General features: G+C 58.2%; 106 protein-coding genes, 1 tRNA gene, 2 pseudogenes and 1 CRISPR repeat array (2 of these 110 only partly in view). Of the genes and pseudogenes, 49 read left to right on the plus strand and 60 right to left on the minus strand.

Translation table 11 applies throughout. The features are described from left to right. Both V6582_RS03635 and V6582_RS03640 read left to right on the plus strand, forming a co-directional pair. Positions 1-84: the 3' portion of a gene transfer agent family protein gene (locus V6582_RS03635; protein WP_156632268.1), read on the plus strand. It extends 234 nt beyond the left edge of the window; only the last 84 of its 318 coding nucleotides appear in the window; its start codon lies off the left edge, out of view; its stop codon occupies positions 82-84. After that, on the plus strand, positions 81-1,532 hold the full coding sequence (locus tag V6582_RS03640; RefSeq protein WP_197434399.1) for a phage major capsid protein: 1,452 nt from the start codon (positions 81-83) through the stop codon (positions 1,530-1,532). The genes V6582_RS03635 and V6582_RS03640 overlap by 4 nt, the downstream gene beginning before the upstream one ends. Here V6582_RS03640 and cas5e read toward each other — a convergent pair. The 9 genes and pseudogenes from cas5e to V6582_RS03685 all read right to left on the minus strand — a co-directional run. Continuing rightward, positions 1,497-2,057 (minus strand): annotated as a pseudogene (gene cas5e / locus V6582_RS27515) (type I-E CRISPR-associated protein Cas5/CasD); the annotation flags it as partial. The gene V6582_RS03640 and the pseudogene cas5e sit on opposite strands and share 36 nt — an antisense overlap. Further along, the gene (gene cas7e, locus V6582_RS03650) at positions 2,008-3,072 is read right to left on the minus strand and encodes a type I-E CRISPR-associated protein Cas7/Cse4/CasC (RefSeq protein WP_156632270.1); all 1,065 of its coding nucleotides are present in this window, start codon (positions 3,070-3,072) and stop codon (positions 2,008-2,010) included. The gene cas7e and the pseudogene cas5e, both read right to left, overlap by 50 nt. Continuing rightward, positions 3,069-3,653: a type I-E CRISPR-associated protein Cse2/CasB gene (gene casB, locus V6582_RS03655; RefSeq protein ID WP_156632271.1), complete on the minus strand. Its 585-nt coding sequence runs from the start codon at positions 3,651-3,653 to the stop codon at positions 3,069-3,071. The genes cas7e and casB overlap by 4 nt, the downstream gene beginning before the upstream one ends. Next, positions 3,650-4,198 carry a type I-E CRISPR-associated protein Cse1/CasA gene (locus V6582_RS03660; RefSeq protein ID WP_349508914.1) on the minus strand — a complete coding sequence of 183 codons (549 nt, stop codon included), beginning with the start codon at positions 4,196-4,198 and terminating at the stop codon, positions 3,650-3,652. Before V6582_RS03660 ends, casB begins: the two co-directional genes overlap by 4 nt. Continuing rightward, positions 4,089-5,342, minus strand: coding sequence for a type I-E CRISPR-associated protein Cse1/CasA (casA, locus tag V6582_RS03665; protein WP_349508915.1), 1,254 nt, complete (start codon positions 5,340-5,342; stop codon positions 4,089-4,091). The genes V6582_RS03660 and casA overlap by 110 nt, the downstream gene beginning before the upstream one ends. Positions 5,343-5,486: 144 nt before the next feature. Then, a CRISPR array of direct repeats spans positions 5,487-5,942; the repeat unit is 29 nt; unit sequence CGGTTCATCCCCGCGTATGCGGGGAACAC. 119 nt (positions 5,943-6,061) lie between these two features. Next, positions 6,062-8,128: a CRISPR-associated helicase Cas3' gene (gene cas3, locus V6582_RS03670; RefSeq protein WP_156632273.1), complete on the minus strand. Its 2,067-nt coding sequence runs from the start codon at positions 8,126-8,128 to the stop codon at positions 6,062-6,064. Between the two features lie 42 nt (positions 8,129-8,170). Then, positions 8,171-8,815: a CRISPR-associated endonuclease Cas3'' gene (locus V6582_RS03675; protein WP_197434401.1), complete on the minus strand. Its 645-nt coding sequence runs from the start codon at positions 8,813-8,815 to the stop codon at positions 8,171-8,173. A 463-nt stretch (positions 8,816-9,278) separates the two neighbouring features. Further along, positions 9,279-10,112, minus strand: coding sequence for a p-hydroxycinnamoyl CoA hydratase/lyase (locus tag V6582_RS03680; RefSeq protein WP_156632275.1), 834 nt, complete (start codon positions 10,110-10,112; stop codon positions 9,279-9,281). Positions 10,113-10,123: 11 nt separating this feature from the next. Beyond that, a complete protein-coding gene (locus V6582_RS03685; protein WP_156632276.1) occupies positions 10,124-11,725 on the minus strand; it encodes an AMP-binding protein in 1,602 nt (533 codons plus the stop codon). A 218-nt stretch (positions 11,726-11,943) separates the two neighbouring features. Here V6582_RS03685 and V6582_RS03690 point away from each other — a divergent pair, with 218 nt between their 5' ends. Next, positions 11,944-12,555 carry a MarR family winged helix-turn-helix transcriptional regulator gene (locus V6582_RS03690; protein ID WP_349508916.1) on the plus strand — a complete coding sequence of 204 codons (612 nt, stop codon included), beginning with the start codon at positions 11,944-11,946 and terminating at the stop codon, positions 12,553-12,555. On the opposite strand, the gene V6582_RS03695 is transcribed toward V6582_RS03690, so the two are convergent. The 6 genes from V6582_RS03695 to clpP all read right to left on the minus strand — a co-directional run bounded on the left by V6582_RS03695 (position 12,467) and on the right by clpP (position 20,122). Further along, entirely contained in the window at positions 12,467-13,801 is a 1,335-nt protein-coding gene (locus tag V6582_RS03695) for an MFS transporter (RefSeq protein ID WP_156632278.1), read from the minus strand. The two genes, V6582_RS03690 and V6582_RS03695, sit on opposite strands and share 89 nt — an antisense overlap. Continuing rightward, a complete protein-coding gene (locus tag V6582_RS03700) occupies positions 13,798-13,983 on the minus strand; it encodes a DUF2256 domain-containing protein (RefSeq protein WP_420360193.1) in 186 nt (61 codons plus the stop codon). The genes V6582_RS03695 and V6582_RS03700 overlap by 4 nt, the downstream gene beginning before the upstream one ends. A 294-nt stretch (positions 13,984-14,277) precedes the next feature. Further along, positions 14,278-14,553 (minus strand): DNA-binding protein HupB, encoded by a 276-nt coding sequence (gene hupB / locus V6582_RS03705; protein WP_015915641.1) that lies wholly within the window; start codon positions 14,551-14,553, stop codon positions 14,278-14,280. Between the two features lie 327 nt (positions 14,554-14,880). Next, a complete protein-coding gene (gene lon, locus V6582_RS03710) occupies positions 14,881-17,301 on the minus strand; it encodes an endopeptidase La (RefSeq protein WP_156632279.1) in 2,421 nt (806 codons plus the stop codon). Between the two features lie 622 nt (positions 17,302-17,923). Then, the gene (gene clpX, locus V6582_RS03715) at positions 17,924-19,201 is read right to left on the minus strand and encodes an ATP-dependent Clp protease ATP-binding subunit ClpX (protein ID WP_015915639.1); all 1,278 of its coding nucleotides are present in this window, start codon (positions 19,199-19,201) and stop codon (positions 17,924-17,926) included. A 288-nt stretch (positions 19,202-19,489) separates the two neighbouring features. Beyond that, on the minus strand, positions 19,490-20,122 hold the full coding sequence (gene clpP, locus V6582_RS03720) for an ATP-dependent Clp endopeptidase proteolytic subunit ClpP (RefSeq protein WP_015915638.1): 633 nt from the start codon (positions 20,120-20,122) through the stop codon (positions 19,490-19,492). Between the two features lie 370 nt (positions 20,123-20,492). Here clpP and V6582_RS03725 point away from each other — a divergent pair, with 370 nt between their 5' ends. Together V6582_RS03725 and V6582_RS03730 are read left to right on the plus strand one after the other, a co-directional pair. Beyond that, positions 20,493-21,755: a GGDEF domain-containing protein gene (locus tag V6582_RS03725; protein ID WP_156632280.1), complete on the plus strand. Its 1,263-nt coding sequence runs from the start codon at positions 20,493-20,495 to the stop codon at positions 21,753-21,755. Between the two features lie 44 nt (positions 21,756-21,799). After that, positions 21,800-23,044: a cytochrome P450 gene (locus tag V6582_RS03730; RefSeq protein WP_156632281.1), complete on the plus strand. Its 1,245-nt coding sequence runs from the start codon at positions 21,800-21,802 to the stop codon at positions 23,042-23,044. 11 nt (positions 23,045-23,055) lie between these two features. Here V6582_RS03730 and V6582_RS03735 read toward each other — a convergent pair whose 3' ends face one another. Then, positions 23,056-23,400: a cupin domain-containing protein gene (locus V6582_RS03735; RefSeq protein WP_015915635.1), complete on the minus strand. Its 345-nt coding sequence runs from the start codon at positions 23,398-23,400 to the stop codon at positions 23,056-23,058. A gap of 391 nt (positions 23,401-23,791) precedes the next feature. Here V6582_RS03735 and V6582_RS03740 point away from each other — a divergent pair, with 391 nt between their 5' ends. After that, a complete protein-coding gene (locus tag V6582_RS03740) occupies positions 23,792-24,922 on the plus strand; it encodes a metallophosphoesterase (protein WP_156632282.1) in 1,131 nt (376 codons plus the stop codon). A gap of 65 nt (positions 24,923-24,987) precedes the next feature. Here V6582_RS03740 and V6582_RS03745 read toward each other — a convergent pair whose 3' ends face one another. Both V6582_RS03745 and V6582_RS03750 read right to left on the minus strand, forming a co-directional pair. Further along, a complete protein-coding gene (locus V6582_RS03745; RefSeq protein ID WP_156632283.1) occupies positions 24,988-26,271 on the minus strand; it encodes an O-acetylhomoserine aminocarboxypropyltransferase in 1,284 nt (427 codons plus the stop codon). Positions 26,272-26,410: 139 nt separating this feature from the next. Continuing rightward, positions 26,411-26,863: a CoA-binding protein gene (locus tag V6582_RS03750; RefSeq protein WP_156632284.1), complete on the minus strand. Its 453-nt coding sequence runs from the start codon at positions 26,861-26,863 to the stop codon at positions 26,411-26,413. Positions 26,864-27,037: 174 nt separating this feature from the next. Here V6582_RS03750 and V6582_RS03755 point away from each other — a divergent pair, with 174 nt between their 5' ends. Further along, positions 27,038-27,382, plus strand: a complete 345-nt coding sequence (locus V6582_RS03755; protein WP_322192752.1) for a hypothetical protein — start codon at positions 27,038-27,040, stop codon at positions 27,380-27,382. A 63-nt stretch (positions 27,383-27,445) separates the two neighbouring features. Here the strand turns inward: V6582_RS03755 and V6582_RS03760 are convergent, their stop codons facing one another. Beyond that, positions 27,446-27,910 (minus strand): CoA-binding protein, encoded by a 465-nt coding sequence (locus V6582_RS03760; protein ID WP_156632285.1) that lies wholly within the window; start codon positions 27,908-27,910, stop codon positions 27,446-27,448. 1,241 nt (positions 27,911-29,151) lie between these two features. Here V6582_RS03760 and rplM point away from each other — a divergent pair. The 9 genes from rplM to V6582_RS03805 all read left to right on the plus strand — a co-directional run bounded on the left by rplM (position 29,152) and on the right by V6582_RS03805 (position 36,335). Then, complete coding sequence (rplM, locus tag V6582_RS03765; RefSeq protein WP_060715785.1) at positions 29,152-29,616, plus strand: 50S ribosomal protein L13; 465 nt, start codon at positions 29,152-29,154, stop codon at positions 29,614-29,616. A 2-nt stretch (positions 29,617-29,618) separates the two neighbouring features. Further along, complete coding sequence (gene rpsI / locus V6582_RS03770; protein ID WP_015915627.1) at positions 29,619-30,086, plus strand: 30S ribosomal protein S9; 468 nt, start codon at positions 29,619-29,621, stop codon at positions 30,084-30,086. A 147-nt stretch (positions 30,087-30,233) separates the two neighbouring features. Then, positions 30,234-30,566, plus strand: a complete 333-nt coding sequence (locus tag V6582_RS03775; protein ID WP_156632286.1) for an antibiotic biosynthesis monooxygenase family protein — start codon at positions 30,234-30,236, stop codon at positions 30,564-30,566. A gap of 71 nt (positions 30,567-30,637) precedes the next feature. After that, complete coding sequence (locus tag V6582_RS03780) at positions 30,638-31,483, plus strand: hypothetical protein (RefSeq protein WP_156632287.1); 846 nt, start codon at positions 30,638-30,640, stop codon at positions 31,481-31,483. A 118-nt stretch (positions 31,484-31,601) separates the two neighbouring features. Continuing rightward, positions 31,602-32,447: a hypothetical protein gene (locus V6582_RS03785; RefSeq protein ID WP_156632288.1), complete on the plus strand. Its 846-nt coding sequence runs from the start codon at positions 31,602-31,604 to the stop codon at positions 32,445-32,447. Between the two features lie 159 nt (positions 32,448-32,606). Further along, a complete protein-coding gene (gene speB / locus V6582_RS03790; protein WP_156632289.1) occupies positions 32,607-33,560 on the plus strand; it encodes an agmatinase in 954 nt (317 codons plus the stop codon). Between the two features lie 69 nt (positions 33,561-33,629). Then, positions 33,630-34,562, plus strand: a complete 933-nt coding sequence (gene argC, locus V6582_RS03795; RefSeq protein WP_156632290.1) for an N-acetyl-gamma-glutamyl-phosphate reductase — start codon at positions 33,630-33,632, stop codon at positions 34,560-34,562. A 16-nt stretch (positions 34,563-34,578) separates the two neighbouring features. After that, on the plus strand, positions 34,579-35,445 hold the full coding sequence (locus tag V6582_RS03800) for an aminoglycoside phosphotransferase family protein (protein ID WP_156632291.1): 867 nt from the start codon (positions 34,579-34,581) through the stop codon (positions 35,443-35,445). Between the two features lie 62 nt (positions 35,446-35,507). Further along, the gene (locus V6582_RS03805; RefSeq protein ID WP_156632292.1) at positions 35,508-36,335 is read left to right on the plus strand and encodes a DODA-type extradiol aromatic ring-opening family dioxygenase; all 828 of its coding nucleotides are present in this window, start codon (positions 35,508-35,510) and stop codon (positions 36,333-36,335) included. On the opposite strand, the gene V6582_RS03810 is transcribed toward V6582_RS03805, so the two are convergent. Continuing rightward, a complete protein-coding gene (locus tag V6582_RS03810; protein ID WP_156632293.1) occupies positions 36,315-37,409 on the minus strand; it encodes a COX15/CtaA family protein in 1,095 nt (364 codons plus the stop codon). The genes V6582_RS03805 and V6582_RS03810 overlap by 21 nt on opposite strands. A 155-nt stretch (positions 37,410-37,564) precedes the next feature. On the opposite strand from V6582_RS03810, the gene V6582_RS03815 reads away from it, so the two are divergent. Beyond that, positions 37,565-37,774 carry a DUF2842 domain-containing protein gene (locus V6582_RS03815; RefSeq protein ID WP_156632294.1) on the plus strand — a complete coding sequence of 70 codons (210 nt, stop codon included), beginning with the start codon at positions 37,565-37,567 and terminating at the stop codon, positions 37,772-37,774. 80 nt (positions 37,775-37,854) lie between these two features. After that, a complete protein-coding gene (locus V6582_RS03820; RefSeq protein ID WP_156632368.1) occupies positions 37,855-39,069 on the plus strand; it encodes a GNAT family N-acetyltransferase in 1,215 nt (404 codons plus the stop codon). Between the two features lie 371 nt (positions 39,070-39,440). Here the strand turns inward: V6582_RS03820 and V6582_RS03825 are convergent, their stop codons facing one another. Further along, positions 39,441-41,684, minus strand: a complete 2,244-nt coding sequence (locus V6582_RS03825) for a GumC family protein (protein ID WP_156632295.1) — start codon at positions 41,682-41,684, stop codon at positions 39,441-39,443. Positions 41,685-41,861: 177 nt separating this feature from the next. Between V6582_RS03825 and V6582_RS03830 the strand changes: the two genes are divergently transcribed. The 6 genes from V6582_RS03830 (at position 41,862) to V6582_RS03855 (ending at position 48,121) form a co-directional block, all read left to right on the plus strand. Beyond that, positions 41,862-42,431 carry a polysaccharide biosynthesis/export family protein gene (locus V6582_RS03830; RefSeq protein WP_070150446.1) on the plus strand — a complete coding sequence of 190 codons (570 nt, stop codon included), beginning with the start codon at positions 41,862-41,864 and terminating at the stop codon, positions 42,429-42,431. Next, on the plus strand, positions 42,431-43,567 hold the full coding sequence (locus V6582_RS03835; RefSeq protein WP_156632296.1) for a glycosyltransferase family 4 protein: 1,137 nt from the start codon (positions 42,431-42,433) through the stop codon (positions 43,565-43,567). The genes V6582_RS03830 and V6582_RS03835 overlap by 1 nt, the downstream gene beginning before the upstream one ends. A 100-nt stretch (positions 43,568-43,667) precedes the next feature. Next, a complete protein-coding gene (locus tag V6582_RS03840; protein WP_156632297.1) occupies positions 43,668-45,218 on the plus strand; it encodes an undecaprenyl-phosphate glucose phosphotransferase in 1,551 nt (516 codons plus the stop codon). Then, positions 45,215-46,441, plus strand: coding sequence for an O-antigen ligase family protein (locus tag V6582_RS03845; RefSeq protein WP_156632298.1), 1,227 nt, complete (start codon positions 45,215-45,217; stop codon positions 46,439-46,441). Before V6582_RS03840 ends, V6582_RS03845 begins: the two co-directional genes overlap by 4 nt. A 16-nt stretch (positions 46,442-46,457) precedes the next feature. Then, positions 46,458-47,732, plus strand: coding sequence for a glycosyltransferase (locus tag V6582_RS03850; protein WP_234889706.1), 1,275 nt, complete (start codon positions 46,458-46,460; stop codon positions 47,730-47,732). A gap of 239 nt (positions 47,733-47,971) precedes the next feature. Next, positions 47,972-48,121, plus strand: coding sequence for a hypothetical protein (locus V6582_RS03855; protein ID WP_180640582.1), 150 nt, complete (start codon positions 47,972-47,974; stop codon positions 48,119-48,121). A 197-nt stretch (positions 48,122-48,318) separates the two neighbouring features. Here V6582_RS03855 and V6582_RS03860 read toward each other — a convergent pair whose 3' ends face one another. The 4 genes from V6582_RS03860 to V6582_RS03875 form a co-directional block, all read right to left on the minus strand. After that, the gene (locus tag V6582_RS03860; RefSeq protein WP_156632299.1) at positions 48,319-49,347 is read right to left on the minus strand and encodes an extracellular catalytic domain type 1 short-chain-length polyhydroxyalkanoate depolymerase; all 1,029 of its coding nucleotides are present in this window, start codon (positions 49,345-49,347) and stop codon (positions 48,319-48,321) included. Positions 49,348-49,851: 504 nt separating this feature from the next. Then, positions 49,852-49,928, minus strand: a tRNA-Pro gene (locus tag V6582_RS03865). Between the two features lie 101 nt (positions 49,929-50,029). Continuing rightward, positions 50,030-51,406 (minus strand): sensor histidine kinase, encoded by a 1,377-nt coding sequence (locus V6582_RS03870; protein WP_234889707.1) that lies wholly within the window; start codon positions 51,404-51,406, stop codon positions 50,030-50,032. Between the two features lie 233 nt (positions 51,407-51,639). Next, complete coding sequence (locus tag V6582_RS03875) at positions 51,640-52,431, minus strand: PRC-barrel domain-containing protein (RefSeq protein ID WP_156632300.1); 792 nt, start codon at positions 52,429-52,431, stop codon at positions 51,640-51,642. Positions 52,432-52,719: 288 nt separating this feature from the next. Between V6582_RS03875 and V6582_RS03880 the strand changes: the two genes are divergently transcribed. After that, complete coding sequence (locus tag V6582_RS03880; RefSeq protein WP_156632301.1) at positions 52,720-52,983, plus strand: DUF982 domain-containing protein; 264 nt, start codon at positions 52,720-52,722, stop codon at positions 52,981-52,983. Between the two features lie 76 nt (positions 52,984-53,059). Here the strand turns inward: V6582_RS03880 and V6582_RS03885 are convergent, their stop codons facing one another. The 6 genes from V6582_RS03885 to V6582_RS03910 form a co-directional block, all read right to left on the minus strand. Then, positions 53,060-53,605, minus strand: coding sequence for a MerR family transcriptional regulator (locus V6582_RS03885; protein WP_015915593.1), 546 nt, complete (start codon positions 53,603-53,605; stop codon positions 53,060-53,062). A 192-nt stretch (positions 53,606-53,797) separates the two neighbouring features. Further along, positions 53,798-54,136: an integration host factor subunit alpha gene (locus tag V6582_RS03890; RefSeq protein WP_015915592.1), complete on the minus strand. Its 339-nt coding sequence runs from the start codon at positions 54,134-54,136 to the stop codon at positions 53,798-53,800. A gap of 98 nt (positions 54,137-54,234) precedes the next feature. Further along, positions 54,235-55,206: a beta-ketoacyl-ACP synthase III gene (locus tag V6582_RS03895; protein WP_015915591.1), complete on the minus strand. Its 972-nt coding sequence runs from the start codon at positions 55,204-55,206 to the stop codon at positions 54,235-54,237. A gap of 19 nt (positions 55,207-55,225) precedes the next feature. Then, complete coding sequence (plsX, locus tag V6582_RS03900; RefSeq protein WP_337739283.1) at positions 55,226-56,293, minus strand: phosphate acyltransferase PlsX; 1,068 nt, start codon at positions 56,291-56,293, stop codon at positions 55,226-55,228. A gap of 110 nt (positions 56,294-56,403) precedes the next feature. Further along, positions 56,404-56,967: a YceD family protein gene (locus V6582_RS03905; RefSeq protein ID WP_060715802.1), complete on the minus strand. Its 564-nt coding sequence runs from the start codon at positions 56,965-56,967 to the stop codon at positions 56,404-56,406. Beyond that, positions 56,964-57,518 (minus strand): ubiquinol-cytochrome C chaperone family protein, encoded by a 555-nt coding sequence (locus V6582_RS03910; RefSeq protein WP_156632303.1) that lies wholly within the window; start codon positions 57,516-57,518, stop codon positions 56,964-56,966. Before V6582_RS03910 ends, V6582_RS03905 begins: the two co-directional genes overlap by 4 nt. 334 nt (positions 57,519-57,852) lie before the next feature. Here V6582_RS03910 and V6582_RS03915 point away from each other — a divergent pair, with 334 nt between their 5' ends. Next, positions 57,853-58,359, plus strand: a complete 507-nt coding sequence (locus tag V6582_RS03915) for an outer membrane protein assembly factor BamE (RefSeq protein WP_060716020.1) — start codon at positions 57,853-57,855, stop codon at positions 58,357-58,359. 78 nt (positions 58,360-58,437) lie between these two features. On the opposite strand, the gene V6582_RS03920 is transcribed toward V6582_RS03915, so the two are convergent. From V6582_RS03920 to V6582_RS03940, 5 genes are all read right to left on the minus strand, one after another. Next, positions 58,438-60,576, minus strand: a complete 2,139-nt coding sequence (locus tag V6582_RS03920; RefSeq protein WP_156632304.1) for a sodium-translocating pyrophosphatase — start codon at positions 60,574-60,576, stop codon at positions 58,438-58,440. A gap of 196 nt (positions 60,577-60,772) precedes the next feature. Next, entirely contained in the window at positions 60,773-61,999 is a 1,227-nt protein-coding gene (locus V6582_RS03925) for an MFS transporter (protein ID WP_156632305.1), read from the minus strand. A 26-nt stretch (positions 62,000-62,025) separates the two neighbouring features. Beyond that, the gene (gene nusB, locus V6582_RS03930; protein WP_015915584.1) at positions 62,026-62,508 is read right to left on the minus strand and encodes a transcription antitermination factor NusB; all 483 of its coding nucleotides are present in this window, start codon (positions 62,506-62,508) and stop codon (positions 62,026-62,028) included. 4 nt (positions 62,509-62,512) lie between these two features. Beyond that, positions 62,513-62,971 (minus strand): 6,7-dimethyl-8-ribityllumazine synthase, encoded by a 459-nt coding sequence (gene ribH, locus V6582_RS03935; RefSeq protein ID WP_015915583.1) that lies wholly within the window; start codon positions 62,969-62,971, stop codon positions 62,513-62,515. A gap of 297 nt (positions 62,972-63,268) precedes the next feature. Then, complete coding sequence (locus V6582_RS03940; RefSeq protein WP_156632306.1) at positions 63,269-63,442, minus strand: hypothetical protein; 174 nt, start codon at positions 63,440-63,442, stop codon at positions 63,269-63,271. Positions 63,443-63,501: 59 nt separating this feature from the next. On the opposite strand from V6582_RS03940, the gene V6582_RS03945 reads away from it, so the two are divergent. Continuing rightward, the gene (locus V6582_RS03945; protein WP_060715806.1) at positions 63,502-63,861 is read left to right on the plus strand and encodes a hypothetical protein; all 360 of its coding nucleotides are present in this window, start codon (positions 63,502-63,504) and stop codon (positions 63,859-63,861) included. Positions 63,862-63,922: 61 nt separating this feature from the next. Here V6582_RS03945 and V6582_RS03950 read toward each other — a convergent pair whose 3' ends face one another. The 7 genes from V6582_RS03950 to V6582_RS03980 all read right to left on the minus strand — a co-directional run bounded on the left by V6582_RS03950 (position 63,923) and on the right by V6582_RS03980 (position 70,433). Next, the gene (locus V6582_RS03950) at positions 63,923-64,534 is read right to left on the minus strand and encodes a riboflavin synthase (protein WP_156632307.1); all 612 of its coding nucleotides are present in this window, start codon (positions 64,532-64,534) and stop codon (positions 63,923-63,925) included. Continuing rightward, positions 64,534-65,634, minus strand: coding sequence for a bifunctional diaminohydroxyphosphoribosylaminopyrimidine deaminase/5-amino-6-(5-phosphoribosylamino)uracil reductase RibD (ribD, locus tag V6582_RS03955; RefSeq protein WP_156632308.1), 1,101 nt, complete (start codon positions 65,632-65,634; stop codon positions 64,534-64,536). The genes V6582_RS03950 and ribD overlap by 1 nt, the downstream gene beginning before the upstream one ends. A 2-nt stretch (positions 65,635-65,636) precedes the next feature. Further along, positions 65,637-66,113 carry a transcriptional regulator NrdR gene (gene nrdR / locus V6582_RS03960; RefSeq protein WP_015915579.1) on the minus strand — a complete coding sequence of 159 codons (477 nt, stop codon included), beginning with the start codon at positions 66,111-66,113 and terminating at the stop codon, positions 65,637-65,639. Between the two features lie 9 nt (positions 66,114-66,122). Beyond that, positions 66,123-67,412 carry a serine hydroxymethyltransferase gene (gene glyA, locus V6582_RS03965; RefSeq protein ID WP_156632309.1) on the minus strand — a complete coding sequence of 430 codons (1,290 nt, stop codon included), beginning with the start codon at positions 67,410-67,412 and terminating at the stop codon, positions 66,123-66,125. Between the two features lie 201 nt (positions 67,413-67,613). Further along, complete coding sequence (locus V6582_RS03970) at positions 67,614-68,939, minus strand: L,D-transpeptidase family protein (RefSeq protein WP_156632310.1); 1,326 nt, start codon at positions 68,937-68,939, stop codon at positions 67,614-67,616. A gap of 413 nt (positions 68,940-69,352) precedes the next feature. After that, positions 69,353-69,865 carry a transcriptional regulator LdtR gene (gene ldtR, locus V6582_RS03975; protein ID WP_015915576.1) on the minus strand — a complete coding sequence of 171 codons (513 nt, stop codon included), beginning with the start codon at positions 69,863-69,865 and terminating at the stop codon, positions 69,353-69,355. A 148-nt stretch (positions 69,866-70,013) separates the two neighbouring features. Beyond that, positions 70,014-70,433, minus strand: coding sequence for a DUF6163 family protein (locus tag V6582_RS03980; RefSeq protein ID WP_234632326.1), 420 nt, complete (start codon positions 70,431-70,433; stop codon positions 70,014-70,016). Positions 70,434-70,665: 232 nt separating this feature from the next. Here V6582_RS03980 and hemB point away from each other — a divergent pair, with 232 nt between their 5' ends. The 3 genes from hemB (at position 70,666) to V6582_RS03995 (ending at position 73,325) form a co-directional block, all read left to right on the plus strand. Then, positions 70,666-71,679 (plus strand): porphobilinogen synthase, encoded by a 1,014-nt coding sequence (hemB, locus tag V6582_RS03985; protein WP_156632312.1) that lies wholly within the window; start codon positions 70,666-70,668, stop codon positions 71,677-71,679. A gap of 89 nt (positions 71,680-71,768) precedes the next feature. After that, positions 71,769-72,227, plus strand: a complete 459-nt coding sequence (locus V6582_RS03990; protein WP_156632313.1) for an RDD family protein — start codon at positions 71,769-71,771, stop codon at positions 72,225-72,227. 336 nt (positions 72,228-72,563) lie between these two features. Beyond that, positions 72,564-73,325 (plus strand): arginyltransferase, encoded by a 762-nt coding sequence (locus V6582_RS03995; RefSeq protein WP_156632314.1) that lies wholly within the window; start codon positions 72,564-72,566, stop codon positions 73,323-73,325. A gap of 81 nt (positions 73,326-73,406) precedes the next feature. Here the strand turns inward: V6582_RS03995 and V6582_RS04000 are convergent, their stop codons facing one another. Both V6582_RS04000 and V6582_RS04005 read right to left on the minus strand, forming a co-directional pair. After that, positions 73,407-75,191 (minus strand): sensor domain-containing phosphodiesterase, encoded by a 1,785-nt coding sequence (locus V6582_RS04000; RefSeq protein ID WP_156632315.1) that lies wholly within the window; start codon positions 75,189-75,191, stop codon positions 73,407-73,409. 568 nt (positions 75,192-75,759) lie between these two features. After that, a complete protein-coding gene (locus V6582_RS04005; RefSeq protein ID WP_156632316.1) occupies positions 75,760-76,806 on the minus strand; it encodes a class I SAM-dependent methyltransferase in 1,047 nt (348 codons plus the stop codon). Between the two features lie 318 nt (positions 76,807-77,124). Here V6582_RS04005 and V6582_RS04010 point away from each other — a divergent pair, with 318 nt between their 5' ends. Beyond that, positions 77,125-79,149, plus strand: a complete 2,025-nt coding sequence (locus tag V6582_RS04010; RefSeq protein ID WP_156632317.1) for a putative bifunctional diguanylate cyclase/phosphodiesterase — start codon at positions 77,125-77,127, stop codon at positions 79,147-79,149. Between the two features lie 171 nt (positions 79,150-79,320). Here the strand turns inward: V6582_RS04010 and parC are convergent, their stop codons facing one another. Further along, positions 79,321-81,597: a DNA topoisomerase IV subunit A gene (gene parC, locus V6582_RS04015; protein WP_156632318.1), complete on the minus strand. Its 2,277-nt coding sequence runs from the start codon at positions 81,595-81,597 to the stop codon at positions 79,321-79,323. Positions 81,598-81,901: 304 nt separating this feature from the next. Between parC and V6582_RS04020 the strand changes: the two genes are divergently transcribed. Then, positions 81,902-83,125 carry a hypothetical protein gene (locus V6582_RS04020; protein ID WP_156632319.1) on the plus strand — a complete coding sequence of 408 codons (1,224 nt, stop codon included), beginning with the start codon at positions 81,902-81,904 and terminating at the stop codon, positions 83,123-83,125. A gap of 79 nt (positions 83,126-83,204) precedes the next feature. On the opposite strand, the gene V6582_RS04025 is transcribed toward V6582_RS04020, so the two are convergent. After that, complete coding sequence (locus V6582_RS04025) at positions 83,205-83,735, minus strand: FUSC family protein (RefSeq protein ID WP_156632320.1); 531 nt, start codon at positions 83,733-83,735, stop codon at positions 83,205-83,207. Between the two features lie 4 nt (positions 83,736-83,739). Then, positions 83,740-85,545, minus strand: coding sequence for an aspartate--tRNA ligase (gene aspS / locus V6582_RS04030; RefSeq protein WP_156632321.1), 1,806 nt, complete (start codon positions 85,543-85,545; stop codon positions 83,740-83,742). A gap of 219 nt (positions 85,546-85,764) precedes the next feature. On the opposite strand from aspS, the gene V6582_RS04035 reads away from it, so the two are divergent. The 6 genes and pseudogenes from V6582_RS04035 to V6582_RS04060 all read left to right on the plus strand — a co-directional run bounded on the left by V6582_RS04035 (position 85,765) and on the right by V6582_RS04060 (position 92,457). Then, on the plus strand, positions 85,765-87,000 hold the full coding sequence (locus tag V6582_RS04035) for an MFS transporter (RefSeq protein WP_156632322.1): 1,236 nt from the start codon (positions 85,765-85,767) through the stop codon (positions 86,998-87,000). 87 nt (positions 87,001-87,087) lie between these two features. Then, the gene (locus V6582_RS04040) at positions 87,088-88,500 is read left to right on the plus strand and encodes a multicopper oxidase family protein (RefSeq protein ID WP_156632323.1); all 1,413 of its coding nucleotides are present in this window, start codon (positions 87,088-87,090) and stop codon (positions 88,498-88,500) included. 235 nt (positions 88,501-88,735) lie between these two features. Next, complete coding sequence (rnd, locus tag V6582_RS04045; protein ID WP_156550782.1) at positions 88,736-89,890, plus strand: ribonuclease D; 1,155 nt, start codon at positions 88,736-88,738, stop codon at positions 89,888-89,890. Between the two features lie 41 nt (positions 89,891-89,931). Next, positions 89,932-90,384 (plus strand): GNAT family N-acetyltransferase, encoded by a 453-nt coding sequence (locus tag V6582_RS04050; protein ID WP_349508917.1) that lies wholly within the window; start codon positions 89,932-89,934, stop codon positions 90,382-90,384. A gap of 76 nt (positions 90,385-90,460) precedes the next feature. Then, positions 90,461-91,438: a small ribosomal subunit Rsm22 family protein gene (locus V6582_RS04055; protein ID WP_337739284.1), complete on the plus strand. Its 978-nt coding sequence runs from the start codon at positions 90,461-90,463 to the stop codon at positions 91,436-91,438. Further along, positions 91,438-92,457: pseudogene (locus tag V6582_RS04060) on the plus strand (DUF2891 domain-containing protein). The gene V6582_RS04055 and the pseudogene V6582_RS04060 overlap by 1 nt, the downstream one beginning before the upstream one ends. Here the strand turns inward: V6582_RS04060 and V6582_RS04065 are convergent. After that, a complete protein-coding gene (locus tag V6582_RS04065; protein ID WP_156632326.1) occupies positions 92,441-93,802 on the minus strand; it encodes an Nramp family divalent metal transporter in 1,362 nt (453 codons plus the stop codon). The pseudogene V6582_RS04060 and the gene V6582_RS04065 sit on opposite strands and share 17 nt — an antisense overlap. Positions 93,803-94,079: 277 nt before the next feature. Between V6582_RS04065 and mntR the strand changes: the two genes are divergently transcribed. Then, on the plus strand, positions 94,080-94,574 hold the full coding sequence (gene mntR / locus V6582_RS04070; RefSeq protein WP_156632327.1) for a manganese-binding transcriptional regulator MntR: 495 nt from the start codon (positions 94,080-94,082) through the stop codon (positions 94,572-94,574). 45 nt (positions 94,575-94,619) lie between these two features. Here mntR and ppx read toward each other — a convergent pair whose 3' ends face one another. The 4 genes from ppx to V6582_RS04090 form a co-directional block, all read right to left on the minus strand. Beyond that, positions 94,620-96,140: an exopolyphosphatase gene (ppx, locus tag V6582_RS04075; RefSeq protein WP_156632328.1), complete on the minus strand. Its 1,521-nt coding sequence runs from the start codon at positions 96,138-96,140 to the stop codon at positions 94,620-94,622. 73 nt (positions 96,141-96,213) lie between these two features. Beyond that, positions 96,214-98,418, minus strand: coding sequence for an RNA degradosome polyphosphate kinase (locus V6582_RS04080; protein WP_234889708.1), 2,205 nt, complete (start codon positions 98,416-98,418; stop codon positions 96,214-96,216). 164 nt (positions 98,419-98,582) lie between these two features. After that, a complete protein-coding gene (gene hdaA, locus V6582_RS04085; protein ID WP_156632329.1) occupies positions 98,583-99,305 on the minus strand; it encodes a DnaA regulatory inactivator HdaA in 723 nt (240 codons plus the stop codon). Next, positions 99,306-100,445, minus strand: coding sequence for an AI-2E family transporter (locus V6582_RS04090; RefSeq protein ID WP_156632330.1), 1,140 nt, complete (start codon positions 100,443-100,445; stop codon positions 99,306-99,308). A gap of 272 nt (positions 100,446-100,717) precedes the next feature. On the opposite strand from V6582_RS04090, the gene purM reads away from it, so the two are divergent. Together purM and purN are read left to right on the plus strand one after the other, a co-directional pair. Then, complete coding sequence (purM, locus tag V6582_RS04095) at positions 100,718-101,791, plus strand: phosphoribosylformylglycinamidine cyclo-ligase (protein WP_156632372.1); 1,074 nt, start codon at positions 100,718-100,720, stop codon at positions 101,789-101,791. After that, positions 101,788-102,477 carry a phosphoribosylglycinamide formyltransferase gene (purN, locus tag V6582_RS04100; protein WP_156632331.1) on the plus strand — a complete coding sequence of 230 codons (690 nt, stop codon included), beginning with the start codon at positions 101,788-101,790 and terminating at the stop codon, positions 102,475-102,477. The genes purM and purN overlap by 4 nt, the downstream gene beginning before the upstream one ends. A gap of 90 nt (positions 102,478-102,567) precedes the next feature. On the opposite strand, the gene V6582_RS04105 is transcribed toward purN, so the two are convergent. The 4 genes from V6582_RS04105 to V6582_RS04120 are packed head-to-tail and all read right to left on the minus strand — an operon-like array spanning position 102,568 to position 106,142. Continuing rightward, a complete protein-coding gene (locus tag V6582_RS04105; protein WP_337739285.1) occupies positions 102,568-103,008 on the minus strand; it encodes a YeeE/YedE family protein in 441 nt (146 codons plus the stop codon). Further along, a complete protein-coding gene (locus V6582_RS04110; RefSeq protein WP_156632374.1) occupies positions 103,005-103,412 on the minus strand; it encodes a YeeE/YedE family protein in 408 nt (135 codons plus the stop codon). The genes V6582_RS04105 and V6582_RS04110 overlap by 4 nt, the downstream gene beginning before the upstream one ends. Before the next feature lie 34 nt (positions 103,413-103,446). Next, positions 103,447-104,031, minus strand: a complete 585-nt coding sequence (locus V6582_RS04115) for an NUDIX domain-containing protein (RefSeq protein ID WP_156632332.1) — start codon at positions 104,029-104,031, stop codon at positions 103,447-103,449. Beyond that, positions 104,028-106,142, minus strand: coding sequence for a molybdopterin-containing oxidoreductase family protein (locus V6582_RS04120; protein ID WP_156632375.1), 2,115 nt, complete (start codon positions 106,140-106,142; stop codon positions 104,028-104,030). The genes V6582_RS04115 and V6582_RS04120 overlap by 4 nt, the downstream gene beginning before the upstream one ends. A gap of 75 nt (positions 106,143-106,217) precedes the next feature. On the opposite strand from V6582_RS04120, the gene V6582_RS04125 reads away from it, so the two are divergent. Beyond that, positions 106,218-107,069, plus strand: a complete 852-nt coding sequence (locus V6582_RS04125) for a 23S rRNA (adenine(2030)-N(6))-methyltransferase RlmJ (protein ID WP_156632333.1) — start codon at positions 106,218-106,220, stop codon at positions 107,067-107,069. A gap of 31 nt (positions 107,070-107,100) precedes the next feature. Beyond that, positions 107,101-107,697, plus strand: coding sequence for a glutathione S-transferase (locus V6582_RS04130; protein WP_156632334.1), 597 nt, complete (start codon positions 107,101-107,103; stop codon positions 107,695-107,697). Positions 107,698-107,783: 86 nt separating this feature from the next. Here V6582_RS04130 and V6582_RS04135 read toward each other — a convergent pair whose 3' ends face one another. After that, on the minus strand, positions 107,784-108,422 hold the full coding sequence (locus V6582_RS04135; protein ID WP_156632335.1) for an outer membrane protein: 639 nt from the start codon (positions 108,420-108,422) through the stop codon (positions 107,784-107,786). Positions 108,423-108,834: 412 nt separating this feature from the next. On the opposite strand from V6582_RS04135, the gene V6582_RS04140 reads away from it, so the two are divergent. From V6582_RS04140 to V6582_RS04165, 6 genes are all read left to right on the plus strand, one after another. Beyond that, positions 108,835-109,638 (plus strand): SDR family oxidoreductase, encoded by an 804-nt coding sequence (locus tag V6582_RS04140; protein WP_156632336.1) that lies wholly within the window; start codon positions 108,835-108,837, stop codon positions 109,636-109,638. Then, entirely contained in the window at positions 109,635-111,695 is a 2,061-nt protein-coding gene (gene uvrC, locus V6582_RS04145; protein ID WP_156632337.1) for an excinuclease ABC subunit UvrC, read from the plus strand. The genes V6582_RS04140 and uvrC overlap by 4 nt, the downstream gene beginning before the upstream one ends. 194 nt (positions 111,696-111,889) lie before the next feature. After that, the gene (gene pgsA, locus V6582_RS04150) at positions 111,890-112,480 is read left to right on the plus strand and encodes a CDP-diacylglycerol--glycerol-3-phosphate 3-phosphatidyltransferase (protein ID WP_156632338.1); all 591 of its coding nucleotides are present in this window, start codon (positions 111,890-111,892) and stop codon (positions 112,478-112,480) included. Beyond that, complete coding sequence (moaD, locus tag V6582_RS04155) at positions 112,477-112,734, plus strand: molybdopterin converting factor subunit 1 (protein WP_156632339.1); 258 nt, start codon at positions 112,477-112,479, stop codon at positions 112,732-112,734. The genes pgsA and moaD overlap by 4 nt, the downstream gene beginning before the upstream one ends. Before the next feature lie 4 nt (positions 112,735-112,738). Further along, the gene (locus V6582_RS04160) at positions 112,739-113,206 is read left to right on the plus strand and encodes a molybdenum cofactor biosynthesis protein MoaE (protein ID WP_156632340.1); all 468 of its coding nucleotides are present in this window, start codon (positions 112,739-112,741) and stop codon (positions 113,204-113,206) included. Positions 113,207-113,248: 42 nt separating this feature from the next. Beyond that, positions 113,249-113,659, plus strand: coding sequence for a GFA family protein (locus tag V6582_RS04165; protein ID WP_156632341.1), 411 nt, complete (start codon positions 113,249-113,251; stop codon positions 113,657-113,659). Between the two features lie 311 nt (positions 113,660-113,970). Here the strand turns inward: V6582_RS04165 and ndk are convergent, their stop codons facing one another. Together ndk and V6582_RS04175 are read right to left on the minus strand one after the other, a co-directional pair. After that, positions 113,971-114,393 (minus strand): nucleoside-diphosphate kinase, encoded by a 423-nt coding sequence (gene ndk / locus V6582_RS04170; RefSeq protein ID WP_041696404.1) that lies wholly within the window; start codon positions 114,391-114,393, stop codon positions 113,971-113,973. A gap of 106 nt (positions 114,394-114,499) precedes the next feature. Then, on the minus strand, positions 114,500-114,702 hold the 3' portion of the coding sequence (locus V6582_RS04175; RefSeq protein ID WP_156632342.1) for a glutathione S-transferase family protein. The gene runs 478 nt beyond the window's last position; the window shows 203 of its 681 coding nt (coding positions 479-681); the start codon falls outside the window, past its right edge; its stop codon occupies positions 114,500-114,502.

Here is a 114,702-nt window from a genome sequence, read left to right on the forward strand (position 1 = left end):
CGCCCTATCATGGAGGTGCTGCCTCTTGCATTCGACATTCTTGATGCTCGATGGAGCGGAAAGCCGGAAGAGGCTGGCGAATGATCGAACCTCAAAGTCTCGAAATCAAGGCCGATGTCTCGATTGACGACACCGGCACCGTCACCGGCATCGCATGGCCTTTCGGATCGCCGGATAGCGTCGGTGACGTTATCGAGAAAGGCACCATCTCATTCGCCAATTCAGTGCCAATGGTCATGGAACACGACCAGAAGAAGGTTGTCGGCGTTTGGGAAACCTACACCGAAACCGACAAGGGCCTGGAGGTGAAGGGCCATTTGTTTGTGGAAGGCATCGAACCCGCCCGCGATGCACACCGGCAATTGAAGGCCGGGAAGATCGGCGGCTTATCCATTGGCTTCCGTCACACCGGCTTTGAACCGCATGGCGTCGGTGGCCGCGTCTTCAAGTCCATCACCATCAACGAAATCAGCCTTTGCCGTCGCCCGGTCCATCCAGGCGCCCGCGTCACCGTCATCAAATCCCAGATTGAGGAAAATATGGAAAACGAAATCGAAAATGCAATGGAGGCTAAGGCCGATCCAGTTGTTACCCCGCAGGAACTGAAGGCCATCAAGGCCCGCATGGACAAGCTAGAGGCAAAGGCAAACCGCCCGCTTGCTTCAAATAATAACCAGCCCAACGGCGAAAACGACAACGCGCGCAAGGTGTTTGGCGATTTCCTCCGCACCGGCTACCAAGACGCACCGGATATGGTGAAGAAGGCGCTCACCGTGTCGAGCGATGCGCCCGGCTACATTCTGGCCCCGGAAGAAACCAGCAGCGAATTCATTCGCAACCTCGTCGAGTTCTCACCGGTGCGCGGCATCGCTGATGTTCGTTCGACCGGTTCGCACACCGTCATTCTACCAAAGCGCTTGACGGTCACGAACGCAAAGTGGAAGGGCGAAGCAGTTGCGTCTGAGGCATCCGAACCGACGTTCGACCAGATGGAATTTTCCGTCAAGGAAATGACGACGCACGTCGATGTTGGCAATTGGCTCATTGAAGATGCCAGCCATGACGTCGAACAGGAAATCCGCCTCGCGCTGGCCGAAGACTTTGGCGCGAAGGAAGGCCTCGCATTCGTCAACGGCAGCGCCGCCCTTGAGCCGAAGGGCTTCATGGCCGAAGCCGGCATCACCAACAGCCTGAACGGCCATGCCACCAACCTGAACGCCGACGCGCTTATCAAGCTTATGTATTCGCTGCCGGGCGTTTACCGCAATCGCGGAACGTGGGCCATGAACGGCACCACGCTCGCCGTCATCCGCACTCTGAAGGACGGCAACGGCAATTATCTGTGGCAACCGTCCTATCAGGCAGGCCAGCCCGAAACCATCCTTGGCCGTCCGGTGGTCGAACTTCTCGATATGCCCGATGTTGCCGCGAACGCCTTCCCGATCATCTTCGGCGACTTTAAGGCCGGTTATCGCATCTATGACCGCATCGAGCTTCAGGTTCGCCCGAATGCGCGGCGCCAGTGGATGTGACAGCGGGCAGGACTTGCGCCCAAGGTAAAGGGTGAAATGCGGTGCCTCGAAAGCCTCCTTAAGGATTTCCAGTGTCATCTGGCCTTCGCTGAGGCCTGACAGACAATAGGCCCCTTGCCACAGGCCGTCGGCCCGGTAATGGCGCCGCGAAATCGAGGTTTCCAGATGCGCCGTCTTGCCGAGCGCCTCGGCACGGGTCGCCGCGCCGCGTGCCGCCTGATGCAGCGACTGAAAAGTGTGGAAATCTGTCAGCGGATGGCCGCGGTCGTACAGTGCAGCCGCTGTTACCAGTCCGCGCGCCAGTTGCGCCTGGCCTTCTCCATCCTCGCGTTCGATGCCAAGCGCGGCCGCCGCCAGGCCAATCAGCGCCGAGCGGGTCGGCAGATCTGAGGTGTCGCGTTCCGCATTACCGGCATTGCCGCCGAAGCTTGCAAGCGGCGCCCGAAGGCAGATGACCAGCCAGTCCTGCATGACGTCACAACCCAGCCGAGGCAAAGGCTGCGACTTCGTCGAGCGTCGCCGCATCGTTGCGCCCGACCTCAAGGGTGATGTCCTCTGCCCAGGTCTGTCCGTAGGTCGCAGCAAAATCCCTGCGCTCTTTTTCCAGCGCACGAACGGCCTGAACAACGAATTCCGGGCCTGCCATTGGCCTCGTGAAGGCACCAAAGAGGTTGAGTGGCTGGCCGTCCCCTTTTTCCGCCAGGATGAACTTGGCGCGTGTGTGGTTGGCATAGGAATTGATCTTGCCGCCTGGCACCGCCGTCGCCACCGCCTGCACCAGGGCAGCGAGCCCACGCGCCGCCAGCGCCTTGTCGCCAGCCAGATTGCGTACCAGAAGCGCGCGATCGACGCAGACATAGAGATAGTATACGCCGGAACCGAACCCTGCCTCGCCGACAAAACCGGCGCCAGCATCCTCCGATGGTTTCTTCAGATCATCGACGGCGGTGTAGAAATCGTCTTCGATGGTGACGCGGTTGACGGTGATCGCATGAGCGACCTGCACGGCGGCGTCGCGGTTCAAATCGGCATTGTCAGCCAGCATACGGCCAAACATGGCAATATCGACAGCACCATCGGCAGAACGCAGAACCTGTTTGACCAGATCCTTTTTGTCCTTGGCGAGATCATCGCCAGAAAGCGCTTTCTCCGCAAGCGCAAAGGCCGCCGCCCGCTCATCGGGAGAAACGAAGGCTAGTTGCTTGGTGCGTGCTTTGTCGACATCCTTCTTGTCCTCGATTGCGCCGAACACCGGCACGATCTCCTTGGCAATGGCCACGGCGCGCGCATGGTCGGCGCCCAGGCTTTCGAGATGTGCAATAATCTCCTCGCCCATCCGCTGGGTGCGTTTGCCGGTATGACCGGTAAGGGCCGCCTCGAAAGCCGGGTGGATGCGGATCGCCCGCTTCAAGGCCTGGCTGGAGATGCGTTGACGCGGCACGCCGCCGATCATTGCCGATTTCGGTCGTCCCAGGTCGTCGCGGTTGGGGTTGGACACCGGATATTCGGTGAGGATGTGCAATTGCAGGAAACGGCTCATGCCGGGGTCTCCTCGTTTTCTGAAATGGCGGCGGACGGTGCGTCGCGGCGTGTGCCGTAATAATCGAAGGTCCAGTCGATGCGGGTCTGATTGGAAAACCAAAGCATATCCCTGACCAGTCCGCGCACGTTAAAGGGAGCGTCCTTCACATGTGCCAGCGCCCGGCGCAGCGCCGTCATCTGCTCGGCGCCATCCGCACGGTCCATCGTGGCCATCAATCCTTGGAACCGGAGCGGCGACAAACGTGCCCGTTCGCCTTCCGACGCATTGCCCATCGCGCTTGCAAAGGATTTCGGCCCTGTCACGGTGCCAGGGCATTCACAGATGAGGGCCGCAGCCATGGCAATACGCTTCAGATGTGCATCGCTCAGCCGGCCCGGAGACACGCCCCTGTCACGCAGCAGCCTGAAAAGATCGTGGCAGGCTGGCAAAAGCAGCGCCTGGAACGGACTATCGGCCCGGCGCAGGGCAGCGCGCGCACCGGCATTGCCCCGCCGTTTCGTTTGGTCATCGGGATAAAGCGACCGCCACCAGGTCATGATAGCCTGCACCTCAAGACCCGGATCATGCGTATTGCTCATGCGCCTGCCTCCTCGGTAACCCTGCGGGATTTTTTGAGTTTTTCCGCCGCAATCGGCTGCTCAATCCCAAGGGCTGCTGCAACCTTGCCCACCTCGCCAAGCGCCGTGCTCAGGCGTCGATAAGCCTCGGTCACGCGCATCGCCACCTTGGTGTCGGCGGCCTCTGACAAAAGGACCGTGGCATGCAGGTCGAACAGATCGAGTGCCGTATGCCGGATCAGACTGAGCCAGCGCCTGGCGCTGGCCTGGTCATCGGCCTGGCCAGATGGCGCATCGTCCGAAACCATGGCTTCGAGTGCCGCATGGAAGGCATCCTCGGTGCGTTCGAAAAAGGCGTCGGTCGCCTCTTCGAACGCGCCGCTGTCGGTTGAGGTCTTGGCACCGTCGCCAAACAGCGCAATTTTCAGATTGCCGCGCAGAATGCTCGCCGCCGCATCACCAGCATCGGCAAACGTGATGGCGCGCCGGGCAAGCTCCTCGGCCTCTTCGGCATTCTGGGCCAGATGAAGCGGTTGCGCGGAGTGCAGGAAAGTGCCGGCCTCCATGTTGTTCATCGCCCAGACCGGCGGCCAGAAGCCGACAGGACGCAAATCCGTCGCGCCGCAACACGTCAGCACGGTTGGTCAGTAACGTGACGGGCTGTGCCGGAGACGAGGCATGCACCTTTTTCCGGGCGATCACGGCGCCCACCCAGTCCCGGTAACCGAAACGGCTGGATTTCGGCTTCACGGTATAGGGAAGCTCGGTTTCCTTCGCCTGACGGTATGGAGTCAACGGGTGACGCCACGCGCCATAGTTAACGCCCCAGGGTTTTTGCAGGAAACCGGTCACCAGCGGCCCAACCTCCCCCGTCAGCGGGCAGATGCCCTCGCCTCCAACCACCAGCCGGATACGGCGAGGCATGCCGAAGAACGCTTGTAACGGATGGGTGCGGGGGTCTGTCTGGCTAATCTCGAGAGGCGGTTTGCCCTCAGATGTCAGGGTTGGGGCAAGCCAGGGCAGCGCCCTCGACAATTCTAAATCCTCGAGATAGTCGGAACCCGAGACCGAATGCGGCAGGTTGGCCAGCAAGACCCGCCAGAGCGGCACAGCCGCGAAAGAACCCGACCGTTGCGGCCACACGAGCGTTGTCATCGGCCCACCGCCGCGCAACGAGGTCCGGTTGCCGGCGCCGCCGGAGGGTGCGAACTGCTGAAGTGCATAAAGCGCGATTGCCGCCGCTTTCAGCCCCAGCGCCGGAAAGCGGCCGCGATGGGTCAAAAGATCGGCATTTTTCTTCTGGCCATTCACGCCGGGCGTATCGATGAACAACGCTTCCACGTCATTGACGTCACCGCTAATGAGGTCGAAATCCTGCAGGAAGGACGGTCCACTGCCCTTAGCACTCCCCACCAGATTGAAGGCAAAGGCGAGTGCGGCCAGCCGCTCGGAAAGAGCGACATCGCTTTTTCCGCGCCAGATCGCCACCCAGTCGCCGTGATCTTCCGGCTGATAGGCAAGCGTTAACACACCGACGGCAAACTCGAAGGCGGCAATGTTGAGATCGCTGCGCGGCCAGTCGAAGGCAACCGGATAATCTCCCTCCTCCTGCCGCAACCCCTCAAACGACACCCAACGGCGCACGCCAGACACAGTCACAACCGGAAAAAACGGCTCCGTGAGAAGATTAAACGCACCGTCAACAGACATGAATGTACTCCCCCCGAAGTACGCAGTTCCGATATAGTATTTAATAATTCTGATTGAATTTTTTTGAAATTATCCGCTTGAGTTGTGGCGCGTCAAGAAGGGTATTGCCCTGGACCGCAAAATTTTACAATTAAGCGTCGTAAACGATTTGGCCCCGCGTATGCGGGGAACACGGTTTCACAAGCTCCAGCGGCACCCATGCGCCCGGTTCATCCCCGCGTATGCGGGGAACACGTGTTCATCGTGATGTTCGTGTTCCTGCAGAACGGTTCATCCCCGCGTATGCGGGGAACACTAAGTCGCCGACCACAGCGGCGACCCCAGATCCGGTTCATCCCCGCGTATGCGGGGAACACGTAGCAACCCGCCCGCCGCCAGCGCCTCGTCACGGTTCATCCCCGCGTATGCGGGGAACACGTGACCCCAGTTGCCGGTGATGACGCGCCAACCGGTTCATCCCCGCGTATGCGGGGGACACTCGGGGCTGAAAGCCGCACTCACCTCCGTCGCCGGTTCATCCCCGCGTATGCGGGGAACACCGGCAAGCGATGCAAAATTCACCGACCACGAACGGTTCATCCCCGCGTATGCGGGGAACACTCTTCCTGGAAGCCAATGAATTCTATTGACAATTTCTCCGTCGGTTTGTCCACCAATTTTTAAAGCCCGGAATCTCTCTCGTGCCCGCACTCTTGCAAAGACTATTCAACAGGCACAGTTTATCCATCTCCAGGCAGCGCCGCCGCCTGCGCAGCTACGCCATCCAGGCGCTGTAAACCTGCCTTGCTGCTATAGTTCAATCCGTGCTCTCCCGTGGTCAGCAGACTGCCATCCTTGTCAATCGCGTAGAGCGGCATGGTCCGCTCCCATTCGGGCCAGGCTGTGCGCATAGCGTCAATCACGCTGGCACAGGCTGCGGTTGGCAGCGGCGAATGGTCGGATGCGCCCTTGCCGGCAAGCCAGCGATATCGGACGGAAATTTCGCTTAGCGCCCAATTCACAGTATCGGAAGCGCCCTGCCGGCAAATGAGCGGTGCAAGCGTCGAACCGGTCTGTTTTGCCAGCCGCAACGTTACGCTTTTTTCGCCCAGCCGCGTGCCGATCTCCTCGTCAGCAGACACATCGCGCAATCCGGCATAGCCGTTTCGCGGGTCAATCGTATTGTGCTGGCCGAGATGCCTTGCCGCATAGCCAACGCCAGCGGACTCCTGATGTGCCTTGGCCAGGCCTTCCGGCAGGTCGTCACCGTCCGGTCGATAGGCCGCCTCGACCAGGCTGCGAAGATCCTCAGGGGTTTCCAGGCGGCCACGACCAAAGAGATCACGCGCCGTACGCCACAGGACACCGGGCAACCGGTACGTATAGGCTGCTGGCCCAAGCGCTTCCTTCAACCAATCGGCATCGCTTGCCGTGGAGAATTCCGGCGACACGATGTGCAGGACGGGTGATTTGACCGGTCGCCTCTCACGGCTGTGGCGCCACAAGCGCCCAGCACGTTGGATCAGCAGATCCACCGGCGCCAGATCGGACACCATGACGTCGAAATCAAGATCCAGACTCTGTTCCACGACCTGGGTGGCCACCAGGATCTGGCCGGCGCGCCCCTCTGGATCGCTCTCAGGGCCAAAGAGCCGCAAGACCCTTTCCTCGATGTCCATACGATCACCAACGACAAAACGGGCGTGAAACAATGTCAGCCGATCGGTGCGATGGCCTGCCATAGCAAGGGCGGCATGGACAGCAATCGCCGAATCGACCGCATTGCAGATGATGGCGACCGAAGCTCCCTGCCCTGCCGCATCAAGTGCCAGTGCAATGCTCGCCGCGCGATCTTCCAATCGTGCGATATCGACGCGGCGCGACAGGGTGCTCAAGGTCTTAACCGGCATTTCCTCTATTCCGTTATCATCGGCATAACGGGTTAACAGCGGATAGGACTGCGAAAGAGCCTTACGCTTCAGCGATCCGGCAGGCTGACCCTTCACCCCCCGCCCCCGTGCGAAGGCGAGGATTAGGTCGCGCCGCATCATTTCTCCCAGCGTCGCCGACAAGATGACAACAGAGCCACCCAACAGGGCATGCATCTCGATCAACGTCTTCAACTCTTCGCCCATATACGCATCGCAGGCATGGGCCTCATCGATGATCAGAATGCGCCCGCAGAGCGCGTATTGGCGAAGCGTCAAGTGTTTTTTTGGCAAGATCGCCAGAAAAGCCTGGTCGATCGTGCCGGCCCCGGCATCGGCAAAGAAGGCCTTCTTGCGACTATCGCCGATCCAGGCGTTGAAACGCTGCGATACCGTTTCCTCCTGCCTGCCGCCGCCCACACCGCCGTTCGCTCCACCGTGAACAAGGTTATCGAGTGCCATGGCAAGGCTGGCCTTGCCATGGGCCAGAACCAGCGACAGCGGCCGTTGAACTGCGTCCTCGAACAATCCTCCCATCGCCGCATCCAGCCGCGCATGCATGGCGTTGGCAGTCGCCATGGTGGGCAGCGCTACGTAAATCCCTTCACCGTGTCCGGCCGCCATCATCCGTGCCGCAAGAATAAGAGCGGCCTCGGTCTTGCCGGATCCGGTTCCATCTTCGATCAGGATCAGTTGCGGCCGATCGCTGATCGGCAGTTCGCTCGCCGTCACCTGCATCGGCCTTGGCGCCCTGCCCGCCCGTGGCGACAAGCCGGAAAGAACAGCCGACATCTTAGGCTTGGCCGGCACCAACCCCTTCCCGTACAGCGCTCCATCAGCACGCTCCACGGCCAGGGACCAATAGTCAGCCAGCGGCATCTGCGGATCTTCAAACGCAAATACGTCGCCGTCCGATCCGACTCAGTCGGCCAACGTGATCAGGCCATTGAGATTAAAGGAGAATGCATCGCTTGGCGCAGAAGGTTGCGCAGCAATCGACACAGGCAATAAAAGGGTAAGAACCTCATCGCAAAGCTCGCGGGCGATAGCGATACAAGGCTCACCGATCGCCGCACGGTGAAAGCCGGCATTGCCACCAAGGTAATCACCTCCCGGTGGTCTGCCATGATGCCCGGCGACAGCGGCAACGGTCTGATCGCCAACCACGAAGTCTGGCAGTTTAGCCTCCAGTACCCTGCATATGTGGGCATCACCGAGCAGCACAGCTGTCGCCTGCCAATGGCTGATTTGCCTGGCTGATTGCGGCATCTCACCCAGAGCGTCTGCTGGCCAGAAATCCGGAGCCTGCGCCTGAAACCAGGGTGAAATCTTGCCGAGATCGTGCAACGCCGCAAGCGCCGTACAGAGCAGTGCATGCGCATCGGGAAGTAGCCCGGTCATTGCACTTTCGCGCCGCAACCGCCCCGGATTGAGAGCCAAATACCGATTTGTTACGGCTGCCACATCCAACAGGTGATGGCCAACCGGCTTGTAGAGCGCATGAGAGGCATTTGAAAAGGGCATACCAAGTCGAGTCTTGGCCCAAAACATGGAATGCGATGCCATACCGGCCATCCTTCGCGCAGCCTCACCTTACATGTTGATTTTAACGCTGAAATGAGCCGTATTCATCCCTCGACCCCGATCTGCACTATCTTCATGAATAGACTGAATTAGCTTATCATCTTAAGGTAGAGTCTGACATCCACACAACCAGAAACGTGATGACTGCACAATTCCTTACATCGGAATCGATTTAAGGCAGAACCCGATCGCCCTGCCTGAGCCTGCGTCTATTCGTGACCATTCAAGCCTGAGATGAGGACGCAATCATATCCATGCAATAACAGTTGAAACGAGAGCGATTGCGGCAAGCCAGTTTATAGCAACTTGACTACCCCGGTTGGCCTTCTGAATTGAGCTTCCATTTCTGAATACCTCTACGAGTTTCGCCGAACTTGGCAAAAAAAGACCCGCAAGTGATTCCGCGGGTCTTTCATTCCTAAGAATTATCAATGCTTTCGGATGTTTATTTCCGTTTGTAAGCGCCAAGCCCAGGGCGATAGGTCTTGTCATCCAGGAACTGCTTCAGGCCCTCGTCACGGCCCCGGGTCTTGTCCAGCAGCAGCATTTGCTCCAGCTTAGCATAGATATAGTCGTCGGCCAGTTCCCAGGGCATGTTGCGGACGCGCTTGAACGTGTCCTTGGCGGCCTTCATCGTTACCGGATTTTTCTCGAGCAGGCTGGCGCAGAGTTTGCGGACGCGGGTTTCCAGCTCTTCCAGTGGCACCGATTCGTTGACCAGGCCCATATCCCGGGCCTTTTCGCCGCCAAAGGGCTCACCGGTCATGATGTAATACAGCGAGTCACGGTGATTCATCACCTCGGCCACAGCTCGGGTCACATTGCCACCCGGCAGGATGCCCCAATTGATTTCAGAGAGGCCAAAGGTCGCTTCATTGGCGGCAATCGCCAGATCGCAGGCCACCAGCGGATTGAAGGCACCACCGAAGCACCAGCCATTGACCATGGCGACGGTCGGCTTGTCGAAATAGGTCAGGCGCTGCCACCATCCGCCCGACTGGCGGCGGCTTTTCAGGGTTGCGTGGCGGGGCTTGTCGTCATTGTCACGGAAATATTGCTGAAGATCCATGCCGGCAGACCATGAGGTGCCAGCACCACGCAGGACCAGCACACCGCAGCGGTCGTCAGCTTCCAGTTCATCAAGGACTTCCGCCATGCGGATATTCAGCGCCGGGTTCATCGCATTGCGTTTTTCCGGCCGGTTGAAGGTCACGAAAGCGATTCGGTCTTCAATATCGACCAGCACGGTGTCTGCGTCGGATTTTTCTGCAACTGTCATAGTATGTCTCCTTATGCGCCGGGCTGTCCGGACGCCGGTGTCGAACTGGATGAAAGGTGAGTGTAGGCTTGGCGCAAAATGTGCTTCTGCACCTTGCCGGAAGCGGAACGGGGAATGGCATCAACAAACACCACGTGCTTGGGCCGTTTGAAGCTGGCGAGCCTATCCGCGCAATGACGCACGATATCGTGATCACGCAGGCCGTCGTCGCCAGCGACGACCAGTGCCAGGCCGACCTCGCCCCATTCGGCATGGGCAAGGCCCATAACTGCGACATCGGCAACGCCGGGATGGGCGGCAATAGCCGCCTCGACCTCAGCCGGATAAACGTTTTCACCTCCGCTGATATACATGTCCTTCAGGCGGTCTGCGAGATAGACGACGCCGTCCTGGACCCGCGCCATATCGCCGCTGCGAAACCAGCCATCGGCGAAGGCAGCCTCGGTCAGGTCCGGACGGTTCCAATAGCCCTCGGTGACGCTCGGTCCCCGTAGCCAGATTTCACCGATCCCACCATCGGTGACATCAGCACCATCGAAATCGACAACCCGGGTTTCAAGCAGTGGGGCGGCAAAACCGATACTGCCGGGATGGCGGGCTATGAGTTGGCGATCAAGCGGCATATGATAGGCCGTACCGGTTTCGCTCATCCCGTAGCCATTGACCAACGCGATGCCGTCATCGAGAAAACGCTCGATCAGCACCGGCGGCAAGGGCGCGCCCCCCAGGAAGATCGCCTTCAGACCCTGCAATGCAGCCGGGCTCCAATTCGGCGAGTTCCGCAACGTACTGGCCATTTGCGGCACACCACAATAATGGCTGACACCGATGTGTGGGTCCGCCATGGTGGCAATCGTTCTTTCGGCAATGAAGCGGTCAGAGATGACCAGCCGGGCGCCCATTACCATCGCGGTGCGCGCCAGGGCCACCAGCCCGATCGTGTGGAAAAACGGCAGGTCGCAGAGCACAACCGATTCCGGCGTCACCTCACCGACGAAAGCGAAATTCAAGGCGGAGAAAAATAGATTGCGGGCATTGAGCAGCACGCCCTTTGGCACGCCTGTCGTCCCGGATGTGTAGAGAATCACGCAAGTACGGTCGGCAGATGAATAGCGGGGTGTGAGCGGCTGCAAAGCCGAGGCCTTGTCCAGAAAGCCGCCCTCGCCGGTCACAACAAGGCTTTCGACCTCGAAACTTGTGCCGGTTTCGGCAAATTCTGCATCGTACAGCAAAAGCGTCGGTTCGCAGTCGGCAAGGATCAGCGAGATTTCTCGGCCGCTCAGACGCCAGTTCAATGGCACGAAGATCGCACCGATCCGCTGGCAGGCGAAACAAACCGCGAATTGGGCTGTGGAATTGCGTCCGAGATAGGCAATACGGGCTGGGCTGCCCTGTTGCCCCGCCCCTGCGCTCGCAATCACATCGTCAAGAGCGGCGGCACATCGCCCGATCAACGCATCGAACTCAGAAAATGTTAGCGATTGCCCGGATGCCAGCTCCAATACGGCTGGCCGATCTGGACCGCTACTGGCGCGGAACCGGACCGGATCCTCGGCGACCATACCGGCAAGCGACGACGAATCGCGCAAACCTGCGCTACCATAGTGCGACATATATCCTCCCTGGCCAGTTCTCCCGACGGCCATTTAGTATGTATTACATATTATATTATCTTTCTGGAGGCACAAGTGAAATCTGCGCGATGCACGGATCAATATGGCGCTTTGCCTTTTGGGCTTATGGGTTTATCACCTGAGCGAGCCGTATCACATCAGGGTGAAGATGCTACGCATCCTCATCTTGAAGGCATTATCGAACATGGATTGAGCGCATGGACGGACCGGAACAGGCGACTGACGATTTCGAAACCCCGGAATTTTCCGGAACGGTGGCCTTCGGCGACCTGGAAAAAGTCCTTGGCTTTCATTTGCGATTGGCCAATGTCGCGGTGTTTCAGGATTTTCAGGCGACCATGTCGGGGCTGGCCTTAACCCCGAAGCAATTTGCCGTACTGGAATTGATCGACAACAATGCCGGGGCCAGCCAGATCGATTTTGCCCAAAGCCTGCGAATGGACAAGGCGACCATGATGGCGCTGATCAACAAGCTCGAAGGCCGGGGCGCCGTCGAGCGCCGGCCTTCCCAGGTGGATCGCCGGCGACAGGAACTCTTCGTGACCGAGGAAGGCCAGCGTGTTCTGGCTGCGGCAAAAGAGCTTCGCCATGGCCATGAAGCCCGTTTTACCGAGCGGTTTTCGAAAGATGAGCTTGCCCAGTCTCCTGTCTTTCCTGCGGCGCATCTATCAGGACGGTCGCGCCCTGCCCAAGCCATCCACGACACCACAGACCTGATCATCATGGGTTTGCTATATCCCTCTGGCGCTGCTCGATTTTCTGTCGAGTGGCTTGCTGGTGCGTGCTGTCGATGGAAAACCGCCACATAAGAGCGATGGCGAGCAGCTTGAACAGGATCGGCAAGAAAGCATAAAGCGCAGACAGAGCCGAAAGCGCCTGCCCGCTTTGAGCGCCGCCTTCCGGCTGGAAGCCTGCCAAAGCCAGTAGCGGAAAGACAATGCCGGAAGAGAGCGCCAATGCCAGCTTGGTGACGAAACTCCAGGCGGCGAAATAAAGCCCGGATCGCTGTTCTCCCGACGCCAATGTGTCCTGATCGATCACATCGGCCTGAATGGCCGGCGGCAACGCCAGATCGAAGCCGAGCAAGACGCCGGTCGCCACGCAGATGCCGAGAAAAAGCCAGGCATCCCCCGGCCCCAGCAGACCGGCCAAGGCAAATATTGCACAACTGAGCAACATGGCCCAGCACCAGGCCCGGTGCTTGCCCAGCCGCCGCGCTACGAAAACCGCAAGCGGCACGCCCGCGACCGCCGATAAGAAATAAGCAAACAGCAAAGGCCCCTGAAGCTCCGGCGCCTCCAACCGTGCCGCCACGAAATAGAGAAACAGCGAAGCGGGGATGGCATTGGCCAGCGAATTCATCAAGAAGGCCATGGCCAGCCGTAGAAAAGCGCTATTGGCGAGCAGGAAGCCCAGACCCTTCTGTAGGGAAAGCCGGGTCTTCGAAAAATCCACCGGCTCCGCCACGCGCCACACGGCGACCGCACCGAAGACGGGCAGCAGCAATGCCACCATAACAGCAATCGCATTCAGGTCCGGCTGTGCGCCTGCGGTGGATGTCTGGCCCAGGAAAGGCAGCGAGATGGCGAGAAGCGTGCCGAGCAGTGTCGTACCCTCACGCCAGGCCGAAAGCCTGACCCTGCCATCGTAGGAGGTCTCGAGTTCGGCACCCCAGGCGGTATAAGGCAGACTTGTCCAGGTACTGCCAATCGACAGAAGACAGCCCCAAACTACCAGATGCGCAAGCCCAACCCCTTCCGGCGGGCTGAACAGCATGAAAGCGGAGAGCGCCGTCAGCGGCAACGACAACAGAAAGAACAGGCGACGGCGGCCATACCGACCGGGGATGCGGTCCGCGAGCCAGCCGATCAGCGGATCGGTGATCGCATCCAGGCAGCGAATAGCCAGCAAAGCGGCCCCAATGGCCGACAGAGCAATTCCGAACCGCCCGGCATAGACGGACGGAACGATGATATAGAGCGGCAGCGCAATGGCTGCCAAAGGCAAGGCCGGAAGCGCATAAAACAGCAAAGTCAGGTTCGACAGCGGCTTCATGAGGTGTGCGACACTCTCGAACGGGCCATCTCCAATTTTCGGAACGATGCCCTGCGGTTACGGCAGCGCTCGGAACAGAAGCGAACCTCCTCCCAACAGCGCGCCCACTTTTTACGCCACGCGAAAGGCCTCTGACAGGTCATGCAGAGCTTGGTCGGGAGGTCGGCTTTCTTCGTGACCACGGGCGCCTCTCTAATGGACCATTGGCAGCTCGTTTGCGGCAGCCATTTTGTATTGAACTCAATGCTATTTCGAAGCAGCGACCATGTTGGATCAGTGAAACGGCAACGAGATGCCCCCTTCCTGCAAAAACACAAAAAACCCGGCTTGAGAGCCGGGTTTTCGGTAGAACTGGCAGGTTTGCCGCTAGAGTCTGTCAGGTTCAGATTGAACCAGACAGACTCTAGCTACTCTTGTTTTCGTTTGTCTTTTCGGGAAAACCGGTTTCCACTTTTCCCTGACAAACTCTAGCAGGATCAGCTGTTAACAGCGTCCTTCAGGCCCTTGCCGGCCGTGAACTTCGGAACGTTACGAGCCGGAATATCGACTTCCGCGCCGGTCGAAGGATTGCGGCCCTTCGAGGCTTCGCGATGGGAAACCGTGAAGGCGCCAAAACCGGCGAGGCGAATGTCGCCACCATTCTTCAATTCCGCCTGGACGGTGTCGAAGACGGCGTCCACGGCGGAAGCTGCGTCGGCCTTGCTGAGACCGGCCTTATCGGCAACTGCGTTTACGAGTTCGGACTTGTTCATGTTTCCACCCTTTCTGTATGACATGAATATCAAAGCGGCGAAGATGCTAACGCATCCCCGCATCGAGGAACCGCGACCACCGCAAAGCGCCAGGCGCCCGAGAGGATCACAAAGGAATACCGACCGCCATTTTCGATGGCCTCCGGCATGACTCAAAAATTCCAAGTCGGGCGGACAATACTCATGCCCATGCCCGTCGCAAGCCAAAAGCACCGCAATCGCCTGAAAAACAAGGCTTCTGGTGATGTTTGCACAAAAAAGGCTGGCCCGAAGGCCAGCCTTTTCGAAGTTTTTCCGCCAATTGGGCAGGATCGTGGCAAAGACGGCTCAGTGCGCCACGGTTGCGCCTGAATCGTCGACGCCTTCCACAGTGCCAACCGCAGGCGTTTCCACCGTGCCATCCCACTCGATCGGCTCTGGTATGCGCACCAGCGCATGGGCAATCACTTCACCCATCCGGGCGACCGGGACGATCTCAAGATTGTTCTTCACATTGTCTGGAATATCCGCCAGGTCCTTGGCGTTTTCTTCCGGGATCAGAACCTTCTTGATGCCGCCGCGAAGCGCTGCCAGCAGCTTTTCCTTCAACCCGCCAATCGGCAAGACGCGACCCCGCAGGGTGATTTCACCCGTCATCGCCACGTCCTTGTTGACCGGAATGCCCGTCATGATCGAGACGATGGCGGTTGCCATTGCCACGCCAGCCGACGGACCGTCCTTAGGCGTCGCACCTTCCGGCACGTGGACGTGAATGTCCGACTTGTCGAAGCGCGGTGGTTCGATGCCGAAATCGACGGCGCGCGAGCGGACATAGGATGCCGCCGCCGAAATCGATTCCTTCATCACTTCCTTCAGATTGCCGGTCACCGTCATGCGGCCCTTGCCCGGCATCATCACGCCTTCGATGGTCAGCAATTCGCCGCCCACTTCCGTCCAGGCAAGACCGGTGACGATACCGACCTGATCCTCGCCCTCGGCCTCACCATGACGATAACGCGGCACGCCGAGATAATCGTTGATGCTGGCCGCCGTGACGGCCACAGAGGTCGACTTGCCCTTGATGATTTCGGTCACAGCCTTGCGGGCGACCTTCATCAATTCACGCTCGAGACTGCGCACACCGGCCTCGCGGGTATATTGCTGGATGATCGAAACGATCGCATCATCCGCCAGCGAGAACTCTTCCGGGCGAAGCGCATGTTCCTTGATCGCCTTGGGCAGAAGATGCCGCTTGGCGATCTGGAGCTTTTCATCCTCGGTGTAACCGGCAATCCGAATGATTTCCATGCGGTCCATCAGCGGGCCGGGAATATTCAGCGTATTCGCGGTCGTAATGAACATCACGTTGGACAGATCGTATTCGACCTCCAGGTAATGGTCCATGAACGTCGAGTTCTGTTCGGGGTCCAGCACCTCAAGCAGAGCCGATGACGGATCGCCACGGAAATCCTGGCCCATCTTGTCGATTTCGTCGAGCAGGAACAGCGGGTTGGACCGCTTGGCCTTCTTCATCGACTGCACGACCTTGCCGGGCATGGAGCCAATATAGGTCCGGCGGTGACCGCGAATTTCGGCCTCATCACGCACGCCGCCCAGCGCCATGCGGACATATTCACGTCCGGTGGCCTTGGCAATCGAACGGGCGAGCGAGGTCTTGCCGACACCCGGAGGACCAACGAGGCACAGGATCGGGCCTTTCAGCTTGGTGGCACGGGCCTGCACAGCCAGATATTCGACGATCCGTTCCTTGACCTTGTCGAGGCCGAAATGATCCTCATCGAGGATTTTTTCAGCCGCATTGAGGTCGATCCGGACCTTGGACTTCTTGTTCCAGGGCAGACCAAGCAACCAGTCGAGATAGTTGCGCACCACGGTGGCTTCCGCCGACATCGGGCTCATATGCTTGAGCTTTTTAAGCTCCGCATCGGCCTTGTCCTTGGCTTCCTTCGACAGCTTGGTCTTGGCGATGCGCTCTTCCAGTTCGGCCATCTCGTCGCGGCCTTCCTCGCCGTCGCCGAGTTCCTTCTGGATCGCCTTCATCTGCTCGTTCAGGTAATATTCGCGCTGGGTCTTTTCCATCTGGCGCTTGACGCGCGAGCGAATACGCTTCTCCACCTGGAGAACGGAAATTTCGCCCTCCATGAAGCCGAGCGCCTTTTCAAGCCGGGTCTTGATGCTCACCGTTTCAAGCATTTCCTGCTTTTCGGTGATCTTGATCGACAGATGCGAGGCAACCGTGTCAGCCAGCTTCGAATAGTCTTCGATCTGGCTGGCAGCACCCACCACTTCCGGCGAGATCTTCTTGTTCAGCTTGACGTAGTTTTCAAACTCCGACACCACCGAGCGGCTCAGAGCCTCGACTTCAACCGGATCTTCGGCGGGTTCGGGCAACAGATCGGCATGGGCCTCATAGAAGTCCTCACGTCCGGTATAACCAGAGATCCGGGCGCGCGCCTTGCCTTCGATCAGCACCTTGACGGTGCCGTCAGGCAATTTCAACAGCTGCAACACATTCGCGACGGTGCCAACCTCATAGATGGCATCCGACGATGGGTCGTCATCGCTTGCATTGATCTGGGTGGCCAGCATGATCTGCTTGTCGGAGCCCATGACTTCTTCGAGGGCACGAATAGACTTCTCGCGCCCTACAAAGAGCGGCACGATCATGTGCGGGAACACCACGATGTCACGCAGCGGCAATACCGGATAGGTATTGGTTTCGCCGGTGACAGAGGTCACTTTAGTCATTCCAGTTCCTTTCATCGTCCCGTTGCCGGGACCCAAATCCGCGCTCAAAAGCCGCGGGGGACATGGTCCTGTCTCACCGGTTAAAGTGGAGACCCAAGAGCTAAAATTCAAGCCTTTGTGCCCTGTGCCACCACCGTGGCGCAACAGCTTGGGGCCTGTTACATGATTCCGGCTCAGACCCATCCGGGTCGAGCCCATCATGCTGAAACACACTACAAATGGTTGATTGACGCGACAGCAAGCAACAACAAACGCACCGGCGCGGCCCAACCACGGCGACCGAAGCCACCCTACTCTGATGCGCGCGCCAGGCATTCCAGCATTCGAAGAGATCAAATACTCGCCTGGGGCAAACCTGCCTTCGACCGAATCTGTCACATCGCGCGAAGCACCTGGAGATAGTCATAAACTATTCAAAAACGCCCTGCAAACGACTTAGAGTCTGGCAGGGAAAAGTGGGACCCGGTTTCCCCGAAAAGACAAACGACAACAAGAAGGTTGCGGACCTGCATCGCTCAAACGACGAGAAACAGAGATCCAAGCACTGATACGGCCCTACCCCGTAGAAACGCCGAAGCCCGCACGCGGCGGGCTTCAAAGCTGTTCAGAGATTTGCGGAGGTTCACGCCGAAGCGTTGGCTTTTTCTTCCTGGCGATCCGCATAGATGTAAAGCGGACGAGCGGCACCGCGCACCACTTCATCGGAAATCACCACTTCGCGCACGCCTTCAAGCTCAGGCAGTTCGAACATCGTGTCGAGCAGGATCTTTTCCATGATCGAGCGCAGGCCACGAGCGCCGGTCTTGCGGGTAATCGCCTTGCGGGCGATTTCGCGCAGCGCGTCCTCGTGGAAGGACAATTCGACGTCCTCCATTTCGAACAGGCGCTGATACTGCTTGACCAGCGCGTTCTTCGGCTCGGACAGGATCTGGATCAGCGCATCCTCATCCAGGTCTTCCAGCGTTGCCAGAACCGGCAGACGACCGATGAATTCCGGGATCAGGCCGAACTTGACCAGATCTTCCGGCTCCAGTTCGCGCAGCACTTCGCCGACGCGGCGATCTTCCGGCGACACAACGGTCGCGCCGAAGCCGATCGAGGTTTTTTCGCCACGAGCCGAGATGATCTTGTCGAGACCGGCAAAAGCACCGCCGCAGATGAACAGGATATTGGTCGTATCCACCTGCAGGAATTCCTGCTGCGGATGCTTGCGACCGCCCTGGGGAGGAACCGAAGCCACAGTGCCTTCCATGATCTTCAACAGCGCCTGCTGCACGCCTTCGCCAGACACGTCGCGGGTAATCGACGGATTGTCGGACTTGCGGCTGATCTTGTCGACTTCGTCGATATAGACGATACCGCGCTGGGCGCGCTCGACATTGTAATCGGCCGATTGCAGCAGCTTCAGGATGATGTTTTCAACGTCTTCACCGACATAGCCGGCTTCTGTCAGCGTTGTCGCATCCGCCATGGTGAAAGGCACATCAATGATGCGCGCCAGGGTCTGGGCAAGATAGGTCTTGCCGCAACCGGTTGGCCCGACCAGCAGGATGTTTGACTTCGCCAGCTCCACATCGCCACCCTTGGAGGCATGCGACAGGCGCTTGTAATGATTGTGTACGGCGACGGACAGGATCTTCTTGGCCTGTCTCTGGCCGATCACATATTCGTCGAGGATCTTGATGATGTCCTGCGGTGTCGGCACGCCATCGCGCGACTTGACCATCGAACTCTTGTTTTCCTCGCGGATGATATCCATGCAGAGTTCGACGCATTCATCGCAGATGAAAACCGTCGGGCCGGCAATCAGTTTCCGGACCTCGTGCTGGCTCTTGCCGCAGAACGAACAATACAGGGTATTCTTCGAGTCACCGCCGTTGCTTCCGCTGACCTTGCTCATAACTTTTTCCTTCCAGCACGCCGCACCGCCATTTACCGGCTCGCGGTCTAGTCATGTCGCCCGATACCGCACGCCCGGCCATCCGGGCGACATTCGGTTCAGAGGTACTATTCAGCTCTCAAAAGTCACATTCATGAGCTGACGGCAACGAGAACCTCTGAGAATATTCAGGCTATGTCATAAAAGCTCAACATAGCCTTAATAACTATTAGCGCTTTCGGCGGCAGTTTAAACCCCCTGGATGGATCCGGCCTTGCGTTTCCATCGAAAGCCCACCGCCAAAAGACATCAAGAAGGCGTTACCCCTTCGATTTCGGAGCGCGTCGTAAGGATCTTGTCGATAAGACCCCAGTCCTTGGCTTCCGTGGATTCCATGAAGTGGTCGCGGTCAAGCGTGTGCTCGACTTCTTCCAGCGTACGGCCAGTGTGCTTGACATAAACCTCGTTCAAACGACGCTTCATCTTGATGATGTCGCGGGCATGACGTTCGATGTCGGAAGCCTGGCCCTGGAAGCCGCCGGAAGGCTGATGCACCATGATGCGGGCATTGGGGGTCGCAAAGCGCATGCCCTTTTCGCCAGCGGCCAGAAGCAGCGATCCCATCGAGGCGGCCTGGCCGACGCACAGCGTCGAGACGGCCGGACGGATGAACTGCATCGTATCGTAGATCGCCATGCCGGCAGTCACGACGCCGCCGGGAGAATTGATGTAGATCGCGATTTCCTTCTTCGGATTTTCCGCTTCCAGAAACAGCAGCTGGGCGCAGACAAGCGACGCCATATGATCCTCGACCGGTCCGGTCAGGAAAATGATGCGCTCCTTCAACAGACGCGAGTAGATGTCGTAGGACCGTTCGCCGCGATTGGTCTGCTCCACAACCATAGGCACCAGAGCCATGGCGGTATCAACTGGATTTCTCATGTCCGTCCTTTTCAACCCATTCCCGAAGCCTGTCAGGCCCGATGCCGATCCGGGCTGAGGGAATCAATTCAAATGCTGTCAATCCCTACATAGAGTGTTCGCCCCCAACACTTCAAGACGCGAGCACGCGATATCCTTAATCGCTTGCATGGATTGGTTCTCGCATTCTCGCTGTTTTTCCGAAAGTGCCCCCTTGGGCGGTGGCATACCCTGTCTGGCCGTGCACAGAAAATCGATAACATGGTGAATAGGGCGTGATAGGTCCAATCGGAATTTGCAACCAAAAGGAAAAATCGATTATGATCGCCGCCAGACCATCCCGGCTTTCGTTCGGAAGCATAAAACCAGAGACTGACGAGGGCCGACCGCCTTGCTCGACATCAAGACAGCCTTTTTGATGTGGGGGACCCAGGCGATCACGCTGGCGGTCCTGCTGATCACCATATGGCTGCGCGCGCCACAGCATCGCTATTATGGTTACATGGCCATCGGGTTTGCCTGTCACGGCATCGGCGCTATGCTGATCGCGCTTCGCAACGATCTGCCGCCGCCTGTGGCAATTTACGGCGGCAACGCCATTGTGCTGTGCGGCTTCTGTTTCTGGATCTGTGCGCTGCGGCTGTTTGACGGGCGCAAACCTGGCTGGTGGATCGCGGCGCCGCTGCTGCTCTGGGGCCTCGTCCTGATTCATCCGGTCATACGTGATACCTACGCCTATCGTCTGGCGACCCATCAATTTGCCAGCATGCTTTGCTTCGTGATGCTCGCGGTCACGGCCATGACATCGCGCATGACGGCACGGAAATATCGTCGGATGCTTGCGGCCTTGTGGACCCTGCAAGCGCTGTCATGTGCGGTGATCGGTTCAGCCAGCCTGATCGGCATGCCGGAAGGCCAGCATGAGGTTGCCCTCAGCGACTATATCGGCCTGTTCGTCATCGTCTGCCTGGTATCGGCCATGGTGCTTATGGCCCGGATCGTCATGGACCGAAACGAACGGGAACTGAAGCAATTGTCGCGCACCGATCCCCTCACCGGCGTACTGAACCGGCGTGGCCTGATCGAAACCGTAGGTGAGCTGAAACACACCGTCGCCAGAGACCGGCTTCTGGCGCTGCTTGTGTTCGATCTCGATTATTTCAAACATATCAATGATACATTCGGTCATCAGGCTGGCGATACGGTGTTGTCCTGCTTTGCACAGATGACGGGCGGCGCGCTTGGTAATGGCGCGATTTTCGCCCGCTCCGGCGGCGAGGAGTTCTGCGCCGTCATGCCTGTTGCGGATCTGCGCCAAGCTGCCGGCGTTGCCGAGCGGATCCGCTACATGATCGCCTCAACCCCGATCACGACAGAACAGGGCGTTGTCAGGCTGACCACCAGCATTGGCCTGTCGGCGGTCTCCGTCGAGGCCTTCGACTTCGATACCGCCATGCGCCAGGCCGATCATGGCCTCTATACAGCCAAGGCCGATGGCCGTAACAGAACTGCCGTGGCGCGTGGCGAAAGCGTTTTTTGCCTGACGCCCAACGAGGAGCGAGGCACACCGGCGGCAATCGACAATGAGGCAGACCGTCAGGTCGCAGCCCTGCGCCGTCTCAGCCAGCGTTCGACACAGCAACATCTCGAGTAAGGAGGCTCTTTCAGCCTCGTCAAGAAAGAATCCGCGAACCGATCATGCCGCATTCCTCGTTTTTTTCCCTCGATCCCCACCAGAGATCGGTCAGTCTCGACACTGGCCATCCCGGCTTTTTCGAAGCCCCGAATGCGGTCTATGCCATGCTACATGCGCAGGCGCCGACATTTTTTTGGCGTGAGCAGCAGCAATGGTTTTTCACCGGTTACGATCTGGTCAATGGTTTGCTGCGCGACAAGCGGTTCGGCCGGCAGATCCTGCAGATCGCCAGCCGCGAAGAACTTGGCTGGCCGGAGCCTGCCGCCCATACGAGAGCCTTCGATGCCGCAGAGGCCTGGTCGCTGCTGGAACTGGAGCCGCCGGAGCATACACGGCTGCGGACGCTGGTTAACCGTGCGTTCGTGTCCCGCCATGTCGAGAAAATGACGCCGGATATTCTCGCGCTCGCCAATACGTTGATCGATGATTTCGAAGCGCAAGGCAAAACAGAATTGCTGTCCTCCTTCGCCGAAATCATTCCGGTGACGATGATTGCCCGGATGATCGGTATTCCCGACGAGATGGGGCCGCAATTGCTGGCCTGGAGCCATGATTATGTCGGCATGTATGTGTTCAACCGCACCCGCGCCCATGAGGATGCCGCAGACCGCGCGGCCCGGGAATTTTCCGATTATCTGCGTGGTGTCATTGCCGAGCGCCGCATCGAGCCGCGTGACGACCTGCTCAGCCACATGATCCATACCGAGCATAAGGGCCAGTATCTCACCGATGACGAGTTGATCTCGACGACCGTGGTGCTGCTCAACGCCGGACATGAAGCAACCGTGCACCAGATCGGCAATGCAGTGCGGATCATTCTCGAAAGCGGGCTCGACCCAACAGGGTTGTTTGGCGATACAGCCGCTACCGAGCGAACGGTCGAGGAATGTCTGCGGATTTGCGCGCCGGTGCATATTTTCCAGCGCTATTGCCTGGAGCCCTGCGAGATCGACGGCGTCTCCTTCAGCCAAGGCGATAAGGTCGGCCTGATCCTGGCCGCGGCCAATCTCGACCCACGCAAATTTCCAGATCCTCTGACCTTCAAGCCACAGCGCAATGAGGGCGCCAACCTTTCTTTCGGCGCCGGCATCCATTTCTGCATCGGTGCGCCGCTTGCAAGGCTGGAACTGTCACTGGTGATGCCGCTGCTGTTCCAGCGCCTGCCAGGTCTGGCGCTGGCAGGCACCCCAAAAGTCAAGGATCTCTATCATTTCCATGGGTTGGAAAAGCTCGATCTCGTCTGGTAGCGGCAGCCGCCTCAAAACCGAACGACGTAGTCCTTCGTCGTGGTTTCCACCACTTCCCAAAGGCCCGTGAAGCCGGGACGAAGAATCATCCTGTCGCCCTTGCGCAGATGCATTGGCTCGCCACCGTCTTCCGTGACGATGGAATAGCCTTCCAAAACGGAAAAATATTCCCATTCGTCATAGACGATTCGCCACGTGCCGGGTGTGGATTGCCAGACCCCGGCATAGAGCCCTTGACCGGGCTCATCGATACTCCAGGTGAGAAAGCGCGGATCTCCGGCGACCAGCCGGTCCGGCGCGGGAGCGCCCTCTTCCGGCTGAACGGCGGACAAATCGAAGCGAAGCGATGTGATCATGATCTCTGTCTCGCGCATTCATCAAATGATGTGTTCGCCAACGCCATAGATTGTCGGCAGGGTTGATTTAATTGGAGAATAGACTCTGCTGCGCCAAATGTCTCCACCAAGACAGCGACTTCCGCATCTGTACGGCAGCAAGCTGCATGATTTTCTTTTTCAGCCGTAGACCGTTTAAAGAATCATGCAGCAGCACCACAGATCCAGATTGGCGTTTCCACCGTTGTAGTGGATGCGCTCTTGTCTAACGGACTGGTGCGAACAACATTCTAGACCCTGACCAAATCAAGTCGCTTTATACTGCGACACCCGATCGTGACAGTGAAGAAGCCGGAAACAACAGCACGGAACTGGTCGTGTTGCCCGTCTACACCCCGAAAGAATAGAATTGATGTTTCATCTGATATTTGGACTTCCCTGGCTGATCGTCGCCATCCGCTTCATCCAGCCCTTGCCCTGGATCTGGTCGGCGAAGGTGGCGCTGGCGGTTCTCCTGTTGATCGCCTCGCAATATCATTTCTTCAGCCGCCTCTCGTCCGGTTCGGTGTTTTCGCCCGAGTTTCCCCGTCCGCTGATCATCGCGTTCAATCTCCTGTTTGGTGCGATCATCCTGCTCGCCGTGTTCCAGATCGTGCTGGACGTTATTTCCCTTGCGATCATGCTGTTCAAAGGCAATTTTCCATCGATTCCGGCCAGTCTGCGCTATGCCCTTGGAGGCGTGGCGCTGTGCCTTTCCGCATACGCGGTCAGCCAAGCGATCAGGGTGCCGCCGTTAAAAGACATCGAAATTCCAATTGCAGGCCTACCACCGGCGTTTGACGGCTACCGCCTCGTGCAATTGACCGATCTCCACATCAGCCGCCTGTTCCCTGCCCGCTGGACCGAGGAAGTCGTATCGAAAACCAACGAACTCGATGCCGACCTGATCGTCATCACCGGAGACTTTATCGACGGTGACGTTGCGAGCCGGCGGGATGATGTCGCATCGCTTGCAAACTTGCAGGCACGCGACGGCGTCTATGCCATTCCTGGCAACCACGAATACTTCTTCAATTTCCAGGGCTGGATGGCCCATCTCGCGACTTTGAAGATGAACATGCTCTCCAATGCCCATGCTGTGATCACAAAAGGCGATACAAAAATCGTGCTGGCAGGCGTGACGGATCGCTCCGCCGCCGCGCACGGAGCACCCGCCCCGGACCTTGCAGCGGCACTCCAGGGAGCACCTGCAGATGCGCCAATCATTCTCCTCGACCATCAGCCGATGTCGGCAGCCAAGGCGGCGGCGTCAGGGGTTGCGCTTCAACTGTCGGGTCATACGCATGGTGGCATGGTTCTGGGCCTTGACCGGCTAGTCGCCCGTGCCAATAACGGCTTTGTTTCGGGCCGCTATATCATTGGCGGCATGACGCTCTATGTGAACAATGGGACGGCACTCTGGCCCGGCTTTGCGCTGAGGCTCGGCGTACCATCAGAACTGACAAGGTTTACCCTGAGAGCGAAGACGCCCAGCGGGATCTAGTGGATTTCAGCGTTTCCATGGAAACGCTGAATGCTCTCACCCCAAACGCAGTCAGCAAGCCCCAATCAAAGCTTCGATAAAGCCTGTTGAAGATCAGCAATGATATCGTCGGGGTCCTCGATCCCGATGGACAGACGCACAACCTCCGGCCCGGCACCGGCCGCCACCTGCTGCTCCGGGGTCAATTGGGCATGGGTGGTCGAGGCGGGATGAATGACCAGCGAGCGGGTATCGCCGATATTGGCAAGATGGGAAAACAGCTGCAATCCTTCCACCAGCGTCTTGCCCGCCTCATAGCCGCCTTTCAGCCCGAAGGTGAAAACGGCGCCAGCCCCTTTCGGCGCATAGCGCTGTTGCAGCGCGTGGTTCGGATCATCCGGCAGGCCCGCATAATGCACCCAAGAGACTTTGGCATGGGCCTTCAACCAGTGGGCGACCTTCAGGGCGTTGTCGCAGTGACGCTGCATGCGCAGCGGCAAGGTTTCGATGCCTGTCAGGATGAGGAAGGCATTCATCGGCGCAATCGCCGGTCCGAGGTCGCGTAGCCCGAGCACCCGGCAGGCAATGGCAAACGCCATATTGCCGAAGGCGTCATGCAGAACCACATTGCCATATTCGCTGCGCGGCTGTGACAGGCTCGGAAACTTGTCCGATTGCGACCAGTCGAACGTTCCACCATCGACGATCACGCCGCCCATGGAATTGCCATGGCCGCCGAGAAATTTGGTGGCGGAATGCACGACGATATCGGCACCGTATTCCAGAGGCCGGACCAGATAAGGGCTGGCCATGGTATTATCGACGATCAGCGGCAGTCCGTGGCGGCGCGCAACATCGGCAATAGTGGCAATATCGACGAATGTACCACCGGGATTGGCAAGGCTTTCGATGAAGATCGCCTTGGTTCGCTCGTCGATTTGCGCCTCAAAGCTTGCCGGATTGTCGGTATCGGCCCAGCGCACCTGCCAGCCGAAATTCTGGAAGGCGTGACCGAACTGGTTGATCGACCCGCCATAGAGCTTTTTGGCGGCAACGAAATTATCACCCGGCTGCATCAGGGTATGAAAGACCAACATCTGCGCGGCATGTCCCGACGCCACCGCCAATGCCGCCGTGCCGCCTTCCAAAGCAGCGACTCGCTCTTCCAGCACGCCCTGGGTCGGGTTCATGATCCTTGTATAGATATTGCCGAATTGCTTGAGGCCAAACAAGGCGGCGGCGTGATCGGCATTTTCGAACACAAAGGCCGTCGTCTGGTAAATTGGCGTCGTGCGTGCGCCGGTCGTCGGGTCCGGCTGAGCACCAGCATGCACCGCCAGTGTCGCAAAGCCCGGATTGTTGTTTGCCATGGTTATCCTCCCTGAAATAGTGCGGCAGAGCATTACACCGATGCCGATGAAACGCTATCTCATGCCCTGTTTGAAAGTCCGGGCTTTTTTGGAGAATTGCACAGACTTTTGATGGCTATAGATCTCTTACCCGATCGGCCTAGTGACTGTCCGGCTCCAGTTTCGCTTGAAAAAATCTGGGATATTCGATGGCCGGGCAGCGGTTCATCACCACCTTGATCCCGGCTGCCTCGGCGCGGGCGGCGGCCTGGTCGTCGCGCACACCAAGTTGAGCCCAGATCACTTTCGGCACATGCGTGAGCCCCAAGGCTTCATCCACCACTGCGGGCAGGTATTCAGAGGCGCGGAATACATCGATCATGTCCACAGGCTCGGGAATGTCCCCAAGCGAAGCAAAAACAGTCTGCCCCAGAATGTCCTTCCCCGCCTGCCCCGGATTGACCGGAATAACGCGGTAGCCTTGGTTCAGCAGAAAATGCATGACCCCATGGCTTGGCCGCGCCGGATTGGGCGAGGCCCCGGTCAGGGCAATGGTCTTGACCGTTTCCAGAATGGTCTTGAGATAAGCGCTCTCATAAACATCATGCTGCATGTCATTCTCCCAAGCACGCTGCTGTGATCCTTTGGAATTGCACCCTGTCTTGATCGTAAGCGCAACCGCCCCAGTTAAGAAGAGATATACAGCATGTCACCCGAAAGTGTGCGCAGGGCTTGGGAAAAGGACATGCTATAGGTATTGGCGAATGCTTTTGATGGAGATGTTCCAATGAACCCGATGATACGGTTGAGCTTTTGCGTTGCCATTTCCTTATGGGGCAGCAGTGCGCTAGCGATCGAGCGCTACAATTCGACCACGCTTGCCTGCGAAAATGTTCGGCAAATCCTACGAGACCAGGGGGCTGCCGTTCTGCGCTATCCATCCAAGCGGGTACCGGGCATGGCGCTTTACGATCGCTACGTTCGCAACACCAATTCCTGTTCGCCAGGCGAGTATGCCGAACGCGCCACAGTACCGACACGCGACAACCCTGCCTGCCCGGTGCTGAACTGCAAACCGGTGGAAAACCTGCAGGACGGCTTTATCCGCTTCGTCCCGCATTATTCGCTCTGAGCGAAAAGCAGAACCGCGAATAACCGCGCAAGGCAGCGCGATTATCGCTGGTATCGCTTGGTATCAGGCGGCGGTGGGGGAGCGATGAGCAATATGACTGGCCTGATAGACCAGTGGATATTCAGCGACCAGCGCTCGGTTCATCACGACATCGATGCCTGCCGCCTCGGCTTTTGCCGCCGCTTCATCGTCGCGGACACCCAATTGACCCCAAATCGCTTTTGGTCGTCTCTCCAGCGCCAGGGCTTCATCCACCACCTCACTAAGGGCTTCCGAGCGGCGGAACACATCGATGAGATCGATCGGCACCCCTATATCGGCAAGGCGTGCATGCACAGGGCGACCAAGAATCGTGGCGCCAGCAAGCGCCGGATTAACGGGAAAGACCTGATAGCCCTTGCCGAGCAGAAAACCGAGCACCCAATGGCTGGGCCGGTCGTCGCGTGCAGATGCGCCAACTAGAGCGACTGTGTGGGAGCGCGCCAGTATCTTGCAGAGATAGTCATCGGAATAATGGTCGTGGTTCATGGCTTATCCTTCCCGGCTTCACAGCCGTTTCCTCAGACAATCCGCCTCTATAGCATCGTGCAGAAAACCGGTTCCCACGTTTCGGTCCGATGCTGACAAGCATCTCCCAATCATGGGGAGCAGATTTTGCCAATCTGAAATGCTCTAGCTCCCAGGATAGGATAGCAAATTTGGCTTAACGGTTTGCCAAGACACAAATCCCGCAATGACACATTGTGCGCTGCCATCCGCGCCGTCATTTCCTCGATTAAGTAACCTTTTTTTGCACAACCATACCTCTGCCGACCCAGAAACGACATAGCCAACACAACCTAAGAGATAATGCCGCAGCAATACCCTCTCCACCTTCTCAGGAGATATGGAAGCGGTCGTCATGTTATCGCTATCATTAGCGTGCTCTTTTTAAGGGAATTTTCAAGCTTGCTGTGACCAACATCACATTCTTAGGGATCAATGCCTTTATGTTCACTTAATATTCTTCTTTTGTTCACGTACATTTTAGCACCCTCAAACATTGAATTCCCTAATGATTACAAGTAGTTTTAGGCAAAAATTATTTCACTTGAAATGCCGCTAGGCGCACCAGAATTTAAATCGATTTGATTGCCGATACCCCCCGTTACGTAAGCCTGCATTGACGGATGAGCTTCGGGTTACGTATGTCAGAAACAAATTTGCACTACCTCTGATTGTATTTTCGCCATCCCGAAACAAACCGGAATAGCGTGGCGATTTGTCCCAAAACGAAGCATCCACCTCATGCGGCCTTCAGGAATTATTAGGTATCGCACATACACATCTCCGTACTCGTCCGGGAGGAAAAGATAAGAGCGTCTCAGCGTTAGAAAGCATCTGGCGATGCGCTCCCAAATGCAGGCTTCTCTGCCACCATGATCTCAAACCGGGTGCCGTGGATGAGTGTTCTCGTCGCAAACCTGGCAGGTTCAGCGTGACCGCCCGCCGATTGCGCCAATGAAAAGGCCGAAATTCAGACAAGACGGCAAAGTATTTTGCGGTAAAATAATACCACACAGCTAATCAACTGTTTTCTATTGGTTTTTCGAACCCGCCTACCAATCTGCCATCCTTGACCGAACCCGGCACCGCGACTATAAAGCCGCCAGCTTGCGGCCCTTATGGACCGCATTCTTTTTGTGCGTGTCAAAGCGCGCAAGACAAGCAACAAGAAACGCCCGACCGGCCCTTAAAGGCTGAAAGGGTCCAAAAGAAAGTTGAACCTCATGTCTACCTTCGTTCAGAAGCCTGCAGAGGTGGAGAAGAAGTGGATCATCATCGACGCCGAAGGGCTCGTTGTTGGTCGCCTCGCCACCGTGATCGCCACCTATCTGCGTGGCAAGCACAAGGTCACTTATACTCCCCACGTCGATGATGGCGACAATGTCATCGTCATCAATGCCGAAAAGGTCGTCCTGACCGGCAAGAAATACACCGACAAGACCTATTACTGGCACACCGGCTATCCGGGTGGCATCAAGGAACGCACGGCGCGCCAGATCATCGAAGGTCGCTTTCCGGAGCGCGTTCTTGAAAAGGCTGTCGAGCGCATGATTCCCCGCGGTCCGCTTGGCCGTCGCCAGATGAAGAACCTGCGCGTTTACGCCGGTTCCGCCCACCCCCACGAAGCCCAGCAGCCTGTCGCTCTCGACGTGGCCAAGCTGAACAGCAAGAACGTAAGGAGCGCCTAAGTATGGCTGACCTCTCTTCCCTGAAGGATCTCGGCACTGCGCAGGAAGCTTCGGCTCCCGTTCACGTCCGTAAGGTCGACGCTCAAGGCCGCGCCTACGCGACCGGCAAGCGCAAGAACGCAATCGCCCGCGTTTGGGTCAAGCCCGGCACTGGCAAGATCACGGTCAATGGCCGCGACTTCCCGGTTTACTTCGCCCGTCCGGTTCTGCAGATGATCCTGCAGCAGCCTGTCGTCGCTGCTGCCCGTACCGGTCAGTTCGACGTTATCGCCACCGTTACCGGTGGTGGTCTGTCCGGCCAGGCTGGCGCTGTGCGTCACGGCATTTCCAAGGCCCTCACCTACTTCGAACCGGGCCTGCGCTCTGTTCTGAAGAAGGGTGGCTTCCTGACCCGCGATAGCCGCGTTGTTGAACGTAAGAAGTACGGCAAGGCAAAAGCTCGCCGGTCCTTCCAGTTCTCCAAGCGTTAATCTCGCTTCTGGAATTTTACATTGGAAAAGCGGGGCTTCGGCTCCGCTTTTTCTATTTGGCCGATCAAAAATTTGAATTGGTCTATTTAGACTGAAAGAGCACACTGGCGGCACGCCGTTCCTCAGTCCAGCCGAAAGCCGCAAGCGATGTCCCGTTTTGCCAAGCTGCCTTCTCCCCCTTATTACGTCGTCTGTTTTTCCTCGGTCAGAACCGAAACCGATAATGGCTACGATGACATGGCCGAGGCCATGGTCACGCTTGCCAGCCAGCAGCCAGGCTTTCTCGGCGTGGAATCCGCCCGCGACGCCACCGGATTCGGCATAACCAATTCCTACTGGAGCGACGAAGCCTCGATCCGCGCCTGGAAAAAGGTCGTGGATCATCTGGCGGCGCAAAATAAGGGCCGTGCGGAATGGTACAGCCGCTATGAGGTGCGCGTGGCAAAAGTGGAGCGATCCTACAGCTTTGCGAAAGCCTGACAAAGCAAGGATTGCGTGGTGCCATCGGCTTCATTTTGACCGATGCAGCGGACGGAACCTCGGAATTGAAAATGATCAAACGGCCTTACAATATTTGCATCGTCGAGCCGAAAGGCTTCGGTCACTCAAAAGCCTTCGAGGAAGTCGCTGAAGCTCTCGACTATTCCTTGAAAGAATTGGGGTATCCAACCGCCCTTTCGGTCAACAGAGTGACCGGCGACGCCGTTAACATCATCTTCGGCGCACATCTGCTCCCCTTGCAGGATCTTCACGATCTTGATCCAGGCACGATTATCGTCAATGCCGAACCGCTGTCGGCAACCTCAGAACGGACACGTGACCGGGTTCTCATCTGCCTCAACGCCGGTTTGGAAATTTGGGACTACAGCCTCGCCAATATCGAGATCCTCAACCGAATCGGTGGGCGGCCAGCCAAATATCTGCAATTGGGTTTCCAGAAAGAACTGGACCGCATAGCGCCCGCCCCGGTCCGGGATATCGACGTGCTTTTCTATGGCTCTATGAATGAACGTCGCGCAGAGATTCTCTACGGCTTGCAAGCCCGGGGGCTGATCATTGAGCATCTGTTCGATGTGTATGGACGCGAGCGCGACGCCTGGATCGCCAGGTCCAAAGTGGTTTTGAACATGCATCTGCTGGAATCGCAGATTTTCGAAGTCGTGCGCGTGTTCTATCTGCTCATCAATGGCGTGGCCGTCGTCGGCGAGGTCAACGGGCCGGAAACGCTGATTGATGATCGGTTTGCGCAGGGCATCGTCGCCGCACCCTATGGTGATTTGATCGACGTCACGGAACAGTTGGTGCGCGATGCTGCCCGGCTCGAAAAACAGCGAGCGCTTGCCCGCGACGCCATCAAGCGCCATCCGCAAGTGACCTTCACCCAACAGCTTATTTGATGTCTGATGGTAGAGATGGACGGCCTACAGCTTTGCGAAAGCCTGATACGTGATGGTTACAGCCCTTACCGTCATGCACCGCGCGTGGATGACGGCCTCGTAACGACTGGTCGGCGACATGAGTTCTGAAAAATATAATATCTGCATCGTGAGGCCTGATGGCTTCATACACTCCATGGCTTTCGTGGAGGTCGCTGAGGCGCTGGGCTATTCGCTAAGAGCGCTGGGGCATCAGTCGATGGTGAATTTCAATGCCTTCGCGCATGACGCCATCAACATCATTTTCGGCGCCCATCTGCTGACGCCGCAAGATATCGCCGATCTCAAACCGAACACGATCATCGTCAATGCCGAACCGCTCTCGGCGATTGACGCACCAGTGCGGGAGCGCATTCTCACATGGCTTCAGACCGGCCTGGAAATCTGGGATTACAGCCGGGCCAATATCGAGATCCTGAGCCAGATCGGCGGACGGCCGGCGAAATATCTGCAATTGGGCTTCCAGAATGAACTGGATCGCATTACTCCTGCGCCGCACCAGGATATCGACGTGCTGTTCTATGGCTCGATGAATGAGCGGCGTTCCGCCATCATCGATGGCCTGCGTGACCGGGGCCTTGCCGTCAAGCGCCTGTTCAACGCCTATGGACGCGACCGTGACATTTGGATCGGCCGTTCCAAAACCGTATTGAACATGCATTTTTTCGACGCGCAGATTTTCGAGGTCGTGCGGGTCTTCTATCTGCTCAGCAATGGCGTGCCTGTTGTTGGCGAGGTCAACGGACAGGCGACGCAGATCGAGGAGCGATTTACCCAGGGCATCGTGGCCGCACCCTATGGCGAGTTGATTGATGTCACCGAAAAGCTGGTGCGCGATCCCGAAAGGCTTGCAAAGCAGCGCGCCATCGCCCGCGCCGCTATCACGCCCTATCCGCAGACGGTCTTCACGCAAATGCTGCTTTGACACAGGCGGAGGCCTCTATAGGATTGCTGCATAGAGTTTGTCTGGGAAAAGTGGAACCCGGTTTTCCCGAAAAGACAAACGAACACAAGAGAATCTAGAGTTTGTCTGGTTCAATATGAACCTGACAGACTCTAGAACAGCTGATGCGGATCAAATACCTTGGCAGATAAATCCATAGACCACGCCTTCACGGCAAACGATCTCACATCGGCAGCTACTGACCCGACCTATGCCGGTGTGCTCTCCTTCATGCGCAGACGCTATACCAAACTGCTGGATGGGGTGGACACGGCCATTTGGGGCATTCCCTTCGATGCCGCCACCTCCAACCGGCCCGGCGCCCGGTTCGGGCCGCAGGCCATTCGCCGCGCCTCGGCCATTTTCGACAATGATCCGCAATATCCGTTCGAGCGCGACCTGTTCGCGGCCATGCCCACCGTGGATTACGGCGATTGCCGCCTGGACTATGGCAATCATTGGGAAACACCGGCCACGATTGAAAAGGAAGCCGCCCATATTCTCTCAAAGGCAAACTTCCTGCTGACGCTGGGCGGCGACCATTTCATCACCTGGCCGCTGCTGAAGGCTCATGTCGCCAAACATGGCCCGCTGGCGCTGGTGCAGTTCGATGCCCATCAGGATATCTGGTTCGACGATGGAAACCGGATAGACCACGGTTCCTTTGTCGGGCGGGCGGTGCGCGAAGGCCTGATCGTCCCGTCCCGTTCGATCCAGATTGGCATCCGCACCCATGCGCCTGACGATTGCGGCATCCGCATGCTCTACGGTCATCAGGTGGAGGAGATGCGCGCTGCCGAGATCGCTGCGCTGATCCTCGACCATACGGCGGGCCAACCCGCCTATCTCACCTTCGACATCGATTGCCTCGACCCTGCCTTTGCGCCCGGCACCGGCACGCCGGTGGCAGGTGGACCATCCAGCGCAAAAATCCTCTCGGTTCTGCAAAACCTTCATCCGCTCGACATAAGAGGAGCCGATATAGTCGAGGTGGCGCCCGCCTATGACCATGCCGATATAACCGCCATTGCAGGGGCAACGGTGGCAATGTATATGCTGGGGCTGCGCGCTGAACGACTGGCGCGATCTGGTTGATAAAATGATTCAAGCAATTCAGGATTTGAATCCGCAAAAGCGGGCAATCTCCTGAAAAGAGAGGGTAAAATGACAGCGAAAATCTTCATTGACGGCGAACACGGCACCACCGGCCTGCAAATCCGCAGCCGCATGGCCGACCGCCGCGATGTGGAATTGCTGTCGATCCCGCAAGAGCAGCGCCGCAATGCCGCCCTGCGCGAGGACATGCTCAACAGCGCCGATATCGCCATTCTGTGCCTGCCCGACGACGCCTCGAAAGAGGCCGTGTCGATGCTGGCTGGCAACAACAGTGTGCGGATCATCGACACCTCCACCGCCTTCCGCGTTGCCAAGGACTGGACCTATGGTTTTGCCGAAATGGACAAGGACCAGGGCGACAAGATCCGCTCGGCGCGCTGCGTTGCCAATCCCGGCTGCTACCCGACCGGCGCTATCGCGCTGATCCGGCCGCTTCGCGCTGCGGGCATCCTGCCGGACGGCTACCCGGTGTCCGTCAATGCCGTGTCCGGCTATAGCGGCGGCGGCAAGCAGTTGATCGCCCAGATGGAAGACGAGAGCCATCCCGAGCATCTGACCGTCAACAACTATGTCTATGGCCTGAACCTCAAGCACAAGCATGTGCCGGAAATGAAGGCCCATGGCCTGCTGGATCGCGCTCCGCTGTTTTCGCCTTCGGTCGGCCGGTTCCCGCAGGGCATGATCGTGCAGGTTCCGCTGTTCCTGGAGGATCTGGCGGATGGCGCGACCGTGGAAAGCATCCACGCTGCGCTTTCCGCCCATTACGCCGGGCAGAACATCGTCAATGTCGTCGCTCTCGAAGACAGCGCCAAGCTCGGTCGGGTCGATGCCGAGGAACTGGTGGGCCAGGACACGATGAAACTCTTCGTGTTCGGCAATCCGGGCACCGGCCATGTCAATCTCGTGGCCGTGCTGGATAATCTCGGCAAGGGGGCGTCCGGCGCAGCCGTCCAGAACATGGACCTGATGCTGTCGGCGTGATCGTTTGAGCAGCCCTTTGAAAGCCCCCGTCTTTCCTCCATCTCTGATGGAGACATGGGGGCTTTCGCATCTCAGGCTGATCGCCAATACCCCTAGCAGCCACGTTTACCGGGCCACGCAGGACGAGCTCCCCGTCATTGTCAAAGCTCTGAAGCCCGAAGGCAGCGGCGAACGACCGGGCCTGGATTTTCTGCGCTGGCGGGATGGCAATGGTGCAATCCGGCTCATCGATCAGGCTGGCGATATCGCCCTGCTGGACGATGCGGGCGGTTTGCTGCTGCGCCATCATCTTGGCAAGGTCGGAGATCCGACAGCAACGGAGATCATCGTCAATGTGCTGGCGCGCCTGCATGCGCCATCGCCCGTGCCTGCTCCCGATGCGCTGACGCCCCTAAAGGCCCATTTCAGCGCGCTGTTTGCGCTCGAGAAAACCATGTCCGACCCGGCCATCGCCGAGATCATCCATTGGACGGCAGCACTGGCCCGCAGCCTGCTTGCCGAGCAACAGGATATCAAGCCGCTGCATGGCGACCTGCACCACGATAATGTCATCGGCGATGACAGTGGCAATTGGCTGGCGATCGATCCGCAGGGCCTTCTGGGCGAGCCGGCCTATGATGTCGCCAATGTGTTCGGCAATCCGCTCCACGCCCCGGATCTGGTTCTCGATCCCCGGCGCGCGATGGACCTCAGCCAGCGGTTTTCGGTGGCGCTGGGCTGTTCACCGCGTAAAATCCTCAGCTATGCGGCAGCCCATGCGGGTCTCTCCTGCGCGTGGACGCTGAGCCACCCACTGACCGCATCCGGCAATACCAATCTTGCCGAGCGGCTTGGCTTTGCCCGGCTGGCACGGTCCATACTTGCTGAACAGTTTGTCGACTGATCCGTCTCTCGTGCTGGTTGCTCCTGCGGCGTATAATTGAGCCATATGTTCAGGAGCCACCCATGACCGACAGCCGTCTTCCCGTTTATTTCATCCCTCATGGCGGCGGGCCCTGGCCATTCATGGACTTCCCGAAAGACGACCAGGGCAAAGGCCCCTGGGACGATCTTGCGGCCTTTCTGCAAGGCCTGCCTGTCGATCTCGGCGTCACGCCGAAAGCCATTCTCATCGTCTCCGGCCATTGGGAAAAGGAACCGCAGGTCACCGTCAGCACGGCAGCGGCCCCCGGCATGCTCTATGATTATTACGGCTTTCCCGCCCATACCTATGAGATAACCTATCCCGCCAAGGGCGATCCGGCGCTGGCCGCCCATGTACGCGAGCTGCTGCAACAGGCAGGCATCGCTTCAGCGGGGGACGATTCGCGCGGCTTCGACCATGGTGTGTTCATTCCGCTGATGGTTGCCTATCCGGATGCGGATGTGCCTGTCGTGATGCTGTCGCTGAAGAACACGCTGGATGCGGAAAGCCATCTGGAAATCGGCAAGGCCTTGCAGTCCCTGCGCGATGACAATGTGCTGATCATCGCATCCGGCATGAGCTACCATAATATGCCGATGTTTCGCCGCCGCGATGCCGACCATGAGGCCGTTGCCAAACGGTTCGATGACTGGCTGACGGCAGCGGTGGAAATGCCCGACCCGGATGCCCGTGCCGCGACGCTCAGCCTTTGGGATCAAAACCCGGATGCGCTTGCCTGCCATGTCCCAGACCATGACCATCTTGTGCCGCTGTTCGTGGCCGCAGGGGCTGCGGGCCACGACGGCGGAAGACGGGTCTTCAGCGGCCATGCGATTGGCAAGGCCTATTCAGGCTACCGGTTTGGGTAAAGGATAGGCGCCGTAGAAGCCACGCAGATGCGCGACCGTAAAGCCGAGCAGGATCAGCGCGCCGCCCTGATGGGCGAGCGCCGCATGCAGCGGCACCTGCATGAGCAGCGCGGAAATCCCCAGCACCGCCTGACAGCAGACGATGACAAACAGCACGACGCTACGGCGCGCATGGGTCGTTCCCGGTGCCGCCCGCAGCGACGAGACCATGTGATAGAGCGCCACCAGAAACACGGTATAGGCACCGATGCGATGCACGAACTGCACCGTCTTCGGGTTTTCGAAGAAATTCAGCCAGACGGGATGCTGGACCAGCAGATCACCGGGGATCAGCGCGCCATCCATCAGCGGCCAGGTATTGTAGGACATGCCGGCATCCAGCCCTGCCACCAGTGCACCCAGATAGATCTGGAACAGCACGAGGCAGAGAAGCGCAATTGCCCAATGCCGCGAATGCGCGGTCGGGGCTGGATCGGCACTATGGCGGGCAAGGCCACGCATCACCCAGACACAGGATGAGAAGATCAGACAGGCCATGACCAGATGGGTGGCCAGCCGATATTGACTGACCTCGGTGCGCTCCGAAAGCCCTGATGACACCATCCACCAGCCGATAAAGCCCTGAAAGCCGCCGAGCGCGAGTATGCCGACCAGCGGCCAGCGCAAACGCTTCTCGATCCTTCCGGTGACCCAGAAAAACGCCAGCGGCAAAGCAAAGATCACGCCGATGCTGCGGGCCAGGAAGCGATGCGCCCATTCCCACCAGAAAATCGTCTTGAACGCTTCGACCGTCATGCCCTTGTTGACCAGCTCATATTGCGGGATCTGCTGGTAGAGTTTGAACTCTTCCTCCCACTCCGCCGCGCTCAACGGTGGGATGACACCGTGGATCGGCTTCCATTGGGTAATCGACAGGCCAGAATTGGTCAGCCGGGTCGCCCCACCGACAAGAACCAGGGCAAACAGCGCGAGAATCACCAGGCCGAGCCAGATGCGCAGGGCGCGGCGGTTGCGGCTCTGCCGGTCGAGGACGGCTGCTGTCGGGACGGGTGAAGCGGTGCTGGCGATGGTCATCGGTCCAATCTCTCCATTCTACGGCATAATCCCGGTCCGAACGCTTTGTTGCAGGCGGAACTGGTGCATTCCGGTTGATTTGCATCAGGACCCGGTGCAAAACAAGGGCGGAAGGTTTGCGACATCGCGTCGCGTCCTGCAATCAGGGTCATAGCATGCCGGTCAGACTGCGCAAATTCGTCGGGACGATTTTGATCGTCGTGCTTGTCATGCTTTACGCAGTGCTGGCCACCACCATTGCCACATTGACTTTAGCACAGTCACCCTGGTGGGTGCATCTCACCTATTTCCTGCTGTCGGGCGTGGTCTGGATCCTGCCGGCCATGGCAATCATCAAATGGATGGCGGGTCCGGTTCGCAAATAATTCGCCGTGTTGCATGATCCTTAAATACAAACCGGGTAAGCTGGTGTTGCATCGACAGGACCGGAGAATGCAGCGTGGCGATGATCGATCCGAAACGGCTGACTGAAACCGCCAGCGGTCAAATCTCCGCGGCAGATATCGCCGTGGACATTCTGCCCGCGATGGAGCCGCTCGAATCCGACTGGCGCTGTCTGGAGCGCAACAACCATCTGTCGCTACATCAAGGTTACGACTGGTGCCGCGCCTGGGTAAAAACCCATGGCAATCCGCTGGCCATCCTGCATGGCCGCAGCAACGGACGCTGCCTGTTCATCCTGCCGCTGGAAATTACCCGTCACGCCATGATCCGCAAGGCAAGCTTCATTGCCACCCGCTTCACCAATATCAATACCGGCCTGTTCGCCCCGGCTTTTCTCCAGCAAATCGAGCTGGACACGGCCAAACAGTTGGGAAAGCAGATTGTCCAGGCAATGACGGGGCATGCCGATCTCGTTCACCTCGGCAATATTCCGCTCTCCTGGCGTGGATTGTCTCATCCCCTGGCCGGTCTACCGGCTGTCGAGCACCAGAACCATGCCTTCCAATTGCCGCTTCTAGGCGACTTCGAACAGACGCTCTCCCAGATCAACGCCAAGCGCCGTCGCAAAAAATACCGTAACCAGGTCCGCAAGCTGGAAGCGAGCGGCGGTTTCGAACATATTATCGCCTCCAGCGAGGAGCAGAAAGCCCAGCTGCTGGATCTGTTCTTCCGGCAAAAAGCGATCCGCTTCGAAACCCTCGGCCTGCCGGACGTGTTTCAGGAGCCGGAGACGCAGGCATTCTTCCAGTTGCTGCTGCAAAGCGAGTCAGGCGGATTGAACGTGCCGCTGGAGCTGCATGCGCTGCGGTCATCGGGCAGTCATCAAGACGGCAAGATTGCCGCCATTGCCGGCCTGTCACGCAAGGGCGATCACGTTATCTGCCAGTTTGGCTCGATAGACGAAAGCATTGCCCCGGAAACCAGCCCCGGCGAATTGCTGTTCTGGCTGATGATTGAACAATGCTGCGCCGAGGGGGCGGCCCTGTTCGACTTCGGCCTCGGCGACCAGATCTACAAGCGAAGCTGGTGCCCTATGGAAACCGTGCAACACGATATTTTGCTGCCTGTGACCCCTCTCGGCCACCTCGCCGCCACAGCCGAGCGCAGCCTGACCCGCTCCAAGGCGTTCATCAAGGGCCACCCACACCTTTACAGCGCCCTGCAAAAACTCCGCGCCCGTAGCAATGCGCAGGCAGATGATCCGGGCAAGGATTAGAGGCTTGAGTTTGTTAGGTTAAGATTGAACCATAGTACAGAACGCAAAAGTTTTCGGGTGCGCGGCCCCCTCTTGCCTCTGCCGCCACCTTCTCCCCGATGGGGAGAAGAAGTGCGAGCCGCCTTCCTGATCATTCACCGACACCGTGAAAAAGGTATAATCTTTTTTCAACATCAAACTGAGATTCAGTGCTGTCGCTTTTGCTTCTTCTCCCCAGCGGGGAGAAGGTCCCGGCAGGGGGATGAGGGGGTGCGCAGCCGAGAGGATGTTTGCGTCGTGTACCTCGACAATTGAACCACACACACTTTAGATCTTCTTGTTGTCGTTTAACTGTCCGAGAAAACTCGGTTTCCACGTTCCCCTGACAAATTTCAAGCCACCCGCTGGCCACCATCATCCGGTGGCACCGCATTGTCGTCGCTCATCAGCACCAGATCACTATAGCCCACAGCTTCGAAGGCGGTCATGATTTGCGCCAATTGCTTGCGGTCCGGATTGGGCGCGGAGAGAATGACTTCATGGTCCTGGGCCTTGCACAGATCGACGACATTGGTGGCGCTGGCCGGGCCGCATTCGATCAAGACCAGATCGTAAACGTCGGCAAGGGCCTCGACCACCATGGACAGGCGCTCGATGCCCCGCAGCGCCTGACGAATATCGCTATTGCCCTTCGGCACGATATGGGCGTTTGACAATCGGTCGGAATGAATGGTCTCGCCAAAGGCAACGTCGCCGCAGAGCAGATCGGTCACGCCGGGCAGATCGTTTCGCTCGGCCATCAGCGCCGTCGGATAGCCGGAGCCGGTCATGTCGATCAGGATCACCGTGCGGTCGGCTTTGGCCACAGCGCGTGCCAAAAGCACCGTTGCCGCCGATCCGTCATCGCCGGAAGGCGAGATGACCACTGCTTTGGAAATGCCGTGCCGTGTCAGGTAACGCGCCACCGACGCGATTGAAAACTCATGATCGGCATCGGTAAGGGCCGCGCGATGTTGGTCGCTTTCACTTTCAGGATCTGCCGATGCGATGGCCGGGGTGTCCTTTCCGATCCGTTCGGCGGCTGCCGTCGCTGCGATCGCGGCAGCCGCCGCATCCAGTCTTGGCTTCTGCTTTGCAGGCGCGGCTGCTGGTTCGTCAAAGGCAGGCTCACCGGTCCGGCGGCGGGGATATTCCTGGGCAAACCGCCCGCTGCGGTCTGGATCGATCGGGCCGACAGGCTTCAGCGCCCGGCCACTGAACAGTTCCGCCAACATGATGACGATCACGCTCAACACCAGAGCCGCCATGGCGGCCACAACCGTGATCGGCAGGACCTTGGGGAAATTCGGTTCACTCGGCTCGGAGGCGCGGGAAATCACCCGGGCATCGGCGGGCGTGGCATTGCTGTCCAGCCGGCTGGTGGCTTCGCGGTAGCGGGCAAGATAGGTTTCCAGCAATTGCCGCTGTGCGCTCGCTTCGCGCTCCAATGCGGCAAGCCCGACCTGGCTGTCCCCAGCCTTGGCGCTTTGTGCCTTGAGGGTGGTCAGCTGCCGGTCAAGCTCCGCTTCGCGCATCCGCGCCACATTGGCCTCGGTTTCCAGGCTGGACACAACTTTTCTGGTCTCTTCGGCCAATTGCTGGCGCAGGTTGGCCAATTGGGCCCGCAGCGCCTTGATGCGCGGGTGTCCGTCCAGAAGACTGGTGGAGAGGTCGGAGATTTGTGCCTGTACGGCAGCTTCCGCCTGTTTCAACTGTTGCACGGCAGGAGAGGCCATGACGATATCTAGATTGTCGGTCGACCGCCCGGCCTTCAGCGAGGCCTTGGCATTTTCGGCCCGTGCCTGCGCACTGGCCCGGTCGGTGCGCACCCGCGCCAATTCCGTCGATATATCGTTGAGCTGCTTGGAGGCGAATGTACCGCTCTCGCCGGTCGACAGCAGATCGGCATTGCGGCGATAATCTGCGACTTTCTTTTCCGCGTCGGACACCTTCTGACGCAGGTTGGCGATTTCCGGCTCCAGCCAGCGGGCCGCATCCTCATTGCTATCAAGCTTGGCGCCGCTCTGGAGCGCCAGATAGACCTTGACCATTTCATTGGGAATGGCGGCAGCAAGCCTTGCATCCTTGGAGGAAAACTCGATGCCGATAACCCGCGACTTCTCCACCTGATAGACTTGGAGCTTTTCCAGGAAGGTACGGATCACCCGGTCTTCGGGCGCCAGATCGAGCGGGTTCTTTTTCAGATGCAGCATCACCATCAGATCCGACAGGGCGGAGGGATGCAGATCGGGATCGAATTCCGTCAGTTCGTAGAGCTTGAGATCCTTGACCACCTGGCGGATCAGATCCACCGAGCGGAACAGCTGCACTTGGCTGGCAATATTCAGCTCGTCCAGCACCGGTTCCGAGGCCGCCGACTTGGCGTTTTCCGCATCGTAATTGGGCGCGCGCGGCTCGATCAGCACCGTGGTTTCGGCGCGGTAGGTTGGACGGATCATGCTGGCCCCGGCGAAGGCCACGCCAGCCGCAAGGCAAGTGACGAGCAATACCCTGCCCTTTCGCTGCCAGACGGCGCGAAACAGCTGCAAGAGATCGATATCCACGTCCTGATGGGCGGCGACCGGTTGACCCGACATTCCATCCCTCCTTCAAATCTGTCCGGAGCGTAAACGAACATAGTAACTCAAGCGTTAACCGCCTGTGGTCATTGCGGCGATTGCAAGATAAGCTCGCCGGACTTGCGCTGCGATCTTTACACTCCCTTAACCATACTGGCCGATAAGAACATGATTATCTTCTATGGGAGCGTGCGCATGGTCACCGCCAAACAGATCTTGCTGGCTGTTGCCGTCACCCTGCTGGCGGCGCTGTCCAGTTGCGCCAACTATAAACCGGCTTCGAAAGTCTTCCAGGAAGCGACGATCCAGCCTTACCGGCTGGACAGCGGCGACCGGCTGCGCATCACCGTGTTCGACCAGGCCAATCTGAGCAATACCTATACCGTAGACCAGGCCGGCTATATCGCCTTTCCGCTGATCGGCCAGGTCGCGGCGCGCGGCACCACCATGCCGCAGCTGGAAGGCACTATTGCCCAGCGGCTGCGCAAGGGCTATCTGCGCGATCCCGATGTCAGCATCGAGATCGACCGCTACCGCTCGATCTTCGTCATGGGCGAAGTCGGCCAGCCGGGGCAGTATTCCTATGTGCCGGGCATGACGGTGCAAAATGCCATTGCCGTTGCTGGCGGCTTCACCAGCCGCGCCAATGAGCGCGACGTAGATGTGACCCGCAAGGTCAACGGCACGATCGCCACCGGCCGGGTGCCGATCACCGACCCGATCATTGCCGGTGACACGGTTTATGTGCGCGAACGGCTGTTCTGATGCCGGATGAACATAGGCTGCGGATCATTCATTGCTTCCGCTCGCCAATTGGCGGCATTTTCCGGCATGTGCGCGATCTGGTCGAGCATCACGATGCGCTTGGCCATTCCGTCGGCATCATCTGCGACAGCAGCACCGGCGGCGACCATGAGGCCGCCCTGTTTGCGGAACTGCTGCCCCGCCTGAAGCTCGGCCTTATTCGCCAGCCGATCCGGCGTGCCATCGGATTTGACGATATCAGCGCGGTGCGCTCCTGCTACCGGCATATCAAGAGCCTGAAACCCGATGTGCTGCATGGTCACGGCGCCAAGGGCGGCGCGCTCGCCCGCATCATTGGCACGGCCCTTCGCATGCAGGGATCAAAGGTAGTCCGCATCTATTCGCCACATGGCGGCAGCCTGCATTATCGCCGCAGCAGGCCGGTTGGCAGACTGATCTTTGCATTGGAAAAGCTGCTGGAACGCCAGACCGAAGCCATCGCCTTTGTCTGCGGCTTCGAGCAATGGTCCTACGGGCAAAAGGTGGGAAAACCAGGCTGCGACTCCCGCCTGATTTTGAACGGGATCAGCGAAAGCGAGTTTCGGCCTGTGCCACTGCGTGACGAAGCCGTGGATTTCGTCTTCATCGGCATGTTGCGGGATCTGAAAGGCCCTGACGTCTTCATCAACGCCGTGCTGGAAGCTGAACGGCTGCTGGGGCGTCCCTTGACCGCCGCGGTTATCGGCGACGGGCCGGACCGTGACACCTATGAGCGGCAGATCCACCAGCGCGGCCTTGGCCTTCGCATGCAATTGCTGCCTGCCATGCGGGTCTCGGAAGCCTTCACCTTCAGCAATATTGTCGTCGTTCCCTCAAGGGCCGAATCCATGCCCTATATCGTCCTGGAAGCGATTGCCGCCGGAAAATCGGTGATTGCCAGCGCCGTCGGCGGCATTCCGGAAGCCCTGGGCAAGACCAGCGCTGCACTTGTTGCGCCCGACAATGTTGAGGAACTGGCCGCTACCATGGTAAAGGCCCTGACCCAGCCGGACTGGAAACAGACGGTCATGCCGGACCCGACCCTTTTCCATGCCCGATTTTCAGCCTCTGCCATGGCTGAGAAAATGCTGACGCTTTACCGCGATCATTCGGTTTGAGAGCAGTCGCGACCTGCCTCATCGTGGGACGGGTCCTGCCAAAGCTAAAGGTTTTTTAGCACATTTGCGGTAATCCAACGTTGCAAAATGAATTGCCGCGATGAAGGCGCTAGAGACTTTGGATGTAGCAAAGCTCCGTCAAAAACTGAAGGAAGAGGCTGAACAGACCGGCGCAAGCGGCTTTTCATCGTCTCCGACAGTCGAATTGTCACCACTCGCCAGCCGGGTGGCCGATCAATTGCGCCGTGCCAATCGCTCGCCCAGCATCATGCTGGGGCAATTCGGTCTGCTGGAGTTTTCCTGGCTGATCGCCACCAGCCTGCTTTCCGGCTGGCTGACGATGGGCGGATCGGTTGACACGCTCCTGCACATTGGTGCCTTCGGCGCATTTGGTGCGATCGTTTTTGTCCTGTTCACGCAATTTGCCGATGGCTACCAGATACACACACTGCGCCGTCCGTTCCGCTCGGTGAAGCGAGCCCTGACCAGTTGGTTTCTGGTTGTCGCCTTGATGGTCGGCATCCACGTCTTCTTGAATGCCCAGCTGTTTACTGTGTCCTGGCTGGTGACCTGGGCGGCAACCTCTGCCCTGTTTCTCATCCTTGAACGCTATGGCATGGCACTGGCCATTCGCAGCTGGACCCGTAACGGCATCATTGAGCGACGCGCCGTGGTGGTTGGCGGTGGAGAGCCTGCCAAACAATTGATCCGCACGCTGGAAAGCCAGCCGGATAACGATATCCGTATCTGTGGTATTTTTGACGATCGACAAGGCGACCGGTCGCCCAACATCGTCGCGGGCTATCCCAAGCTCGGCACTGTTGCCGAACTGGTGGCCTTTGCACGCGAAACCCGCATCGACATGCTGATCATCGCCCTGCCGATTACCGCGGAAGCGCGTATCATGGAACTGTTGAAACTGCTTTGGATCCTGCCGGTGGATATTCGGCTGGCGGCCCATTCCAACAGCCTGAGATTCAGACCCCGCGCCTATTCCCATGTCGGCGACCTGCCGATGCTGGATCTGGTCGACAAACCGATCCGCGACTGGGACCAGGTTGCCAAACGGGCCTTCGACATCATTTTCAGCCTGGTGGCCTTGGCCGTGTTCTGGCCGGTCATGGCGCTCGCCGCCATCGCTATCAAATCCACGTCGAAAGGGCCGGTGCTGTTCGTGCAGAAGCGCCATGGCTTCAACAATGAGGTCATCAAGGTCCTGAAATTCCGCTCGATGTATACGGAGATGAGCGACCCGACCGCCAAGCTGGCCGTCACCAAGAACGATCCACGCGTCACAACCGTCGGCCGCTGGCTGCGCAAATCCTCGATGGATGAATTGCCGCAATTATTCAATGTGTTGCGCGGCGATCTTTCGCTGGTCGGGCCACGCCCGCATGCGGTCATGGCGCAAACCCGCGACCGCCATTACAGCGAAATCGTCGAGAGCTATTTTGCCCGCCACCGCGTCAAGCCCGGCGTCACCGGCTGGGCGCAGATCAAGGGCTGGCGTGGTGAGATTGATAGCGATGACAAGATCAAGGGCAGAACCGCCCATGACCTCTATTATATCGAAAACTGGTCGCTGCTGTTTGACCTGAAAATCCTGGTGATGACGCCGATCAGCCTTTTCAACACGGAAAACGCTTATTGAGCGCGGTCACCCACCATAGTAGCCCGCCGTTTCGGCCAGGCTTGGCGGCCATAACCCTGACGGGATCGGCGCTGGTCGGCTTTGGTGTATTCCTGCTCGGCTTCGTGTTCATGGAGCCTGCCCCGTACGAATTGTTCATGGCGGCGCAGATCCCCCTGTGGTTCCTGCTCGGCCTGAAGATTTCCCGCAGCGTCGCTCCGCTTCTGGCGCTTATGCTCATCTTCAATGTCGGCGGCATGATCTCGCTGACGACAATGACGGACCTCGATCAAGGCCCGCTCTATGTTGCCGTCTCGACCTTCCTCGCCGTGACCTCGGTTTTTTATGCGGCCATCATCGAGGAACGGCATGAAAGGCTGCGGTTGATCTTCAATGCCTGGGTTCTGGCCGCAGTTGCCACCGCCCTTCTGGGTATTCTGGGCTATTTCCATGCGTTTCCCGGCGCTGAAATGTTTACACGCTATGACCGGGCCATGGGGGCTTTTCAGGACCCCAATGTGTTTGGTCCGTTTCTGATTGCTCCGTCGCTCTATCTCATCCATGGGCTTTTGACTGGTCGGTTGCTGGACGCGCCGTGGAAGATTTTTTGCCTGCTGATCCTCGCCCTTGGTGTGTTCCTGTCGTTTTCACGGGCGGCCTGGGCGCTGTTCCTGTTTTGCGCCATCGCCATGGTGCTCATCCTGCTGATCAAGGAACGCAGCAGTGCCTTCCGCCTGAAGATCGTGCTGCTGGCACTGACAGCGGCCATCGCTCTCGTTGTGGCGCTGACCGTCGCCCTGCAATTCCAGCAGGTGCGTGACCTGTTTTCCAGCCGCACCCAGCTTGTGCAGGACTATGATGGTGGCCATCTCGGTCGCTTCGAGCGTCACAAGATCGGCTTTCTGATGTCGATGGAAAAGCCGCTCGGGATCGGCCCGATGGTGTTCAGCAAGATCTTTCCGGAGGACGAGCACAATATCTGGCTGAAAACCCTGACATCCTATGGGTGGCTCGGCTTCGTCTGCTTTATCACCATGCTGGTCTGGAGCGTTTGCTTCGGCTTCAAATGTCTGCTCTATGACCGCCCTTGGCAACCCTATCTGATGATTGCCTGGATCGTGCTGATCGGCCATGCCCTGATCGGCAATGTCATCGATATCGATCATTGGCGACATGTGTACCTGCTGTTTGGAATCCTTTGGGGATGCAGAGCACTGGAAATCAATTGGCAAAGACATAACTGAACATCAGGGGACTCGTTTGGCGCAGGGAAACGTGATGGATGGCCAGGGAATTGCCGATGGGCAGAATCTGCGAATCTTGCAGGTCTTGGAGCCGAGCGGCGGTGGCTCCGGCCGTCATTTCATCGATCTTTGCGCAGGCCTCGCCGCCTGCGGACAGACGGTGACCGCGGTCTATTCACCGTTAAGAGCCGAAAGCCGGTTCGTTGCCGAATTGCTGGCGCTGCCGCTGCACGAGATCATTGCGCTGGACATGCACCGTGCGGTCGGCCCCTGGGATATCGCCTCCTATAGGGCGCTGCGGCGGCTGATCCGCGACAAAGGCCCATTCGACATCGTGCATGGCCACAGTTCCAAGGCAGGCGCGCTGACCCGGCTGGCAACCCTGCCCGGGCGCAATCCACCGGTGCTTTACACGCCTCACGCCTTCCGCACCATGGACCCGACGCTCGGCTCCAAAGGCCGCCTGGTTTATGGCGGCGTGGAACGGCTGCTTGGACGATTTTTCAGCGACCGGGTGATTTGCGTTTCACCGGATGAATATCATCACGCCGTGGCGCTGGGCATTCCAGCACGCACCCTCCGCATTGTCGCCAATGGTGTGAAATATCCGCCCGGCGACGCCCGCTCGGAGACACGCGCGCATTTCGGCATTGCCCATGAGCATCTGGTTTTCGGTTTTATTGGCAGGCTCGTGGCCCAGAAAGCCCCAGAGCGGCTGATCCGCGCCTTTGCCAGTATTGCAGACCTGATGCCCCAGGCCCGGCTGGTGATGATCGGCAGCGGCGAGCGGGAAGCGGAACTGCGCGTCATGATTCAAACCCTTGGCCTTGATGGCAAGGCCCAGATCCGCAGCGACATGAGCGGACATGACGCCATCCAAGCCTTTGACATCCTGGTTGCACCGAGCCGCTACGAGGCGATGTCCTATGCAATGCTGGAAGCCGCAGCCGGTGGACTTCCCCTCGTTTTGACAGCGGTGGGCGGAACGAGCGTCGTACTGGAGAATGGCGTCAACGGCTTTGCCGTTCCCAATAGCGATGCGATCAAGCCGCTTGCAGACGCCATGGCCGCCTTTCGCGACCCCCTGACGCGGGCACAGCTTACGGCTGGCGCCTTGGGCCGCCGTAACAACTACCGGCTTGAAAAAATGGTGGCAGAGACACTGGCGATCTACCGAAACCTTCTTCCCCAAACCACGCCAAGCTCGCTGTTAACCCCAGAGGCTCGGGCCGAGCACGTGGCAGACGACGAGCAGCGGACCCTGCTGCTTGCCAAGCGCATCGTGGTCTAATCCCCGTCGATCGAGAATCATTCCACATTCCTGCGTTATTTAAAGTGTTGCGGCGTTCTTAGAGTTCGTCAGGGAAAAGTGGGCACCGGTTTTCCCGAACAGACGAACTCAAACAAAAACGAGACAGTCTGTCGTGCGTTTTTATAAAACCCACGGCGCATCATGGAACATTTTTCCGTCTGTCGCGTTTTTAGCGCGTTCAGCCGAAACAGTTGGCGGACGGATAGAAGAGGGACAGCATGAACCGCACAAACGGTCTTTATTTGATCATCGGCGCATTGGTCGTCGTCGTGGTTGGCCTCGGGGCCTATGCATATCACGAGGAAACCAAGCCCAAGGGCGTTGAGCTCAGCATTGGTAAAGACGGCGTCGCCGTCGAACAGAAATAATCTCCAGCCGATTGGAGCCCGTCACGTTCAAATTGAACCAGACAGGTTCTGACTTCTCTTTTTTCGTTTGTCTTCTTAGGAAAACGCAACCCACTTTTCCTAAGGCAAACAATAGAACTTTTCTTACAGCTCCATGCGTTAATCCGCATGGAGCTGTAATACTTTATATCTGCAGCATCATTTCAAGTTTGGGCGGATCACGCGACCTTGCGTTTGCCTTCCGCCACATTGAGACCCCAGCTTTCCACCAGTAGGGATGGCAGATGCAGGTCGCCAGGCAGCATATAGGGCATTGCCTGCCCCTCACCTGCCTTGATCGGCAGGCCATGCCCCAGGCCATCCATTACGGCATATTCCACCTTGATCGCACCGTCTTCGTCATGCCAGACATAGCCGTCGCTCCGGCCATAGGCCACGGGCTTTGCCTTGCCGTCCAGCAAGCCATGCACGGCAAGCCATTGGATGACCAGCGCATCGGCGTTCTTCTGATGGACGACATTGTCATCCCTGCCCTGCCAGATCGAAATCCTTGGCCAGTCCCGACCTTCGGGCGCGGCTTGATAGACCAGTTGCGCCCATTCATCCGGGGCTTTGGCCACACCGTTATGCATGATGTTCAAGGCATTCATCGCATCCCGCGCACCACCAACCGGCAGGCCGGCAACCACGGCGCCCGCCTTGAATATATCGGGATAGGCGGCGAGAGCCGCAGCGGCCAACGCGCCACCAGCCGATAGGCCCATAATGAAAACATTTTCGGTGCTGAGGCCATGGGCCTCGACCATGGTGTCAATCATCTGGCGTATCGAGCCAGTCTCGCCACGGTCGCGCGCCACAGCACTCGGACGAAACCAGTTGAAGCAGCCATTCGGATTGTTGGAGCTGCGCTGTTCGGGATAAAGCAGCGCGAAACCATGCTGACGCGCCAGACGGCTCCAGCCGCTGCCATCATCGAAATCCTTGGCCGTCTGCCCACAGCCGTGCAGCACGACCACCAGCGGCGCGCTCGGCGGCAAGCCGGGTGGCACATAGGTCATCATCCGCAAATGTCCGGGATTGCTGCCGAAGCTGGTGTTTTCAACAAGGCGTGGCTGGGCGGGCTTTCTCGGTTTCGGCGCGACCTTTTCACGAGGTGTGGCGCTCTCAACCAGATCCACAAATGCCTTTTGTAACTTTTTTTGGCGGCGAACCATGGCGGCCACCGATTTTGGAACATTCAATCGCATCGCATCTGCCTTCCTGACGGCTGCATTCTCTCGTCTGCTTCACAAGCCGCCAATACTTCTGGCCCTCAAAAACTCATGGTGAATATCGTCTCATGCTGATCTCGAAGGTTATGAGGACCAACGACACGGCATATTGCTGCACTGCACCCAATATAAGGCAGAGACCGGACTTTATCGATACCAGAGCTGCACCATTCGGCGCTTTTGCATCCTGTCCAGTCTCTTCAAAGCCCAGAAAATCCGAGAATAGCCCTTAGAATATAGATGGTTACAGAAAAAATCTGTTTATTATGTGCACCGCAAAAAAAGCGTTATACATTATAAACATAAAATTCTTGAGATTAGCTTACGCCCCGAAGGGATTACGCAAGCACAAAGCCGCCGCCTCTTCGCCAGGATAAAACGGCTTCAGCGAACCTGAGTGCAAGGTGCTGTAACGCTGAAAACAGGCATCTGCTTTGAAGAGAGGCAATCACCCAAACTGGGGGGAGTGATTGAAATAAATGGTCGGGACGGCAGGATTTGAACCTGCGACCCCTTGACCCCCAGTCAAGTGCGCTACCGGGCTGCGCTACGCCCCGACCCGCTCCTAAGAGCAAGGTTCACTTAGAGTTTTTGACTTTCGGGCGCAAGCGGAATTTTGCCCGAACAGATCAAAAACGCGCAAAACACACCGCAAAGCTCATTCCGCCAAGATCGATGGGGGAAGCCTGACGGTATAGGTCGTGCCGTTGGAGCTTGTCGCGCTGGCCAGGGAGCCCCCGAGCTGCTTGACGAAAGCTTTGACGAACTGGGTGCCAAGTCCCGACCCCTCCGATTTGCCGCTGAGACCGATTCCGTTATCGCTAACGGTCAACGCGACTTCACCCTCCCGGCGCTGAAAGCCGAGAACAACCTCGCCCTGCCCCGATGGAAAGGCATATTTCACGGCATTGGTGGCGAGTTCATTGACGATCAAGCCGATCGATACGGCATAATCGGGTTGAATGCTCAACGGCTCGGTTTTCGTACTGATGGTGATGTTCGAATTCGGGCTCAAAAGGCTCTTACGAATCGTGGTGGTGATGCCTCTCAGATAGGTTTCCATGTTGACGGGGCCAAACGCGCTGGATTGAGCAATGACGTCATACAACTCGGCAACGGCCCTGATCCGCGCCTGCATGGCCTTATATCCTTCAGCGCAGGGCTCTGCGGCGCGGCGAATCTCGTGAGAGACAAAAGAGGAAATGATCTGCAGGCTGTTTTTGATACGATGAGCCAGTTCCGCGGCCAATATATCCCTATGCCTGTCGAGCATCACGGCCTCCGTCGCGTCCTCGAACACGACGAGCATCCGGGTGACATGATTGCCGGGCCTAAATATTTTCCTGGCATTGATCTTGAACACACGCCGGCCCAGGCCGGGAAACTCGTCTTCCAGCAGCAAGCCATCGACATGTTCATCGCGAGGCAGAACGCGCTCCAGAAGATCGTTGAGCGCAGCCACATTCCACTGGCCGTCCCCCAGCGTTTTCAACTGTTGACCGATCACCTCGGTGGATTGCACACCGAAGAGCTTTAGAAAAGAACGGCTGGCAAACACAATGCTCATGTCGTGCTCCAGTACCAGCAGTGGATCGCGGACCGTATCGACAATATTCTGCGCAAGAATCCAGCTCCGCTCGGCCTCCGCACTGGCAAGGCGCGCTTGCGTGACATCGTCAATTGACATCAAAAAAAGATTTGCGGCATCACTCGCGCGTTGAACCCGACGAACATTGACCATCATGATCCTATGGCCCAGATCCGGGAAAACCACATCAACTTCATGAGCATTGACGACCGTGTCCTGCGGAACGATCTGCTCCAAAAGCAATCGAAGCCCTGGAATATTCCAATGGCCGCCCTTCAGATCGTAGAGTTGCCGCCCCAGCGTCTGCTCCGAAGCGATCTGAAAGTTGGCGTAAAAGGCTTGATTGGCGGCAAGGACAGTCAGATCCTGGCTCAGAATCAGCACTGCGTCACGGGAGGTATCGATAATGTCCTGAGGCAGGATTTCGTTGAGCAGAAGATTGGTCAAGGGGCGTCGCTTTTCTAAGATGAGATAGGCTGTTTCCAGGTGCGGCTATGCCGCGCGTGAAATAGGTGAGCTATACCACGGTCCAAACATACCAAAGCATCAATGGCTTGGGATAGAGATCCGTGGAGTAGCAAACATCGTTTTTAATGAATGTTCGTGTTGGACGATTGAAACGTCAAGCATGGCAACTGGCGGCTTGTCCTCGTCCGTCAGAGCATGCTCTGGCTAACCGCTTATTTGGTGGCACTGTCTCTCGAGGTTTTCGTGGGTTGATCAGGCCCGGGGCCTGCAATCAAACTCTCGAAAATTGCGTCGTTTGTCCTGCGCCATGTCTCGTCGGTTAACCATTGATAATCCTGGTCCGGCATCAAAGGGACGGCCTTCACCTGTGCATTCGAAATCCGCAGAAAGAAGCTCTTCCTCTCCCGATCGACAAGCAGGTAGCGAAGCGGAACAACGAGGCTATCCTTGCCCGGCACGAAGAACCCGCCAGCCGCAACGATTGCATAGTCCTGCCGGTCCTTGGTGCCGATGACCACATTGCGAACTTCGCCAACGATCTTGTCATCGGCGGTCCGAACTTCGGCGCCGACGATTTCATTGACCAGCAAGCCAGGATCGAGATCATTAATGCTGATCAATGCCCCCTCATTGGCCGCGCCACGGCTTCCCTTGACCTGGCCCAGCCTATGCCATTGCGGTTCGCCAGCGGCCAATTGCTGGTCGGTCGCGTCTTCGTCATTCGTACCCAACCGCGCCATGAACGGGGATGCGATCAATTCCCGAATATTGCCCAGCAACCGCTCGCAATCTTTTTCCAGCCCGTAATTCCAAAGAAGAAAGGCCGCATCGCGCAATTTACGCAGGTCATGCACGAGATAGCGGTTTTGAGGATCCCGAAATTCAGGCTTTTCCAGAATGGCTTCTTCAAGCCTTGCATCGGAAATATTGCAGGCGGCTAGCGCTGGCGTGCCCAAAAGCGCAAGCAGAAGGGCTCCAGCCGCAGCTGATTTCATAAACGTCATTCCTGATCCGATCGGCGGGTTTTGCTATGACTTCGTGTTGCCCAGCACACTGATCGGAAGGAGGCGCACCGCATGACGCTATTCTTCACCAAGCATAACGCACACCATCTCGATTTGTTCCAAAATTTAAGAAAATATTCCTTTTTGGCACTCTTTTCGTCTTGCCGAAATACACATCAGACCCGCCTCCACCGCCCGCGATACTAGCCCTGAATTTATTATTCACATCGGAATCTTTCTGCGGAACCAATGGTTAACCGTGGCGTTATGAGCCGCGGAGAACATGACATGACAGTAGACAGAGACTTTCAGCGGCCGGTCGCCTTGGTAATTGCCGGAACCACCCACATGGTAAGATCGATTCGTGAAGCAGCCTGGCTGCTCGCCGATCAATGGCCGGATTTTTCCTGCGAATATTTTCGCAAGGCCCTGTCTGCCTGCGCAGCCGCCCTGGAAGGACGGCGTTCCGCCACCTATGCACGGCGCGCGCTGATCATTGCCGCGCATCGCGGTAATGTGGCGATTGCGCCTGATCACACTCTGGCGGCGTGAGGTCGGTGTTTTTAGAGTTTTCCTTAGGGAAGTAGATCCAGGTTTTCCCGAAAAGAAAAACTGAACCTGACAGCCCTTAGCGGACCTGATCCAGTAGCCGCTTGCATTCCAGCAGATCGAACAGGGTTTCCTGAAGCAGCGCCCGGTCTTCTTTGCCGACCGAACCGCGGCCAGCGGAAATGTCGAGAGCGCTATCGTCGCCACCGCCAAAGTTAAAGAATCGGCTGCTGGTACGCGACTTTGCATGACCGACGACCTGGTCGTCGTCGCTGCCGAGTTTGGGATCGTCATTGCTGGATTGGCCAGCGGCAACCAGGGCTTCCATCGTCGCCAGGTCGCCGGAAGCGACAGCCATGACGAATTTATTGCCATTGGTTTTCAGAAGCTTCTGCACACCTTTGATCGTGTAGCCGTGATCATAGAGCAGATGCCGAATGCCCTTCAGCAATTCGATATCGTCAGGACGGTAGTAGCGCCGTCCGCCGCCGCGTTTCAGCGGCTTGATCTGCGGAAACCTGGTTTCCCAGAATCGCAGCACATGCTGCGGCAAATCGAGATCGTCCGCCACTTCGCTGATCGTACGGAAGGCATCAGGGCTCTTATCCAAGACGGGCTCCATCATGTCACTCTCAACGACAGCATGTCTCTCATCAGAAACTGAGGCTGTATTATCTTGTCTTTCGGCCAGTGCTTTGAAGACTCGTCGGCAAGCCATCCATCCAGATAGCTGCTCGAAAACGTCGCCCGCAACGAACAGAGACCGACACAATCAAGCTCATAACTTGCCGGCGGCGCGGCCTTGGCCGCAAGGCCGTTAAGCAGCCGGATTGGCCGGTTTCTGCTTGGCTTTGCGGGCCAGATGCGAGCGCAGGATACGCTGTTTCAAGACGTTGGAGGCTTTGAACGTCATCACCTTGCGGGGCGAAATCGGCACTTCTTCGCCGGTCTTCGGGTTGCGGCCGATCCGCTCGTTCTTGGCGCGCACCTGGAAGGTGGCGAAAGAAGAAAGCTTGACCATTTCGCCACGCACGATGGCATTGCAAATCTCATCGATAACCGTTTCGACAAGTTCGGCGGATTCCGTCCGGGAAAGACCAACCTTGCGGAAGACCGATTCAGCCAAATCCGCGCGTGTTACCGTTTTGCCAGCCATAGCATCCCGTCCATTTATCAGTTCTGTTCGTTATACTCAGAGACTATTGATATGAACGCAATCGGTCAAGCGCCGTTAACAACTTGTTTTTGCGGCAACTACCAGCGCAGCAGCAGCGCGCCCCAGGTAAATCCGCCGCCCATGGCTTCCAGCAGCACCAGGTCGCCTTGCTTGATCCGGCCATCGGCGACCGCAACCGAAATCGCCAACGGAATCGAGGCGGCAGATGTATTGCCGTGCTGATCGACGGTGATCACAACTTTTTCCAGGGGAATATCCAGTTTTTTCGCAGCACCGTCGATAATGCGACGATTGGCCTGATGCGGCACCAGCCAATCGACATCCTCAGCCGTCAGGCCCGACGCCGCAAAGGATTGCTCGATCACATCGGCGATCATGCCGACTGCATGTTTGAAGACTTCACGGCCTTCCATGCGCAAATGGCCGACAGTGCCTGTCGTGGATGGGCCGCCATCCACATAAAGCTTGTCCTTGTGCGAGCCGTCCGAACGCAGATGCGCCGTCAGCACGCCGCGATCGGCAATGGTTCCTTGCCCTTCGACCGCTTCCAGCACCAGAGCGCCAGCGCCGTCGCCAAACAGCACGCAGGTAGTGCGGTCCTGCCAGTCGAGAATGCGCGAAAAGGTCTCGGCACCGATAACCAGCACCCGCTTTGCCAATCCGCCGCGAATATAGGCATCCGCCGTCGTCATCGCATAGACGAACCCGGTGCAGACGGCCTGAACGTCAAAGGCAAAGCCGTGGGTCATGCCAAGCCGGTTCTGGATATTCACCGCAGCCGACGGAAAGGTATTGTCGGGCGTCGATGTGGCGCAGATGATCATGTCGATATCGGCAGGCGCGAGGCCAGCGGCCTCCAGCGCCTTCAAGGCAGCCTCAGCGCCAAGCGAGGCAGTGGTCTCCCCCTCGCCGGCAATATAGCGCTGCTTGATGCCGGTGCGTTGAACGATCCAGTCGTCCGACGTGTCGACAAGCGTTTCCATTTCGCGGTTACTCAATAGCCGCTTGGGCAAAGCCGAGCCAACACCGCGAACAACTGAACGAATCATTTTATATTTATCCTGTCCTTCACGCTGCTTCCGGCCCGGCGCTGGAGGAGCCAGCCCTGGACGTCGATGGAAAGCGAGTGTGATAAAGTTTCAAATCATTTTCAATTTTCTTGGTCAAACCGTTGCGCGCCATGTCATAGCCAACCTCGATGGCTGAACCGAAACCTTCCGCGTCCGTGCCGCCATGACTTTTGATGACGATGCCGTTCAAACCGAGGAAGACGCCGCCATTCACCTTACGCGGGTCCATCTTGTCCTTCAGCGCATCGAACGCCCCCTTGGCGAAGAAATAGCCGATCTTCGACATCAGGCTGCGCGACATCGCCGCCCTCAGATAGGTGGCGATCTGGCGCGCCGTGCCTTCGGCAGCCTTCAGGGCGATATTACCGGTGAAGCCTTCCGTGACGACGACATCGACTGTGCCCTTGCCGAGATCGTCTCCCTCGACGAAACCGGCATAGTTTAGGGTGTCCAGACCCGCCTCACGCAACATGCGGCCCGCTTCGCGCACTTCTTCCTGACCCTTGATTTCCTCGACGCCGACATTCAACAAGCCAATCGAAGGACGATCAATCTGGAATAAAGCCCGGGCCATAGCGCCGCCCATCACGGCGAAATCCAGCAATTGTTGCGCATCGGCACCAATGGTGGCGCCGATATCGAGCACGATGCTTTCCCCCTTCAGGGTTGGCCAGATCCCGGCAATCGCCGGACGCTCGACATTGGCCATGGTGCGCAGGCAGAACTTGGCCATCGCCATCAAGGCGCCGGTATTACCGGCAGACACGACAACATCCGCCTCGCCTGTTTTGACGGCCTCGATCGAGCGCCACATGCTGGAGACATAGCGGCCACGCCGCAGCGCCTGGCTTGGCTTTTCGTCCATGGCGATTGCCACTTCGCAATCATGGAAGACGGATTTTGCTTTCAGTTTTGGATATTTGGCAAGAAAAGGCTCGCACTTTTCCCGCTGGCCAAACAGGATGAATGTAATCTCCGGATGGCGCTCCAGCGCCCGGGCGGCGCCCGGAATAACGACTTCGGGACCGAAATCGCCCCCCATGACGTCGAGAGAAATTTTGACCACGCGTCTTAATCCCTTCTTTTTCACCCCCAGGTGAAATTTTCGGCCAAAATACCGGTTTTGGTCTGGCGTACAACTTATTTGTGGTTCATCGTCAAGGCGCGACTGTCAATCTAGTCCTTTTTCCAGTCTTTAAGCGCAGCAAAGGGCGATGGGCGAATAATCTGCGCGCCTGTATCCTCGTTATGGCCTGAAAATTCAACGCCCGGCTTGCGCGGATAGGGGTCGATTGCCATGGCGGCAAACTCGGCGACCAGCGCGCCCGCATCGATCGTGTCGCCGACGAAGGGTTCCGGCGCGTCCGGTCCGTCCGGGTCCAGCACCATTTCGCCCTGGCCGTCCAGCACAATGCGGGCAAGCTTGGAGCCTTCAGGCACGAAGACCTGCTCCACCTGTTCGCTAATCTGCGTCAGCACCGGCTCCAACGTCACGACGCAGGCCTGCTCGATCTCGCCTTCCACCACGCCCTTGATTCGCACACCGTCGCGCTTCCAGCGGCTGATCTGAAGTTCAGCCTTCAGGGAACGGACAGCCAGCACTTTCCAAAGCTGCGCCAGGCCTTGGCGCTCGGCGTCATTGGCCTCAAGGCGCACCCGTACGGCATTGGCGGAGACATGTCCGACCTTGACGTGATAGGAAAAAGGCGTGTTTGCCAGGGTTTGGCCTTGCGATTTCATCGATGAACCTGCTGCTCTGGAAGAGGAAATGCCAGCGATCCGGTGATCACGGCCTCTTCCGTCGTTTGTAAAAGATATGTTTCCGCTGTGATGGCCCAATGGGCCAGATCCGTCATGGCCGGAAGCGCGGCTTCCGGCACGTCTGGATGGATATTGCGCCGAAAGCCGGCGGCAAGCGCACTCTCATCCTTCAAATCGAGTGCCTTGCCGTAGGATTCAAGGCGTCCATAGAACATTCCCGCCAATTTTTTCATTCGTTTGGGCACAGTCTGGTCGCCGACCCCCAATTCCCGGATGGAATGATCGACATCCTGAAAAAATGCATCGATGATTTCCTGCGCCACTTCCTGACCGCTGCGCTCAGATTTCGCCGTGCGGCGCAGATAGAGAATCAGCACCAGCGACAGCATTTCGAAACGGCCCATCACGGTATCCGGCACGTTGAGCGCCTCATAAAACAGCGGTACGCGGGCGGTTTCCATCAGCACGGCATATTGACGGTCGATAATCTGGCGGTTGTTGCGGCGGGTCTTGAACAGGGTGAAAATCATGGCAGCGCCTATTTTACGTGTTGCCGGCTATTCGTCCGATCCCTGGAGAAAGAGGCGCGACGGCCCGACCGATGTTGCATGATGACTAAAGCTGGTTTACCGAAGCAGTGATGAATTGCAATGCCGTTTTACCGGACAGGCCCTGCCGATGGCAATCGCATCGGCCAAAGCGGGTTCTGGTTTGAAACATATCGTTGCTCAGTCTTTTCAGTTTCCCCGGAAAGGCCACAATGATATGGGCAAGACGCAAGCGGATAAGTACAAGAAGCAACTGGCGCAAGAAATGGCTGGCGCAAGAACGAACCTGGCCTGCAGGCGGGCAGAAGAGAGCATGATGGGAGATGCATCATTGAAGAGACGGTATTTCCGGCCCGACGCCAAGGCAATCGGCCTGGCCGCGATGACCTTGCTGATCGCAACCGGCGGCTTGACCGGCTGCACGACCGGCGAAGTTTTCCATAACGGCTATATTGTAGACCCGAAGGCGCTGGATCTGGTGCCGGTTGGTGCCAGCCGCGAACAGGTCCTGCTATCGCTCGGCACGCCGTCGACCACGGCGACCTTCGATGGCGAGGTATTCTATTATATCTCCCAGACCCGCAAGCGCCCTGTGGCCTTCATGAAGCAGCAGCTGGTCGATCAGCAGGTTCTGGCGATTTACTTCGACAAGAACGGCACTGTGGCCCGGCGCGCCAATTACAGCATGAAGGACGGCAAGGTCTTCGACATGGTCTCGCGCACCACGCCAACCGGCGGCAAGGACCTCAGCTTCCTGCAACAGATCCTGTCGGGCGGCAACGGCGCTACCAACAGCATCAAGAACATGCTCGGCTTCCAATAAGCCGAGCCTCAATACCAAAACAAAACCCGCGGCCTCACGGTCGCGGGTTTTTCTGTGTTTGCGCTCTATGATTCGCCCTCAGCCAGCGAGAATTGCCAGCAGCAACAGGGCAACGATATTGGTGATCTTGATGGCCGGATTGACGGCAGGACCTGCCGTATCCTTGTAGGGATCGCCAACCGTATCGCCTGTCACCGACGCCTTATGGGCGTCTGACCCTTTGAGATGCCTTGTGCCGTCCTTGTCAACAAAGCCGTCCTCGAAGCTTTTCTTGGCATTGTCCCAGGCGCCCCCGCCCGAGGTCATGGAAATTGCCACGAACAGGCCGTTGACGATGACACCCAACAAGGAGGCCCCCAGTGCCGCAAAGGCCGAGGCCTTGGAGCCGGAGACCAGCAGCACGCCGAAATAGACGACGATGGGCGCCAGCACCGGCAGCAATGACGGCACGATCATTTCGCGGATTGCCGCCCTGGTGAGGATATCCACAGCGCGGCCATAATCCGGCTTCTCGGTGCCCTGCATGATGCCGGGCTTTTCGCGGAACTGGCGGCGCACTTCCTCGACGATAGAGCCAGCGGCCCGTCCCACCGCCGTCATGGCGATACCGCCGAACAGATAGGGGATGAGACCACCAAAGATCAGCCCGGCCACCACATAAGGATTGGAGAGGCTGAAGGAAATGTCGCCGATCCCGGCGAAATAGGGGTATTGATCCCCATTGGCGGCGAAATATTGCAGATCGTTGGAATAGGCGGCAAACAGCACAAGCGCGCCCAGCCCTGCCGAACCGATGGCATAGCCCTTGGTAACGGCCTTTGTCGTATTGCCAACCGCGTCCAGCGCGTCGGTAACCTTACGCACCTCCGGCGGCAGATGCGCCATTTCGGCGATGCCGCCAGCATTGTCGGTCACAGGACCGAAAGCGTCGAGCGTCACGATCATACCGGCCAGCCCCAGCATGGTGGTGACGGCGATGGCTGTGCCAAACAGACCGGCGAGTTGATAGGTGGAGATGATGCCACCGATGATCACCAGCGCTGGCAGCGCGGTTGACTCAAGGGAAACCGCCAGCCCCTGGATAACGTTGGTGCCGTGGCCGGTCACCGACGCCTGGGCGATGGAATTGACCGGGCGTTTGTTGGTTCCGGTATAGTATTCGGTGATGACAACGATCAGCGCGGTCACGACCAGACCGAGAATGCCGCAAATAAACAGATTGACGCCGGTGATAGCCTGACCTGCAACGCTGCCAATCGCACCCCAACCGATGGTGAACTGGGTTGCCACGGCCAGACCGATGATCGAAAGCAGGCCAGTGACGACCAGGCCTTTGTAGAGCGCGCCCATGATCGAGCCATTGACGCCGAGCTTGACGAAAAACGTACCGGCAATCGAGGTCAGGATGCAGGTGCCGCAAATCGCCAGCGGATAGATCATCGCGCTTTCCAGTATCGCGCTTCCCGCAAAGAAAATCGCCGCCAGCACCATGGTGGCGACCACGGAGACCGCATAGGTCTCAAACAGGTCGGCGGCCATGCCGGCGCAATCGCCGACATTATCACCGACATTATCGGCAATGGTGGCGGGGTTGCGTGGATCGTCCTCGGGAATGCCCGCCTCGACCTTGCCGACGAGATCGCCGCCGACATCGGCGCCCTTGGTGAAGATACCGCCGCCAAGCCGGGCGAAGATCGAGATCAGCGAAGCGCCGAAGCCGAGCGCCACCAACGCATCGATGACATCGCGCGAGCCGTTGGCATGGCCAAGACCATAGGTCAGAATGAGATAATAAACGGAGACTCCGAGAAGAGCGAGACCTGCCACCAGCATGCCGGTAATGGCCCCGGATTTGAAGGCGATGTCGAGACCGGCGGCCAGGCTCTGGGCCGAGGCCTGCGCGGTGCGGACATTGGCGCGCACCGAAACATGCATGCCGATAAAGCCCGCCGCACCAGAGAGAACCGCGCCGATCAGGAAGCCAATGGCAGCCTCACCCGACAACAGATACCAGACGCCTGCAAACACCACGGCGCCAACGATAGCGATGGTCAGATATTGGCGGGCCAGATAGGCCTGCGCGCCCTCGCGGATATAGCCGGCGATTTCCTGCATGCGCGGCGTGCCCTGGTCAGCGGCCAGCACCGCCTGCGTTGCCCAGACCGCATAGGCCACCGAAATCAAGCCACATAGAATTATGCCTAACAGAACTGCCATTCCAACGCCTCCCTGTTGTACACCGCCCTCTCCTCAAAGGACGTTGCCTGTTTCTAAGGCAGAGTGCGCTTCTCACGCTGCAAAGGTCAAGAGCGTGCAACCGGATTTCAAAGCGTCCTGCCGTGCCAGAACGCAATCGACAACCGCCGGGAATGTTCCGCCGTAAAGAGCTTTGTTGAGGGGGTATCTGGAGCCGTCAGGCCTTGGCGCGACGCTCGGCAAGCAATTGCAGCGCAATCAGCACGAGGCAAAGCACGGTTACCGGCCAGATCACCAGGTTCATCACCGACCAGCCATAGGCGGTAAACACCTTGCCGGAAGAAAAGGACGAGAGGGCAACCGTGCTGAACAGGATGATGTCATGGAAACCCTGAACCTTATCGGCTTCCTGTGGCCGATAGGAGGAGGCAACAATGGCTGTCGCGCCGATGAAGCCGAAATTCCAGCCGATGCCGAGCAGCACCAGCGCGCCCCAGAAATTCCAGAGTTCAACGCCCATATGCGCGACGACGGCGCAGCCCATCAGGATCAACAGACCGGCGGCGACAACTTTTTCCGCTCCGAACCGGCGGATCAGCCGTCCGGTGAAGAAGCTGGGCGCGAACATGGCGATGACATGCCATTGAATGCCGAGTGTTGCCTGATCGGAGGTAAAGCCGCAGCCGATCACCATGGCGAGCGGCGCACCCGTCATCATGAAGGTCATCAATGCATAGGTGCAGATGCCGCAGATCATCCCGGTAATGAAGCGTTGCGTCAGCACGATCTCGCGCAGTGGGCGAGCAGGCTTGGCGCTGTCATCGTGGTGGCCGAGCGGCTGCCCCAGATGAACGAAGCTGAGAATCGCAATGGCCAGCAGCATCAGCGGCGCCAGCGCCAGAAATGCACCGGCAAACAACACCGGCTCGAACAGATCTTTCAGCCAGATCGCCAATTGCGGGCCAAGAATAGCCGAAACGATGCCGCCTGCGAGAATCCAGGAAATGGCCTCGCCCTTGAAATAGCTGGGCGAACTGTCGGCTGCGGCAAAACGGATCTTCTGGGTAAAGCCACTGGAAAGACCGACCAGCAGCAGGCCAAAGGCAAACAGCCAGAAATCGATCCTGAACAGCGCCAGCGTGGCGACCAATCCGCCAATCGCCGCCGAGCCTGCCCCGATGATGAAGGCAGCCTTGCGGCCAAACAAGCGGGACGCAATGGCAATGGCCACCGCACCAAGCGCAACGCCAATGTTGAAGCCGGTGAGCGGCGCTGTCGCCAGCGATTTATCGGCACCCAGCATTTGGTAACCGGCAAGCCCGCCCAGGGAAAAGGACAGGGGCGCTACAGAGCCCAGCACCGCCTGAGCAGCGGTCAGAATAGCAACGGTGCGCTTGGCGCCTCGCAACTGATGTTCAAGGCCAGTGCTGCTTTCCACTGCCATGTCCCTGCCCTTCCCCCGAAGGGCCGTTACTTGACTGCGGGAACCCTGACCTGCTTGGCAATCCGGTCAAGCACCGCATTGACCAGCTTGGGCTCATCTTCCTGGAAAAAGGCGTGGGCAATCTCGACATATTCCGTGACGATCACCGCAATAGGAACATCCTTGCGTTCCAGCAATTCAAACGTACCAGCCCGCAGAATGGCCCGCACGGTGCTGTCCACCCGGGCCAGCGACCAATCATCCTGCAAGGCCTGACGGATCAGCGGGTCGATCTTGGTCTGGTCGCGGACCACACCGGCCACGATGGAGCGAAACCAGGAGGCATCGGCCTTCAGATAGGTTTCGCCGTCGATTTCCTGACCGAGACGATGGGTCTCGTATTCAGCAACGACTTCGAGAACGCCGGTGCCGCCGATATCCATCTGGTAAAGCGCCTGCACGGCGGCAAGCCGTGCTGCGCCGCGCTGGTTGGCGGTCTTTACCGGTGGTTTGTTATTTTCGGTCGTCATCGGTTCAACCACCAAATTTCTGCTTCAGGGCAATCATCGTCAGGGCGGCGCGAGCGGCAAAGCCACCCTTATCCTTGTCCGTCCGCTTGACGCGGGCCCAGGCCTGTTCGTCATTCTCCACCGTCAGGATGCCGTTGCCGATGGCAAGCGATTCTGAGACGGAAAGATCCATCAGGGCGCGGGAGGATTCGTTGGCGACGATATCGAAGTGATAGGTCTCGCCCCTGATAACCATGCCGAGAGCCACATAGCCATCATAGACCACGCCGCCATTGTCGGCGCCGTCGAGCGCCATGGAAATCGCTGCGGGAACTTCGAGCGCGCCCATGACAGTAACGATGTCATAGCTGGCGCCAGCCTCATCCAGCACCGCCTTGGCGCCGTCCAGAAGCGCATCGGCCATGTCGTCGTAGAAACGGGCCTCGACAATAAGAAGGTGCGGTGCGGAATACTGGTCAGACATAAGCGGTCACCCCGGAACGGATGGAGAAAATGGCAATGATTGGATGCGGGGTCAAACCATGCCCTACCCCGAATGGCAAGTGTTTTTCCGCAAAACCCGCCGAAATGCCGCCAAAGCCTTGCAATCCTGCTCCCTTGGCCGCCCACCTCCAGCACTCTCGCACATTATTGTGACCAAGCCCGCAAAATACCGGTTTTGCGCCTGCAGAAGACATTTTACTGACTCATCGGTCATTGGAAGGCGCGCCACTGAGGCAGGCACAACAGAAGACGCCCTTCGTCAGCCCGCTGATAAATATCAGTAATCCTGCAAAAAACCGGGCCAGAAAACCGGGACTGATAAGTGGCCAGCGGCGACACTTTCGCCCGCGCTAAAAATGGCGATTTGATGAAAATCAAGATGACGGATTTGTAACCCATCAAGGCGGTCTGAGGGCTGGAAATCGCCTTTGTTGCGACGCACATCAATCATCACCGGCAAGCGTCTTGGACGAGATAAGCCGGGGGATAATTTGGATCAGGAGATTACCGATGAACCGTGTCGGACATATGCTCAGTGCTTCTACCGTCGCCGCCATTTCTTTCGGTGGCGCATCCCAGGCCGCTATTGAAGTGGCCTCCGAAGATGGTCATCCTCAGTCAGTACAGGCAATTGTCGGCAACCGACTGACAGTCGTGCCGCTGCGTGGCCTTCAGACATCCGACCCAATGCGCCAGGCGCTGGATGCCCAGGACCCACATTCCGCCCAGGCGCGCAAGTTGCAGGCCGCTATTATTGCCAATCCGAAATTGATGCGTCAGCTCGATGGCCAGGGCGTCGATGTCACCACCATTGTTGGCATGGTCACAGTCGATGACGGCAGCATCTCGGTGTTTACGGCCTCTGCCTGACGGATCTGTGCGGAAGGAGCTACCCGGCCCTTCCGCCCTTTCTCACAAAGCGCATAGGTTTTTACGCCTTTGGAAATTCCGCGAGCCTTGCCGCATAGCGCGCCATGGTATCGACTTCGAAATTGACGAAATCGCCGACTTCCCGGTCGCCCCAGGTGGTCACTTCCAGCGTGTGGCGGATCAGCAGGATGTCAAAGTCGCAGCCCTCGACACCATTGACCGTGAGCGAGGTTCCGTCCAGCGCAACCGAACCCTTCGGAGCGACGAAACGGGCCAGGTGCTCGGGTACCCGCAGGGTGAATCGGGTCGCATCGCCTTCGGCTTTGATCGCCAGGATCTCGGCCTTGTCATCGACATGACCCGAGACGATATGGCCGCCAAGTTCGTCGCCGATTTTCAACGAGCGTTCCAGGTTGATCCGTGTGCCTTTTTGCCAGCTGCCGATGGTGGTCAGTCGCAGGGCTTCTTCCCAGGCTTCCACTTCAAACCACCGCGCATTGCTGCCTGTTTCAGGCAGACCGGTGACTGTCAGGCAGGTCCCGGAATGCGCGATGGACGCGCCCATGTCGATCGTTGCCGGATCATAGGATGTGGCGATGCGCAGCTTTACGCCTTCCTTCAGAGGCACGACTTCTTCCACGGTGCCTATATCGGTGACAATGCCTGTAAACATCAGAAATCCCGCTCATATTCATCAAACCGATCCGCGCCGAAGGTCACACTGCGCAGATGACGAAAATTTTCCGGTATATTGGCAGGCGTGATCGGCGATGCAAGACCACTACGGCCGATTTCATCCGGTCCCTGGTAAAGATGGATGCGATCCACCAGGCCCGCGTTCAGGAAGGCCTTTGCCGCAGCAGCCCCACCTTCGACCAGCAGGGAAGACATGCCCTGCACAGCCAGTTGACCCAGGAGATCGTCAAGATCGGCGACCGGCCAGACATCAACGCCCACAGCCTGCAATGCCGTGCGGCTCGCCTCGAAACTTTCCATGCAGGTAAAGCTGGAAGGCTCACCGCAGGCGCAAACCGTTGGCATTTGACCCGCCGTTTTCACCAGTTTCGAGCCAAGTGGCAGTTCCAGCCGCCGGTCGAGCACGATGCGCATCGGCGACAGATGGGTCTGTCCAGCCAGCCGCACCGTCAGTTCCGGATCATCGGCCTTTGCCGTGCCAATCCCGACCAGAATGGCATCACTTTCAGCGCGCAGCAACTGCACCTGGGTACGGGCCAGCGGCCCGGTAATCGCCACCTGCCCCTCGCCCGCCCGGCCAATCATGCCATCACGCGACAGGGCCAGTTTCAGCGTCACATGTGGGCGCTGTTTCGTCTGGCGGGTCAAATAGCCGGCGAGACCATAGCGCGCCTCGCGCTCCAGCACGCCGGTCACCACCTCAATCCCCGCGTCCGTCAGGATGGACAGACCGCGGCCTGAAACACGCGGGTCCGGGTCGGTGACGGCAACGACAACCCGTGCCACGCCAGCCTCAACCAGCGCGTCGGCACAAGGCGGGGTCTTGCCATGATGGGAACAGGGTTCAAGCGTCACATAGGCCGTCGCGCCCCGGGCTTTTTCACCGGCAATCGCCAGGGCCTGACGCTCCGCATGCGGGCGTCCGCCAATGGCTGTAACGGCTGATCCTATGATTTTTCCATCGGCGACGATAACGCAGCCAACTGATGGGTTTGTCAGCGTTTGCCCAAGATGACTGCGGCCGAGCCGGATCGCTGCCGCCATGAACCGCTGATCATCGGGCTGTTCGCGCACCATACTTACCCCGGCTCGTGATCCTGGGAAATCTTGGCGGTAATTTCGGAAATGACCTGCTCGAAATCCTCGGCATGGGAAAAATCGCGATAGACCGAGGCGTAACGCACGAAAGCCACGTCATCGAGACTTTTCAGCGCTTCCAGCACCTGCAAGCCGATCTGTTCGGAGGAAATTTCCGTCTCGCCGGAGCTTTCCAGCCGCCTGACGATGCCCGAGACTGCCCTTTCGATCCGGTCCCGGTCGACGGGACGTTTGCGAAGGGCAATCTCGAAAGACCGCACCAGCTTGTTGCGGTCGAAAGGCGCCTTGCGGCCCGTCTTTTTCAACACGGTCAGCTCGCGCAGTTGCACGCGCTCGAACGTGGTGAAGCGGCCGCCGCAATCCGGGCAGATCCGACGCCGGCGGATGGCGCTATTGTCCTCCGCCGGGCGTGAATCCTTGACCTGGGTATCGTCCGAACCGCAAAACGGGCACCGCATCTATTCGCCTTACAGGTAAGGATACATCGGGAAACGGCCCGTCAGGCCAACGACCTTCTCGCGCACGCTTGCCTCGACGGCGCTATTGCCCTCGTCGGAATTGGCAGCTTTCAGACCGTCGAGAACTTCAACAATCAGATTGCCGATCTCGATGAATTCGGCCTCCTTGAAGCCACGGGTCGTGCCAGCCGGTGTTCCGAGACGAACACCCGAGGTAACGAAAGGCTTTTCAGGATCGAAGGGAATGCCGTTCTTGTTGCAGGTGACATAGGCGCGGCCAAGTGCTGCCTCGGCGCGCTTGCCGGTGGCGTTCTTTTTGCGCAGGTCGACCAGCATCAAATGGTTGTCGGTACCGCCGGAGACGATGTCGAGGCCACCCTTGACCAGGGTCTCGGACAGGGCCTTGGCGTTCTTTACCACCTGAGCGGCATAATCCTGGAATTCCGGCTGCAAGGCTTCGCCGAAAGCAACCGCCTTGGCAGCGATCACATGCATCAGTGGGCCACCCTGGAGGCCAGGGAAAACAGCCGAATTGAACTTCTTGGCCAGATCCTCGTCATTGGTGAGGATCATGCCGCCACGCGGGCCACGCAACGACTTGTGGGTCGTGGTGGTGGCAACGTGGCAATGCGGGAACGGCGACGGATGCTGATTGCCAGCGACCAGACCGGCGATATGGGCCATATCGACCATCAGATAGGCGCCGACTTCGTCTGCGATCTCGCGGAAGCGCTTCCAGTCCCAGATCCGCGAATAGGCGGTGCCACCGGCGATGATCAGCTTGGGCTTATGCTTGCGGGCGGATTCGGCCACCGCATCCATATCCAGCAGATTGTCGTCCTGGCGCACGCCGTAAGAAACGACATTGAACCACTTGCCGGACATGTTGACCGGCGAACCGTGGGTGAGATGGCCCCCGGAATTCAGATCGAGACCCATGAAGGTATCGCCGGGCTGCAACAAAGCCAAGAACACGGCCTGGTTCATCTGCGAACCGGAATTGGGCTGAACATTGGCAAAATTGACGCCGAACAGCTTCTTGGCACGCTCGATCGCCAATTCCTCGGCAATATCGACGAACTGGCAGCCGCCATAATAGCGCTTGCCCGGATAGCCCTCGGCATATTTGTTGGTCATGATCGAGCCCTGTGCTTCCAGCACAGCGCGCGAGACGATATTTTCGGAGGCGATCAGCTCGATTTCATGGCGTTGACGACCGAGCTCCTTCTCAATCGCACCAAAAATATCCGGGTCGGACTCGGCAAGCGGACGGGAAAAGAAAGCATCGGTATTGGCCATGATCGCAGTCTCCTGAAAGCGTTGATGCCTGCGCGTCTTAACGTTCCGCGCGCCGGAGGGCAAGACGCGGAAGCGACATTTGCAGCTCGAACTCCCCGGACATTTCCGGGATCGTCACGCGTGGTTTAAAAAATCCCCTGAATCAGACAAGGGCCGGATTGATCCCGGCCCTTGTCGTTAAAAAGTCCTTGCGGCAGTGGATTACCGGGGAAGCGCATCGTCTTCGATATTGCCCGGGTTCTGCTCAACGCCAATATTGGTTTGCAGCGCCAACTGGGCATCGCCATCCCGCTTGTAAATATCGTCACGGAACTGCACGACATTGTCCTTGGCCGACCACGCCGTGATGTAAACGATATAGACAGGCACTTCCTGCGAAAGCTTGATCACGTTGTTCTGGCGCGTCGAAATCACCCGCTCGATTTCCTGACGGTTCCAGCCGGGCGTATCCCTCAGCAACCACGTAATCAGATCGCGAACGTTCTGGACGCGCATACAGCCGGAGGATTCAAAGCGCATCAGCTTGTTGAACAGGCCCTGCTGCGGCGTATCGTGCAGATATTCATTGTTCGGATTGTGAAAGTTGATCTTCGTCGACGCCATGGCGTTGATCTTGCCAGGATCCTGACGGAACATCAGGTTCGGTGCCTTGGGGGCATTCCAATCCACAGTTTCCGGGGCTACCTCCTGGCCTTTGCCATCGAAGAGGCGGATATTGTTGCGCGTCAGATAGGTCGGGTCCTTGCGCATCAGCGGCACGATGTCCTTTTCGACGATCGAGCGCGGCGCAGTCCAGTAAGGGTTCAGGATGACTTCATAGATCTTGGAATTGATGGAATGGGTCGGGCGGTCGATACGGCCAACGACGGCATTGGTGCGCAACGCGACGCGATCATTTTCGACGGCCTCGATAGACATCGAGGGAATGTTGACCATGACATACCGGCTACCCAGATCACCGGACATCGCCTGCAGGCGAACCAGATTGGTATTGAGCTGGTTGAGGCGCACGTCGGCAGAGATATTCATGGCTTTCAGCGTGTATTCGCCAAGCGCGCCATCGGTGGGTAGACCATGCCGGGCCTGAAAACGCTTCACCGCACCATCGACATAGGTATCGAAGGAATTGGACATGCCCGCTTCCTGGCCAAGATCGCCTGAGATCATCAGGCGTTGGCGCAGCAGCTGCACGGTCGGATCAACGGACCCGAGTTTCAATTTCACCGAGGGATTGACCTGCGGCCAACCGCCCTGGGCAACGATCTGCTGATAGGCGGCAATGGCCAATTGCAGGTTCGGCAGGTTGGTAGCGCTCAACATCGGCGAATTGGATGTCACCGAAGCGACCGCGCGTGACGTCTGGGCATCGAACTGGTCGTCCCAATTGCCCCGCGACCGGGCATTGATCAGTTCGTCGACGGCGGATTGCGCCATGGCGGTCCCGGCCAGCGTGGATGCACCCACCAATGCCGCGCCTCTCAGCAATGCTCTGCGAGAGACCGAAACCAGTTTAATCTTTTCCGCCATAGTCTTCTATTTCCCTACCGATCCACCGATCCCGAAACGCTTTAGCCCATGGGAGACGATCAGGTCCCATGAAGGCCTTGTGCTTAATAAAGCCGGAGGCGTTCCGCAATCATTGTTTTCACCGCAGGAAACGTTTGCCGCTATCGCTTGTTCCAAAAGCCCTCTGCCCTACAGAATTCTTTTGAAACCGGGCGAAGGCGAGGCTTCAGCGCGGGTCGAACAACCAGCTTATTCCACAGTCTGGCGGTCCCATATCAATATGGCCAAAGCTTGTCAGGCCCGATGCGCTCACAACACTGTGTTGAATAAGCGTGTGCGCATCAAAACAAAGCGAGGCGATATCGGCCTGCCAGGATTGAATGACCGTTACCGGTCCATCAAGGCAGCAAAGCCAGACATTGCAGCCGGTTGGACTACATCCGATAGGCGATCGTATCGTTCCAGAAGCGATCGAGACGCTGCAACAACCTGTTCATCTGGTTGAATTCATCCGGACCGATGCCGCCGACCTTCTGGATGGAGCCGACGTGACGCTCATAGAGCTTGGCGACGGTTTCGGCAATATCCTGGCCTTCCGGCGTCAGGGAAATACGAACCGAACGGCGATCGACACGCGAGCGGGAATGATTGATGAAACCAAGGTCGACCAGCTTCTTGACGTTATAGGAAACGTTGGAGCCGAGGTAATAACCGCGAGACCGCAATTCACCGGCGGTCAGCTCGGAATTGCCGATGTTAAACAGCAGCAAAGCCTGAACTGCATTGACGTCGTTGCGGCCCTGACGGTCGAATTCGTCCTTGATGACGTCGAGCAGGCGGCGGTGCAGGCGCTCCACCAGATGCAGGGAATCAAGATAGAGGGAACGGATGGTCTGCTCTTCGTGATCGATAGCGGACACCTGCGGTTTGATCTTTGTCGTGGTCATATCGTCTGCCTCACTGTTTGGGTGGCGGCCTTGTTGGTTTCCAACCGCCTTGTGAGTGACAATATCGAATGCAGATAAAATTCTATTTAAAACGCAGGCTTAACAGAGGCTTACCATTCAGCCTGACTGTATCAGGGTAAACCATTCCTTATGCCGTGACGCGCCGGCGCTTTTGCAGCAGGATCGCCAGACGAAAAGCGATATAGACGACAGCGACAATCAGATGGAATGCGACGATCAGCGGATCGCGCCCGAAAATGCCCGGCCACACGGCATGCATCAGGATCTGACCACTGGCGGCAATCACCCAGATGACCGGCCCCCAGGAGACCGTCATCCACAACCCAACCCCTGCCACCGGCAGCATCACGGCCAGCCCGCAGCTGGCAATGCGCCAAGGCACATTCATCAGATCGAACCGCCCAAGGCCGTCACCTGCAAAGCCCACCAGAAGCCCCCAGAATTGCAGGCCTAGCCAAAGGCAGGCAAGCGCAACGACGCGCAGGAAGAGCACGAACAACAGGTCTACCAGGCTGGGCTTTGGCGTATGGACGACATCATCAATCATCCTGCGACGATATCGCATAATTGACTGGACCGGTATCGGCGACAGGTGAAATTTATGGGGAGACAAACAATCCGCAGACGGTTTTATCCGAGCATCGCTATGCCCGGGGATGGGGCCAGGAGGTGGGGCCCGGGGATGGGAGTGGGGGCGGTCAGGTTGCCGCAGTGGGCAAACATCCCGGTGCATGATAAATGGCATCATAAGAGAGCAGGCCTGAAGACTGGAGACCGCGATGACCAACAAGACCCACCTCGTCGACGACATTACCGGCCACCGGCGCATGCGCCGCAACCGCAAGGCGGACTGGACGCGCAGGCTGGTACAGGAAAGCCGGCTGACGGTGGACGACCTGATCTGGCCGATCTTCCTCGTACCCGGCAGCGGCATCATCGAGCCGATCGCCGCCATGCCTGGCGTCAACAGGATGAGTGTCGACAAGGCCGTCGAAGCGGTGAAAGAAGCCGCCGATCTCGGCATTCCCGCCATTGCCACCTTTCCGAATATCGAGATGAACCTGCGCGACCAGACGGGTTCCCATATCCTGGAAGCCAATAACCTGCTCAACCAGGCGACAGCCGCCATCAAGAAAGCCGTCGCCAACATCGGCGTGATTACCGATGTGGCGCTGGACCCGTTCACCAGCCATGGGCATGACGGTATTTTGCGCGGCGATGATATCGTCAATGACGAAACGGTCGATCAGGTCGTCAAGGCCGCCATCCTGCAGGCCGATGCCGGCTCCGACATTATCGCCCCTTCCGAAATGATGGATGGGCGAATCGGCGCCATCCGCCGCGGGCTCGACGCCGCCGGTCACCAGTCGGTCGGCATCATGTCCTATGCGACGAAATTCTCCTCCGGCTATTACGGTCCCTATCGCGAAGCGATTTCCACCGCAGGTCTGCTGAAGGGCGACAAGAACAGCTATTACATCAGCCCGGCCAATGGCACCGAAGCAGTGCGGGATGCCGCCATGGATGTCGAGGAAGGGGCGGATATGCTGATGGTCAAGCCCGGCCTGCCCTATCTGGATATCTGCTGGCGTCTCAAGGAAGCGTTCAGCCTGCCGGTCTTCGCCTATCAGGTGTCAGGCGAATATGCGCAGATCAAAGCAGCCGGTCTGAATGGTTGGATCGACGAGGAGCGGGTGATGATGGAAACGCTGCTCTGCTTCAAACGGGCCGGATGCGACGGTATTCTCAGTTATTTCGCCGTGGACGCGGCAAAGCGGCTTGCCAGAAGCTGAGTGTTTTCGGCCTGCCATAACAAAGTGCCAGGCGATTGTATTTCGGAGCGGGGCTTCCCATATCATCGTCATCGACCAAGGAGACGATCATGAGCTTCGATCCGAATATAACCACCGTGGCTCCCACCGACTGGCGCGCCTATAGCGGCGTGCTGTCGCGCCGGGTCTTTGCCTTCATCATCGATTACGTCCTGGTCGGGTTACTCTGGGTTCCCGCCGCCGTCGTGGTGTTCTTCCTCGGCGTCATCACGCTTGGCCTCGGCTGGCTCCTGTATCCCATTCTGTTTTTCATCGTCGCGGGCCTTTACTTCGGTCTGTCGCTGGCTGGCCGCTCTCAGGCGACGCCTGGCATGCGCGCCATGGGAATTGCCATGATTCGCCTGGATGGCAGCAAGATCGATTTCGTCACGGCCATTGCCCATCTGGCGCTGTTCTGGATCCTCAATTCCGTGTTGACGCCACTGATCCTGCTGGCGGGACTGTTTACCGATCGCTCCCGACTGGTCCATGACTTGTTGCTCGGCACCGCTGCGCTTCGCGCTGGCTGAGTGAGACGCAATGCCGACCAAAAATTGGTAGTCACGAAGGGAGCGCTCACAATTTCACGTTGAACAACCGAATCGTGAAATGAAATAGTTGACCTTTTGAAATCTTGAGCCATGCTAGACATGAACTTGAAGGTCATGAGCAATACCGGGAATCATTGAAAGTGGCTTTTGGTATTGCACTTTTGGATAGCTCAACCGCTTGATGCATTTGAGATATTCGACATTCCTGCAAGGTGAGGATGCGTTAGCACCTTCGATGTCTTGGTGTAATGTGCATTCCCGGCCAAAGAAGCCAGCGCGCTTTTCCGGGTGCCTGAGAGGACGCATAGACAAAGCATGAACACGCAGGCCGCTACGTCTCCGCAGTTTTATCTGACAGCGCCCGCGCCCTGCCCTTACCTGGCGGGGGAAATGGAGCGGAAGGTCTTTACGCATCTTGTTGGACCACGCGCGCCGGAAATGAACGATCTTCTGACACAGGGCGGCTTTCGCCGGTCGCAGAATATCGCCTACCGTCCGGCCTGCGAAACCTGCCGCGCCTGCATATCGGTGCGGATCGTTGCCCGGGAATTCCAGCCGAACCGAACCATGCGCCGCGTAGCAGGCGTCAATACCGATCTCACCAGCAGCGTATTTGCAGCCCAGCCTTCGACCGAACAATTTTCCCTGTTTCGCACCTATCTCGATCATCGCCACCAGCAGGGTGGCATGTCGGACATGTCGGCGCTCGACTTTGCGATCATGGTGGAAGACAGCCATGTGAAAACCAAGGTGATTGAATATCGCCTGCCGAAAGTGGACGACGACAGCGACCGCCCAGGCGAGCTGGTAGCCGTGGCCCTATCCGATATTCTCAGTGACGGATTGTCGATGGTTTATTCCTTCTTCAATCCGGCAATGGAAAAACGGTCTCTCGGCACCTTCATGGTTCTCGACCATATTCGCCGCGCCAACGAGATGGGCCTACCCCATGTCTATCTTGGCTACTGGGTGAACGGCTCGCGTAAAATGGGATATAAAATCCGCTTCCTGCCGCAGGAACATCTGCTCAGCCAGGGCTGGACCCGCTATGAGCCAGAGAGCGGCGTCGAAGAGTAAACCGAAGCTCACTCTTCGTATTCCTTTGCATCCTCCTCAAGAGGAGGATTCGTTATCATCTTCGGGACTTGGACGAATGGATCAAGCGACCCGAGCCGCCTGATCGGCAGCCTCGCGGCGATGGGATAGCCATTCCGGCAGGACGTCCGCCGCCATGGGACGCGACAGCCAGAAGCCCTGGATCTCATCGCAACCCATCGATTGCAGGAGATCGGCGGCTTCCAGCGTTTCGACGCCTTCCGCCACCACTTCATAACCCAGACTGTGCGAGAGGTTGATCATCGATTGCACCAACACACGCTCGCGATTGCCTTTTGCCATATCCGCGACGAAAGAACGGTCGATCTTCACAACATCAGCCGGCAATTTCTGCATATAGGCCAGGCTGCTATAGCCAGTGCCGAAATCGTCGATCGCCAGCCGGACACCATGGGCGCTCAGCGCGTGAAGAAGGTCGAGTGACTTTTCGGTCTCTCCCATCATCGCCGTCTCCGTCAGTTCAAATTCGATCTGACCTGGCAAGACATCGTATTTCGCCAGTTTTTCCTTCAGCAGTTCCAGAAATTCTGGCTCATTCAAATTCAGAGCCGAAATATTGATCGACAATCGCATATCGATGCCTTGACCCCGCAGAACGGCCAGATGGGACAGCGCCTTGTCGATCACCCAGGCGCTCATGGCGCGCACCAGATCGGAGGCTTCGATAACCGGCACGAATTCGGCTGGTGAAATCGACCCCAGTTCAGGGTGGTTCCAGCGCAGCAGTGCTTCCGCGCATTCCGCCTGACCGGTTTTCAGAGACAGCCGCGGCTGGAAAACCAGATGCAATTGATCCTGAGACGCCAGAGCGACAGGAAAATCCTGCAAAAGTCGGAAGTTACGACGATGCAGCAGGTCATGATCGTCGGAGAAAAAGGCAATGCCGGTTTCGCTGTCACGCGCATCTTGAACCGCACTTTGCAGCGAGCGCAGCACGTTTTCCGGCTCCATTGCGCCGGGATTGAACCAGGTCACCCCAAGCGAGGGCGTCATCGTCAAACGAAGATTGGCCACCTCACCGACATCGGACAGCAAGCGTTCCAGCATAGGAAGCAGGCTTTCGGACGTGGCGTCCTCCGGCGGGATCAAGGCAAACTGCATCGCGCCAATATGATAGGAGGCGATATGATCGCCCATCGACCTCTGCAGGAACTGCGCCACGGAGCGGATGACACCATCCAGATGCGATGGGCCCATGACACGCGACAACCGGTCGAACTGCATGGTGCGCGCGAGATCGAGAACGCCAATCAACCGTTCCTTGCCACCGCCATGCCTGCCAATATCGGCAAGGTCGCTCAACAATTGGAAACGGTTGGGCAGGCCGCTGGCGGCTTCAATCCGGCCAACGGCATGCTGCATTTCTATCTGCGCCATCACCATGGCCGCCATATCCGACAACACAGCCATTTCCCTGTCGCCGACCGTGTGCGGTTCATTGTCAAGAACGCAGAGCGCGCCCAGCGAATAACCATCCGTCGTCATCAGCGGCACACCGGCATAGAAGCGAACGCCGGCCTGACCGAGGGGACTATCGACATAAAAGGCGTCATTGTGAAAATCGTTGACGATCAGCGGCCGACAGGTTTCCGCGACTTCAGCACAGGGCGCCTTGAACCGTGGAATATGGTTATGATCGATTCCCACTTTCGACTTGAACCACTGGCGATCGACATCGGTCAGCGACACCGCCGCGACCGGCAATCCGAAAAATTCCGATACGATTCGGGTAATCCGGTCGAAGCTTTCGCTTGGCAGGGTATCGAGTATTTTCAGGTTGCGTAGGCTGTTCAGTCTCGCCAGTTCGCGCTCTTGGTCCACGGTCATCGCCTTCTTAGTAGGGCTCGAAGCATCTCATTATCATGCCGAGAGACAGCCACGCAGAAACGCGGTTCCGAAAGGCGCAGCCAGGCAAAAAACTCTTCCGGCTTACGTATTGAGCACGGTTCAATACTCAGAACGCGCTTGCATAGCCTTTGTTCCATATGGAGCAGAAGTGATTAAAGCCAAGTGATGACATTACAGCGCCGTGCGCTTTATAAAACGCACAAAGGACGCTGTAACACTTTAAATCCGCTGCATAATTCCTTAAATCGATTCCGATTTAAGGAATTATGCAGTAACCGTCAAAAAGCCTGAATTTATCTATGGTTATAGCATCGTGAATAATTGTTTTCAAGCAAAACAAAACCCAGAATTCCGCAGAATTCTGGGTTTTGATGTCAGCAACCAGTCATTTGGGAAGTATGCTGGTTGCAAAATAAATGAAATCGATTTTTTAGAGACCCACGCATCCAAAATACAAGACGCAGGCTCGTGTAATGTCTCGTAAATTCTGTACAGAGCCGCAAATATAATAAACCCAGGGCCTTACACAGTAAATCTCTAGTTAACCCTAGCCGATCTTGCGGATAAAGCCGTAGACAATATTACGGTTGGCGCCGAAACGGACATGAGCATCGATGTCGCCTTCCGGTGTGCTTGCATGAATAACGCGCCACATGTCCTGCTCACTCCGCAGCAAAAGGGCCCAGTTCATGAAGGTTTCCATATAGCCATCAACGACAATATCTTCCGCAAAGTTGGCGAACATAAAGACGCCATTCGGCTTCAGCATGGAAAGGCACTTCTTCGTCAGCTTTACGGCTACCTTATCATTAAGGTAATCATAAAGGCCCGACGCATAGACGAAATCGAAAGTTCCAAGGTCATGCTCATTGGTCAGGAGGCTACGGACCGATCCGTCAATAGGCTCAATGCAGGTGTCTGCAAAATCCCGGCGAATGGAACCGACACTCAAAGGGTCTTGATCGAGCGCGATCCAGCGCTTGATTCTACCCTCTTTCAGAGCGACCGAACGATTGGCTTCGCGCAGATGTCCTGCGGCAATCGTCAGAATTTCAGCATCCGGTCCGCGTGACGTGGCAATTTCATCGACATGCTGGGTCAGGAGATCGCGGCGCTCCCGTACGGCGACAGATGACGACGCATCCTTGGTGTAATCATACAGCGCCAGCCCAAGAGGCGAAGCAGCTGCAATTTCATTTGCAACGCTCTCATGACCGTAAATAAAATCAAGTAATTGTGCATCCCCTGAATAGCCGCGTGGCTTCACGCAAGACCAGCGCGTGAAAGGATCCTCAAGAAAATACTTAGATACTTTATGATTTTGCGCCATTGGTATCAATGACTGCCACAAGACAGGAGAAACCTTATTGCGGAGTTTATGAAGCGCTCCAGCCATCATTGCAATGATAGCAGCGGGATCTCTACCGTGCTCAAATTGCTGATAGGCAATGTTGAGCGCCAGGGCCAATTCGGATTCCGCTAAAACCCGCTCACGATCATCAATTTTCTTGCCTTTTGGCGAAAAAACCTCTGCGGCAATTGCATCTGGAGTGACCAAGCTTTCGCCGTCTAAGACAGTTTCTATATACTGCATATCCGATCTACCTCTAATTTTTTAGTGACGAAATTAAATGTTTGATAACTATAAAGTCTGATTCTAACTATTACGACTGGCGATTTTGGCAATTTTCTATTAAGGTTAATAGGTGAGAATGCGTCACATTAGGCGTGACACACACGTTTGGCGCTTGTCTAAATTTCAATTAAATTTAAGGGTAATTGTGCGCTGTATTACATTAGAGATTCGGGTTTAAAATAAAAAGGTGTATCGTGCTGAGTGTGTGAATAGCGCGTATGAAGGAATAGCTTGCATTCCTGTTCACGACGGTAAAACTCAGTGGAACATTCCAGCATGAAGCACCCCGGGTCGGACCCAATGAAAACCGGTCGGCGCGGCACCCCTGACAGAAAGCGAACTGCAGAAGTCGTGAAGCTGTATCGAGACCAAACCGAATCCGAGCGCATTGCCGCAGCACGCCATGGCCTTTGGATTGCTGTGATCTTCTATCTGATGTTTTCAGGGATGGATTACATCCTCATTCCCGACGTTGCATCAACTTTGCTGATCAGCCGTTTTACGGTTGGCGTTTTGTCTCTCGCCATTTTGGAAGCCCAGATATTCATTGGCCCGAGAGCCAACATGATAGACTTGACCTGCGCTATGGCGCTCATCATCGGCTATGGCGGCTGGCTTTTCCCCGCATCAATGACCGATTCGGTTGAGAATTTTCGCTATTACATGGTGTTTGGCGCAATTTTCATGATGGGTGCCAACCTATTTTTCGGCCTTTATTTTCTGTTGTCGATCATCACCTCTGCTTCAGTACTTGCCTTGTTTCTTTGGGTTGTTGCGAGTGTATTTGGTCGAGAAACGTCTTACATAATTGCTTTCGCCACGTTTTATGTGCTGTGCTTCGTCTTCACCAGCTATGTCAACTGGCGACTGAACAAGGAGCGCTACCACGTTTTCCTGAATGCGCTGGAGGCACGCAAGCAGCATCGGGAAGCAATCGAACGCGGCAAAGCGCTGCTGCGCCTTTCCAATACAGACTACCTGACCGGTGTTGAAAACCGGCGTGCCATCGATCAGCGATTGCGGGACAATTGGGCTGAATGGCAAAGTTCAGGAACCGGCTTTGCCGCAATTCTGGTCGACGTCGATTTCTTTAAGAAATACAATGATTATTACGGCCATCAGGCGGGCGACCATTGTCTGGTTCTGGTTGCCAATGCTCTGAAGACCGCACTGCTGCCCTTCAATGCCTCCATTGGCCGCTACGGCGGCGAGGAGTTCATCGTGCTGGCTCAGGCCAATAGCCGTGACGATGTCGGCCTGCTGGCAGAGATGATTCGCCATACCGTGGAAAAAATGTCGCTGGTCCACGATCAGCGCAAGGATGGCATACATGTCGTCACCGTCAGCGTCGGTGCGGCCTTTACGCGTCCTCACTTCGGTCCACGGCTGGAAAAGATCATTACCGAGGCGGATCGGGCGCTTTACTCGGCCAAGGCCAATGGTCGTAATTGCGTGCGGTTGTTCGACCCGAACGACCCGCAAAGCAGCGATGACAGCGAACATATTGCCGCCCTGTTGCGGGTGGCTGTGGCCAATAACCTGGTTTCCCTCGTCTATCAGCCGATCCTCAACCTCACCACCGGCAAGATTGACGCCGCAGAAGCCCTGATGCGACTGAAACTGCTGGACGGGACTCCTGTGCCACCCTCAGTTTTCATCCCGATTGCCGAGCGGACGGGGTCTATCCTCGATCTCGGCTTATGGACGCTACGGCAGGCCTGCGACGAAATCCTCGTTCCCGGCCACGCGCCGGTCGTCAGCATCAATGTCTCTCCCATTCAGCTGAAAACCCGGGGCTTTGCCGCCGCCGTGGCTGAAATTCTGATCGATACCGGGGTCGATGGGCAGCATGTCGCCTTCGAGATCACCGAAGGCATCAATATGGATCGTCAATCCGACATCCTGCGCTGCATCAAGGACCTTGAAAATATGGGCATCCGCATCTGGCTGGATGATTTCGGCACCGGTTTCGCCGGCCTGTCCTGGCTGCGGCTCTTCAATTTCGACACGGTGAAGATCGACAGGTCCTTCCTTCAGGACAGCGATACGCCGAAGGGACGCTCCATGCTGCGCGACATCATCGCGCTGGTCCGCAATCGTGGCCACCGCATTCTGGTCGAGGGCATCGAGACCGCGGAACAGCTGGAACTGATGCGGCAGTTCGACATCGATCATGTGCAGGGATTCTACATCGGCCGACCGGCCACGCTGGATGTCTTCAAGTCCAAACCCCTGAACCAGTTTAGCCCAGCCGAGGCGGAAAGCGCAGATGCGCCGCTGATTACCCATTTCATCAGCTAGAACTTGTCAGGGAAAAATGGAAACCCGTTTTCCGGAAAAGACACGCGAAAACAAGAGATGCCATAGTCTGTCTGGTTTAATCTGGACCTGACAGACGCTACAGCCTGAGCTATTGGCCAAGCTGAACCGACGGCCCTGCACACCGTATGGTGCGCAGGGCGGATCGGGTAATCAGCCGCTGAATTTGCCGCTGCGCGGGAAGCCCTTGGGAACCGTCCGTCCGGCCCCTGCCCGGTCGCCTAGCCACTCCAGCAATTCGTCCTTGCTGCGGGTGAAGATCCGGCCAGCACTATCTTCCCAGGAAAGCCCGTCTCCAAGGGTAAAGCACTTGATGTCGGAGACACCACCGTCCTTGTAGCGTTGCAGACGCACGCCCTTGCCACGGCTCATTTCCGGTATCTGGGCCAGCGGGAAGACCACCATCTTGCGGTTTTCACCGACGACGGCCACATGGTCGCCAGAAATCGGCACGACCAGCTTGGTTTCGTCAGGCATGCCGACATTCATCACCTGCTTGCCCTTGCGGGTATTGGCGGTGATGTCGCTTTCCGCCACGATGAAGCCATTGCCACCCGTCGAGGCAATCAGCAGCTTGCGGGCTGGATCGTGGACGAAGGCCGTCAACACATCCTGATCGTTTTCCATATCGACCATGATGCGGATCGGCTCCCCATGGCCGCGCCCGCCGGGCAGCTTGTCGCCGCCAAGCGTGTAGACCTTGCCACCGGTGGTCACCAGCAGGATCTTGTCGGTGGTCTGGGCCGGGAACGCCACGCGCAAACCATCGCCTTCCTTGAAGGTCAGGCTGGCCTTATCGTAGCTGTGGCCCTTCAGCGCCCGTATCCAGCCTTTTTCGGAAATGACGACCGTGATCGGCTCTTTCTCGATCATCGCCTGCTGAATGGCATCGACATCGGCGTCCGGTGCATTGGCAAACAGCGTGCGGCGGCGGCCAATGTCGGTCGCCTTGGCGTATTTCTTCTTCACCTCACCGATTTCCGAGGCGACAGTCCCCCATTGCAGGTCGTCGGAGGCCAGCAATGTCTCGATCTCTGCCTTTTCCTTGGAGAGCGCATCGTGTTCCTTGCGGATCTCGAATTCCTCGAGCTTGCGCAAATTGCGCAACCGCATGTTCAAAATGGCTTCGGCCTGGTTGTCGGTCAGCTCAAAGCGGGCAATCAGCGCGTCCTTGGCCTCGTCTTCCTCGCGGATGATGCGGATCACCTCGTCGAGATTGAGATAGGCGATCAGCAACCCGCCGAGAATTTCCAGCCGCCGGTCGATGGCCGCCAGGCGGAAGCGCGACCGGCGCACCAGCACGTCCTTGCGGTGGTCCAGCCACTCCAGCAGCACTTCGTTCAGCGCCATCACCTTCGGCACTTTACCTTGGGAAAGCACGTTCATGTTCAAGGGAATGCGGCTTTCCAGCTCAGACAGCTTGAACAGCGATTCCATCAGGATGGTCGGATCGACAGTCCGGCTCTTCGGCACCAGCACGACGCGAACGTCTTCCGCTGACTCATCGCGAATATCTTCCAGCAACGGCAGGCGCTTGGCGATCAGCAATTCGGCGATTTTTTCGATCAACCGGGATTTCTGCACCTGAAACGGGATCTGGGTGATGACGATCTGATAGCCGCCGCGCCCGAGGTCTTCCGTCTCCCATTTGGCCCGCACCCGGAAACCGCCGCGCCCGGTGCGGTAGGTTTCCAGCATGCTTTCGCGGCTTTCGATGACAATGCCGCCGGTCGGGAAATCCGGTCCTTCGATGCCGCCGCGCTGCGGATGAGCCGGATCCGCAAACAGATCTTCAACAGAAGCGCTACGGTTCTTGATCAGATAAAGCGCCGCATCGCACAGTTCATGGGCATTGTGCGGCGGGATCGAGGTTGCCATGCCGACCGCGATGCCGGAAGCACCATTGGCGAGCAGATTGGGAAAGGCGCCGGGCAACACCACCGGCTCATCGTCTTCCTCGTTATAGGTCGGACGAAAATCCACCGCATCCTGCTCGATACCCTCGAGCAGAAGCCCGGCAACGTCGGTCATCCGTGCTTCGGTATATCGGTAGGCAGCCGCCGAATCGCCGTCGATATTGCCGAAATTGCCCTGACCATCGACAACGGGATAGCGCTGCGAAAAATCCTGGGCGAGCCGCACCAGCGCGTCATAAACGGACTGGTCGCCATGCGGGTGAAATTTACCGATGACATCGCCGACGATACGGGCGCATTTCTTGAAGGCGGAATTGGGCCTGATGCCCATTTCGCTCATCGCATGGATGATGCGCCGATGCACCGGCTTGAGGCCATCGCGCACGTCAGGCAGCGCCCGGTGCATGATGGTCGACAGCGCATAGGCCAGGTAGCGCTCTTCCAGCGCATATTTCAGATCGATCGGTGTGACGTTATCGCCACCGTCGCCAGGCGGTATAAGACTTTTTCCCATGCCCCTTGCGTAGCCGAGAACCCCTTGCACGGCAAGGATTCCGGGGGATGCACCTGTGGATTATCCGATCAGGGCGTTGGCGGCCCTTGAGACAAAATCAAACTACAGCGCCGTGCGCCCTATATGGCGCACAAAGGTTCGCTGTAGCTCTTTATATCTGCTGCATAATTTTCTCCTTAAATCGAATCCGATTTAAGGAATTATGCAGTAGTACGACAAAAAGCATGGCGGATTTCCACACTGTCTTATAAAGGATCATGACCGCGCAATCGCGCATATCCTTTTGTTCTTAGAGGGAATTGTTATGACGACGCATAAATCCGCCGGGCTTGTCCTGCGCCGCATCCTCTCGGCCAGTGCCGCCATTCTCGTGCTTCCCTCGGCAGCTTTCGCGCTGGATGGCCAGGATTTGCTCGCCAAGATCAATAAATCCTATAGTGGGGGCAGTGCCGCCATTACCGCCAGTTCCATCGACATCAACGGCGATGTCGTGACCCTGCGCGGCACCAAGCTGAAGCCGGCCAAGGCGTCCGATACCGGCCCGGATTCGACGCCAGTCTCGATCGGAGACGTGAAGATGAGCGGCGTCATTGAAAACCAGGACGGCTCCTATGAGATCGACCGGGTTGATTTCCAGCCGCTCAATCTGGTTGAAAACAACTCGACCGTCACCGCCTCCGATCTCTATTTGTCCGGCGTCACCGTTCCGGCCAAGACCGATGGCGGCGATCTCGCCTCCATGCTGTTTTATGAAAAGGCCCATAGCGGCCCGATCAGCGTCAAGGCGGATGGCAAGGAAGTGTTGTCCATGGCCGAGGCCGAAGCGACAACGGCAATCGAGGACGATGGCGCCAGCCTTGCCTTCGAAGGGTCAGTCAAAGGTTTCAAACTCGATCTGTCCACCGTCGATGATCCAAAGAGCCGCGATGCAATCGAAAAGCTCGGGATCAGCATGCTGGATGGCGGCATGACCATGAAAGGCAGCTGGGAACTGCAATCGGGAACGATTGACGTTCAAAACTACACGCTCGATTTCAAGAATGTCGGTAAGCTGACGGTGGCGCTTGGCCTGTCCGGTTATACGCTTGATCTGGTCAAGCAACTTCAGGAAACCGCCCGCGCCATGGAAACCAATGCCAAGGACCCGCAGGCGCAGCAGGCCTCCGGCATCGCCATTCTCGGCCTGATGCAGCAAATGTCCTTCCTGGGCGCCGATATCCGCTTCGACGATGCCGGCATTACCGAGCGGGCGCTGGCCTATAGCGGCAGCCAACAAGGCGTCTCGGGCAAGGATATGGGCCAGATGGTCAAGGCCATGACGCCTTTGATGCTGGCCCAGGCCAAGCTTGGCGATTTCCAGAACGTCGTCACGGCAGCCGTCAATGCCTATATCGACAATCCGAAGAGCCTGACAATCTCCGCGGAACCGCAGAACCCAGTCCCCTTCCCGATGATCGTCGGCGCAGCCATGGGCGCACCGGAAACGCTGCCCAAGGTTCTGGGTGCGAAAGTAACGTCCAACGACTGAGGAGCGTCAAGCTCGAATACAGACGATAAAAGTCGCCAGACTGGCGGCTTTTTTTGTGGAATGCGTTTTGCAGATTGCGCTATTTTTCCTGCGGCCCCTGCCCTGCATCCTTGCTGGGCGCGGTAGCAGTATCATGAAGTTTCGTCGCATTGCGAAACAGGATGAGCGCGAAGACAAGACCGGTGGAGACGCCGATGATGACATCGAGAAAACGCACCAGTCCGCCGGTCGCAGGGCCAAGCAGGATGACCAGAAGTGCTGAGGCGCCAGCCTGGATAGGCGTGACGGGTGCCAGATTGGTCAGCGCGCCCAGAAACATCGCGGCGAATATGGCCAGCGAAATCTGGACGCCCAGCACACTTATCGGCAGGAGAAAGATCAGCTCGCCGACCGCGATGCCGATGGTCACGCCAATGACAACATTGATACCTTGGCGCAGATGATTGGGAACGCCCGGAGCCAGACATATGATCGCGGCTATGGCAGCAAAGATCGGCTGCTGGTGGCCGAACAGCCAGTGGGCACCATAAAATGCGACCGCCGCAGCTAAGGCTGCGGCGGTCGCATGGCTGAAGGCATCCCGGATATGGCTAGCAAACCGGGACCACATCGGTTCAGTCTTTCTTCGGCGTCGGCACCACGCGCAGCGCCAATTCGCGCAGCTGGGTCGGCGTTGCCGGAGCCGGTGCGCCCATCAACAGATCCTGCGCCTGCTGGTTCATCGGGAACAGCGAAATTTCGCGCAGGTTCTTGGCGCCCACCAGCAGCATCACCACGCGGTCGATACCGAATGCGCAGCCGCCATGCGGCGGTGCGCCGTATTGGAAGGCGCGGTAGAGGCCGCCGAAGCGCTCTTCCACGTCCGCCTGGCTGAGGCCAACCTTTTCAAACGCCTTGACCATCAGTTCCGGCGACTGGTTACGGATCGAGCCGGAAGCGATTTCAAAGCCGTTGCAGACGGCGTCATACTGGTAAGCCTTGAGTGTCAGAGGGTCTTGGCTGTCGAAGGCTTCCAAGCCGCCCTGCGGCATGGAGAACGGGTTGTGGGCGAAGTCGATCTTCTTTTCTTCCTCGCTCCATTCGTAGAACGGGAAGTCGACAATCCAGCACATTTCGAACCGGTCGCGGTCAACAAGGTTCAGCTCTTCGCCTGCCCGGGTGCGGGCTTCGCCAGCGAACTTGTAGAACTTGGCCGGATCACCGGCCACGAAGAAGCAGGCATCACCAGCGCCAAGGCCGAGCTGGGCGGCGATGGCAGCGGTGCGCTCTTCGCCAATGTTCTTGGCCAGAGGGCCGGAACCGCCAACCTTGCCGTCTTCTTCCTTCCAGAAGATATAGCCAAGGCCCGGCTGGCCGGTCGATTGCGCCCAGGCATTCATGCGGTCGCAAACGGCGCGGCCAATCGCGCCCGTTGCTTCCGTATGCTTGACCGGGATCGCCCAGACCTCAACCTTCGGGTTGGAGGCAATCATGCTTGCGAAAATCTTGAAGCCTGAATCAGCGAAATGCTCGGTCACGGCCTGCATGACAATAGGGTTGCGCAGGTCTGGCTTGTCGGAACCGTATTTGCGGATGGCTTCATCGTAAGGAATGCGTGGCCATTGCTTCGTCACAGGCTTGCCTTCGGCAAACTGTTCGAACACCTTGGTCATCATCGGTTCCATCGTGGTCCAGACATCTTCCTGGGTCACGAAGCTCATTTCTACGTCGAGCTGGTAGAACTCGCCGGGCAGACGGTCGGCACGCGGGTCTTCATCGCGGAAGCAAGGCGCGATCTGGAAGTAGCGGTCGAAACCAGCCACCATCAACAGCTGCTTATACTGCTGCGGAGCCTGCGGCAGCGCAAAGAACTGGCCTTCATGGATACGGCTTGGCACCAGAAAGTCACGCGCACCTTCCGGCGAAGAGGCGGTCAGGATGGGCGTGGTGTATTCGGCAAAGCCAAGCTCACTCATGCCATTGCGCATGGACGAAATGATCTGGGTGCGCTTGACGATGTTCTTGTGCAGGGTTTCGCGGCGCAGATCGATGAAGCGATACTTCAGGCGCACATCTTCCGGATATTCCGGCTCGCCAAACACCGGCAGCGGCAATTCCTTGGCCACGGCCAGAATTTCGATTTCCTGCGCATACAGCTCGATTTCGCCGGTCTGCATGGCCTTGTTGACCGTTTCATCGGCACGGGCCTTGACCACGCCGTCGATGCGGATCACCCATTCGCCGCGCACGGTTTCGGCTAGCTTGAAGGCCGGGCTATCGGGATCGGCCACCACCTGCGTGATGCCGTAATGGTCACGAAGGTCGATGAACAAAACGCCGCCATGGTCGCGGACGCGGTGGACCCAGCCGGAAAGGCGCACGGTGGCACCAACATCGGACTTGCGGAGAGCGGCACAGGTGTGGCTGCGGTAACGATGCATTTCGAACGATCCTGGACATGTGTAAAAGGTCAGCACGGACGCAAGGAATGCGCGCTTGGCTGGCATGGAAAATCGGGCGGAAAAGCGCATGGCCGGCCCGATTTGTCAAGGCTACAGGCTTTTACGCTTTGGATTTACGCTATATCGGCATCTCCTGCCGGGGTAAACGTCGCATGCTCTTATAGCCCGACTCACCTGCTTTTGAAAATCCGGCCCGCCATGAACGATATCCGTCCGCTTTTGCCCCTGCTCGTCACCGCCGGTATTCTGATCGGCGGCAATGGCTTGCAGGGCACGTTCATTTCGCTGCGCGCTCTTGAGGAAGGGTTCTCGACGACGATGATCGGCGTGGTCGGCACCGGTTATAATATTGGCTTTGCCATCGGCTGCATCTATGTCACCCGGCTGATCCGCGAAATCGGCCATATCCGCGCCTTTGCCGGGCTGGCGGCGATTGCCTCTGCTGCCTCCATCGCCATGCTGATCTTCATCCATCCTGCCGCGTGGTTTTCGATGCGGCTCATCCAGGGCATCTGCTTTGCCGGATTATTTGCCGTGGTGGAAAGCTGGCTGAATGCCCGCGTCACCAACGACACCCGGGCGCGCACCTTGTCCATCTACCGCTTCGTTGATCTCGGCTCGGTCACCGTGGCGCAATATATCATTCCGGCGGTGGGGATTTCCGGCGTCGATCTGTTTGCGCTGATCGCCATGGCGCTGTCCCTGTCGCTGGTGCCAATTTCCTTTGCCGACCGCACCAGCCCCACCCCGCCCCGGCATGTGGAGTTTAACATCAAGGCCCTGTGGGGCATTTCGCCGCTGGCGACCATCGGCTGTGTCGTGGTGGGGCTGACCAATTCCAGCTTCCGGTCGCTCGGACCGATCTATGCGCAGGATCTCGGCATGTCGGTCACGGCCATCGCCACGTTCATGAGCATCGGCATTTTTGCCGGTGTCGTGCTGCAATATCCCCTCGGCCATTATTCCGACAAGCTGGATCGGCGCACCATCATTCTGGTGGCCGCAGGCGGTGCCATGCTGGCTGGGCTGTTTCTGGCCTTCGTGGCGGGAGCAAGCGAGATCCTCAATTTCATCGGCATTTTCCTGTTCGGAGCCTTTGCCATGCCGCTTTATTCGCTGTGCTCGGCCCATGCCAATGACCATGCTGCCCCCGGCCAACATGCGCTGGTCTCGGCAGGAACGCTGTTCTTCTGGTCATGCGGGGCCGTGGTCGGGCCGATGTTTGCTTCCGTCCTGCTCGACCATTTCGGACCAAGGGCGCTGTTTAGCTATATGGTCGTCGTGCTGGCGCTGTTTATCCTCTATACCCTGCTGCGGATGCGAGCGCGGGAGGCGGTCCCGACGGATGAGCGACGCTATCCCTTCCGGGCGCTGCTGCGCACCTCGGCCTTTTTCAGCAAGCTTGCGGCGCCCGTCCGGACGAAGCGGAAATAGGCTTGGCGGTGTCGGTCTGGGATATTGCTGATTTCCATAATCAACTTTAAAAGATCGACGCCCCATCCGACGCTGGAACTCTCCATCATGCCCATTCTCTCCCGCCGCACCCTGTTGAAAACCTCCGCTGTTGTCGGCGCCTATGGCGCAGGGCTCGGCATTGCCAGCCGCTTCCAGGGCGCACGCATGGCCTTTGCCGCCCCCAAACCGCTGGAAATCGAGGCGCGGTTTACCTCAGCCACCCTCGACGGCACTCATGAGACGAAAAAGCTGATGAGCTTTGCCTTAGCCGGCCAGACGGCGGCAATGACACCCACCCTCCGCATGCGTCGGGGCGAGCCTTTCGCGGCGAAACTGATCAACCATATCGATGATGCGACCACCATTCACTGGCATGGATTGCGGATTCCAAATGCCATGGACGGCGTGCCTTTCCTGACCCAGCCCTATGTTTATCAGGGCGACAGCTTCGATTACGCTTTCACGCCGCCCGATGCCGGTACATTCTGGTATCACCCGCATTGCAACACGCTGACCCAGATGGCGACCGGCATGACCGGGATGATCGTGGTCGAGGACCCCGATGATCCGGTCTTCGACGCGGAAATCGATCTCAATCTGCGCGACTGGCGGCTGGGCGACGATGGCCAGTTCATCGCGCTGTTTAGGCCACGCGACACAGCCCGTGCCGGAACCTTCGGCACGGTGCGTACCGCCAACTGGCAGGTGGAGCCGCGCTACGATGCGCCCAGCGGCGGTTTTACCCGGGTGCGGATCGTCAATACCGATGTGACGCGGATCTATACGCTGAAGCTGGAAGGCGCAGAGGCGGTGATCGTCGCGCTGGACGGCCAGCCGGTGCCGGCGATCCTGCCGATGCAGCTTGCCATTGTCGCGCCCGGCCAGCGCATGGACATCATCCTGAAAATGCCAGAGGGCGAAGGCAGTGAAGCGCGGCTGACCGATATTCGCCCCAGCACGCCAAAAACCGTTGTCAGCTTCCGCGCCACCGGCGCATCCTTGAAACGCGACTTGAAGGACGTCCCGCCGCTGCGGCCCAATCCGTTCGACAAGCCCGATCTTTCATCCGCCCAGCATATTCCGCTGGTGCTTTCCGCCACGGCGGAAAACGGCGCGAAAGAGTCAATCTGCGGCACGCTCGGCTATTCCTTCTGGGCGATCAACAAGGTGACCTGGCCGGGCGACACGCCTGACCCGACCGCGCCACTGGCTGAATTGAAGCTGGGCAAGAGCTATATCTTCGACCTGGTGAACGACACGCCACACGCCCATCCCATCCATCTGCACGGCATGAACTTCCAGGTGATCGCCTCCAACAACCGCCCTGCTGTACCGCTGATCTCCGATACCTATCTGGTCATGCCCGATGAAAAGGTGCAGCTGGCTTTCGTGGCCGACAATCCCGGCGACTGGGTTTTGCATTGCCATATCATCGAGCATCAGAAGACCGGCATGACCAGCTATATCCGGGTGGCGTGACCGGAGGCATCCTCATTTGGCATTCGCCCTTCATGCCCAGGTAGAAAACCGACCCGAACCAGCTGCCGCCGGGGACTTGGACAGGCACCGTGTCCTCTCGGTCACATTGGCGTCACGATCCGTTAAAAACCGGGGAGTTTTGGCCGTAGACGGTCTCAAACCTTGTCATCAACTTGACAATAAGGACGCAAGGGGGAAGGAAAGAAATGAATTCGAAGAAATATGCCGGGGCCAAATGATTTCCACAACTCAAGATTTAGAAGCCGCTTGCGAAAAACTGGCCGGATCTGAATTTATCACCATCGATACCGAATTCCTGCGCGAAACCACCTTCTGGCCGGAACTGTGCCTGATCCAGATGGCCAGTCCCGATCTGGAAGTCATTGTCGATCCGCTGGCTGACGGGATCGACCTTGCCCCGTTTTTCAAGCTGATGGCCAATGGCGACGTGATCAAGGTGTTTCACGCTGCGCGCCAGGACATCGAAATCATTTTTCACCTGGGCAATCTCATTCCCCATCCGATCTTCGACACCCAGGTCGCGGCCATGGTCTGCGGCTTTGGCGACAGCGTGTCCTATGACCAGCTGGTCCAGAAGATCAAGAATATCCATATCGATAAAAGCTCGCGCTTTACCGACTGGAGCCGCCGTCCGCTCTCGGAAAAGCAGCTGGATTACGCGCTGGCCGATGTCACCCATCTGCGCGATGTCTACCTGACGCTGAAGGCGGAACTGGAGCGTGAAGGCCGCGCCAGCTGGCTGAGCGAGGAAATGGCCATTCTCGAATCCCGCGACACCTATGACCTGCATCCAGACGATGCCTGGCAGCGCCTGAAGATGCGGCTGAGAAAACCGCAGGAACTGATGGTGATGAAGGCCGTCACCGCCTGGCGCGAGCGTGAGGCCCGCGCCCGCAACGTGCCGCGTTCACGGGTGATCAAGGACGACGCCATTTTCGAAATCGCCCAGCAGCAGCCTCGGGATGTCGAGGCGCTCGGGCGGCTCAGGACCATTCCGAAGGGCTGGGAGCGCTCGACGCCGGGCGGCGCGATCATCGAGGCGGTCAATGCCGCCCTGGCGATCCCCAAGGCCGAATGGCCGCAAGTCCAGCGCCAGAACCATGTGCCGGAAGGCACGGCACCGGCTGTGGAATTGCTCAAGGTGCTACTGCGCCTGACCTGCGAACAGCATGGCGTCGCCGCCAAGATGATCGCCAATACCGACGACCTGGAAAAGATTGCCGTTGAGGGCGAACAGGCCGATGTGCAGGCCATGCGCGGCTGGCGGCGTGATCTGTTCGGCGAATCGGCGCTGAAGCTGATCAATGGCGGGGTTGCCCTGCGCTTCGTCGGCAAGAAGATCGAAGCCGTCGAATTTATCGAACCCTGATGGTCTCGCTGCGCGCGGCCACAGAAGGCGATATCGGGTTCATGATGTCAGCGGAGCGCCAGCCCGGCTACGACCTGCTGGTCGGCCGGTTCAGTGCGGCTGAACACCTTGCCAATCTCAATGATCCCGCGAAGGCCTATCGGATCGCCGTGTCGCCAGGTGGCGAGCCGCTCGGCTTCGTGTTGTTCCGCGACATCAACGACCCGCAGGATAATCTCTATATCAAGCGCGTCGTGGTCGCCGCTCCCGACAAGGGAACCGGTACGGCGATGATGCGGCTTGCGCTCGACTGGGCATTCACCAGCACCTCCGCCTATCGGATCTGGCTGACCCATATACCGAATAACCGGCGCGCCCACGCGCTTTACAGCAAGCTCGGCTTTCAACAGGAAGGCGTGCTGCGCGGAGCCTATGGCCACCGTCAGGACCAACGCGGCGATCTCGTGCAGATGTCACTGCTGAAACCGGAATGGGACAGCGTAACGTCCGGCTGATAAGACTGATATTGACTCACAGTCCGCTCAATAATCGCTGCTACTTCCCAACTCTTCAACCTGCCGGACCCTTACCGTGGAACTCCCCTCACCCTTGAAAAGCGCCGTCGAGCGCCTGTTGGAAAACCAGCCGCTGGCACCGCTGATGAAGGCTGCCGAGCGCCTGTCGCAGCGTTACCGCAAGGAAGTGCGCGACGGACAGCTGCATATCAGCGACGATCTCGCCGCCCGCGCCTATCTGGCTGCCCGCCTGCCCGCCACTTTCGCCGCCGTCAGGGCGGCAATGGACATGGTAGCCGAAGTGCAGGCGGATTTTGCGCCCAGAACCTTGAGCGACTTCGGCTCTGGCCCCGGCACCGCGCTCTGGGCCGCCGCCGATTGCTGGCCACAATTGCAACAGGCGACGCTGATCGAGGCCAGCCCCGCCATACGCGCTATCGGCAAAAGCCTGTCGCAGGCGCTGCCCTTTGCCTGCGACTGGCAGGCGGGCGATCTCACCAAGACCCTCCCGCCTATGGCTCCTGCCGATCTGGTGACGCTTGCCTATGTGCTCGATGAATTGCCTATCGATGCGGTGGCAAGCATGACGGCAAAGCTCTGGGCCTTGACCGGAGGCACGATCATCATTGTCGAGCCCGGCACGCCTGCGGGTTGGCAGCGGATCGTCACGGCGCGGCAGGCGCTTCTCGATGCGGGCGCCCATCTGCTTGCACCCTGCCCTCACCAGCAGCTCTGTCCGATCACCAGCCCAGACTGGTGCCACTTTTCAAGGCGCGTTGCCCGCTCACGCCTGCATCGGCAGGTGAAACAGGGCGAAGTGCCGTGGGAAGACGAGAAATACATTTTCATCGCCGCCTCGCGCCAGCCTGTGGCCTTATCCGGTGCACGGGTCTTGTTGCCGCCCCGGCTGGCCAGCGGCATGGTGAAGCTGAAACTGTGCCAAGGCGATGGAACGGCAGAGGAAACCACTCTCAGCCGCCGTGATGGTGCTCTGTTCAAGGCTGCACGCCGCGCCGATTGGGGTGACTTGCTGATCGCGGAGCAGGAAGATTGATGGCCATGCCACTGAGGATGCTGGATATCGAGACGGCGAACAATTTTGCCGTGATTGCCCTTGGCCATGTCACCAAGGAATATCCCAATCACATCATGCATGTGTTCGATAGCCCGGAGGCTGACGTCACGCCCTCGGCCCTGCATCCGGTGTTCTACGGCAGTTTCGACTGGCATTCCTGCGTGCATGGCTATTGGATGCTGGCGCGACTGCTCAGGCTTTTTCCCTCCATGCCATCGGCACCGGCCATCCGCGACCTGTTCGATACCGTGCTGGTGGCGGAAAACATCGCCGGAGAATGCCGCTATTTCGACAGACCATCATCGCGCGGTTATGAAAGGCCCTATGGCTGGGGCTGGCTTCTGGCGCTTGCCGCCGAATTAGCGGGTCATGAAAAGCCGGATTGGGCGCAGGCCTTGCTGCCGCTGACCCAACGGATCGTCGCACGCTTTGAGGCATTCTTGCCGCTGGCGACCTATCCGGTTCGGGTCGGCACCCATTACAATACCGCTTTTGCCCTACGGCTGGCCGCCGACTATGGGTAAGTCTCCGGCAATTCCGCATTCCTGGCGCTTCTTGAGCAAACGGCCCGGCGCTGGTATGGCGCCGATCACACTTGCACGGCCTGGGGAGAACCCTCCGGCGACGAATTCCTGTCCTCCTCGCTAATCGAGGCCGAATGCATGCGCCAGCTTCTGCCGCCTGCGGAATTTTCCACCTGGCTGTCACGCTTCCTGCCGGATCTCGACCGGGGCGAGCCTGCGCATCTGATGCAGCCGGCCAATGTTTCCGATCGTAGCGATGGCAAGATCGCCCATTTGGACGGGTTGAACCTCAGCCGGGCCTGGTGCTTTTATTCGCTGACGGCAGCGCTGACGGCTCAGGATGCCGCAAGCCTAGTGCTTACCCAAGCCGCTGAGCGGCATCTGGATGCTGCTCTCACCCATGTGGCGGGCGACTACATGGGCGAGCATTGGCTGGTAAGCTTTGCCGTACTGGCGCTTACACAGCCCCGCTGAAGACGTCCCAAAGCAGTTTGAGATTGAGCGCGATGATGATCGCGGCAATCACCCAGGCCAAGGCCGCCGTCCAGCGGGAGATGACGAACGATCTCATCTTGCGCTTGTCGCTGACGAATTGCACCAGCGGCACGACGGCAAAGGGCAATTGCATCGACAAGATGACCTGGCTGAGCACCAGCAGTTCCGCCGTTCCCTTGTTGCCGTAAAGCCAGGTGACGATCACCACAGGAATGATCGCCAGACAGCGGGTCAGCAGGCGGCGCGCCCAATTGGGGATAGTCAGCCGCAGGAACCCTTCCATGACGATCTGCCCGGCCAGCGTTGCCGTGACAGTGGAATTGATGCCGGAGGCGAGCAGCGCCACGGCAAACAGCGTAGAGGCAAGGCCGAAGCCCAGAAGCGGCGACAGCAATTGATGCGCCTGCTCGATTTCCGCCACATCGGTGCGGCCATTGGCATGAAACACCACGGCGGCGATGATCAGGATCGAGGCATTGACGAACAGCGCCAGCATCAGCGCAATCGTGCTATCCAGCGTCGCCCATTTGATCGCATCCTTACGGCCACGGTCATTGCGCTCATAGGCGCGGGTCTGGACGATGGAGGAATGCAGGTAGAGATTATGCGGCATGACCGTGGCGCCGATAATGCCAATGGCCACGTAAAGCATTTCGCGATTGGTGATCACTTCCGTGGACGGAATGAAGCCAGACAGAATCTCGGCGACCGGCGGTTGGGCGGCGATGATCTGCGCCAGGAAACACAGGGCAATAATGGTCAGCATCGACACCACGAAGGCTTCCAGGAAGCGGAACCCCTTGTTCATCAACAGCAGCAGCAGGAAGGTATCGAGCGCGGTAATCAGCGCGCCGCCGATCAAGGGAATGCCGAACAGCAATTGCAGGGCGATGGCCGTGCCAATCACTTCGGCCAGATCGCAGGCGATAATCGCCAACTCGCAGGCCAGCCACAGGCAGATGCGCACCGGCGGCGAATAATGGTCGCGGCAGGCCTGGGCCAGATCGCGCCCGGTGGCAATGCCAAGCCGGGCTGACAGCGCCTGCAACAGGATCGCCATAAGATTGGAAATCATGATAACCGACAAAAGCGTGTAGCCAAATTGCGACCCACCGGCGATATCCGTCGCCCAGTTACCGGGGTCCATATAGCCAACTGAAATCATATAGCCCGGCCCGGCAAAGGCCATCAGCTTACGCATCCAGGAGCCAATCTTCGGCACATGGACCGAGGCATGCACTTCCGGCAAGCTGGCGCGGTCATCGCCCGGCCGCGCAAAACTCCACGACCCTTTCGGGGCGGGACTGGTTTCCAATTTCGACATAAGTGCCCGTAGCCTGTTTTTTATTGCGATTAATTCGCAACAATCTGCGCCGGTTTTTTTAATTATGCAATAGGCTATATTCTATTGCTTTGGCTTTGTTCGATGCCTTTGGCCATGGGTGACGCCCCGTAACCCCGCCCTTTTTCGACGTCTGCCGGAGGCTGGTCATCAAGGCCAAGACTTGCTACTGCATTGTTTCGCCCGAACCAGGCCACAGCGCACGGTTGCGTCAAAAATAGTGCAAGGCGAGCGACCCACTAAATACGAGGACCAGCATTTGGCGCGCATATCTCCTTCAAAGCCCCGTACCGGCTCGCTGCCGGATGCCGACGCCCATTCTGAAGGGTTCCGGCAGGCGCGAGAGGCGCAGCGCAGCGCGCTTGTGGAGGACTATGTCGAACTGATCGCCGATCTGATCGCTGAAGGTCAGGAAGCCCGACAGGTGGATATCGCCCAGCGGCTCGGCGTCGCCCAGCCGACCGTGGCCAAAATGCTGGCCAGACTGACCGAAGGCGGCCTGATTTCCCGCAAGCCCTATCGGGGTGTATTTTTGACCGAGGCAGGAGAAAAGCTGGCGCAGGAGAGCCGCGAGCGGCATGAGACAGTAGAAGATTTTCTGAAAATGCTCGGAGTTTGCGAAAAGACCGCCCGGATCGACGCCGAAGGCATCGAGCACTATGTCAGCGCTGAAACGCTCGCGGCTTTTCGCAAGGCATTGGCTGAGGGCCTACCGTTGTCATTAGCAAAGACGCCAGACATCAGTGAGCGATAGAGCATTCCCGAACGGAAAGCCGCGTCGCACTTTTTCTGGACCGGATCACTCAAACCGAAATGCCAGCCGTTTGCCGGTCAGTTTCGACAATTGCTGCAAACGGCCATCCAGGCGCTCGCCAGCAAAATCGTGATAGTCCTTCGGCACCACGAATTCGAGGTCGAGATCCGGTCGCTTCGAGCGCTCAAACGTCAGGTGATGGACCACGCCCGGCATCGAGGCGGAGAACAGATAGACCACGCGCAGCAACCCGCCCAAGAGCTTTGCCCGATCCAGCAGTCTCTGCGTGGCAATGGTGGCGAGCGGCCCCGTCTGCCCATCGTCATGCAGGCCTTCGAAACGGTAGTAATTGCTGAGCGCGATGAAAGCCCGGCCCGGATGGCTGATGCCGACAAAGGAGGAATGAGCAATCAGGTTGAGTGCCTGCAAGCCGCGATAATCGGGATGGGCACGCCAGCTCAGATCGGCAAGAAGGCAGGCGGCCTGACGATAGCGCGCCTCTTCCTCGGTCTCCACGACATCGAAAAACGGCATCATCGCGCCGGACCATTGCGCAAGTTCACGCGCATGTTCCGGCGAGCGGGCGCGCAGGATCGCCAACTCGTCGGCGGCTTCCAGCAAGGGGTCCAGCGCACGGATCTCGTCCGACAGCTTGGAATAGAGATAGCCCTCACGCACGCCTTGTGCGGAAAAGCAGACCCGGGCGGGTTGCATGGCCTCCAGCACTTCGCGAAGGGCGACCGCGCCGAAAGGAATCAATGTGCGGCGGCTCTTGGAGACCGTCTGCCAGGCCGGTGCGCGAGCGCTAACACCGGTAATGATCTCGTCGAGAAACTGCATCATCTCGGCGGTGGAAACTTCATAGCCCTGCATCATATGCAGGGGGTAATTGCGGATTTCCATATGCAGCTTGGCGATATTGCGCCATGTGCCACCGACCGCATAAAAGGTCCGGCCCTGGCCGTTTTTCAACAGGCTGGCCGAGCGTACCTGTTTGCGGGTAAAACTGGCCGCCTTTTCAAGGGAGCCCTCCGACAGTTCCGATAGCCGCAAGCCGCCGAGCGGCAGGGTAATTCCCTTGCCAATCGCCTGCCCTTTGACATCGACCAGTTCAAGAGAACCGCCACCCAGATCGCCGGCAATCCCATCGGGGTCATGAAAGCCGCTGATGATGCCATAGGCGGAATAGAGCGCCTCTTCCTCGCCGGACAGAACCTCGATTTTATGGTCGAGGATCGCTTCGGCCTCGGCAATGAACGCGGGACCATTCTGAGCCTCTCGCGCCGCAGCCGTCGCCAGAACATGCATGGAAACCGCACGGGCCTGCTGCGACAAGGCATGAAAACGCTTCAGCGCCAAAAGCGCGCGCCTGACACCCTCTTCATCCATCCTGCCGGTCTTGGCGAGTCCTTTGCCCAGGCCGCACAGCACTTTCTCGTTAAAGAGAATGGCAGGCGCCCGCGACAGGCCCTCGTAGATGACAAGACGAATGGAATTCGAACCGATATCGACAACGGAAACAGGGGAAATTCCGGGGAGACGCCCCTGCGCTTCGGATTGGGTCATGCGTATCCAGTTTGGCGTTCACTTGCTTTGCAGGTCTATCCGAAAACCGGTCACCGCCTTTCGGAAATCCTGCTTAGCTTTTCCGACCGGAAACAACCCCGGCGATCAGCTTCGGCGCACTTGACTTCAAGGCTTCTCCTCGCCCGGACAGGCTGGGATTAGTCATGAAATACTGTTGCGCGTTAAAAGGTTCCTCGCCTGCGCGCACATCGATGCGCCTCGACGTTCCATCGGGCAATATCTCGTAGCTCTGCTGGTTGTCAATCAGATTGCCCAGCATGATCTGTGAGAGAACCTGTTCATGCACGGTTGGGTTGACCAGCGGCACCAAGGTTTCGACACGCCGATCCAGATTACGCGGCATCATATCGGCCGAGCCGATATAGACCAGCGCCTTTTCGGAGGGCAGACGATGGCCATTACCGAAGCAGAAAATCCGGCTATGTTCAAGGAAACGTCCGATGATCGATTTGACCCGGATATTCTCCGAGAGGCCCGCTACCTGCGGCCTCAGGCAGCAGATGCCGCGAATGACCAGATCCACTTCGACGCCAGCGGCGCTGGCGCGGTAGAGCGCATCGATGATCTCAGGATCGACCAGCGAATTCATCTTCATCCAGATGCCGGACGGCTTGCCGGCCTTGGCATTGCTGGTTTCTTCCTCGATATGCCGCAGGATGCGCGAGCGCATCGTGTAGGGAGACACCGCCAGCTTCATGTTTTCCTCCGGCTCGCCATAGCCGGTGATGAAATTGAAGACATTGGCCATGTCATGAGCAATCTTCGGATTGCAGGTGAAGAACGACAGGTCCGTATAGATCTTCGCGGTAATCGGGTGATAATTGCCGGTGCCGAGATGGCAATAGGTCCTGAGCTTGCCGTCTTCACGGCGCACCACCATGGACATCTTGGCATGGGTCTTCAGTTCGATAAAGCCGAACACCACCTGCACGCCAGCCCGCTCCAGGTCGCGCGCCCAGCGGATATTGGCCTCTTCGTCAAACCGCGCCTTCAACTCCACCAGCGCCGTCACAGATTTTCCGGCATCGGCGGCATCGATCAGGGCGCGAACAATCGGGCTATCGTTTGAGGTGCGGTAAAGCGTCTGCTTGATGGCCAGCACGTCGGGATCGCGCGCAGCCTGAAGCAGGAACTGCACCACGACATCGAAGCTTTCGTAAGGATGGTGAACCACCATGTCCTTTTCGCGGATGGCCGCCAGGCAATCGCCCATATGCTCACGAACCCGCTCCGGGAAGCGGGCATTGTAAGGCTCAAACCGCAAATCATCGCGCGGAGCCTTGGTGATTTCGGATATGGTGTTCAGCGCCAACAGCCCCGGCAGAACCGCGACGCGATTATCAGGCACATTCAGTTCCTGCACCACGAACTGGCGCAGCGCCGCTGGCATTTCCGAATCGGTTTCGATGCGGATCACCTTGCCGCGGCGACGGCGCTTCAGGGCCGTTTCGAAAAACCGCACCAGATCTTCGGCCTCTTCCTCGACCTCGATATCGCTGTCGCGGATGATGCGGAACGTGCCGTAACCCTTGACGTCATAGCCGGGATAGAGCCGGTGAATGAACATGCCGACCACATCTTCGAGCGTGATATAGCGGATGGTGTTCTTGTCGTCGGGCAGGCGAATGAAGCGGTCCAGCGCGGTCGGCAGACGCAGCAGAGCCGTCATCGGCTCCTTGCCGTGCAGGCTTTCCAGTTGCAAGCCCATGGAAAAGCCGAGATTGGGAATGAAGGGGAATGGATGGGCCGGATCGATGGACAGCGGCGTCAGGACAGGAAAGATCGACTGCTCGAATTCGGTCCCCAGCCAGGTGCGGTCTTCCTCGGAAAGAGCGGAGGGCCGGACGATCAGAATGTCTTCCTTGGCGAGATATTGCTGCAGGACGGCCAGTGACGCCTGCTGTTCCATTTGCAGATTGTCGATTTCCTTGAGGATATCTTCCAGTTGCTCGACCGGCGTGCGTCCGTCCGGGCTCTTGATGACGATGCCCTGGCGCACCTGGCCTTCCAGCCCGGCGACACGCACCATGAAAAATTCATCCAGGTTGGCGGCGGAAATCGACAGGAAACGCACACGCTCCAGCAGCGGATGGGCGGTGTTCAGGGTTTCCTCCAGCACCCGCCGATTGAATTGCAGCCAGGAAAATTCGCGATTGATGAAACGATGCGGGCTGGAGAGCAATTCCTCGCGCGCGACCTCTTCTCCCGCCAGGATAACCGTTTCCTGAGATACCGCCGATTCTGTCACCGATTCCATTGTTCCCGCCTTCGTTTTCAATGCCTTCCGGCATATAAGGGTTGGCGCATCATCCATGATACACCAGCCCCTTCCACCCGATAAACTACACTCCACCCTGAAACGGTTTCCGAGTCAGAGACTTGCCCCACTATACCAGCAACGCGACGTTCCTGTGACAGGCTCTAGCGATCCAAGGCAAAGGCGCTGTCCAGAACCTCCGCCGCCAGCGCCCGTGAAATTTTGACACGACGCGCCAGTGCCAGCCGGTCAAGGTGCTCGACCACGGTCTGGGCGGCGGCCAGCGACCGTTCCATGCGCTGAACGATATAATCGACGACCCGTTCGTCAATCGCCAATTGGCGGTCGGCAAACAGCTTGACGATCACCTGCGACAGCAAGGCCTCGTCCGGCTCACCGATTTCAACCAGTGTCGCGGCCTTCAGCCGGGAACGCAGATCGGCCAGCTTGACCGGCCAGGACAATGGCCAGGTGCGCGAGGTGATCAGCAGGCTCGTCCCATGCTGCTTGACGCTATTGATCACATGAAACAGCTCGACCTCGTCGAAATCGGCCCGGTCAGCGTCCTCAAACAGCACCGGTCCCCTGGATGCGGTCAGGGCAGCATCACTATCGACCGCAGGGAGAATATCGACAGCCCCGCTTTGCGCTCGCCAGATTTCCGCCAGATGCGACTTGCCGGAGCCTTGCGGCCCTGACAGGATCACCACCGGTGACGGCCAGCTGGGCCAGGCATCGACAACAGATACGGCAGCCGCCAGCCGGTCCGAGACCAAAAGGTCGTCGCGGCCCGATGCCGGGCTGTGGCCCAAGGCGAGCGGTAATTGTTCGCCCGTTTTGCCTTCATATGCTGGGTGCCGCACCGCTGTCTTGTCGATGTCACGCATTTACGTCTCTGAAATGACTGGAGGGCGGACTTCCTTGATCACGGTCGCCTCCTCACCATAGTATAGATCGCTGTCAAGATATCGCCGCACGGCAAAGCGGACAAGCACGCCAACCGCCGCCGCGCAGGGAACCGCAACCAGAACCCCCAGAAAACCGAAGAGCGAGCCGAAGGCGAACATCGCAAACATCAGCCAGACGGGATGCAGACCGACGCTGGAGCCGACCAGCTTGGGCTGAAGGACATTGCCTTCCAGGAACTGGCCAGTGAAGAAGAATACGCCTGTGATGACCACCCAGAGATAGTCCGGCCAGAACTGCACCGCCGCCATGCCGAGCGCCAGAACCAGTCCGACGGACGAGCCGACATAGGGAATGAAGCTGATCATGCCGGTAAAAAAACCGATCAGCAGGCCGAAATTCAAACCGATCAGCGACAGGCCGACCGCGTAATAAATGCCGAGGATGAGGCAGAGCGAGCCCTGGCCACGCACGAAACCGGCAATGGTGCGGTTCATCTCGCGGGCGATTTCCCGCACGGCGCCGACCTGGTTGCGCGGAATGAGGCTGTCCAGCTTGGCCATCATCCGGTCCCAGTCGAGCAGAAGATAGAAGGCGACGACAGGGGTCACCACCAGCAAAGAGATGATGTCCAGCAGCGCCTTGCCGGAATTCCACAATTGCGACAGAAGCGTGCCGATAAAGCCCGCCCCTTCCGCCAGATAGCGGGAAAAATTGCCCTTGATCGCCGCCATCTGGGTGCTCACCTGGCCATTCAGCCATTTCGGCACCCAGGAGGCGTTGGATTTGGCAATCAGCGCCTGCAATTGGCTGACATAATCAGGGATATTGGTGATGAAGTCATTGAGCTGGGTGACAAGGACCGGGATGATGATTACCAGCGACAGGACAAAGATCACCACGAAAGACACCAGGATCAGCACCGTGGCCATCATCCGTGACAGGCCCAGCCGCTCCAGCCGGTCGGCGACCGGATCGAGAAAATAGGCGAGCGCCATGCCGGCCACGAAGGGCAGCAGAATGGAGCTGAAGGTGAGCAGAAAGGCAACGACCACTGCGAGCGTGCCGATGCCAAAAAGAACCTGCCGCCAGAAAACGGGGCCGCTGACGCGCTTGATCATGACTTACTGTCCTTCCCGGCGGATTGCCTTTTTGCAAACTGGATATGCGGGCCGCAACAGGCCGTCCTATCATCATGCCGATGAACATGAGATAGGATGGTGTTTCGTCAAGGGTCAAGGTGGCGCGACCGCAATTCGCATATGCGGGCACCACAGTCCTTGGAAAACGATGAAAAAGCGGGAGTTTCCAGCCCTTGCGCTTGCATCCCGGCCCCACCCATGCCATGGCGGGCGAAATGAGCCTAACCCTGCCAACCAGCGGAGACGAACGGATGAGCCAGTCGGGGAAAAACGGTCTGACCTATAGCGATGCAGGCGTCGATATCGATGCGGGCAATCTTCTGGTCGAAAAGATCAAGCCTGCGGTTCGCTCCACCCGCCGCCCCGGCGCCGATGGCGAAATCGGCGGCTTCGGCGGATTGTTCGACCTGAAGGCCGCAGGCTTTACCGATCCGATCCTGGTTGCGGCCAATGACGGCGTCGGCACCAAGCTGAAGATTGCCATCGATGCGGGCCTGCATGACACTGTCGGTATCGACCTCGTTGCCATGTGCGTCAACGATCTCGTGGTCCAGGGTGCAGAACCTCTGCTGTTTCTCGATTATTACGCCACCGGCAAGCTTGACCCCGACCAGGGTGCTGCCATCGTCGGCGGTATTGCGGCGGGCTGCCGCGAGGCAGGCTGCGCGCTGATCGGCGGCGAAACCGCTGAAATGCCCGGCATGTATTCCGGCGGCGATTACGATCTGGCCGGTTTTGCTGTCGGCGCTGCCGAGCGCGGTGAGCTTCTGCCAGCCGGCGATATTGCCGAGGGCGATGTCATTCTGGGTCTTGCCTCTTCCGGTGTGCATTCCAACGGCTTTTCGCTGGTGCGCAAGATTGTCGAGCTGTCCGGCCTTGGCTGGGACGCACCGGCACCGTTTGCAGAAGGCGCAACGCTCGGCGCTGCCCTGCTGACCCCGACCCGGATCTATGTGAAGCCGCTGTTGAAGGCGATCCGTGAGACCAAGGCCTTGAAAGCACTGGCGCATATTACCGGCGGTGGTTTTCCCGAGAATATTCCGCGCGTCCTGCCCAAGCATCTGGCCGCCGAAATCGATCTCGCTTCGATCACGGTTCCTGCTGTGTTTTCCTGGCTGTCGAAAACCGGTGGCGTGGCGCAGAATGAAATGCTGCGCACCTTCAATTGCGGCGTCGGCATGATTGTCGTGGTCGCCGCCGAAAACGCCGACGCGGTCACCGCTGTTCTCGAAGCCGAAGGCGAGACCGTCGCCCGTCTTGGCCGGATGATTTCCCGTGAGGAAGGCGCGCCCGGTACTGTGTATAAGGGAACGCTCGGCCTATGAATTCGGCCCCTTCATCTCAGGTCCAAGAGCCATCGCCGGTCAAAAAGCGCGTCGCCGTGCTGGTTTCCGGCAGCGGCTCCAATATGGTGGCGCTGGCCAAGGCCTGCGAAACGGAGGATTACCCGGCGGAAATCGTTGCCGTATTCTCCGACAAGCCAGAGGCTGGCGGTCTGGTCAAGGCTCGCGATCTCGGCATTTTCGCTGCCGCCTTTCCGCGCAAGGACCACGCCAGCAAGGCGGACCACGAAGCCGCCATTCTGGCCGCACTGGATCAGGCGCAGCCCGACCTGATCTGTCTTGCCGGTTATATGCGTCTGCTGTCTGCGGATTTCATCCGCCGCTATCAGGGCCGAATTCTCAACATTCACCCATCGCTTTTGCCGCTGTTTCCGGGCCTGCACACCCATCAACGGGCGCTGGATGCCGGGATGAAAATTGCCGGTTGCACCGTGCATTTCGTCACCGAAGGCATGGATGAAGGTCCAATTGTCGCCCAGGCCGCCGTACCCGTGCTGCCAACCGATACCGCCGAAACTCTGGCGACCCGCACCCTGACGGTGGAGCATCGCATCTATCCGCTGGCCTTGCAGCTGGTGGCAGGCGGCACCGTCACCATGCTGGCAGACGGACGCATCGAGCGCTCCGGCTTTGCCGCGGATGCTGAGGCGCGGTTGCTCAGCGCGTAGTGATCGCACTGGCACCATGAAGACGGACATCTAAAGCGCCGTGCGCCATATATGGCGTACAAGGTTCCGCTGTCGCTCTTTTTCGAGTCATTATGCAGAAGGCTTTCCGCCCAGAGACCGATCATGGAGAACCATGCCGATCACCATGGCGACGACGAACAGGAGGCCTGCCCCGTAGCCAAGAGGCAGCGCGGCCAGCGCCGGTCCGGGGCAAAAACCGCCCAGGCCCCAGCCGATACCAAAAAGCGCCGACCCGGCGACAAGTCGTAGATCGATACGGGTCTTGGCCGGGAGCAGAAACCGCTCGGCTAGAACGGGCTGCCTCATGCGCCGCACCAGTCCCATGCCGAGAAAAGCGGTGACGACCGCCCCACCCAGCACAAAGATCAGGCTTGGGTCCCATTGGCCGAACACATCCAGGAAGCCCTGGACTCGCGCCGGGTCCAGCATGCCCGACAGCGACAGGCCGAAGCCGAACAGGGTGCCGCAGGCCAATGCCGCAAATGCTTCGGCAAGCAGAGTTTTCTTCACAGGCTTCCCCTCATGAGCGTGACGGTAAGGATGCCGGTGGCGAGAAACACCACCACCGCGACCAGGGATCGTGGTGAAAGACGCGCTAAGCCCATCACCCCATGACCGCTGGTGCAGCCGGACCCCATGCGGGAACCAAACCCGACCAGCAGGCCTGCCAAGGCAATCAACGGCATCGAAGCTCCAATCGTTACCTGCGGCCATTGGCCGTAGAACCCGAAAAACACCAGCGATCCCAGCATCAGCCCCAAGATGAAAGCGCCGTTGACAAGCACACTCGCGCCCGACGCCAGCCGCCCGACAATGCCGCTTATGCCCGCAATACGTCCGGTCAGAATAAAGAACAGGATCGCCGACATGCCGATCAACATGCCACCAACAAGGGATGGAAGATAAGATATCAGGACCATATGTCGCCTTTTCGCCAGAACCAGTGCATCAGGCCAGGTTGAGCGCCGCCCATTGCAGCAGTATGATCGTCTTGCCATCGACGATGTCGCCGCGCTCGATCATCGATATCGCATCCTTAAGCGGCACTTCCACCAGTTCCAGATCTTCGTGTTCGGCCTCCAGCCCGCCGCCGAGCGACAGTTTTTGCGCCTCATCGATGGGTGAGTAGAAGAAGTGGATCTTTTCCGTCACCGCTCCCGGCGACATATAGGCGGTGAACAGGAAACGCGGCGCGGCAATGTGATAGCCGGTCTCCTCCTCAACCTCGCGGGTCACGGCCTTTTCGGCGTCCTCGCCATCGGTCATGCCGGCGGGGACTTCCAGCAGAAAGGGTTTGTCGCCCATCATATAGGCGGGAATGCGAAACTGCCGCACCAGCAGCAAGGTATTCTTTGAGGGATCATGCAGCAGAATTGCCACCGCATGGCCGCGATCGAAGACTTCCCAGCTGAGGCGCTGGGTGGTGCCATCCGGTTTCGTGTAATCGAACACCATCTTACGCAGATGGCTCCAGCCCTTCCACAGCGTCTTGTCCTCGACAATGGTAATGCCGGTCGCGTCGAACTTGCTCATGATACCCGAACCCAAACCTTGTTATCGTGAAACGCAGCCCCACCATGCGGGGCGGGAGCGTCGGCACCGGTCAGCACGTTGATGCCTTCGCCGTCCAGATGTGCCTTGTTCGGCCATAGGCCTTCTGCCACCAGCACGCCGGGCTTGACCGCATCGGTGACGTTGACGTGGATGCGCAAGGCGCCGCGCCGGTTGCCGATCTGCACTACGTCGCCATGGCCGATACCCAGTGCCGTCGCGTCAGCCGGGTTGACCATCACCTCCGGCCTGCCTTCCTTGTCGCGCGAGGTCTTGGTCTCGGCAAAGGTCGAGTTGAGAAAATTGCGGGCGGGTGAGGTTGCCAGCCGGAAGGGATGCTCGCTATCCGCTGTCTCGATCACATCCATCTGATCGGGGAAAACCGGCAGAGCGGCCACTGGCCCCAGCGAACCCATTGCTCGCGGCGGTTTGTTGGGCGCGGGCGTGCCTTCCCAATCCGGCCTAAAGCGGAACCTGCCATCGGGATGAGCAAAGCCTTTTAGATAATGAGCGTCTTCGAACGGCGGCTGGCAATCCAGCCACTTATCCTGCTCGAAACTGGTAAAATCCGGCTTGCCGCTGGCCGCCAGGATATGGTCGATATGCTCGCGCTCGCTGAGGCCGAACCCCGGAAGATCCGAGACACCAAGCCGTTTGGCCAGTTCCTCGATGACGAAGAGATTGGTCCGCACCGTGTCCGGTGGCTCGACCAGTTTTGGCCCAAGCAGGATATGGCTCTGGCCACCACCGCGATAGAGATCGTCATGCTCGACGAACATCGTTGCGGGAAGAACCAGGTCTGCCAATTCCGCGGTCTCGGTCATGAAATGCTCGTGTACCGCCACGAACAGATCGTCGCGCAGAAAGCCCTGCTTTACCAACCGTTGTTCCGGCGCAACATTGACCGGGTTGGTATTCTGGATCAGCATCGCCGTCACCGGGCCGCGATGGCGCAGCGCCTCCGCATCGCCGGTCAGCACCCGGCCAACCTGCGACTGGTCCAGCATGCGGATATCAGGATCGACAAATGCCGTCCCCATAAGCTCGGCCTTGTTGAGCTTGAAAATATCGCTGTTGGAATGAAACGCGCCGCCGCCTTCATATTGCCAGCTACCGAGCACGGTTGAAAGCGACAGCGCGGCATGCATGGAGACAGCACCATTGCGGCTGCGGGTAAAGCCATAGCCAAGGCGGAAGAATGTCTTTTTGGTTTCGCCGACCAACCTGGCGAAGCCTTCGATGTCTTCAACCGAAAGACCGGTGATGCTGGCCGCCCATTCCGGCGTCTTGTCCTTCAGATGCGCTTCCAGCCCGGCGGGATCATCGGCATAGTCAGCCATATACTTCCGGTCGGCATAACCGTCACGAAAGGCAATATGCATGGCGGCGCAGGCCAGCGCCGCATCGGTGCCGGGGCGCAGAATGAGACCCATATCGGCCTGTTTCATGGTCGGATTATCGTAGATATCGATGACGACGATTTTCGCGCCACGATTTTTGCGGGCCGCCACCGCATGGGTCATGACATTGACCTGAGTCGCGACCGCATTGGTACCCCAGATCACCACGCAATCGGCAACCGCCATTTCGCGCGGGTCCGGGCCGCGCAGCGTGCCCGTGCCCATCACATAGCCGGTCCAGGCGAGATTGGTGCAGATCGAACCGAAAAAGCCGGAATATTTCTTGGCATGGCGCAGCCGTTCTATCGAATCGCGCTGCACCTGCCCCATCGTCCCGGCATAGAAATAGGGCCAGATGGCCTCGCTGCCATGCAATTGCTCGGCTTTGACGAAGGCATTGGCGATTTCGTCCAGCGCCGCCTCCCAGGAAATCTCCTGCCAGCTGCCCGCCCCTTTGGCGCCTTTGCGGCGCTGAGGCACCAGCAAGCGGTCGGGGTGATAGAGCCGCTCACTATAGCGCGCCACCTTGGCGCAGATCACGCCAGCGGTATAGCTATTGTCGCGCGCGCCGCGCATCCGGCCGATCCTGCCGTCCGGCGTCAGATCGACCTCAAGCGCGCAGGTGGATGGACAGTCATGCGGACAGGCCGTATGACCAACGGAAGTTTTCAAGGCGGGGCTGACGATGTTCATGGCAAAGTTATAGGCCAAGCCCGCGAGGCTCAAAAGCCCCATTCCAAAAAATCACTGGACCCATCGGAAAAGCGCATGAATTACCGCCACATCTACCACGCAGGCAATTTCGCGGACGTGCTGAAGCATGCCGTGCTGGCGCGGCTGGTCATTTATCTCCAGCAAAAGGACAAGGCGTTCCGGGTGCTGGATACCCATGCCGGCATCGGTCTTTACGACCTATCCTCCGACGAATCGCAAAAAACCGGTGAATGGCTCGGCGGGATCGGCAAATTGCTGGAGGCCGAACTGACACCGGCAGCAGCAGAGGTGCTGCAACCCTATCTCGACGTGGTGCGAGCGCTGAACCCGGACGGCGGTCTGACCCGCTATCCCGGCTCACCGAAGCTGGCGCGCGACCTGTTTCGCCCGCAGGATCGTCTGTCGGCGATGGAATTGCATCCTGACGATTGCCGCACACTTTCCCGGCTATTCGAAGGCGACTATCAGGCGCGAATCACCGAACTGGATGGCTGGCTGGCGCTGGGCGCCCACCTGCCGCCCAAGGAAAAACGCGGCATCGTGCTGGTCGATCCACCGTTTGAGCTGGACGGGGAATATGAACGGCTGGTCGATGGATTGGCGCGGGCCTATCGCCGGTTTTCCGCCGGTGTCTATTGTCTCTGGTATCCGATCAAGAAAGGCGCGCCGATTGCCGCTTTCCACGAGGCCTTGAAAGAAACCGGCATTCCCAAGATGCTCTGTGCGGAACTGTCGGTGAAAAGCGACCGCGATTTGACCGGTCTGTCCGGCTCGGGCCTGATCGTCGTCAACCCGCCCTTCACTCTCAAGGATGAATTGCATGCGCTGCTGCCCGAATTGAAGCGGGTACTGGCGCAGGACCGCTATGCCTCGCAGCGCTGCTTCTGGCTGCGCGGCGAAGAGTAATTCCACCTGACATGCTAACAGGACCAAACCGATGAAGCTGCTTTATGCTCCCGCCTCACCCTATTCCTCCAAGGTCCGAATGGCCGCCCGCGCCGTCGGTATTACGCTTGAGGAAATCAAGGTCGACACCAACGCCAATCCGTCCGAACTGGTCGACAATAACCCGTTGGGTAAAATCCCGACCCTGATTACTGACGAGGGCCAGGCGATTTATGACAGCCGCGCCATCATGCACTATCTGAATAGAATTTCGGACGGTGGGCTTTATCCGAAAAAGGACGAGAAGCGCACCGAGGCCGAGGTGCTCGAAGCGCTGTGCGACGGCATCACTGATTGCCTTCTGGCGATCGTCTATGAGAAACGCCTGCATCCGCCCGAAAAGATTCACCAGCCCTATATCGACCGGCAATGGGAAAAGGTCACACGCGGGCTGGACTATCTCGAGGCCCATATGCCGAAAATGGGCAAGAAGCTGAACGGCGGCCATTTTTCCATGGCGGGCCTGCTCGGCTACCTGATGCTGCGCTTTCCCGGCGAATGGGAAAACGGTCATGTGGCGCTTACCGAATGGCCGGCGCTGTTTGCCAAGAAATTCGACGGATATCAGTTGCTGCGACCGCAAGCCTGAAAGTTTTCCCAAGCTTGAAAGTCTCCCAGAATCAAGAAGCCCGGCACTAAGGCCGGGCTTCTTTCGAGATCACGATAATCGGCTGATCAGAACTTCATGCCGATACCAACCTTGACGCTCTGGTCGTCAAAGCCGCGCGAAACCTTGGAACCACCGATGTCGTATTCCTTGTTCTGGTAATCGGTGTAGCGGTATTCGATACGGGTGGTGATGTTGTTGGTCACCATGGCTTCGACACCTGCACCGACCGTGTAACCGAGAGCAGCCTTGCTGTCGGAACCGGCAGAACCGGAAATCTTGGTGTCAGCCGCAGCCACACCAGCCGTGCCGTAAACCATGAACGGGTTGAGGTCGTAACCAACGCGACCGCGGATAGAGCCGTTTACGCCCTGCTTACCGGTCAGGCCAGCGCCGGAGCGGCTACCATTGCCGTCATAACCGATGTCAGCTTCACCACCGTAAACGATCTTGTCGTTCTGCATGTTGTAGCCGCCATAGACCTGGCCGCCGAAGGCACGGGCGCTGAACTTGCTGCCGTGCGAACGACCCATTGTATAGGTGCCAGCACCACCGACGTAAGCACCGGCCCAGTTGCTGACCGGAGCCGGCATATCGACGGCTGCGGGTGCTTCCGGCACCGACATGACGGCATCGGCAGCGTGAGCGCCGGTGACGAGGGAAAGACCAGCAGACGATGCCAGCAAAATCATAACGAGAGTACGCATACCAAATTCTCCTTTATAAAACGAACCGATGGCGATCATGTCGTCTCTTGCGGTTCGAATACTTGCACGGATGTCCCTGCCCGCTTCAGTGTTGAAAATGGCCCTCAATTGCGGAATTGGAAGAGCCGAATTGTGAAATATTTTAGGCAAACACTAGGCAAAATTTAGACGTTGCTTTCGTGCAACAGGTGATTTGTTAACCCTAACAAATCGTCAACAAAATATTACTTAGCGCTCACGGCATTTTACTTTCGTAAATGCAGTGTGACATCAAATAACAAAGGGTTGGAAATCCAAGTTCGGCGACCTTCAACTTAGTCACCCCCTGCCATATATCTTGCAGGTCATGACAGCGGTGCCGACAGTGTCTCGCCAGTCCATACAAAACCGGAGATAATAAAAGGTGAAGAGCATGTCCGCCCCTCGTCCAACACTTGCCCCAAGAGCGGCACCGCGCACGGCCCCAAGAACAGCACTTGTCACCGCTTCCGCCAAACGGATTGGCCGCGCAATTGCGGAGGATCTGGCAGACAACGGCTTTGCCGTCGCCATCCACACCCATGCCTCTCTTGACGAAGCTGAAACGCTGGCAGACCAGATAGGTTCCAGAGGCGGCAAGGCGGTGGCGCTGAAAGCCGATCTTCGCGACATCGACGAGACCCAGGCGCTGATCGCAAACGCCACTCAAGCCCTCGGCCCTCTCGGCCTGCTGGTCAACAATGCCTCTGTGTTTCTGGATGACAAGGCCGAGCAGTTCGATGCGGAGCATTTCGCCGCCCATTTCGACGTCCATGTCCGCGCCCCGGCCATTCTGTCCGCTGAATTTCATCGGCAGGTGCCGGAAAATGGGGCGGGCCTGATCGTCAACATCATCGATCAGCGGGTATTGGCCCTGAAACCGACCTTCTTTTCCTATACATTGTCGAAATCCACCTTGTGGACGGCGACGAGAACCATGGCGCAGGCCTTTGCCCCACAGATCCGGGTCAATGCCATCGGCCCCGGCCCGACACTGAAAAGCGAGCGGCAGGAGCAGAAGGATTTCCAGGCCCAGATCGACAGCCTACCGCTGAAGCAGGGCGCGGGTCTTGAGGAATTCGGCCGCACCATCCGCTTTCTTTTTGACACGCCATCGATCACCGGTCAAATGTTCGCCCTCGATGGCGGGCAACATCTGATTTGGCCCGGCGCAAACGGTACGGAGATTGCGGAATGACCCCAGGGAAGCAGCCGGAAGGCGGCATTCTCTATGATGGCACGGAAGACGACGAGGATGACATTGCGGTAGAGGGCGCAATCGACCCCGCGGTCGCTGCCGTGTTGCCGCCGATCGACTGGAACGAGGGTGCCCTGCATGGCAGCGGCCTGACCGGTGCCGACCTGATTGCGGAATTCGTCAAGAAGCTGCCCAACAATCCCGGCGTCTACCGGATGATGAATGGCGACGGCGATGTGCTCTATGTCGGCAAGGCCCGCAGCCTGAAGAAGCGCGTCAGCAATTATGCGCAAGGGCGCCTGCACTCCAACCGCCTGACCCGCATGGTGCGCGAAACCGCCCATATGGAATTCGTCACGACCCGGACCGAGGTCGAGGCGCTGCTGCTCGAGGCCAACCTGATCAAGCGCTTACGGCCGCGCTATAACGTGCTGTTGCGCGACGACAAGAGCTTTCCCTATATCCTGGTGACCGGCGATGGCCGCGCACCGGCCATCTACAAGCATCGCGGCGCGCGTGCCCGCAAGGGCGATTATTTCGGCCCCTTCGCCTCGGCAGGCGCTGTCGGGCGCACCATCAATTCGCTGCAACGGGCGTTTCTGCTGCGCACCTGCACCGACAGCGTGTTCGAAAGCCGCACGCGGCCCTGTCTTCTTTATCAAATCAAGCGCTGTTCCGGCCCGTGCACCCATGAAATCAGCGATGCCGATTACGGCGTGCTGGTGAAGGAGGCCAAGGATTTCCTCTCCGGCAAGAGCCAGAATGTCAAGGAAGCCATGGCGCGGACGATGAACGAAGCAGCGGAAGAGCTGGATTTCGAGCGCGCCGCCGTGTTCCGCGACCGTCTGGCAGGCCTCTCCCATGTGCAGAGCCACCAGGGCATCAACCCGGCTGGCGTCGAGGAAGCCGATATTTTCGCCATCCACCACGAGGGTGGCTTGACCTGTATCCAGGTGTTCTTTTTCAGGACCGGACAGAACTGGGGCAACCGCGCCTATTTCCCGAAGGCCGATCCGCAAATGACCGGCGCGGAAGTGTTGAGCGCCTTTCTGGCACAGTTTTACGACGACAAGCCCTGTCCCCGGCAAGTGCTGCTGTCGGAGGGGATTGACGAGCAGGACCTGTTGAGTCTCGCGCTCTCCGAAAAGGCCGGTTACAAGGTGACGATCCTGGTGCCGCAGCGTGGCGAGAAGAAGGATCTGGTCGAGCATGTGCATGGCAATGCCCGCGAAGCGCATGGCCGCAAGCTGGCGGAAACGGCCTCGCAGGAACGGTTGCTGAGGGGCTTTGCCGAAACCTTCGCGCTTTCTTACGTGCCCCGCCGGATCGAGATCTACGACAATTCCCATATCATGGGCACCAATGCGGTGGGCGGCATGGTGGTGGCCGGGCCGGAAGGCTTCGTGCGCAACCAGTATCGCAAGTTCAACATCAAATCGACCGACATCACCCCCGGCGACGATTTCGGCATGATGCGCGAAGTGATGACACGGCGCTTTTCGCGGCTGTTGAAGGAAGAAGGCAAGCCGGACCGCAAAACTGTCACCGAGGAAGGCGCGGATGCGGTTTTCCCGGCCTGGCCCGACGTTATCCTGATCGATGGCGGCCAGGGCCAGATGACCGCCGTCAGGGCGATCCTGAAGGAATTGGACATTACCGATTGCGTCACCGCTATCGGCGTCGCCAAGGGTGTTGACCGCGATGCGGGCCGTGAGCGTTTCTTTGCGCAGGGCAAGCCGGACTTCACCTTGCCGCCACGCGATCCGGTGCTGTATTTCATCCAACGGCTACGCGACGAGGCACATCGCTTTGCCATCGGCTCGCACCGCGCGCGGCGCAAGAAAGAAATGGTCAAGAACCCCCTTGATGAGATCGGCGGCATCGGACCGACCCGCAAGCGGGCGCTGTTACAGCATTTCGGCACGGCCAAGGCGGTCTCGCGGGCGGCGATGAACGATCTGATGGCTGTGGATGGCATTTCGGAAGCCGTTGCGCGACAAGTTTACAATCATTTTCATGAAAATTCTGGTCATTCTCATGAAAACAGTCGGGAATAGTGAGACTGCATAATTCCTTAAATCGGACTCGATTTAAGGAGAAAATTATGCAGCAAATATAAAGAGCTACAGCGAACCTTTGCTGTAATGAGCATAAATTGGCCGTTTCGACCCCGGAAAAACCTTAGCACCGACTTGACGATCGATCTTCCTAAGCGCCATCTTCCAGCGCTTCATAACAAAGACAGGGCATCATGGCTTCGCGTACCTACAGCATCCCCAACCTGTTGACTTATGGCCGTATTCTGGCCGTGCCGTTGATCGTTCTGTGCTTCTATCTGGAAGGCAAGTTACAAAGCACCGACTTTGCCCGCTGGGCGGCTCTGGCGATTTTCGTCGTCGCCTCGATCACTGATTTCTTCGACGGCTATCTGGCCCGGATCTGGAACCAGACCTCCAATATTGGCCGGATGCTGGACCCGATTGCCGACAAACTGCTGGTCGCCACCTGCCTGTTGCTGATGGCTGCCGATACGGAAAAAACCATTGCCGGCTGGTCGCTCTGGGCCGCCATCATCATCCTGTGCCGCGAAATTCTGGTCTCCGGCCTGCGGGAATATCTGGCCGAACTGAAGGTCAGCGTGCCCGTCACGCGAATCGCCAAGTGGAAAACCACGGTGCAGATGGTGGCGCTGGCCTTTCTGCTGGCCGGTCCGGCGGGCGACAAGGTTCTGCCTTACACGACCCAGATCGGCATCTGCCTGCTGTGGATCGCCGCCGCTCTCACCATGTATACCGGCTATGATTATTTCAAAGCCGGTGTGAAACATATGGTGGACGAATGACCGTCAAGCTCGTCTATTTCGCCTGGGTGCGTGAAAAGATCGGCCTCGACGAGGAAGAGCTTGCGCTGCCCGAACAGGTGAAGACCGGCGCCGACCTGATCGCCTATCTGACCGAGCGCGGGGAGAATTACGCCGAGGCGCTACAATTTCCAAACGCCATTCGGATCGCCGTCAACCAGGAACATGTCGATCATGACGAGCCGCTGGCTGGCGCCCGCGAAATCGGCTTGTTTCCGCCAATGACCGGTGGTTGAGGCCATGGTGTCGCCTGTCATCCGGGTTCAGAGGGACGATTTCGACGCTTCGGCAGAGACGGCACTCATAACGGATGGCCGCACGGATATCGGCGCCCTGGTTTCCTTCGTCGGACTTTGCCGTGACGAACAGGGCAGGCTCGATGTCCTGGAGCTGGAACATTACCCCGGCATGGCCGAGGCCGAGATGAACCGGATTGCAAAGCTTGCAATCGAGCGATTCGATCTGATGGCGCTGACCGTGCTGCATCGCTATGGCAAGATCGCCGCTGGCGAACAGATCGTGTTGGTAATCGCCGCCTCCAGCCACCGCCAGGCGGCCTTCGACGGTGCCAATTTCGTGATGGATTTCCTGAAAACCGCCGCCCCCTTCTGGAAGAAGGAGCATGGCAAGGATGGCACGTCAGGCGGCTGGGTCGCCGCCCGCGACGCCGACGATGCGGCCCGCGAGCGGTGGCAAAAATCTCACTGAATCCATAGTGCGAACAGGTGTCTGGCCAACGAAGGAAAGATCATGATCAAAGTAAACTGCCGATGCGGCGAGATCGAACTTACGATCAGTGGTGATCCTATTGCGCAGATATACTGCCACTGCGACGATTGCCAAGCCATACACGGCGCCGCCTATGCATCGGAATCGGTATACTCGAAAGATGATCTGTCGATTACGGCGGGGAATCCGAAAAGCTGGACGCTAAAACGAAACCCGCGCTATTTTTGCGATACGTGCGGGACAAAGCTCTTTATTGAAGTCAACGGACTAAATCTGCGCGGCATCAATGGCTATCTTCTTCCAGATGGTGCTTTTCAGGCTCAATATCACATGAACTGTAAGTTTGCCGCCATCCCTGTACGGGACAGCATCCCACATTATGCAGCTCTGGCCCCACAATTCGGAGGCCCTGACGAGACTGTCGATTGGTAACAGCGCCGCAGCCCGGTGCATTTGCAAAGGACGTTAAAGGCGATGCCCACTCGCCGTCTCATGCCGAAGGACAGCGCATAACCGAGCCCGCCAGCCCGCCCCTGGTGGTAGGGACGATCCATACGCCTAATCCTGACGTGTTAACGGCGGACGGCAGCCAGCACTTTTCGCCCGAAACCGGTTGCCCGGCAGCGGCGGCCAAAACCTGAGAGCTAGACCAAACCTGAGAGCCAGACACGGCAATAAAAACCGGAGCCTTTAGGCCCCGGTCTTGCAGTTCAGTGGTTTGAGACCGGCGTACCGATCAGGCATTAGCCGACGATTTCGGTGGCTGCGAACCAGTAAGCGATTTCTTCAGCAGCGGTTTCCGGGGCATCGGAGCCGTGCACGGAATTTTCGCCGATAGAGAGGGCGAACTGCTTGCGGATCGTGCCTTCGGCAGCCTGGGCAGGGTTGGTCGCGCCCATGATTTCGCGGTTCTTGAGGATAGCGCCTTCGCCTTCCAAAACCTGAACCACGGTTGGGCCGGATGTCATGCCTTCAACCAGTTCACCGAAGAAAGGGCGTTCCTTGTGAACAGCGTAGAAGCCTTCAGCTTCGCGCGTGCTCATCCAGACGCGCTTCGAAGCAACGACGCGCAGGCCATTGTCTTCAAAAACCTTGGTGATCGCGCCCGTCAGGTTACGCTTGGTTGCATCCGGCTTGATCATCGAAAAGGTGCGTTCAATCGCCATCGTCTCGTCCTTTGTTTGTAGGGAAAGTGGGCGGTTTCTACCTGCCCCGATTCGCGAAGACAAGGGGGAGACGCGAATTTCACGCCACCGTCACATGACAAGGCCTTTAGGCCGCGTCAGCCTGCGCCAAGCCAAGGGAGCCACACCGCTCAAACCATTGCGCTGCCGGATCGTCTTCGGCCAGGAAGATCGAGCCTGTGACAATCTTCAGCCATTGCAACGCGCCAAAAACGATGTAATCGGCAAACAACGGCTTTTCTCCGCCGATAAAAGGTTGCGAGCGCAGCATATGCCGCAAGGGCAGGAGTT

Origin of the sequence: Agrobacterium vitis, assembly GCF_037039395.1 — a bacterium.
Lineage (GTDB): Bacteria > Pseudomonadota > Alphaproteobacteria > Rhizobiales > Rhizobiaceae > Allorhizobium > Allorhizobium vitis_E.

Excerpts from the sequence above, each read along its gene's own strand:
- V6582_RS03640 (WP_197434399.1), top strand. The coding sequence starts at position 81 with ATGATCGAACCTCAAAGTCTCGAAATCAAGGCCGATGTCTCGATTGAC.
- cas7e (WP_156632270.1), bottom strand. The coding sequence starts at position 3,072 with ATGAGCCGTTTCCTGCAATTGCACATCCTCACCGAATATCCGGTGTCC.
- casB (WP_156632271.1), bottom strand. The coding sequence starts at position 3,653 with ATGAGCAATACGCATGATCCGGGTCTTGAGGTGCAGGCTATCATGACC.
- V6582_RS03660 (WP_349508914.1), bottom strand. The coding sequence starts at position 4,198 with ATGGAGGCCGGCACTTTCCTGCACTCCGCGCAACCGCTTCATCTGGCC.
- casA (WP_349508915.1), bottom strand. The coding sequence starts at position 5,342 with ATGTCTGTTGACGGTGCGTTTAATCTTCTCACGGAGCCGTTTTTTCCG.
- cas3 (WP_156632273.1), bottom strand. The coding sequence starts at position 8,128 with ATGCCGCTGGCTGACTATTGGTCCCTGGCCGTGGAGCGTGCTGATGGA.
- V6582_RS03675 (WP_197434401.1), bottom strand. The coding sequence starts at position 8,815 with ATGGCATCGCATTCCATGTTTTGGGCCAAGACTCGACTTGGTATGCCC.
- V6582_RS03680 (WP_156632275.1), bottom strand. The coding sequence starts at position 10,112 with ATGACAGTTGCAGAAAAATCCGACGCAGACACCGTGCTGGTCGATATT.
- V6582_RS03685 (WP_156632276.1), bottom strand. The coding sequence starts at position 11,725 with ATGTCGCACTATGGTAGCGCAGGTTTGCGCGATTCGTCGTCGCTTGCC.
- V6582_RS03690 (WP_349508916.1), top strand. The coding sequence starts at position 11,944 with ATGGACGGACCGGAACAGGCGACTGACGATTTCGAAACCCCGGAATTT.
- V6582_RS03695 (WP_156632278.1), bottom strand. The coding sequence starts at position 13,801 with ATGAAGCCGCTGTCGAACCTGACTTTGCTGTTTTATGCGCTTCCGGCC.
- hupB (WP_015915641.1), bottom strand. The coding sequence starts at position 14,553 with ATGAACAAGTCCGAACTCGTAAACGCAGTTGCCGATAAGGCCGGTCTC.
- lon (WP_156632279.1), bottom strand. The coding sequence starts at position 17,301 with ATGACTAAAGTGACCTCTGTCACCGGCGAAACCAATACCTATCCGGTA.
- clpX (WP_015915639.1), bottom strand. The coding sequence starts at position 19,201 with ATGAGCAAGGTCAGCGGAAGCAACGGCGGTGACTCGAAGAATACCCTG.
- clpP (WP_015915638.1), bottom strand. The coding sequence starts at position 20,122 with ATGAGAAATCCAGTTGATACCGCCATGGCTCTGGTGCCTATGGTTGTG.
- V6582_RS03730 (WP_156632281.1), top strand. The coding sequence starts at position 21,800 with ATGCCGCATTCCTCGTTTTTTTCCCTCGATCCCCACCAGAGATCGGTC.
- V6582_RS03735 (WP_015915635.1), bottom strand. The coding sequence starts at position 23,400 with ATGATCACATCGCTTCGCTTCGATTTGTCCGCCGTTCAGCCGGAAGAG.
- V6582_RS03740 (WP_156632282.1), top strand. The coding sequence starts at position 23,792 with ATGTTTCATCTGATATTTGGACTTCCCTGGCTGATCGTCGCCATCCGC.
- V6582_RS03745 (WP_156632283.1), bottom strand. The coding sequence starts at position 26,271 with ATGGCAAACAACAATCCGGGCTTTGCGACACTGGCGGTGCATGCTGGT.
- V6582_RS03750 (WP_156632284.1), bottom strand. The coding sequence starts at position 26,863 with ATGCAGCATGATGTTTATGAGAGCGCTTATCTCAAGACCATTCTGGAA.
- V6582_RS03755 (WP_322192752.1), top strand. The coding sequence starts at position 27,038 with ATGAACCCGATGATACGGTTGAGCTTTTGCGTTGCCATTTCCTTATGG.
- V6582_RS03760 (WP_156632285.1), bottom strand. The coding sequence starts at position 27,910 with ATGAACCACGACCATTATTCCGATGACTATCTCTGCAAGATACTGGCG.
- rplM (WP_060715785.1), top strand. The coding sequence starts at position 29,152 with ATGTCTACCTTCGTTCAGAAGCCTGCAGAGGTGGAGAAGAAGTGGATC.
- rpsI (WP_015915627.1), top strand. The coding sequence starts at position 29,619 with ATGGCTGACCTCTCTTCCCTGAAGGATCTCGGCACTGCGCAGGAAGCT.
- V6582_RS03775 (WP_156632286.1), top strand. The coding sequence starts at position 30,234 with ATGTCCCGTTTTGCCAAGCTGCCTTCTCCCCCTTATTACGTCGTCTGT.
- V6582_RS03780 (WP_156632287.1), top strand. The coding sequence starts at position 30,638 with ATGATCAAACGGCCTTACAATATTTGCATCGTCGAGCCGAAAGGCTTC.
- V6582_RS03785 (WP_156632288.1), top strand. The coding sequence starts at position 31,602 with ATGAGTTCTGAAAAATATAATATCTGCATCGTGAGGCCTGATGGCTTC.
- argC (WP_156632290.1), top strand. The coding sequence starts at position 33,630 with ATGACAGCGAAAATCTTCATTGACGGCGAACACGGCACCACCGGCCTG.
- V6582_RS03805 (WP_156632292.1), top strand. The coding sequence starts at position 35,508 with ATGACCGACAGCCGTCTTCCCGTTTATTTCATCCCTCATGGCGGCGGG.
- V6582_RS03810 (WP_156632293.1), bottom strand. The coding sequence starts at position 37,409 with ATGACCATCGCCAGCACCGCTTCACCCGTCCCGACAGCAGCCGTCCTC.
- V6582_RS03815 (WP_156632294.1), top strand. The coding sequence starts at position 37,565 with ATGCCGGTCAGACTGCGCAAATTCGTCGGGACGATTTTGATCGTCGTG.
- V6582_RS03820 (WP_156632368.1), top strand. The coding sequence starts at position 37,855 with ATGATCGATCCGAAACGGCTGACTGAAACCGCCAGCGGTCAAATCTCC.
- V6582_RS03825 (WP_156632295.1), bottom strand. The coding sequence starts at position 41,684 with ATGTCGGGTCAACCGGTCGCCGCCCATCAGGACGTGGATATCGATCTC.
- V6582_RS03830 (WP_070150446.1), top strand. The coding sequence starts at position 41,862 with ATGGTCACCGCCAAACAGATCTTGCTGGCTGTTGCCGTCACCCTGCTG.
- V6582_RS03835 (WP_156632296.1), top strand. The coding sequence starts at position 42,431 with ATGCCGGATGAACATAGGCTGCGGATCATTCATTGCTTCCGCTCGCCA.
- V6582_RS03840 (WP_156632297.1), top strand. The coding sequence starts at position 43,668 with ATGAAGGCGCTAGAGACTTTGGATGTAGCAAAGCTCCGTCAAAAACTG.
- V6582_RS03855 (WP_180640582.1), top strand. The coding sequence starts at position 47,972 with ATGAACCGCACAAACGGTCTTTATTTGATCATCGGCGCATTGGTCGTC.
- V6582_RS03860 (WP_156632299.1), bottom strand. The coding sequence starts at position 49,347 with ATGCGATTGAATGTTCCAAAATCGGTGGCCGCCATGGTTCGCCGCCAA.
- V6582_RS03875 (WP_156632300.1), bottom strand. The coding sequence starts at position 52,431 with ATGACGTTTATGAAATCAGCTGCGGCTGGAGCCCTTCTGCTTGCGCTT.
- V6582_RS03880 (WP_156632301.1), top strand. The coding sequence starts at position 52,720 with ATGACAGTAGACAGAGACTTTCAGCGGCCGGTCGCCTTGGTAATTGCC.
- V6582_RS03885 (WP_015915593.1), bottom strand. The coding sequence starts at position 53,605 with ATGATGGAGCCCGTCTTGGATAAGAGCCCTGATGCCTTCCGTACGATC.
- V6582_RS03890 (WP_015915592.1), bottom strand. The coding sequence starts at position 54,136 with ATGGCTGGCAAAACGGTAACACGCGCGGATTTGGCTGAATCGGTCTTC.
- V6582_RS03895 (WP_015915591.1), bottom strand. The coding sequence starts at position 55,206 with ATGATTCGTTCAGTTGTTCGCGGTGTTGGCTCGGCTTTGCCCAAGCGG.
- V6582_RS03905 (WP_060715802.1), bottom strand. The coding sequence starts at position 56,967 with ATGAAATCGCAAGGCCAAACCCTGGCAAACACGCCTTTTTCCTATCAC.
- V6582_RS03910 (WP_156632303.1), bottom strand. The coding sequence starts at position 57,518 with ATGATTTTCACCCTGTTCAAGACCCGCCGCAACAACCGCCAGATTATC.
- V6582_RS03915 (WP_060716020.1), top strand. The coding sequence starts at position 57,853 with ATGGGAGATGCATCATTGAAGAGACGGTATTTCCGGCCCGACGCCAAG.
- V6582_RS03920 (WP_156632304.1), bottom strand. The coding sequence starts at position 60,576 with ATGGCAGTTCTGTTAGGCATAATTCTATGTGGCTTGATTTCGGTGGCC.
- V6582_RS03925 (WP_156632305.1), bottom strand. The coding sequence starts at position 61,999 with ATGGCAGTGGAAAGCAGCACTGGCCTTGAACATCAGTTGCGAGGCGCC.
- nusB (WP_015915584.1), bottom strand. The coding sequence starts at position 62,508 with ATGACGACCGAAAATAACAAACCACCGGTAAAGACCGCCAACCAGCGC.
- ribH (WP_015915583.1), bottom strand. The coding sequence starts at position 62,971 with ATGTCTGACCAGTATTCCGCACCGCACCTTCTTATTGTCGAGGCCCGT.
- V6582_RS03940 (WP_156632306.1), bottom strand. The coding sequence starts at position 63,442 with ATGATTGATGTGCGTCGCAACAAAGGCGATTTCCAGCCCTCAGACCGC.
- V6582_RS03945 (WP_060715806.1), top strand. The coding sequence starts at position 63,502 with ATGAACCGTGTCGGACATATGCTCAGTGCTTCTACCGTCGCCGCCATT.
- V6582_RS03950 (WP_156632307.1), bottom strand. The coding sequence starts at position 64,534 with ATGTTTACAGGCATTGTCACCGATATAGGCACCGTGGAAGAAGTCGTG.
- ribD (WP_156632308.1), bottom strand. The coding sequence starts at position 65,634 with ATGGTGCGCGAACAGCCCGATGATCAGCGGTTCATGGCGGCAGCGATC.
- nrdR (WP_015915579.1), bottom strand. The coding sequence starts at position 66,113 with ATGCGGTGCCCGTTTTGCGGTTCGGACGATACCCAGGTCAAGGATTCA.
- glyA (WP_156632309.1), bottom strand. The coding sequence starts at position 67,412 with ATGGCCAATACCGATGCTTTCTTTTCCCGTCCGCTTGCCGAGTCCGAC.
- V6582_RS03970 (WP_156632310.1), bottom strand. The coding sequence starts at position 68,939 with ATGGCGGAAAAGATTAAACTGGTTTCGGTCTCTCGCAGAGCATTGCTG.
- ldtR (WP_015915576.1), bottom strand. The coding sequence starts at position 69,865 with ATGACCACGACAAAGATCAAACCGCAGGTGTCCGCTATCGATCACGAA.
- V6582_RS03980 (WP_234632326.1), bottom strand. The coding sequence starts at position 70,433 with ATGATTGATGATGTCGTCCATACGCCAAAGCCCAGCCTGGTAGACCTG.
- hemB (WP_156632312.1), top strand. The coding sequence starts at position 70,666 with ATGACCAACAAGACCCACCTCGTCGACGACATTACCGGCCACCGGCGC.
- V6582_RS03990 (WP_156632313.1), top strand. The coding sequence starts at position 71,769 with ATGAGCTTCGATCCGAATATAACCACCGTGGCTCCCACCGACTGGCGC.
- V6582_RS03995 (WP_156632314.1), top strand. The coding sequence starts at position 72,564 with ATGAACACGCAGGCCGCTACGTCTCCGCAGTTTTATCTGACAGCGCCC.
- V6582_RS04000 (WP_156632315.1), bottom strand. The coding sequence starts at position 75,191 with ATGACCGTGGACCAAGAGCGCGAACTGGCGAGACTGAACAGCCTACGC.
- V6582_RS04005 (WP_156632316.1), bottom strand. The coding sequence starts at position 76,806 with ATGCAGTATATAGAAACTGTCTTAGACGGCGAAAGCTTGGTCACTCCA.
- V6582_RS04010 (WP_156632317.1), top strand. The coding sequence starts at position 77,125 with ATGAAGCACCCCGGGTCGGACCCAATGAAAACCGGTCGGCGCGGCACC.
- parC (WP_156632318.1), bottom strand. The coding sequence starts at position 81,597 with ATGGGAAAAAGTCTTATACCGCCTGGCGACGGTGGCGATAACGTCACA.
- V6582_RS04020 (WP_156632319.1), top strand. The coding sequence starts at position 81,902 with ATGACGACGCATAAATCCGCCGGGCTTGTCCTGCGCCGCATCCTCTCG.
- V6582_RS04025 (WP_156632320.1), bottom strand. The coding sequence starts at position 83,735 with ATGTGGTCCCGGTTTGCTAGCCATATCCGGGATGCCTTCAGCCATGCG.
- aspS (WP_156632321.1), bottom strand. The coding sequence starts at position 85,545 with ATGCATCGTTACCGCAGCCACACCTGTGCCGCTCTCCGCAAGTCCGAT.
- V6582_RS04035 (WP_156632322.1), top strand. The coding sequence starts at position 85,765 with ATGAACGATATCCGTCCGCTTTTGCCCCTGCTCGTCACCGCCGGTATT.
- V6582_RS04040 (WP_156632323.1), top strand. The coding sequence starts at position 87,088 with ATGCCCATTCTCTCCCGCCGCACCCTGTTGAAAACCTCCGCTGTTGTC.
- rnd (WP_156550782.1), top strand. The coding sequence starts at position 88,736 with ATGATTTCCACAACTCAAGATTTAGAAGCCGCTTGCGAAAAACTGGCC.
- V6582_RS04050 (WP_349508917.1), top strand. The coding sequence starts at position 89,932 with ATGATGTCAGCGGAGCGCCAGCCCGGCTACGACCTGCTGGTCGGCCGG.
- V6582_RS04065 (WP_156632326.1), bottom strand. The coding sequence starts at position 93,802 with ATGTCGAAATTGGAAACCAGTCCCGCCCCGAAAGGGTCGTGGAGTTTT.
- ppx (WP_156632328.1), bottom strand. The coding sequence starts at position 96,140 with ATGACCCAATCCGAAGCGCAGGGGCGTCTCCCCGGAATTTCCCCTGTT.
- V6582_RS04080 (WP_234889708.1), bottom strand. The coding sequence starts at position 98,418 with ATGGAATCGGTGACAGAATCGGCGGTATCTCAGGAAACGGTTATCCTG.
- hdaA (WP_156632329.1), bottom strand. The coding sequence starts at position 99,305 with ATGCGTGACATCGACAAGACAGCGGTGCGGCACCCAGCATATGAAGGC.
- V6582_RS04090 (WP_156632330.1), bottom strand. The coding sequence starts at position 100,445 with ATGATCAAGCGCGTCAGCGGCCCCGTTTTCTGGCGGCAGGTTCTTTTT.
- purM (WP_156632372.1), top strand. The coding sequence starts at position 100,718 with ATGAGCCAGTCGGGGAAAAACGGTCTGACCTATAGCGATGCAGGCGTC.
- purN (WP_156632331.1), top strand. The coding sequence starts at position 101,788 with ATGAATTCGGCCCCTTCATCTCAGGTCCAAGAGCCATCGCCGGTCAAA.
- V6582_RS04115 (WP_156632332.1), bottom strand. The coding sequence starts at position 104,031 with ATGAGCAAGTTCGACGCGACCGGCATTACCATTGTCGAGGACAAGACG.
- V6582_RS04120 (WP_156632375.1), bottom strand. The coding sequence starts at position 106,142 with ATGAACATCGTCAGCCCCGCCTTGAAAACTTCCGTTGGTCATACGGCC.
- V6582_RS04125 (WP_156632333.1), top strand. The coding sequence starts at position 106,218 with ATGAATTACCGCCACATCTACCACGCAGGCAATTTCGCGGACGTGCTG.
- V6582_RS04130 (WP_156632334.1), top strand. The coding sequence starts at position 107,101 with ATGAAGCTGCTTTATGCTCCCGCCTCACCCTATTCCTCCAAGGTCCGA.
- V6582_RS04135 (WP_156632335.1), bottom strand. The coding sequence starts at position 108,422 with ATGCGTACTCTCGTTATGATTTTGCTGGCATCGTCTGCTGGTCTTTCC.
- V6582_RS04140 (WP_156632336.1), top strand. The coding sequence starts at position 108,835 with ATGTCCGCCCCTCGTCCAACACTTGCCCCAAGAGCGGCACCGCGCACG.
- uvrC (WP_156632337.1), top strand. The coding sequence starts at position 109,635 with ATGACCCCAGGGAAGCAGCCGGAAGGCGGCATTCTCTATGATGGCACG.
- pgsA (WP_156632338.1), top strand. The coding sequence starts at position 111,890 with ATGGCTTCGCGTACCTACAGCATCCCCAACCTGTTGACTTATGGCCGT.
- moaD (WP_156632339.1), top strand. The coding sequence starts at position 112,477 with ATGACCGTCAAGCTCGTCTATTTCGCCTGGGTGCGTGAAAAGATCGGC.
- V6582_RS04160 (WP_156632340.1), top strand. The coding sequence starts at position 112,739 with ATGGTGTCGCCTGTCATCCGGGTTCAGAGGGACGATTTCGACGCTTCG.
- V6582_RS04165 (WP_156632341.1), top strand. The coding sequence starts at position 113,249 with ATGATCAAAGTAAACTGCCGATGCGGCGAGATCGAACTTACGATCAGT.
- ndk (WP_041696404.1), bottom strand. The coding sequence starts at position 114,393 with ATGGCGATTGAACGCACCTTTTCGATGATCAAGCCGGATGCAACCAAG.